This window comes from Amycolatopsis silviterrae (genome assembly GCF_042684085.1).
GTDB lineage: Bacteria > Actinomycetota > Actinomycetes > Mycobacteriales > Pseudonocardiaceae > Amycolatopsis > Amycolatopsis silviterrae.
Genome location: NZ_JBHUKS010000004.1, coordinates 446,947 through 558,947, shown reverse-complemented (window position 1 = coordinate 558,947; position 112,001 = coordinate 446,947). Strand labels below are relative to the sequence as shown.

Here is a 112,001-nt window from a genome sequence, read left to right as displayed (position 1 = left end):
CCTCACGGACCTCCGGACATGGTCATACGGGCATAAAACGGGCACATCGCCGGTTCTGGCGTCCTTTGTGGATGGCCCGGCCGGTGTGCGGCCACGCGGCTTAAGTCCCTGGCATGGGAATCTAGGTCCCGCAAGGAGTCCTTCACGGCTTTTGTCCGGATTTCAGCGCACACCGTGCCGGATCGCGCACGCTGAGTTGGTGTCGTACCGAGTGGAGTTGGTTACAGTTTCGAGACCTGGCCCTGGGACCGGTACGCTGAATCCTCGTGCGCCTAGGGGTACTCGACGTCGGTTCCAATACCGTCCACTTGCTCGTGGTCGACGCCCACCGTGGCGCCCACCCGACCCCGATGCACTCCGAGAAAACGATGCTGCGGCTGGCCGAACAGCTGACCGGGTCCGGCGAACTGAGCCGGCCGGGCGAGGACGGCCTGGTCCGGGCGGTCGAATCGGCTAAATCCGCGGCCGCGCGGCTCGGCTGCGAGGACGTGCTGGCGTTCGCGACGTCCGCGGTGCGCGAGGCGAAGAACTCGGCGAAGGTGCTCGCCAGGGTGACCGCCGAGACCGGTGTCAACCTGCGGGTTCTGTCCGGAGAGGACGAGGCGCGGCTCACCTTCCTCGCGGTGCGCCGGTGGTACGGCTGGTCGGCCGGGAAGCTGCTGGTGCTGGACATCGGCGGCGGTTCGTTCGAGGTCGCGATGGGCCGCGACGAGGAACCCGAACTCGCCGCGTCGCTCCCGCTCGGCGCGGGCCGCACCACCCGTACTCGCTTCCGCAACGACCCGCCCACGCGCTCCGAGGTCGTCGCGACGTCGGCCTGGCTCGAGGACCAGCTCGCCGGGCTCGCGAAAAAGGTTGCCGGACAGGGCATTCCGGACCGGGTCGTGGCAACTTCCAAGACGTTCCGCTCGCTCGCCCGGCTGACCGGAGCGGCCCCCTCGGCGGCGGGCCCTCGCGTGCGCCGTACGCTCACCGATACTGCCCTTCGCCAGCTCATCGCCTTCATTTCGCGGATGACCGCCGCGGATCTGGCCCAGCTGGAAGGTGTCAGCGGGAGCCGGTCGCACCAGCTCGTGGCCGGCGCGCTGGTGGCGCAGGCCGCGATGCGGGCGCTCTCCCTCACGGAGTTGGAGATTTGCCCCTGGGCGCTGCGAGAGGGTGTCATCCTGCGGCGGTTGGACCACGCCAATGGGTCGGACGACACTGGAGCCGCGGTCGCCGGCGTTTCGGCGAGTGGGGAGGACCGGTGACAGCAGCGGACTGGACTTGGCCGACGAAGACCAGGCACGGTGAAGAGGTGACGGACATGCACTGCACGGTGTCGATCGCGCGCGGCGCCGAAGGCAGGTGTGCCCGAGTGACCACAACAAACCCCGAGCGCGCTTTGGACAGCACGGTATGACGGACCAGACCGGCGGCGACCAGCCCCAGAAGACCGTGGCCGAACTGCTCGCCCAGCACGGGCAGCAGGTCGACGGCGGACGGCGACGCAGGCGCAGGGCGGCCGATGACGAGGACGAGGCCGCCCCGCGGCGCTCGAGCCTCACCGACACCGGACCACAGGCGATCATCGACCGGGTGGCCGCAGAGGGCGGCACCCCGCCGCCTCCTTCGCGTCCCCCTGGCGGCCGTCGCCGTCCGGACGCGGCACCGCGACCCGCGCCGCCCGGCCCGCCCGCGCCGCCGCAGGAATCGGGCCAGTACCCGCGTCCCGGGCAGCAGCCTTCGGGGCAGTACCCCGCGCCGCAGGACGCCGGGCCGCCGCCGATGAACGGCCAGCCGTCCGGGCAGTACCCGGCTCCGCAGGAGTCGGGCCAGTACCCGGCGAACGGCCAGCAGGACTCGGCTTACGTGCGTCCCCCGGCTCCTCCGCAGGAGTCCGGGCAGTATCCGCGGCCGGCGAACGGCCAGCAGGATTCGGCCTACGTGCGCCCGCCCGCGCCGCCGCAGGAGTCGGGGCAGTTCGCCCGCCCCGCGCCGCCCGCGGCCGGTCCGCAGGGCACTGGCTACCTGCGTCCCGCCGCGCCGCAGGACTCCGGTTTCGTGCGTCCCCCGGCTCCTCCGCAGGAATCCGGGCAGATGCCGGTGCCGCCGCGCGGCCGTCCGCCGCGTCCGCAGGCAGGCGGCGAGGAGACCCGCGGCGCGGTGCCGCCGGTCCGCCGCCGTCCGGCCCCGCAGCCGCCGCAGGCCCCGCCGCCCCCACCGGACGGCGGGCTCGCCGCCCGGCTCGACGGTCTCGACGGCGACGCCCCGGAACCGCCCGCGACGCCGATGGCCAGCGGCGCGTTCCCGGCTCCCGCCGCGCCCAACCGGCCGCGGCGCGCACCGGCCCGCCGTCCGGCGCCGAAGCAGGAGCCGCACACCGAGCAGTTCGACGCGGTCGACGGCCCGCCCGCCGAGGGCGTCGCCGAAGACGCGCCGCCCGCGGGTCTCGCCGGCTGGCGCCAGCGTCGGCAGGCGGAGCAGCTGGAGGACACCGAGGTCGGCATGATGCCGGCCGTGCCGCCCGCCGGTGCGGAGCCGGAGGCAGCTGAGGATTACGTCGAAGACGACTACGTCGACGACGGTTACGAGGACGAATACCCGCCCGCCGCCGCGGATTACGACGCGGGCCCGCCGACTGCGGGCTACCCGGCTCCGATGCCGTTCGCGCCGGGCGGCAACGAGCCGGTCGAGGACGACCTGGCCGAGTACGAGCGCGAGTTCGCCGAACCCGGCGGCTACCCCGAGGGCCAGCCGGACTTCGAGGGCGACGACGGCTACGGGTACGAGCGGGCCGAGGGCTACGAGCACGCCGAGGGATACGCCGAAGGCGACGAGTACGACGACTACCCCGAGGAAGCCGTAGCCGAGGAGGCTCCGGAGGCCGAAGCCGAGCCGGAACCCGCGGTGTCGGCGGGCAAGCAGTGGCTGACCCTGGCCGGGCAGCTGGCGCTGGGCGTCGTCGGCGGGGCCGGCGTGTGGCTCGGCTTCAACTGGCTGTGGGTCAACCTCGCGCCCGCCGCGCTCGTGGGCGCGTTGCTGGTGATCGTGGCGCTGGTGTGGATCGTGCGGAAGATCCGCCGCGCCGAGGACCTGCAGACGACGCTGCTGGCGATTCTCGTCGGGCTGGTGGTGACGGTGTCGCCCGCGGCGCTGTTGCTGGTGGCCAAGTAGCCCGCCGCCAAGGGCACTGGGGCAGGATGGGCGCGTGAGTGAGAGCGCGCCCGTCCCCGTGGGGTTGAGCACTGCCTCGGTGTGGCCGCTGCGCGCGGGCGCGGCGTTCGAGCTGGCCGCGGACCTCGGCTACGACGGCGTCGAGGTCATGGTCTGGGCCGATCCGATCAGCCAGGACGTCTCGGCGATCCGGCGCTGGTCGCGGCGCACCGGAATGCCGGTGCTGTCCGTGCATTCGCCGTCGCTGCTGATCACCCAGCGGATCTGGTCGCCGGACCCCGAGGTGCGGCTGCGCCGGTCCGTGGACGCCGCGCTGGAACTCGGCGCGCGCACGGTCGTGGTGCATCCGCCGTTTCGCTGGCAACGCCGCTACGGCGACGCGTTCGGCGATCTCGTCGACGAGCTGGAGGACGCCAGCGGGGTCGACGTCGCGGTGGAGAACATGTTCAAGGTCCGTCCGCCGGGCGGATCGCGCGACGCGCGCGTTTCGGCGTTCCGGCCTTCGATCGACCCCACCGACGTCGGATTCCGGCACTACACCTTGGACCTGTCGCATTCGGCCGCGGCGCGGATGGACGCGCTGGCACTCGCGGACCGGATGGGCGCGGGGCTGAGCCACGTCCATTTGGCGGACGGCACCGGCATCCCCAAGGACGAGCACCTGATTCCCGGGCACGGCGGGCAGCCGTGTGCCGAGTTGCTGGAAAAGCTTGTCCGGGACGGGTTTTCCGGGCAGGTCGTGCTGGAAGTGAATACGCGGCACGCGACCGGGGCGGCGTCGCGGGCCCGTGCGCTGGCGGAGGCGTTGCTGTTCGCCCGGTTGCACCTCGGGCAGTGATCCGCGGGTGATCTTGCTCGGCTGTCCGGGCGGTCCCTGCCCGGCACCGCTCGCAAAGGCGGCGGCGCACCGTAAAGTGCCGGGCGTGACCTCGCTGCCATCGCCGTCTCCAGCCTTCCCCGGACCCGGTTCCACGCGCCGTATCGCCGTGGCCGGTCGTCCGTGAGCGCGGCCGACGACACCGCGACCGCCTTCGCCACGGCCACCGCAGTCCGGTCGCTCGGAGACGGCACGTTCACCGCGACGTTGCGAGCGGAATGGGCGATCGGGAGCCATCCGCACGGCGGATTTCTGGTGGCATTGCTGGCGAAAACCGCCGCTTCCGCATTGCACGAACGCGGGGACGCGACGGTCGAACCGCTCGCGGTGAGCACCGAATTCCTGCACGCGCCCGCGCTCGGCCCGGTGCTGCTGCGCGCCGACGTGCGCAAAGTCGGCCGCCGGGTGTCGGTGGTCGCGGTGTCGCTCGAACAGCGCGGCCGCGCGTGCGTCGAGGCGCGGGTCACGGTCGGCAGGCTGCCGGTGCGCCGTTCCGAATGGACGGACCTGCCGCAGCTGCCCGCCGAACCGCCGTCCAGCGCGTTGCAGCTCGGCAAGGACACCCCGGAAGGCCCGTTCCACCTGTCCGCGGCCTGCGACGTGCGGCTGGACCCGATGACCGCGGGATTCGTCTCCGGCCGCACCGGCGACCCGCCGCGGTTGCGGATGTGGGCCCGTCCCCGCGCGGGCCAGCCCGACGTGTACTTCGCGCTGCTGGCCGGCGACCTCAACCCGCCGGTGGTGGCGAACCTCGGCAGGCACGGCTGGGCCCCGACCGTCCAGATGACCTCGCTCGTGCGGGCCCGCCCGGCCCCCGGCTGGCTGCGGATCCTCGTCGAGGCGCGGTCGGTGCACGAGCCGTGGTTCGACTCGGACGCGACGGTGGCCGACTCGCAGGGCAGGGTCATCGCGCAGGTGCGGCAGCTGGCGCTCGCCCCGGCACCAGGCGGCTGACGCGCGTTTGGCACGCTGGCCGCATGAGTGTGATCGCGGTGCTGGGTGCGGGAAAGATCGGCGAAGCCCTGCTGTCGGGCCTGCTCAACGGCGGCCACGAGCCAGGCGACCTGCTCTTCACCGAGCGGTACGAGGAGCGGGCGCGCGAGCTGGAGACGCGCTACCCGGGCATGAAAGCGGCGACCGTCGCGGACGCCGCCCGGCGCGCGGACATCCTGGTGGTCGCGGTGAAGCCGCAGGACATCGAGCCGGTGCTGGACGAGCTGGCCCCGCTGCTCGGGACGGCGTCGCTGGTCGTGTCGCTGTGCGCGGGGCTGCCGACCGCGCTGTACGAACGCCGGCTGGCCGCGGGTGTCCCGGTGGTCCGCGTGATGCCGAACACCCCGATGCTGGTCGGCGAGGCGATGAGCGCGATCTCACCCGGCAAGCACGCGACGCCCGAGCACCTCGCGACGGTCAAGGAACTGCTGTCGCACGTCGGCCAGGTCGTCGAGGTCCCGGAACGGCAGCAGGACGCGGTCACCGCACTGTCCGGCTCTGGTCCGGCGTACTTCTTTTACCTGGTCGAGGCCATGATCGACGCGGGCATCCTGCTCGGCCTGCCGCGTGCGCTGGCCGGACAGCTGATCATCCAGTCGGCGGTCGGCGCGGCGAAGATGCTCGCCGAGGGCCAGGACCACCCGGTGCTGCTGCGCGAGGCGGTGACGTCCCCGGCCGGGACCACCATCAACGCGATCCGCGAACTGGAGAAGCACGGCGTGCGCGCGGCGCTGCTCGACGCGATCGAGGCCGCCCGCGACCGCTCGGAGGAGCTGGGCCGCGCCCACGAAAACTGATCCGGCGCGGCTGCTCCGCCTTCGCCCGGACCGCCCCAATGTGGCGTTCGGTGCATGCGACGCACCCAATGTGGCGTTGGTTGCGTGGGACGCACCCAATGCCACATTGGGGTCTTCAGCGGCGGGTGCGGTGTTGTCGGTGGGCGGGGGTTCTTTCCGCTGACCCGGTGGGCTCGGTGTGCGGTTTGGGGTGTCGGTGAGGGGACCCTTGACGGAATCTGATTCCCTCAAGGAGTCCTTCACGGACATCTGCGGGGGCGGAGCCAGTCGGGCAAGTCGGGCATTCCGGATCTGGCTGCGCCGTCCGGGCTACGCGAAGGCCCAGGTGAGGGCCCATCCTGGTGACAGGCGTCGCACTAGTCCCACCTGTCCCGCTACCCTCGGAAGAGCACGTGCGTGTCGATACCACAGGTGGGGAAGCCTCGTGGCGCGACACGTGTCGAAGGACGCGGTAAACATGTCGCCGAACAAGAGGGAGGATTTGCCCGCGGTAGGGCAGGTCCAGTTTTTGACAGTCGCCGAAGTGGCCACGCTGATGCGGGTCTCGAAGATGACCGTGTACCGCCTGGTGCACTCGGGTGAACTTCCCGCGGTCAGAGTCGGGAAGTCCTTCCGGGTGCCGGAAAAAGCGGTGCACGAGTATCTGCAGGGTGCTTACTTCGACGTGGGCTGAGAGGTCGCCGGGCATGTGTCAAACCATGCCCGCCGACCAGCCCGCGCCGGGACGCTAGTAGCCTGGTAAACCGCTCGTGCCTGTGCGCTCCACCCGTTGGACGCTGCGCCGGGCAGCGTGACCGACGACAAGAGGAGCGCCCATGGGTTCCGTGATCAAGAAGCGCCGCAAGCGCATGTCCAAGAAGAAGCACCGCAAGCTGCTGCGCCGCACGCGCGTGCAGCGGCGCAAGGCCGGCAAGTGAGCCGTCCGCGCGGTTGAGGTTTCGTGGCCCGTCCAGTCTCTGGACGGGCCACACTCATGTTCGGACCCTCCTACGCCCGATCGAGTGAGGCGCGTATCGCAATCCGGGCGTCGCTGTTAAAACCAGGTAAGCCCTGGTCAGAAGGGCGTCCGGGGCCGGTAACATGGCAGGCGCATCAGCGCGATGCTTCCAGCGAGTGCAGGTTCGCGCACCCCGAGTGATCACTCCGTCTTGCACACTGCTGCCGATCAGGGAGTTCCATGGCCTCGAACATCGTGCTCGTCACCGGGGTCGCCGGCGACCTGGGCGGGAAGCTGCTCGCCCGGCTCGGTGCCCATCCGGATCTCGAGCGGGTGATCGGCGTCGACACCGCCCCACCCTCCAAGGACGTCCAGCAGCGGATGGGCCGCGCCGAGTTCGTCCGCGCCGACATCCGCAATCCGCTCATCGCGAAGGTGATCAGCAGCGCCGAGGTGGACACCGTCGTGCACACCTCGTGCACCGCGCATCCGGCCGGGCCGAGCAGGCGCGCGGCGGTGAAGGAAGTCAACGTCATCGGCACGATGCGGCTGCTCGCGGCGTGCCAGCGCGCGCCGAAGGTGCGCAAGCTCGTGGTGAAGTCCAGCGCGGCGGTGTACGGCGCGGGCGCGCGTTCGCAGGCGGTGTTCACCGAGGATTCGGAGCTGATCCCGCCGTCGTCCAGCGGGTATGCGAAGGACGCGGTCGAGATGGAGGGCTACGTGCGCGGGCTCGCCCGCCGCCGCCCGGACCTGACGATCACGCTCGCCCGGTTCGCGAACATCATCGGCCCCGAGGTCGACACCGTGCTGGCGCGGTACTTCTCGCTGCCGGTCGTTCCGACGGTCTTCGGGTACGACTCCCGGCTGCAGCTGCTGCACGGTTCAGACGCGCTGTCGGTGCTGGAAATGGCGACGCTGGAAGACCGGCCGGGCGTGTTCAACGTCGCCTCCGAGGGCGTGCTCACGCTGTCGCAGGCGATCCGCCGGGCGGGCCGGGTCGGGCTGCCGATGCCGCGCGCCGTGGTGCCCTCGGTCGGGAAGCTGCTGCGCGGAGCCCGGCTGGTCGATTTCTCCGCTGATCAGGTACGGCTGCTGAACTTTGGCCGCGCGATCGACATCACCAAGCTCAAGAAGGAATTCGGGTACACGCCCCGCTGGACCACCCGCGAGGCGTTCGACGATTACGTGGCCGGCCGCGGCCTGCGTCCGGTGCTCGACGGCGGCGCACTGGCCGGGCTGGCCGGCAAAGTGCTCGAGGCCGCCGCCACCGGGCAGGCGCGCCGATGAACCACGCGAGGGCCGGAAGTGAGGCGAATCCCGTGAACGGTGCCGAGGCACAGGTCATCCCGCTGCACGGGCCCGGCAGGGAGAAACCAGCCGAGGTCCCGGAGCAGGCCGAGCCGAGGGCGGACGCGCCGGTCGTCGAGTTCCCGGCGCAGCCGTCCGGTCCGGTGCGCGAGCCCGCGGCCGACCCGCTGTCCGAGTCGGTGCGGAGCGCGCTCACCTTCCTGCGCCACCGGCTCACCGGCGACTACGCGGTGGACGAGTTCGGTTTCGACGCCGAACTCACCGAGACGCTCGTGCTGCCGCCGCTGCGCGCGTTGTACGAGAAGTGGTTCCGCGTAGACACTTTCGGCGTCGAGAACCTGCCGACGGCGGGCGGCGCGCTGCTGGTGTCCAACCACTCCGGCACCTTGCCGCTCGATGCGCTGATGACCGCGGTCGCGGTGCACGACGAGACCGGCGGACGGCATCTGCGCGGCCTCGGCGCGGACCTGGTGTTCAAGCTGCCGCTGGTGGGGTCGTTCGCGCGCAAGTCCGGGCAGACGCTCGCCTGCAACGCCGACGCCGAACGGTTGCTGACCAACGGCGAACTGGTCGGCGTGTGGCCGGAAGGGTTCAAGGGCGTCGGGAAGCCGTTCTCCGCGCGGTACAAGCTGCAGCGCTTCGGCCGCGGCGGGTTCGTGTCCGCGGCGATGCGCGCGGGCGTGCCGATCATCCCGGTGTCGGTGGTCGGGGCCGAGGAGACGTATCCGAAGATCGGCGAGCTCAAGGTGCTGGCCCGGCTGTTCGGGCTGCCGTACTTCCCGGTCACGCCGTTCTTCCCGCTGCTGGGCCCGCTCGGCGCGGTGCCGCTGCCGACGAAGTGGACCATCGAGTTCGGCGAGCCGATCCGCACCGACGAGTACGGCCCGGACGCGGTCGACGACCCGATGCTGGTGTTCACCCTCACCGACCAGGTGCGCGAGTCGATCCAGCACGCGTTGTACCTCCGGCTTTCCCGGCGGCGCGGCGTTTTCCGCGGCTGAGGGGTTTAGCCGGGCAGCCGCCAGCCGCGGCGCACTGAGCGTTCGCAGCGCTCGGGTTCGTCGCCGACGCTCACGAACAGCGCGGTCAGCAAGGGCGCGCCGTGGTCGAGTGTGCTGCGCGGCAGGGGGCCGTTTGCGACCAGCGAGACCAGGCCGTGTGCGACCGCCCAGCTTTGGGTGGCGAGTTCGAGTGCGTCGAGGCCTTCGCGGTACCGGCCGGTGTCGCGTCCCCGGGCGGCGGCTTGCACCAAGTATTCGAGGGTGTCGTCGGCGGCTTGGGCGTCTTCCAGTTCGAAGTTGGCGTCGAACATCACGCGGTACAGGTCGGGATGATCCACTGCGTTGCCGAGGTACGCGGAGATCAGCGCGGCGTGGTCGCGCACCGGATCGGCGGACGGGCGGACCGCGGCCATGCGCCGTGCCAGCCGGGTGAAACCCTCCTGGCGCAAGGCTTTCCAGAGACCGTCCATGCCGGCGAAGTGCGTGTAGACGGCCATCGTCGACACTCCGGTCCCGGCCACGAGCGAGCGCAGGGTGATCGGTTCGCGGGTGCGGAGCATCCCGGCTGCCCGTTCGAGCAGCAAGGTGCGCACTGCCGGATCCTTTGCCCTCGCCATGGCGGCATTCTATAGCATTGCAATGCTATGTTTGAGGGACCGAGGATCCTTCAGGAGGAATCATGGCCGTCACCCTGGTCAACCCCGCCGCGCTGCCGCAGGTCGGCCTCTATCGGCAGGTGTCCGTCGCGACTGGCTCGCGGACGGTGTACATCGCCGGGCAGGTGGCGCGGACCGCCGAGGGCGGGCGCGTCGGGGAAGGCGATCTGGCCGCGCAGGTCGAGCAGGCCTACCTGAACGTGGCCGCGGCGCTGGCCGAGGTGGGCGCGACGTTCGCGGATGTGGCGCGGCTGACGGTGTATTTCGTCGAGTGGTCGCCGGAGAAGATGGGTGAGTTCGTCGAGGGCGTGCAGCGGGCGGAGAAGAAGCTGGGCGTCACCGTGCAGGCGCCGTTGACCGGGATTGGCGTGGCGTTTCTCGCGGAGCCGGACTTGTTGGTGGAGGTTGAGGCGACTGCGGTGCTGGACTAGGTCGTGAGTGCTGATCGCGGTTCTAACCGTGATCAGCACTCACGAGGCCTTACCGGCGGCGATAGGCCATCCCCGCGGCGACCGCCCCCGCCACGGCCCCCGCACCGAGCACCGACGGGACGCCGATGCGGGCGGCTTTGCGGCCGGTGCGGAAGTCGCGGATCTCCCAGCCGCGGGCGCGGGCGACGTCGCGCAGGCCGCTGTCCGGGTTGACCGCGACCGCAGTGCCGACGACCGACAGCATCGGCACGTCGTTCTGCGAATCCGAATAAGCCGTGCAGCGCTTGAGGTTCAGTCCTTCCCGTGACGCGAGCGCGCGGACGGCGTGGGCCTTCGCGCGGCCGTGCAGCATGTCGCCGACCAAGCGTCCGGTGTAGACGCCGTCCTTGGTTTCGGCGACCGTGCCGAGCGCGCCGGTGAGTCCGAGGCGGCGGGAGATGATCGCGGCGAGTTCGATCGGCGTCGCGGTGACGAGCCACACCCGCTGACCCGCGTCGAGGTGCATCTGCGCGAGCGCGCGGGTGCCGGACCAGATCTTGTCCGCCATCAGCTCGTCGTAGATTTCCTCGCTCATCGTGGTGAGTTCCTCGACCGTGCGACCGGCCACAAAGGACAGCGCGCGCTCGCGGTGGGTCTTGATGTCGGCCTTGTTCTCGCGCCCGCCGATGCGGAACTTGACCTGGTCCCACACGAAACCAGCGAGGTCGGCCGAGGTGAAGAACTTGCGCGCGGCCAGCCCTCGGGCGAAGTAGAAGATCGACGCGCCCATCATCATCGTGTTGTCCACGTCGAAGAAAGCGCCCGCGGTGAGGTCCGGCGGCGCGGGCGGAACCGTCGTCGCCAGCTGCGCCGACGAGGCCGCGGCCTCCGCCGACGCTTCTCCGGCGAGCGTGGCGAGCCGCTCCAGTTCCTGACTCTTATCCTTGCCACGCCAAGCTGACACGCACACCGCCTCCAGGTTCGGGCACGTCCCGGCGGACGACGCCGACCGGGTCCTGCAGCACAGGGTAGCGACCGTCCGACTCACCCGTTGGAGATGTGGCCCGGACCTCGGATAGGGGTTGCCCACTCGCCCTGATCATGGCGCGGGGGAGTGGCGAAAGTCGCGTCAGCCGATGACGATCGGCGGAAGACCGGGCAGCAGCGGCGGGATGGGGGCGACTGTCGTCGGGCCGGGATCCGGCGCGGGGTCGGCGGGGCAGCGCTCGGCGAGGCGGGGTCGGGTGGCCAGTTGCAGTGGATATGGAGTGCGCTGATCGGGCGCTTGCTCGCACCTCCGCCGGGCACCGGGGCGCGAGTGGCGTGAGCAGCACCGCGGCGTGCGTCAGCCGATGACGATCGGCGGAAGCCCGGGCAGCAGCGGCGGGATCGAGACGACCGGCGGCGGCGCGGGCCGGGTCGGGATCCGGGGTGGGGTCGGCGCGGTGATCGGCGGCGGGACGCTCGGCGGGGTCGCGGTGTGCGGGACCTCCGTCGACGTCGGGGTCGGGGTCGGCATCCCGGTGCTGCTGAGGGTCGGCGACGACACCGACCGGATCGGCAGCGGGGAGTCCGTCGACGGGGCGGTCGGCGCGACCGGCGGCGGGCTGCTCGGCGTGGAGCCGCCGGGGGACAGCGGTTGCTGCGTGCAGGCGCCGTCCGCCGGGAGCAGGCCCAGTTCGTCCGTGGTGCCGGTGGTGATCTGGTAGCAGCTCAGCCGCGAGCCGAGCGCGGTCGTTCGCTGCTGGACGCGGTCGAGCAGGCCGCGGGCCCGCTGGAAGTCCTCGCGGGCGGACGCCGGGATGTCGGCCTGCTCCGATTCCAGCTCCTGCGCCCGGCTCTGCGCCCACGACTCCAGCGACGTCAGCCGCGTGCGGTTGCCGCTCGTCGTCGCCAGTTCGGTGAGTTCGGCCACGCCCGCGCGGACGTCGCTGCTGAAATCGTGCAACGCGGTTTGGTACGCCGCCGGGGTGGCGTCGCTCATCCGGCCCAGTTCGGTGACGCGGTTCGTGGCGAACTTCAGGTGCTTCTCGGCCTTGGCTTCGTCGCCGAAGGTCAGGCCGAGCGACGTGACTTCGCCGGCTCGCTTCACGCTGTACAGCGCGTCTCCGGGCACGGCGTCTCGCGAAAGCAGCAGCGTCAGCCCGCCGAGGCCGAGGATCAGCGCGATTCCGGCGGCGGCGAGGTCGGCCATTCGCGGCCGCCACCGCCGACGCGGAAGTGGTTCGCCGATGCGGCCTTCGATCTCGGCGCGGATCCGGGCCCGGGTGGCGGGGTCAGGGTCGCCTGCCTGGCCCAGTTCGCGCAGGGCACCGACGACGGCCAGCTCCTCGGCGAACTCGTCCGGCTGCTGGCCGGGGGAAGCATTGATCGCGTCGTCGAACCGCTCGCTCTCGGTCCGACCACGCGAAAACCACCCGGGCACGCCCACGGTGCTGCTCCGTCTCCACCCAACGCCCGGCCCTGACCGCCGGTCTGGGAGAGAAACGATTAAGAACTCGAAAAAGTTACGGTTGTTCGTTGAACGATCAACGCAGACCGGTGGGCAGCAGCTGCGCGAGCCGCCGGACCGCCCGGTGCTGGAGCGCCTTCACCGCGCCCTCGTTGCGGTCCATGATCTGCGCGGTCTCGGCCACCGACAGCCCCTGCAGGAACCGCAGCACAATGCATTCGCGCTGGTCCTCGCCAAGCTCGGCGACGCAGCGCAGCAGTTCGGTGCGGGTCGCGCCGGCGATCGCCTGCTGTTCGGGACCGGCCTGGGCGACCGGGCCGACCGGGCCGCCGGGCACGCCGCCGGGTTCGGCCACCTCGTCGGTGACGACCTCGAGCCGGAACCGGCTGGACTTCACGTGGTCGAGGATCAGGTTGCGGGCGATGGTGACGAACCACGCACCGACATCGCGGCCCTGGTAGCTCACCGACGTGATCCGGCGCAGCGCGCGCAGGAAGGTCTCGCTGGTGACGTCCTCGGCCAGGTCGCGGTCGCCGAGGCGGAAGAGCGCGTAGCGGTAGACGACGTCGACGTAGCGGTCATAGAGCTGGCCGAACGCGGAGGAGTCGCCCGCCTGCGCGGACCGCACCAGCTCCCACGCCTCGGCCTTGGCGACCTCGGCGGGGTCCGGTTCGGTGTCGGCCTTCGGAAGCGGCACGGCGGCCGCGGACGAGCCGAACACGCGGTCGGCGAACATCGCGACCGGGCCGCGGCGCGCGGCGGCGGACAGGGTGATCGGACGGGTCATCGAGCGGCACCTCCGGCTGTCCCTGGTGCTGCCGGGCGTGGTCCCGAAGGCGCGAAGGCGTGCCGCGGCGCGTGTCCCACACCCTCGTGGAGCGGCAGCTTCGGCACGACGACTCCCTTGCTCGGGTCACCCGGTAGTGATCAACGCCACCCGGCGACGCAGTGCAGCATACGTGTTGTTACCGCGAAGTAGGTAGTGTCCCGGTCAGGCAGAGGTGCGACGATCGCGCGGCATCCCCATTACGGGTGACAAGATGACGAATCCGCAACGGAACGAGAGGGGCGCGGGTGGACCGGATCAGCACTGCCCACGGCGTCGCCGGCCTGCTCGCCGCTGCGGCCAGCCGCTGGCCGGACCGCACGGCGATCACCGAGACGGGCACGGGTGCCACGCTGACCTGGCGAGAGCTCGACGAAGCGGCGCACGCGCAAGCACGCCGGCTGGTGTCCTCCGGCGTCGCGCCGGGCGACCCGGTGGTGCTGCGGCTCCCGACGTCGGCTGACTTCGCGGTCGCCCTGTTCGCGGTGCTGCGGGCCGGCGCGATCGCCGTGCCGTTGTCACCGCAGGCCCCTGCGCCGGAGCTGGAGCGGCTGCTGGAGCACTGCGGTGCGAAACGCGTGGTGCAGCGCGACGACGCCGAGTTGCCCGAGGGCATCGCTGGCCTGCCGCCGCGCAGTGACGAGGCGGGCGACCCGGTTGACCTCGGTCGTTCCGGTGAGGACATCGCGGTCATCTCGTACACCTCCGGCACGACGGGCCCGCCGCGTGGAGTGCTGCTGTCGCACCGCGCGTTGCTGGCGAACCTCGATCAGCTGTCCCAAGTGGACGGGGTGACCGAGCACGACGACCGGGTGCTGGTGTCGATCCCGCTCTTCCACGTCTACGGCCTCGGTCCTGGCCTGCTCCTGGCGACGGCGGTCGGCGCGACGCTGGTGCTGTCCGAACGCTTCGAAGCCCGGCGAACCCTTGAAGACTGCGCGGAGCATCGCGTCACGGCGATCACCGGCGTGCCCGCGATGTACAACGAATTCGCGTCGCTCGACCACGAGGAACTGGGCCGCGGGCTGGCGACGGTGAAGCGGCTGACGTCCGGTGCCGCGCCGTTGCATCCGAAGGTGCTGGCGGCGCTTCGCGAGGCCACCGGACTGGACGTGTACGAGGGCTACGGGCTCACCGAATGCGCGCCGGTGGTGACGTCCACGCTGGTCACCGGGTATCCGAAGCCCGGTTCGGTCGGGCGGCCGCTGCCCGGGATCGAGCTGCGGCTGGTGGAGTCCGACGGGTCCGCCGACGACCTGCCGCTCGATCCGGAGGAGCCGGACGACGTGTTCGAGGCAGGCGGCAGCACCGGGCTGGTTTCGGTGCGCGGGGCGAACCTGTTCTCCGGGTATTGGCCGGACGGCGCACACGGACCGGACGCCGAGGGCTGGTTCCGGACCGGCGACGTCGGCTATCTCGATTCCGACGGCGACCTGCATCTGGTCGACCGGGCGAATGACTTGATCATCGTCAACGGCTTCAACGTCTTTCCGCACGAGGTCGAGGAAGTGATCTCGCAGCTGCCCGGGGTGGCCGAGGCCGCCGTCGTGGGCGTGGTGGACGAGCGAAGCGGCGAAGCGGTGAAGGCGGTCGTGGTGCCTGCCGAAGGCGCGGCGTTGTCGGAGCAGCAGGTGGTGGATCAGTGCACCGCGCATCTGGCTGGGTACAAGGTGCCGCACACGGTCGAGTTCGCCGAGACGCTGCCGCATTCGGCGACCGGGAAGCTGCGACGGCTGAAGCTGCGCTGAGCTTTAGGCTGGCTTCGTGCACAAGGTGACCGTGATGAGCCGCGAGGGATGCCATCTGTGCGACGTGGCCGAGGCGGACGTCGCGCGGATCTGCGGTGAGCTGGGCGTGCCGTGGGAGACCGCGGACGTCGACAGCGACCCGGAATGGCGGGCCGAGTACGGCGATCAGGTGCCGGTGATCCTGATCGACGGCGTCGAGCACGGGTACTGGCGCGTCGAGGAAGAACGCCTGCGCGCGGCCTTGCGGTAAGCAACCCGTAAGCGCTTTGCATGGGCCAGACACGGCCGGACCCGCCGATGATGGTGGGGTGAGTGCGTTGAAAGAAGCTCCGCCGACCGTTCAGCCGCGCCTGTCGCTGGGCGTCGCGACGTTCATCGGGCTGGTCTCGCTGGCGGTCGCGCTGGGCGTCGGGCACCTGATCGCGGGATTTGTCGGGTACAACGCGTCGCCGTTCGTGGCGGTCGCGGACTTCGTCATCGCGCACAGCCCGCACGCCGTCGTGGTGTGGGCGGAACAGACGATCGGGACCGCCGACAAGACCGTGCTCAAGATCGGTCTGGCCGTGGTGCTGCTGGGGTTCGCGGTGCTCGCCGGACAGCTTTCGCGGCGCCGTCCGTTGCCAGGGCAGTTGCTGGTAGTCGTGGTCGGCGCGTTCGGGATCTTCGCGGTCTTCGAGCGGACGGACGTCGGACAGCTCGCGTTGCTGGCTCCAGTACTGGCGCTGGGTGCTTCGCTGCTGGTCTTCAGCTGGCTGCACAAGCGTGCCTTGCCGCCGGAAACCGAGCTGCGGCAAGGACTCAGCCGTCGTCAGGTGCTGCAGCGCGGCGCGGGAATCGCGGCCGGTGCCGGGGTGGCGGCGATCGTCGGCGAGGTCGTGTCGAGCACCGGCAGCGCATCGGGATCGCGCGCTTCGGTCGGTCCGCTGGTGGCGGCCCGGAAGGCTCCGCCGCTGCCGCCGGACGCGGACTTCCACAAGCTCGGGTCGCCGCCGTTCATCACACCGAACGGGACCTTCTACCGGATCGACACTGCGTTCGTCGTGCCGCAGGTGCGGGCCGAGGACTGGACCTTGAAGATCCACGGCATGGTCGACCGCGAGGTGAGCTTCTCCTACGCGGACATCCGCAACCGGCCGCTGGTCGAGCGGACCGTGACGCTCACCTGTGTCTCCAACGAGGTCGGCGGTGACTTGATCTCTACGGCCAATTTCATCGGCGTCGACCTGGTGGATTTGCTGGCCGCGGCCGGCGTGCACGCGGGCGCGCAGCAGATGTTCGCGACCAGCGTCGACGGCTTCACCTGCGGCACCCCGGCCAACGTCGCGCTGGACCCGGCGCGCGGCGCGATGCTCGCGATCGGCATGAACGGCGAGGCGCTGCCGGTCGAGCACGGGTTCCCGGCGCGGATCGTGATTCCCGGGCTGTACGGGTACGTCTCGGCGACCAAATGGGTGACTGACCTGGAGTTCACGACCTGGGACGCACGGCAGGCGTACTGGCTGCGGCGTGGTTGGGCGGAACAGGCCCCGATCAAGACCGAGTCGCGGATAGACGCACCGGTCAGCGGGACGTCGGTGCGCGGCGGCCGGGTCCGGGTGGCCGGGACGGCGTGGGCGCAGCACGTCGGGATCGCGAAGGTGGAAGTGCGAGTGGACCAGGGCCCGTGGACTCCGGCGACGCTTTCGGCCGAGGTCAACAAGGACACCTGGCGGATGTGGTGGGCCGAGCTGCCGGTCTCGCCGGGCAGCCACACGGTGACGGTGCGGGCGACGGACCAGTCCGGCTACACCCAGACGGACCGGCCCGCGGATCCCGTGCCGGACGGGGCGGCCGGGTGGCACACGGTGCCGTTCACCGCGGCCTGAATCCGCGGGACAACCCGGGCTTCGCACCCGCAGGTTTGCCGTCCGTGAGGGGAACCCTGACGGAATCAGATTCCCGCAGGGTTCCCCTCACGGACTTGAAGAAACGGGCATACCTGCGTTAACCGGGCATTTCGCTGACCTGGGCGTCCTTTGTGGATGGTCACCAGGCTGAGGCCGCCCGGCTTAAGTCCTTGGCATTGGGAATCAGGTTCCCTCAAGGTGCCCAGCGGCGTAGGTTCTCGGCGCTGGGCTGGACTCTCGAAGAGCCCGGGATGTGCTTCTGGTCATGCGGGTGACCAGTGACTTTGTGCATGCGTTCACAAGTGGACTACCGTAGTAACCCGTCCCCGCGAGGACCGGCATCGAACCGGACGGAAGCCGTGGGGTCAAGGGTTGGTTTTCCACTGCCGGACTGGCAGGCGGGGGCCAGCGCGGGCACGAAGCCGGATTGAGGAGAAGTCAGCGTGGTGACACAGCGGGGCGGGCGCAGCGGTGCCGAACCGCCGGCCACGCCTCCCCGCGACGAATCCGACTCCGCCGAACCCGCCCCGCGCCGGTCTGGCGGACGGCACGCCGCGGGCAGCCGCCGCCGCGGTTCGGCGAGCGAGAACGGCTTGGCGCGCAACGGGAATTCCCCGGAGGCCGGTCGCGAGAACGGTGACCAGGTCGCGGGCGGTGGTGAGCACGCCGCGGGCAACGGACGCGTCGCCGGAAACGGCCGGGCAGCGTCGGGCAACGGCCGCGCCAGCCGGGCAACCACCCGGGCCGCCGCGCAGAGCGACACCAGCCCCGAAGCCTCCGCGGAAACCGACTCCAAACCCCGCACCCGCCGTCCAGCCCGGACGGCCCGCCCCGCGCCGGACGCCGACAACGCGCCCACCGCCGAGATGCCCGCCGTCTCCGACGCGGAGGACACCGCCGTCCGCGCGAAGCAGATTCCGGAGGCCGCCGTCGCGCGGCTGGCCGTCTACCTGCGGATTCTCTCCGGGCTGGCCGAACAGGGCACCACCGCCGTCTCCAGCGAGGAACTCTCCGCCGCGGCCGGCGTGAACTCCGCCAAACTGCGCAAGGACCTCTCCTACCTCGGCTCGTACGGCACCCGCGGCGTCGGCTACGAGGTGCAGGTGCTGGTCAGCCAGATCGAGCGGATCCTCGGCCTCACCCGGCAGCACCGGGTCGCCGTGGTCGGGATCGGCAACCTCGGCCACGCGCTCGCCAACTACGGCGGCTTCCCCGGCCGCGGCTTCCCGGTCGAGGCGCTCTTCGACCTCGACGCCGACTTGATCGGGGTTCCCGTAGGGGGTCTGCCGGTCTCGCACATGGACGACATTCCTCGCGTTTGCTCCGAACGGGAGATTTCCGTGGGGATCATCGCCACACCTCCTACCGCCGCGCAGTCGGTGTGCGACAGGCTGGTAGCAGGCGGCGTCCAGTGCATCCTCAACTTCGCGCCGGTAGTGCTCCAGGTGCCGGCACACGTCGAGGTCCGCAAGGTCGACCTCGCCGTCGAGCTGCAGATTCTTTCGTTCCACGTGGCTCGGCGCGCGGACAGCGCGGCAAGCGCGGGTTCCGCCGGGGAAAACCAGGGAAATACCGGGTTACCCGGCACCGGCGGGTCCGCCGACAATGGCAGCACGGGCGGCGGGCGAAACGGCGCCGGAACGGACGGCGGTCTCGGAATGGTGGTGCGCTGAATGAGCGTGTTGGCGGTCGGGCTCTCCCATCGCAGTGCGGATCTCGGCACGCTCGAGCGTGCGGCGATCCCCGCGGACGAGCTGACCAAGGTCCTGCACGACCTGCAGCAGGCGGAGCACATCAGCGAGGTCATGCTCGTCTCGACGTGCAACCGCATCGAGGTCTACGCCGTGGTCGAGACGTTCCACGGCGGCGTCAACGACGTCTCGGACGTGCTCTCCCGCAAGGCCGGGATGGAGCCCGCCGAGCTGTACGACAGCCTGTACGTGCACTACGCGGGCGCGGCCGTCGAGCACCTGTTCTCCGTCACCTCGGGCCTGGACTCGATGGTGGTCGGCGAGACGCAGATCCTCGGCCAGGTCCGGTCCGCGTACGCCACCGCGCGCGACGCCGGCACGGTCGGCCGCACGCTGCACGAGCTGATCCAGACCACGCTGCGCGTCGGCAAGCGCGTGCACTCCGAGACCGGGCTCGACCAGCTCGGCGCGTCCGTCGTGTCCGAGGCGCTGGCCGCGGCCGGTGATATCGCGGGCAAGCACGCGCTGATCGTCGGGGCGGGTTCGATGGGCGCGCTCACCGCGGCGCAGCTGCGCAAGGCCGGGATCGCCGAGATCACCGTCGCCAACCGGACCGAAGCCAACGCCGTCCGGCTGGCCGAGAAGGTCGTCGCGGAGGGCATCCCGGCGCGGTCGGTGCCGCTGTCCGAGCTGGCCGGCGCGGTCGAACTCGCCGACCTCGTGGTGGCGTGCACTGGGGCGCAGGACGCGGTCTTCCTCGCCGGGCACGTGCCCGCGCGGGCCGGGCGTCCGCTGGTCGTGTGCGACCTCGGGCTGCCCAAGGACGTCGACCCGGCGGTCGCCGAACTCGCCGACGTCACGGTGGTCGACCTGGAGACGATCCAGCGCCGCATGCGCGACGCGGGAGCCCCGACCACCGAACGGCAGACCGCCAAAGCCAACGGCATCGTGCTCGACGAGGTGCGCGAGTACCTCGCCGGACAGCGCAGTGCCGAGGTCACGCCCACGGTCACCGCGCTGCGCAGGCGCGCGGCCGAGGTGGTGGACGCGGAGCTGCTCCGCCTGGACAACCGGCTGCCGGAACTCGACAGCCAGGTTCGCGAAGAGGTCGGCCGCACGGTTCGCCGGGTGGTCGACAAGCTGCTGCACGCGCCGACGGTGCGGGTCAAGCAGCTGGCCGCCGAGACGGCCGACACCGACTACGCCAACGCGTTGCGGGAACTGTTCTGCCTCGACCCGCAGGCTCCTGCGGCCGTGGCGAGCCCGACAGCGCCGGAATCCGAGAAGAAGCGGTAAGTGACCAGAGTCATTCGCATCGGCACGCGAGGCAGCAAGCTCGCCCTCGCGCAGACCGGCATCGTCGCCGACACCATCCGCGCCACCGGGGCGGAGGTGGAGATCGTCACCGTCACCACGCCCGGCGACCTCTCCAGCGCCCCGATCGCGCAGATCGGCGTCGGCGTGTTCACCTCGGCGCTGCGGGAAGCGTTGCTGCGCAACGAGATCGACGTCGCCGTGCACTCGTACAAGGACCTGCCCACCGCGCCCGAGGACGGCCTCGTGCTGGCCGCGGTGCCGCCGCGCGAGGACCCGCGCGACGCGCTGATCGCCCGCGACGGCCTCACCCTCGGCGAGCTTCCGCCGGGCGCGAAGGTCGGCACCGGGGCCGCGCGGCGCATGGCTCAGCTGCGCGCGCTGGGTCTCGGTTTGGAAATCGTGCCGATCCGAGGCAATATCGATACCCGCATGCGCAAGGTGGCCGACGGCGAGCTGGATGCCGTGGTGCTCGCGCGTGCCGGACTGGCCAGGGTCGGCCGGGTGGACGAGATCACCGAAACCCTCGACCCGATCCAGATGCTGCCCGCCCCCGCGCAGGGGGCGCTGGCGCTGGAGTGCCGGGCCGCCGACGTGGACATCGAGCACCTGCTCGCGTCCGCGGTGGACGACGAGAGCACGCGGGTCGCGGTGACGGCCGAACGGGCTCTGCTCGCCGCGCTCGAAGCCGGGTGCAGCGCGCCGGTGGGCGCGCTCGCCGAGATCGTCGAGGACCTCGACGACGAGGGCGCGGCGGTGGAACGCATCTCGCTGCGCGGCACCGCTGCCGTCGAAGGCGAGAACGGCGGCGTCGACATGGTTCGGGCCTCCGCGATCGCCGGCATCGGCGAGGCGGAGAAGCTCGGCCGCGAACTGGCCGCCGAACTGCTTGACCTGGGAGCCGGCGCGCTGCTCGGCCCCGCGCTGTGACGCCAGCCGTCACGCACCCGCACGACCTGCCCGACACCAGCGGCCGGAGCACCGGCCGCCCAAGAGGAGAAGAACACCAACGATGACCCCTGCTCGCAAGACCGCCGGGCGCGTCGCCTTCGTGGGCTCGGGCCCCGGGGACGCCGGGCTGCTCACCGTCCGCGCCCAGGAACTCCTGGCCAAGGCTGAGGTCGTGGTGACCGACCCGGACGTGCCGGCCAGCGTGCTCGCGTCCGCGGCCGCCGGAGCCGAGGTCCGTCCCGCCGTCGGCGAACCGTCCGACGTCGCCAAGGACCTGACCGCCGAGGCCAAGGCAGGCCGGCTCGCGCTGCGGCTGGTCTCCGGCGACCCGCTGACCAGCCCGGCCGTCGTGGCCGAGGTCCAGGCCGTCGCCCGCACCTCGGCCGTGTTCGACGTCATCCCCGGGGTCGCGCCGGGCACCGCGGTGCCGGCGTACGCGGGGGTCGCGCTCGGCGGCACCTACACCGAGGCGGACGTCCGCGGCGAGGTCGACTGGGGCGCGCTGGCCGCGGTCCCCGGCCCGATCGTGCTGCACGCGACCTCGGCGCACCTCGCCGAAGCGGCCAGCCAGCTCACCGAGAAGGGGCTGCCCGCGACCACCCCGGTCGCGGTCACCGCGAACGGCACCATCAACACCCAGCGCACGCTGGACACCACCCTCGCCTCGGTCGCGAACGACGCGGGCGAGCTGGTCGGCCCGCTGGTCGTGACGGTCGGGCAGGCAGCGGGGCAGCGGTCGAAGCTGTCCTGGTGGGAGTCGCGGGCGCTGTACGGCTGGAAGGTACTGGTGCCGCGCACCAAGGAGCAGGCGGGCGAGATGGCCGACCGGCTGCGCGGGCACGGCGCGACCTCGCACGAGGTGCCGACCATTTCGGTCGAGCCGCCGCGCAGCCCGGCGCAGATGGAGCGGTCGGTCAAGGGCCTGGTCGACGGCCGGTACCAGTGGATCGTCTTCACCTCCACCAACGCGGTGCGCGCGGTGTGGGAGAAGTTCGAGGAGTTCGGCCTTGACGCGCGGGCGTTCTCCGGCGTGAAGATCGCCTGTGTCGGCGAATCGACTGCGGCGAAGGTGCGTTCGTTCGGCATCATCCCGGAGCTGGTCCCGACGGGCGAGCAGTCGTCCGAGGGCCTGCTGGCCGAGTTCCCGCCGTACGACGACGTGCTGGACCCGGTGAACCGCGTCCTGCTGCCGCGCGCGGACATCGCCACGGAGATCCTGTCGGCGGGCCTCGTCGAACGCGGCTGGGAAGTGGACGACGTCACGGCTTACCGGACCGTGCGGGCCGCGCCGCCGCCAGCCGAGACCCGCGAGATGATCAAGACCGGCGGGTTCGACGCGGTCTGCTTCACCTCGTCGTCGACCGTGCGGAACCTGGTGGGTATCGCCGGGAAGCCGCACACGCGCACGTTGGTCGCGTGCATCGGGCCGAAGACGGCCGAGACCGCGGTGGAGTTCGGGCTGCGGGTGGATGTTCAGCCGGAGAAGGCTGATGTGCCGCATCTGGTGGACGCGCTGGCTGAGCATGCCGCGCGGCTTCGTGCGGAGGGGGCGTTGCCTCCGCCGCGCAAGGCGAAGCGCACCCGGCGCAGCTGACCCGACGAGGGCCCCTTGAGTCTCAGGGGGCCCTCGCTGCTTTTCGGGGTCGTGAGTGGCGATGCCGGTTCTAACCGGCGTGAACACTCACGAGCCGCCGGAGTACCTTGGATGTGTGTTCCCTGAGCAGCGACCCCGCAGGCTTCGTACTACTCCGGCTATGCGCAGGATGGTCTCTGAGACCACGTTGCGGCCACGGCAGTTGATCCTGCCGATGTTCGTGGGCGAGGGCCTCGACGCACCGCGCCCGATCGCCAGCATGCCGGGCGTCGTCCAGCACACTCGCGACACGCTTCGCAAGGCCGCCGTCGAGGCGGTGCATGCCGGCGTTGGCGGGATCATGCTCTTCGGCGTTCCGGAGAAGCGGGACGCGCAGGGGTCCGGTGCGGTGGACGAGAACGGCATTCTCAACGTCGCGTTGCGGGATCTGCGCAGCGAACTCGGCGATTCCACCGTGCTGATGGCCGACACCTGCCTGGACGAGTTCACCGACCACGGGCACTGCGGCGTTCTCGACGCGGACGGCGTGGTCGACAACGACGCCACGCTCCGGCTCTACGCCGAGATGGGCGTCGCGCAGGCGGAAGCCGGGGCGCACGTGCTCGGGCCCAGCGGGATGATGGACGGCCAGGTCGGCGTGATCCGCCGGGCGCTCGACGAGGTCGGGCACAGCGAGACCGCGATTCTCGCCTACTCGGTCAAGTACGCCAGCGCGTTCTACGGCCCGTTCCGCGAGGCCGTCGATTCGCAGCTCAAGGGCGACCGCAAGACCTACCAGCAGGACCTCGGCAACGCGCGCGAGGCGTTGCGGGAGCTGGAACTCGATCTTGCCGAGGGCGCGGACATGGTCATGGTCAAGCCCGCGCTGTCCTATTTGGACATCATCAAGGCGGCCGCCGAGTTCTCGCCGGTTCCCGTTGCGGCATATAACATTTCCGGCGAGTACGCGATGGTCGAGGCGGCCGCGGCGAACGGCTGGATCGAGCGCGAGCGCACCGTGCTCGAGGTGCTCACCTCGATCCGCCGCGCGGGGGCCGACCTCATCCTCACCTACTGGGCGGCCGAGGCCGCGGCCTGGCTGGACTGAGTCCGGGTAGGGTCTTTCGGGTGGCCGAGAAGGACGAGAACACCCCGAAGCCAGCCAGCGTGACCTCGGACGACCTCTCCGGGCTCACCGACGACGAGCGCCGCAAGCGCGGGCGCGCGCCGGATCCGGTGCTGCCGGGGGAGAGCGCGCCGAAGGCCAAGCCGCCGACGCCGGTGCACGTCGCGTTCGTGCTCGCCATCGTGGCGGCGGTCGTCGTCGTGGCCGGGCAGGTCGTCACCGTGCTGCTCAAGCAGCAGTTGGTCGACCGGGCGATCGAGCAGGTGCAGAAGTCCGGCCAGAAGGTCGACGTCGCGCAGGTGCAGTCCAACGCCAACACCCTCGTGTGGGCCATGCTGATCGGCGCGCTGTGCTTCGGTGCCCTGCTCGTGCTGTTCGCCTGGAAAGCCCGCGAGGGCACGCGTTCGGCGCGCAGCATCGCGACGCTGCTGGCGGTGCTCGGCATCGTGTTCGAACTCGGCGTGATCCGCAGTATTTTCGCGCTCGCCTCGTCGCTGGCGCTGGTCGTCATGCTGATCCTGCTGTACCTGCCGAAGGTCGCGGACTACTTCCCGAAGGTCGGCAAGAAGCTGTAATGGCGGCGAGGACGCTGTACTCCGAGCCCGGCGTCGGCTGGTCCGCGCTGGTCTGGGGCCCGCTGTTCGCGCTGCTGGGCGCGCTCGCGGAGCTGGCCACCGGCGGCCCGACGCACGTCGTCGGCTGGGTGCTGATCGGGGCCGCGCTGTGCGGGCTCACGCTGCCGTGGGTTTACGCGCGACGCCGGTTCCTTTCGCTTGAGGTCACCACTGAGGGGCTGCGGCAGGGGCGGGAGAAGCTGGCCGCCGAGCGGGTCGCCTCGGTGACCGACGTCGGGGCGCCGGTCGGGGCCCGCGTGCTGGGCGGCGGCTGGTCGGTGCCGCGGAAGTACGACGAGTTGCCGGTGGAGCTGGACGACGGCACGGTGGTGCTCGCCTGGGCCCGCGACGTCGAGGCGTTGCAGGCCGCGCTCGCGGAACTGGCCGGGAAGGACCGCCCGGAGGCCGAGGAGCACGCCGATGACTCCCGGAACTGAACCCGCACGAGGGAAGCGCGACGACGGCGAACCTGAAAGGCTGGACCCCGTGATCGACCTACCCCAGCCGACCGGAGCCGGGCTTTGGCCGCCGGAGGAAACGCAGCCGCAGACGAAGCTCAACCAGCCGTGGCGCGGGTTCGTCGCGCTCGGCGAAGTGGTGGTGGCCGGATTCGTGCTGTGGGCGGCGTTCGCGCTGTGGCACGCCGGGGTCGTCACGGTCGTCACCACCGCGGGCGACGGCACGCCGTTGGCGTCGCAGCGGTACTTCGGCGGGCATATCGCGGGGGCGCTTGGGCTGGGGACGTTGTCCGCGGTATTGGTGGTGGACGCGGTCCGGCAATTGTTGCTGGCGGTGCGGGCGCGGCACAAAAAGCCGAAAGACTGATTCCCGGCTGATTACACAGCTGTCCCACAGGGAACCAACAGCTGACTGCTAAGCGGGCCCCGCAGTCTTGCGGCCATGACGCGGCCGCGCACACGCGCTTGGGTAGTCAACGGAGTCCTCGTCGTGCTGCTCGGCGGCGCGGCTTTCGGGATTTATCAGGCATTTTCGCCAGCCAGTTCGACGGCGCAGGCGCAAACCCGCACGACGCCGGTCCGGCGCGCGAACGTCGCCCAGACCGTCTCCGCGGCGGGCACGATCGCGAGCACGTACTCCGGCGTCGCGAACTTCACGACGGCCGGCAAGGTCACGAGCATCGACGTGAAGGTCGGCGACGTCGTGAGTGCCGGGCAGAAGCTCGCCACGATCGACTCTTCCCAGGCGAGCAAACAACTTCAGGTCGCCAAGGCCAATCTCGCGGTCGCCGAAGACAACCTCGCCACGGCGGACGCGCAGAGCAATACTACGGCGCTTCAGGCCAAAGTGGATCAAGCGCAGCTGGACGTCGACAACGCGGAAGCGGCGCTCGCCGCGACGACGTTGACCGCGCCGGGGGCGGGGACTGTCACGGCGGTTAACGGGACTGTCGGGCAGCAAACGGGCAGTGGGTCCAGCAACAGTTCGGCGGCGTCTGGTTCTAATGGGCAATCCGGGCAGCAGTCGTCGGCCAGTACTAGCAGTAGCAGCACGGGCTTTATCGACATCACGGACATGGGAAATCTCGTCGTCAGCACTTCGGTGGCGGAAATTGACGTGAGCAAAGTGAAAACCGGTCAGAAAGCCACCGTCACGCTGAATGCGACGCCGGATCAACCGTTGCCGGCGACCGTTTCCAGCATCGACCTGACGCCGACTACGAGCAGCAATGTCGTCAGTTACGGCGCGAAGCTGACGTTGGCGAATCCGCCGTCGGGGTTGCGGCCCGGACAGTCGGCGAGCGTCGTGATCACCGTCGCGGAAGCCGATGGTGTGCTTAGCGTTCCGGCGGCCGCGGTGCGGACCAGCGGGACGACGAACGTGGTGACGGTGGAGCAGAACGGGCAGCCGGTGCCGCGAAAGGTCGAGGTCGGGGTGCGCGGAGAGTCCACTGTGGAGATCAAGTCCGGGCTCGCGGAGGGTGACCGGGTGGTGCTGACGGCTGCGTCGCCGACGACATCGAGCGGGTCTGGACAGCAGCGAACCGGCGGCACTGGCGGTCTCGGCGGATTCGGTGGCGGACGTCAGGGTGGCATCGGCGGCGGGGGCCGGGGATGAAGCCGGTGATCGCGGTCTCCGGGCTGCGCAAGACTTACGGCAGCGGGGAAACCGCGGTGCACGCGCTGCGCGGGGTCGATCTGCGGGTGTGGCCGGGCGAGTACGTGGCGATCATGGGCGCTTCCGGCTCCGGAAAGTCGACGCTGCTGAACATGCTGGGCTGCCTCGACACGCCTACCTCCGGCCGATACCTGCTGGACGGCTTCTCCGTCGCCGATCTCAATGAACGCCAGCTTGCCTTGCTGCGCAACCGAAAGATCGGCTTTATCTTCCAGTCCTTCAATCTCGTGCCGCGCACCAATGCGTTGTCCAATGTGGAATTACCGATGGTCTACAGCGGACTGAAGCGGGGTGACCGGCGACGCCGTGCGCTCGCCGCGCTGGAGATGGTGGGGCTGAGCGATCGGGCCAAGCATCTGCCGAACGAACTGTCCGGCGGGCAGCAGCAGCGCGTCGCGGTGGCGCGGGCGCTGGTGGCCGGTCCGGCGTTGCTGCTGGCCGACGAACCGACCGGAAACCTCGACCACGCAAGCACTGTTGACGTCCTCGGCGTCTTCGATCGGCTCAACGCGCTCGGCCGCACGGTTGTCGTGATCACGCACGAGGACGAGGTCGCGCGCCACGCACACCGCGTCGTGCGGGTCAGCGACGGGCGGATCGTGTCGGACGAGGCGCGCGCCGGGGTGGTCGCGTGAACTTTGTCGAGATCATGCGGTTCGCGGTGCGCGGTCTCGCCTCGAACAAGCTGCGCTCGGTGCTCACCACGCTCGGCATCACCATCGGGGTCGCGTCGGTGATCTTGTTGGTGGCAGTGGGAAACGGCGCTTCTGCGGCGATCACCGCGAGCATCCAGGGGCTCGGCACCGACGTGGTCACCGTGTCGCCGGTCCGCGGCGGTGGGCAGTCGAGCCAGGTCCGGCCGCTCACCGTGCAGGACGCGCACGCGCTGGTCGACCCGGTCGGCGCACCGGACGTGAAGGCGGCGGCACCGGTCGTGAGCACCACCGCGACCGCGACGTACGGCCAGACTTCCTACGACGTGTCCAGCGTCGTCGGCACCGAACCCAGCTACTTCACCACCACGAACCGCCAGCTCGCCGACGGTCAGCTGTTCAGCGCCGAGGACGTGACACAGGCGCGCAAGGTCGTGGTGCTCGGGCCCACGACGGCGCAGTCGATCTTCGGCACCGCCGAGCCGGTCGGCAAGAACGTGCTGGTGAACAGCATCCAGTTCACCGTGATCGGCGTGCTGCAAACGAAGGGCAGCACCGGGTCGCAGAACGCTGACGACGTCGCGATCGCCCCGATCAGCGCGGTGCAGAACTCGCTCGCCGGCTACGGCGGCCTGAACCAGATCGCGGTGCAGGCGACCAACGCCGACACGATCGGACTGGCACAGGCCGAGGTCACCGCGATCCTCGACGCCCGGCACGGCGCCCAGGCCTCGGCCAGCCCGGACTTCCAGATCCAGAACTCCGCGCAGCTGCTGCAGACCCGCACGTCGGCGATCGACACGTTCACCGTGCTGCTCGGCGCGGTCGCCGCGATCTCGCTGCTGGTCGGCGGGATCGGCGTCACCAACATCATGCTCGTCACGGTCACCGAGCGGATCCGCGAGATCGGCATCCGCAAGGCGATCGGCGCGCCGCGTTCGGCGATCCTCGGCCAGTTTCTCGCCGAGGCGACCATGCTGAGCCTCTTCGGCGGACTGCTCGGCGTGCTGATCGGCGTGGTCGGCAGCCGGTTCAGCATCGCGGGCATCCAGCCGGTGGTGGTGCCGTCGTCGATCGCGCTCGCGTTCGCGGTTTCCGCCCTGATCGGGCTTTTCTTCGGCAGTTTCCCGGCGAACCGGGCTTCGCGGCTGCGGCCGATCGACGCCCTCCGGCACGAGTAGGAGCGTCATGTCCGCGTCGACCACCCAGCCCGTTCCTCCAGAAGAGCCCGCGCGCTCCCCGGAAGACCTCATCGCCGAGCCCGCCGTCGACGGGGATCTGACCGCTGAGCTGAAGCAGGTCGCGCGACCGTTCAGCAAGCTGACGCTCGTGCTCGCCGGGCTGCTCCTGCTGGCGCTGGCGTTCGCCGGTGGTGCGTGGACCCATGCGGCGTTCGGCGGGGCGCATGTGTCCACTTCGGACAGAGCGCCGGTCGCCGCAACCCGGCCGGGCCGCTAGGGAACGTCGTTGAGCGCGATGATCGCGACGTTCAGCGCGGTCGTGTAGAGCAGCCACGCCAGATACGGCAGGAGCAGCAGGGCGGCGATGCGGGAACGGCGGTAGAAGAGCGCGATCGTGACGATCACGGTGAAATCGAGCAGCACGATGTCCACGCACGCGACCTGCGTGGAGCCGCCGGCGAAGAACAGCGAGATCCACATCAGGTTGAACAGCAGGCCGATGCCGTACGCGGCGAAGCCCTGGTTCTCGCCGTCGGTGCGCCAATAAGTCCAGCCGGCGAAGGCGAGCACGACGTACAGGACCGTCCACACCGGACTGAACAGGGACGAGGGCGGGGCCCACTCCGGCAGCACGTACCGGTTGTAGGCGTCCGGCGCGGTCGTCGCGGCCAGCGCGCCCACCAGTGCGATGACGCCGACCAGCCCGAAGAACACCGCGAGCATCAGCCACGGGTTCCGACGGTGTGTGGGCGCCGTCACGTCTCCTCCATGGCTCGCCCCGTCCATGCGCGCCCATCCTAAGAGGGGCAAGGCCGGTGTGCCGGGTGGCAAACGGGTGGCAGCTTGGGCGCCGCCGACACCCGAACGGAGGATTTGCAAGACTGGGACGGTGAGCACTGGCACCGAGCAGTCCAAAGCATGGTTCGCACGCGCCAAGGCAGCCGTTCCGGGCGGGGTGAACTCGCCGGTGCGCGCCTTCAACTCGGTCGGCGGCACGCCTCGGTTCATGGTCCGCGGCGAGGGCCCGCACCTGTGGGACGCCGACGGCAACCGCTACGTCGACCTCGTCTCGTCGTGGGGCCCGATGATCCTCGGGCACGCGCACCCCAAGGTGGTGGCCGCCGCCCGCGCGGCCGCGGAGCACGGGCTTTCCTTCGGCACGCCGACCATCGGCGAGGTCGAACTGGCCGAGGAGATCATCGGCCGGGTCGCCCCGGTCGAGCAGGTCCGGCTGGTCAACTCCGGCACCGAAGCCACGATGAGCGCCATCCGGCTGGCCCGCGGTTTCACCGGCCGCGCCAAGATCATCAAGTTCGCCGGCTGTTATCACGGCCACGTCGACGCGCTGCTCGCCGAAGCCGGCTCCGGCGTCGCGACGCTCGGCCTGCCGACTTCGCCGGGCGTCACCGGCGCGCAGGCCGCGGACACCATTGTGTTGCCGTACAACGATCTTGACGCGCTCCGGAAGTCCTTCGCGGAGAACGACGGCCAGATCGCCGCGGTGATCACCGAAGCAGCCGCGGGCAACATGGGCGCGGTGCCGCCGGACCCCGGCTTCAACGCCGCACTGCGTGACCTCGCGCACGAGAACGGCGCGCTGCTGATCATGGACGAGGTGATGACCGGCTTCCGCGTCTCGCGCGCTGGCTGGTTCGGCCTCGAAGGCGTGGCCGGCGACCTCTACACGTTCGGCAAGGTGATGTCCGGCGGGCTGCCCGCGGCGGCGTTCGGCGGTCGCGCGGACATCATGGCGAAGCTCGCGCCCGGCGGTCCCGTCTATCAGGCGGGCACGTTGTCCGGGAACCCGGTCGCGGTCGCCGCCGGTCTCACCGCGCTGCGTGAAGCCGACGACGCTGTGTACGCGAAGCTCGACGCCAACGCCCAGCGCCTCGGCGGGCTTTTCGACAAGGCGCTCAGCGAAGCGGGTGTCACGCACACTGTGCAGTTCGCGGGCAACCTGGTGAGCGTCTTCTTCACCGACAAGCCCGTACGCAACTACGTGGATGCGCAGGCCGCCGAGACGTGGCGTTTCCCGGCGTTCTTCCACGCGCTGCTCGAAGCGGGCGTGTACCCGCCGCCGAGCGCGTACGAGGCGTGGTTCGTGAACGCCGCGATGGACGACGAAGCGTTCGGCGTCATCGAAGCCGCGTTGCCGGCTGCGGCGCGCGCGGCGGCTGAGGCGGTTCGCCCGTGACCACGGTTGTGCACATGCTGCGGCACGGCGAGGTCCACAACCCGGAGAAGATCCTCTACGGGCGGCTGCCGAACTTCCGGCTGTCGGAGCGTGGACAGCGTCAGGCGCTCACTGTCGCCGAAGCAGTGGCTGGGCACGACCTCGCGTACGTCGTCGCTTCGCCGCTTCAGCGCGCACAGGAGACTGCCGCGCCGATCGCGGGCGCACACCGTCTCGACATCGCCACCGACGGCGGTCTCATCGAAGCGGCGAACGTCTTCGAGGGCCAGCGCGTGGCTGTGGGCGACGGAGCGCTGCGGCAGCCGAAAGCGTGGCCGCACTTGGTGAATCCGTTCAAGCCGTCGTGGGGCGAGCCGTACGTCGAGATCGCACACCGCATGCTCGGCGCGGTGCACCGTGCGCGCGTAAAGGCCGAAGGGCGCGAAGCGCTGTGCGTGTCGCACCAGCTGCCGATCTGGACGCTTCGCCGCTTCTTGGAGGCGAAGCGGCTGTGGCACGACCCGCGACAGCGACAGTGCTCGCTCGCGTCGCTCACCAGCCTGGTGTTCGACGGCGAAGAGCTGCTGGAGATCGTCTACAGCGAACCCGCGGGCACCACCGATCCCAAGGTGACGGGCGCATGAAACGGCGGCTGCTCGGGGTACTGCTGGCCGCCGCGCTGGTCGTGACCGGCTGCTCGGCAGGCAAGGACGCGGTCGTCTCGGGCGGCACCTTCACCTTCGTGTCGCCCGGCGGCAAGGTCGACATCACGTATCCGGTGAACGAGCGGCAACAGGCCCCGACACTGGCCGGCGACGACCTGATGCACGAGGGCAAACAGCTCTCGATCGCGGACTTCCCCGGCAAGGCGCTGGTGATCAACCTGTGGGGCCAGTGGTGCGGCCCGTGCCGCGCCGAGGCGCCCGAGCTGGAGACGGCGAGCAAGCAGATGGCCCCGCTCGGCGCCCAGGTGATCGGCCTCGACGTGCGCGACCCGGCGCGCGACGTGGCTCAGGACTTCGTGCGCGACCGCGGCCTCACGTACCCGTCGATCTGGGACCCGTCCGGGCGTGTGCTGCTGCAGCTGGCCGGATACCCGCGCAACATCATCCCGTCGACGCTGGTTCTGGACAAACAGCACCGGGTGGCGGCGGTGTTCCTGCGGCAGGTGCTGGCGTCGGACCTGGTTCCGGTGGTGCAGCGGCTCAGCGCGGAGAAGTGACCTCGTGAGTGGCAATCGCGGTTAGAACCGTGATTGCCACTCACGAGGCAGGACCAAGGTCCCGGCCCGGCTGTGGCGTAGGTCCTGTGCGCAGGCCCCGCCCGCCTCACGTCCAGCTCACTGCCTACTCTCAAGTCCGTGAACTCCGTGTCCGAGCTGGCGCTCTCCGGGCCGCTGCTGCTGGCCGCGGGGGTAGCGCTGGTGGCCGGGGCCATCTCGTTCGCGTCGCCGTGCGTGGTGCCGCTCGTGCCCGGGTACCTCGCCTACCTCGCGGCTCTCGTCGGCGCAGACGCCCCGGCGGTGCGCGACGGCGAGGAGCGCAAGAAGGGCCGCTACGCCGTCCTCGGCGCGGCGGGCCTGTTCGTGCTCGGGTTCACCGTGGTGTTCGTCGCGACCATGGGCACGCTGGTCTGGCTCGCGAACACCTTGCTGGTCAACGAGGACTTGCTGCAGCGCATCGGCGGCATCCTCACCATCCTGATGAGCCTGGTCTTCCTCGGCTGGATCCCGGGACTGCAGCGCGAGGTCCGTTCGCACCACGTGCCCGGCGGCGGGCTGTGGGGCGCGCCGGTGCTCGGCGCGGTGTTCGGGCTCGGCTGGACGCCGTGCATCGGGCCGACGCTCTCGGCCGTCACCAGCCTCGCCAGCGCCACCGGCGGGGCCGCGGTCCGCGGGTACGTGCTGGTGCTCGTGTACTGCCTCGGCCTCGGCGTCCCGTTCCTGCTGATCGCGCTCGGCGCCCGCTGGGCCGTGCGCGCCACCGACTGGCTCCGCCGCAACGGCCGCCGCGTGCAGATTTTCGGCGGGGCGCTGCTGATGGTGGTCGGCATCCTGCTGGTCACCGGGCTGTGGGGAGACGTCATGGGCTGGCTCCGCAACTCCGTCGCCTCCGATCTCGAGCTGCCATTGTGACCACTACCGAAGCGCCTCCGAAGAACCCGAAGCCGTACCGGCCGTCCGCGGCCAAGCAGGTGCTGGCCTTCCTGCGCAACACCTGGCGCGGCCTGACGTCCATGCGCACCGCGCTGGTGCTGCTGTTCCTGCTGGCGCTCGCCGCGCTGCCCGGCGCGCTGCTGCCGCAGCGTCGGCTGAACGCGCCGAAGGTCGACGAGTACATCAGCGCGCACGGCTGGTGGGGTTCGCTGCTCGACAAGCTGGAGTTCTACGACGTCTACTCCAGCGTCTGGTTCTCCGCGATCTACATCCTGCTGATGATCTCGCTGATCGGCTGCCTCACGCCGCGCAGCTTCGAGTACGTCAAGCAGATGCGGGCGAAGCCGGTGCTGACGCCGCGCAAGCTCGCGCGCATGCCGCACCACCGGATCGCCCGCACCGCGCGCACGCCGGAGACGGTCCGCGAGGACGTGCGCAAGCAGCTGTCCGGCTGGCGGCGCATCGAGCGCGAGGAGGACGGCGGCGGGTTCAGCGTGTCGGCCGAACGCGGGTACCTGCGCGAGACCGGCAACCTGCTCTTCCATTTCGGCATGCTCGGCCTGATCGTTTTCTTCGCCCTCGGCAAGCTGTTCAGCTACGAGGGCCAGGTCATCGTGCAGGCCAACGGCGGCCAGTTCTGCAATTCGGGGATCTACAACTACGACTCGTTCGAGGCGGGCCTGCGCGTCGACGGCACCGACCTCGACCCGTTCTGCGTGAAGGTCAACGACTTCACCGCCCGCTACACCGCGACCAACCAGGCCGACTACTACCACTCGCACATCGAGTACCAGTCCGGCGAGGACCTGCAGACCGGCACGTGGAAGCCGTACGACCTCGAGGTCAACGAGCCGCTGCGGACCGTCGGCGACCGGGTTTACCTGCTGGGCAACGGCTATTCGCCGCAGTTCACGGTGACCTTCCCGAACGGGGAGAAGCGCACCCAGAACACCCAGTGGATGTACAGCAACCCGGCGACGATGCTGTCCGAGGGCGCGACGAAGTTCGACCAGCCCGGCGTCACCGACGAGGTCCAGCGGCGCACCAAGCAGCTCGCGATCACCGGCCTGTTCGCGCCGTCGTCGTTCATCCACGGCGGCGTGCTCACCTCGACCGCGCCGCAGCTGAACAACCCGATGGTGGCGGTCGACGTGCTGCGCGGCGACCTCGGTCTCGACGCGGGCCGCGGCCAGTCGGTGTTCTCGGTCGACCAGTCCCGCATCCAAGACGGACGGCTCAAGCGGGTCGCGCGCAAGAACCTCGCGATCGGCCAGGAAGTGACGCTCGACGACGGCACCAAGGTGCGCTTCGACGGCGTCAACAAATGGGTCAACCTGCAGATCTCGCACGATCCGACGCAGGGCTTCGTGCTCGGCTTCGCGATCGTGATGTTCGCCGGGCTCGGGGCATCGCTGCTGGTCAAGCGGCGGCGCGTGTGGGTGCGGGTGCGGCCGGGCAAGGACGAGGACACGAGTACCGTGATCGAGGTCGCGGGGCTCGCGCGCACGGATCAAGCCGGATACGGCGAGGAATTCCAGCGGATCAGCGAACAGCTGGTCACGGGCCGGAAGGGCAGCTGAGGCATGGAAATCAACGAGACTCTCTCGCAGTACAGCGACCTGCTGTACACGACGACAGTGGCGATTTACGTGCTGGCGCTGCTGTTCACGCTCTTCGAGCAGGCGTTCGGGGCCAAGGGCCGCCTCGCCGCCGAGCGCAGCCGCCAGCGCGTGCTGGTCGGCGCGGGCGGGCCGGAGTCCTCCTCGATCGAGGACGGCGACGCGCCGGTCGAGCCGGAGGCCCCGCGTGCGGTCGGCCGCGCGGAGCGGATCGGCCGGATGGGCGCGGCGCTGCTCGTGCTCGGCGCGCTGCTGCAGCTGTCGGCGATCGTGCTGCGCGGATTCGCGGTGCACCGCGCGCCGTGGGGCAACATGTACGAGTACGGCATGGCGGTCACCTTCATCACCGTCGTCGCCTGGCTCGTGGTGATCAAGAAGTTCCCGGTCCGCCACCTCACCGGCTTCCTGCTGCTGCCCGTCGTGATCCTGATGTTCGTCAACGGCACGATGCTGTACACGGTGGCCGCGCCGGTCGTGCCCGCGCTGCAGTCGTACTGGCTCGTGATCCACGTGTCCGCCGCGATCATCGGCTCCGGCGTGTTCCTGGTGCCCGGCGTGGCGAGCGTGCTGTACCTCTTCCGCACCGCGCACGACCGCGACCCGGCCAAGTTCGCCCGCTTCGGCCCGAAGCTGCCCGCCGCCGACGTGCTCGACCGGATCGCCTACCGGGCCACCATCGTCGCGTTCCCGATCTTCACCTTTGGCGTGCTGTGCGGCGCGGTGTGGGCCGAGGCCGCGTGGGGCCGGTTCTGGGGCTGGGACCCGAAGGAGACCGTCGCCTTCATCGCGTGGGTCATCTACGCGGCGTATCTGCACTCCCGCGCCACCGCGGGCTGGCGCGGCAAGCGCGCGGCGGTGATCAACATCGTCGGGTTCGCGGCGACGATCTTCAACCTGTTCTTCGTCAACCTGGTGACCGTCGGACTGCATTCCTACGCCGGAGTGAGCTGAGCCGGGGGTCCGCCACCCGGACCGGGCCCCGGGCGACTACCGTCGTCGCCAGGGGCCCTTCGACGTACCCGGGAGGTTGGCAACGGTGACCGGACCCAGTGAAGAGACTGCCGGGGAACAGCAGTCCGAGCAGGCCCAGGAACCGGCTGCCATGTTCTCCGAGGAACGCACCGATTCGACGCCGCACCCCGGCACCGGACCGTACGACGCGCAGCCGACGCAGGTCGTCGACCCGCCGCCGCAGGGCGCGTACCAGCCGCTGCCGCAGCCGGGCGGATACCAGCCGCACTACGACCAGAACCTGCCGCCGCTGCAGCCGCCAGGGCACCAGCCGCAGCACGCCGCGCCGGGCGGGTACCAGCAGCCGGCGGCTCCGGCTGGCACGCCGGTTCCGGCTCCTGGTGCCGTTCCCGCCCCCGGTGCCGCTCCGGCCCCCGCGGCGCAGGGGCTTCCGCAGCCCGCAGCCGGGGCGGACGAACTGGCCACCGCGCACCTGGTGAAGCAGCAGAAGCGGACGCCGCAGTCGGGCTGGCGCAAGGTGCTCTATCGCGGCACCGGCAAGCTGGTCAACCCGGGCGAGAGCCCCGCGGACACGCGCCGGCGCGAGCTGATCGCGCGGGTCAACCAGCCGCTGCGCGGGTGCTACAAGATCGCGATGCTGAGCCTCAAGGGCGGCGTCGGCAAGACCACGACCACGACCACGCTCGGTGCGACCTTCGCGTCCCTGCGCGGCGACCGCGTGGTGGCGGTGGACGCGAACCCGGACCGCGGGACGCTGTCGCAGAAGATCGCCATCGAGACCACCGCGACCGTGCGCCATCTGCTGCGGGACGCGGACAAGATCACCCGCTACAGCGACGTCCGGTCGTACACGTCGCAGGGCTCCAGCCGGCTGGAAATCCTTGCGAGCGAACAGGATCCGGCGGTGTCGGAGGCGTTCTCCGAGAACGACTACCGGCGCACGGTGAACCTGCTGGAGCACTTCTACAACATCGTGCTCACCGACTGCGGGACCGGTCTGATGCACTCGGCGATGAAGGGCGTCCTCGACGTCGCGGATTCGCTGGTGGTGGTGTCGTCCGGGTCGGTCGACGGGGCGCGCAGTGCGTCGGCGACGTTGGACTGGCTGGAGGCGCACGGGTACGGCGACCTGGTGAAACGCTCGGTCGTGGTGATCAACTCGGTGCGGCCCAAGGGCAGTTCGGTCGATCTGGACAAGCTGGCCGCGCACTTCGGCGCGAAGGTCCGGTCGGTGTGCCGGATCCCGTTCGACGCGCATCTGGAGGAGGGCGCGGAGATCGAGCTGGAGCGGCTTGGCGGGGATACCCGGCTGGCGCTGCTGGAGCTGGCGGCGACCGTGGCGGACGGGTTCAGCGGACAGCAGTACCGCTGAGCCGCGGCCGGGTCAGGACTCGTCGTCTGGGCGCTTGCGCTGCTGTTCTGAGAGCTTGCGCAGGAATTCGGGATCGTCATCGGGAGCGACGGCCGGGCGGCGCTGCGGGACGCTGATCCGCTGCGCGCCTAGCGCCCGCCACAACAGAACGGCGATGGTGATCGCGCCCACCGCTGCGAGCAAAGGAATCATGCCCGGGGGTCCTTCCGTCGTGCTGGCCCCCCAGGTTAGCCGCAATCCGGCCGGATCGGGGGGAGCGGGCCGCCCCCGGACGCGGCGAAGGGTCGTGACCGGCAAGGAGAAGCCCCTTGCCAGTCACGACCCTTCGGCGTGTGAAACCCGCGGTTCAGATCTTGCGGGTCGGCTCGCTCGCGTCCGTGGTGAGTTCGGCCAGCAGGTCGTTCACCTCGGACTCGCGGAACCTGCGGTGTCCGCCGGGGGTCCGGATCGAACCGATCCGGCCCGCGGTGGCCCAGCGGGTCACGGTCTTCGGGTCCACCCGGAACAGAGCGGCCACCTCACCCGGGGTGAGCAACCGTCCGCCCATGGTTGCGGTCATTTTCCGCCTCCTTAACGCCCAACTTGCTATACCGGGGGCATCGGGCGATTTCGCCCGTCGCGCCCGGGTGGCCAACGCCGCAATCGTGGCACTTCACCCGTCGGGTACTCGAACGGTTGTCCTTGGGTAAAGAGCCCTTAAAGTGCAAAAGGGACATAACTCAGCAGATTCTCAGGATCGCTCAGGGCCCGTTCGCGCCTCGCTGACCAGGCATTTTCTCACCGGATGCGCCGCGATCTGGGTAAAGGACAGGCAAAGGCCACGTTTCGGCGGCGTCCGGCGGCGAGGTTGCTGTGACGCACGAGACAATCCGGGACCTACCGGGATGAGCCGGTCGCGGGCGCGCGCCGCATAATGAGCCAGTGGATCAGCTGGACCGGAAGATCATCGCCGAGCTGCGGGCCAACGGCCGCGCTACCTACGCCGACCTCGGCCGGACGGTGGGGCTCTCCGCGTCGTCGGTGCACGAACGCGTCGGCAAGCTCGAAGCGGCCGGGGTGATCACCGGGTACCACGCGATGGTCGACCCGAACACGGTCGGCCTCGGCGTCACCGCGCTGGTCGGCATTCATCCCACCGACACCGCCACCGACGAGGACGTCGCGACCGCGCTCGGCGAATTGCCCGAGGTGGAGAGCTGTTACGCGGTCGCCGGCGACGAGGCCTTCGTAGTAAAGGTGCGGGTTTCGACGGTGGACGAGCTGGAGATCAGCCTCGGCCGGTTGCGCCGCATCCCCGGCGTCGGCCGCACCAATACGACGGTGGTGCTCTCCACCCGGTTCGAGGGCCGCCCCAACAACGCGGGCCTGGACGAAGACCCGGCGACCGGGGCGTAGCCTGTTTCGGTGTGAGCGAGACACCGGACCACCTGCCCCGTGACCTGACGGTGTACTTGATCGCGCGGTTCGCCCTCGTGGCCGCGGTCGCGGTCGTGTTGTCGCTGGTCGGCGTGCCGCTGCTGGTCTCCTTGCTGATCGGCCTCGTCGTCGGCCTCCCGCTCGGCCTGCTGCTTCTGCGTGGCCTGAACCAGCGCGTGACGGCCGGTCTGGCCAAGCGCAACGAATCCCGTGCGCGCGCTCGTGCCCAGCTGCGCTCGCAGCTGCGCGGCGAGACCTCGGCCGACGATTCCGCGGCATGAGCAAACCGCACAGCCGGGCCTGGGTCCGCGAAGCCGTCCGCATCATCGAGGCCGACGCCAACCGCAGCGCCGACACGCACCTGCACGTCTTCCCGCTGCCACCGGAATGGGGCATCGACCTTTACCTGAAGGACGAGTCGGTGCATCCGACCGGCTCGCTCAAGCACCGGCTGGCGCGCTCGCTGATCCTGTACGGCCTGGTCAACGGGCACATCGGCCCGGACACCGTGCTGGTCGAGGCGTCCAGCGGATCGACCGCGGTGTCCGAGGCGTACTTCGCGCGGATGCTCGGCCTGCGGTTCGTGACCGTCGTGCCGCGGCGGACCAGCAAGGAAAAGATCGCGCTCATCGAGTTTTACGGCGGCGAGTGCCACTACGTCGACGCGGCCCCGGCGATGTATCCGGAGGCTGAGCGGCTGGCCGCCGAGTGCAACGGGCATTACCTCGACCAGTTCACCTACGCCGAGCGCGCGACGGACTGGCGCGGCAACAACAACATCGCCGAATCGGTGTTCGCGCAGATGCGCGCCGAACGCCATCCGGTGCCGTCGTGGATCGTCGTCGGCGCGGGCACTGGCGGGACGAGCGCGACGTTCGGCCGCTACGTCCGGTACAAGCGGCACACCACGAAGATCTGCGTGGTGGACCCGGAAAACTCGTCCTTTTACGGCGCTTGGGAAACCGGCGCGGCGGACTACGCGACCGGGATGCCGTCGCGGATCGAGGGCATCGGACGGCCGCGCTGCGAACCGTCGTTCGTGCCCGGCGTGATCGACGAGATGTTCCAGGTGCCCGACGCCGGTTCGCTGGCCGCGATCCGGCTGCTGCGGGAGCGCACCGGGCACTGGGCGGGCGGTTCGACCGGGACCAACCTGTACGGCGCGTTCCAGCTGATCTCGCGGATGCTGGCAGACGGCCAAGCGGGTTCGGTGGTGACGCTGCTGTGCGACGGCGGCGAGCGGTACGCGAACACGTATTACTCAGACGATTGGCTGGGCGAGCAGGGGATCGACCTCGCGCCGTACCGGGCGCGGTTCGACGAATTCCTGCTCACTGGCCGGTTCGACGCCTAGCGTCCTGGTAGCCCAGCGCCAGCACGACGATCAGCCGGCGCAACCGGTCCTCGAAGTCGATGCGGGAGCCGGACAGGCGGGGGTCCTCGATGGCTTCCCGGACGGCTTCGTTCGGGTGCGCCAGCGGCCACATTCCCGCGGTGAACATGAAGATCGCGGCCGACAGTTCTAGCGCGGTCTCGTCGGAAAGGCCCGGCAGCGCGGCGCGCAGCAGGTCGGCGGTGCGGGCGTTGTGCTTCGCCGACCGCAGCTTGTAATCCCGCGCGATCTCCACCGAAACGTTCCGCTCCAGCACGTTCGCCAGCACGCTGATCAGCTCGCACAGCACCGGCCGCGTCGCCAGTGAACGGGCGAGGGCCGCGGCGACCTCTGAAAGATCGCCGTCGAGGGCGAGCGAGTCGAGCCATGCGCCGCGGGCACGGTCGAGCACCTCCAGGTAGACGGCCTCGCGGGTGGGGAAGTAGCGCGCGACGTTCGACGCCGACAGGCCTACCCGGCGGGCCAATTCGCGCATGCTGACCTCGCTGACGGACGACTCCGTCATCAGCTGCTCCGCCGTGTCGAGGATCGCCTCGCGGCGGGCTTCCACCTGCTCAGGGCTGCGGGCGCGCTGGAACTCGGGCACGCCGCGAGTGTAACAGGACACTGCTCTCTTGATAAAAGAACAGTGCGCTGTTAGCTTCGAGACCGAAGAGAGCAGTGTTCCGTTAACCTCGGCAGGAGATCCCGATGCGCACTTACGACCAGCTTTTCCTCGGCGGCCGCTGGACCGGGCCCGCGACGACCGACACCTTCGAAATCCGCTCGCCGCACGACCGGGCGCTGGTGGGTGTCGCGCCGAAGGCCTCGGCGGCCGACGTCGACCGCGCGGTGGCGGCGGCACGCCGGGCGCTCGAACCGTGGGGGAGAACTCCGCTGGCCGAGCGGGTGCGCCTGGTCGAGCGGTTCAACGAACTGCACGCCGCCCGGGCGGACGAAATCGCCGAGCTGATCACCGCGGAGAACGGCTCGCCGAGCTGGTTCACCGGCTGGACGCAGCACAACCTCCCGGAGCGCACGGCCGGCTGGCTCAAGACGGCGCGCGAGTTCTCCTGGGAGGAGACGCTGACCGACGAGGCGGGCAACCGGACGATCGTGCGCGCCGTGCCGGTCGGAGTGGTGGCGGCGGTGATCCCGTGGAACTCGCCGCATTCGGCCGCGCTGGTGAAGCTGATTCCGGCGCTGCTGGCGGGCAATCCCGTGCTGCTGAAGGCCGCGCCGGAAACCGCGCTCGACGCGATGGTGCTGGCGGAAATCTTCGAGCGGGCCGGTTTCCCCGAGGGCGTGGTGAGCGTGTTCGCGGCTGACCGCGACGTGAGCGAGCACCTGGTGACGCACCCCGGCGTGGACAAGATCTCGTTCACCGGCTCGACGACGGCCGGGCGGCGGATCGCGTCGCTCGCCGGGCAGCAGCTCAAGCGGGTGGGGCTGGAGCTGGGCGGGAAGTCCGCCGCGATCGTGCTCGCGGACGCGGACCCGAAGACCGTCGCCGAGGGGATCCGCGGCGCGACGTTCGCCAACAACGGCGAGATGTGCGTGGCCCACACGCGGATTCTCGTGGCGCGCGAGCGGTACGCCGAGGTCGTGACCGCGCTGGCGGAGATGGCCGACGGGCTCGTGGTCGGGGACCCGGCGAAGCCGGACACGTTCGTCGGGCCGATCGTGCGGCAGGACCAGTACGAGCGTGTGCGTTCGTACCTGCGGCTAGGCGTCGAGGAGGGCGCGCGGATCGCGGCGGGCGGGGCGGAGCCGTTCGCGGATCCTGAGCTGGCGAACGGGTTTTACGTGCGTCCGACGGTGTTCGCCGACGTCGCGAACGACATGCGGATCGCGCGCGAGGAGATCTTCGGGCCGGTGCTCGTGGTGATCCCGTTCGACACCGAGGCGGAGGCGATCCGGCTCGCGAACGACTCCGACTACGGCCTCAGCGGCGGGGTATGGACAGCGGACGCGGAGCACGGCGCCGAGATCGCGCGGGCGGTGCGCACGGGCACGTTCCACGTCAACGGCGCGCCGCGACACGGAAACGCGCCGTTCGGCGGGTTCAAGGCCAGCGGAGTCGGCCGCGAGTACGGCTCGCACGGGCTGGCGGAGTTCGTGGAGTGGCAGGCGATCGCGGCGGGCCGCTAGATCGCCAGGGCGACCGCGCTCAGCACGGCCCAGGCCAGCATCGCCATGCCGGTGTCGCGCAGGGCCGGGATCAGCTCCCGGCCCTTGCCGCCCCCGCCGACGGCCTTGATCGGCTTCAGCAGCAGTGGTGCGGTCACGAACGAGATGAACAGCAGCGGGTGCCAGATCCCCATCAGCACGGTGAGCGCGTACGGCACCGTCACCAGGGTCAGGTACAGCTTTCGGGTGCCGCCGTCGCCCATGCGGGTCGCGAGGGTGTGCTTGCCGGACTCGATGTCGGTGGGGATGTCGCGAAGGTTGTTCGCCACCAGCACGGCCATCGAGAACGAGCCGACCGCCACGGCACAGCCCAGCGCGTCCCAGCTGACGCGGCCAGCCTGCACGTAAACCGTACCGAGGACCCCGGCCAGGCCGAAGAACACGAAGACCGCGATTTCGCCAAGACCGTAGTAGCCGTAAGGCTTTTTGCCGCCGGTGTAGAACCACGCGCCGAGGATGCACAGCGCGCCCATCGCGAGCAGCCACCAGTATCCGCTCAACGCGACGAGTGCCAGGCCCAGCACGCCGGCCAGGCCAAGGGAGGTCAGCGCGGCGCGGAGCACGGCCTTCGGGTTCGCCGCGCCGGAGCCGACGAGCCGCAGCGGGCCGACGCGGTGCTCGTCGGTGCCGCGGATGCCGTCGGAGTAGTCGTTGGCGAAGTTCACGCCGATGATCAGCGACAGCGCGACCAGCAACGCGAGCAGCGAACGCCACCAGGAGAACGCGTCGAGCGCGATCGCCGCTCCGACGCCGGCCACGACCGGGGCGATCGCGTTCGGCAGCGTCCTCGGCCGCGCGCCTTCGATCCACTCACTGACTGTCGCCATGGGGTCCATTCAACGCCATGCGATCTTCACCCGTTCGGTACCCGGTCAAAAGCTGTGAAGGACTCCGAGCCCCATGCCAGGAACCTAAGCCGCTTGGAGGTCTGTGAGGGCCACCCTGAGGGAATCAGAGTCCCTCAGGGTTCCCCTCACGGACGAGCCGGGACCGCACTGCCTGGCGGTCGATCTTGCCCGGGCCGCGCAGGGGCAACTCGCTCACGAACTCGATGCGTTTCGGGGTGGCAGCAGCACCCAGTTCCGCCCGGACGGCGGCGCGCAGCGTGGCCTCGTCCGCCGAAGCCACCACCATCGCGACCACCGCCTCGCCCCACTGGGGATCGGGGAGGCCGACGACACAGGCGTCCCGCACCCCGGGCTGGGCGCCGAGCAGGCGTTCGATCGCGGCGGCGGAGACCTTGACCCCGCCGGTGTTGATCACGTCGTCCGCGCGCCCGAGCACCTCGATCCGGCCGTCGGGCAGCACCCGGCCGCGGTCGGAGGTACGAAAAGAGCCGTCCTGGAACGACTCCGCGGTGAGTTCCGGGGCGAGCCGGTAGCCGTGTGACAGGACCGGGCCGGAGATCCACAGCCGCTCGTCGGCGTCGGGCTCCACGCGGACGCCGTCGAGCGGAACGCCGTCGTAGACGCAGCCGCTGGCGGTCTCGCTCATCCCGTACGAGGGGACGATCCGCACGCCCTCCTCCGCCGCCTGCGCACGCAGCTTCGGCGAGGTGGCTGCAGCGCCCAGGATGATCCCGTCGAACGCCCTCGCGGCGGCCAGGCCCGCGCCGCCGTCGTCGAGGAGCCGGACTAGCTGGGTCGGCACGAGCGCGGTGTAGCGCGGGCCGTTCTCCGCCAGCACCGGCGCGGCCGCGGCGGCGAACTCGTCCGGGCGGAAGCCGGTGCCGGTCAGGAACGCCGGTTTCGTACCCGCCAGCCGCGCGCGGATCAGGACCTGCAGGCCGCCGATGTAGTGCGCGGGCGTGGCGAGCAGCCAGTGTCCGGGGCCGCCGAGCCGGGCGTGCGTGGCCGTCGCGGACGCGGTGAGCGCGCGCGGGGAGAGCAGCACGCCTTTCGGTGCGCCGGTGGATCCCGAGGTGGCGATCACCACGGCGGTGTCCGGTTCGGCCGGGCGGTCCGGGGCCATGGCTTCGAGCAGGGCCGGGGCCGACGGGTCGGCGGAGTTCAGGGGGAGCACGGCGGGGCCGCCGTTTAGGGCGGCGGCTAGGGCTGTGTCTAGGGCGGCCAGGGCATGGGGGCTGCCGTCTAGCCAGGAAACGTGCACCGGGGGGCCTTCCGCAGGGGTGTCGTGAGTGTTTATCGCGGTTCTAACCGCGATAAACACTCACGAGGTCAGTAGTAGTACGGGTAGTCGGTCCAGTCCGGGTCGCGCTTTTCCAGGAACGCGTCGCGCCCCTCGACGGCCTCGTCCTGCATGTACGCCAGCCGGGTGGTTTCGCCGGCGAACAGCTGCTGTCCGACGAGCCCGTCGTCGATCGCGTTGAACGCGTACTTCAGCATCCGCTGCGCGGTCGGCGACTTGCCGACGATCGTCCAGCCCCATTCGAGCGCGACCCGCTCCAGTTCGGCGTGCGGCACGACCTCGTTGACCGCGCCCATCCGGTGCATCTGCTCGGCGGTGTAGTCGCGGCCGAGGAAGAAGATCTCCCGCGCGAATTTCTGCCCGACCTGCCGGGCGAGACCGGCCGAGCCGTAGCCCGCGTCGAACGAGCCGACGTCCGCGTCGGTCTGCTTGAACCGCGCGTGCTCGGCCGAGGCGAGGGTGAGATCGCACACGACGTGCAGCGAGTGCCCGCCGCCCGCGGCCCATCCGGGCACTACGGCGACCACGGGTTTCGGCATAAAACGGATCAACCGCTGCACCTCGAGGATGTGCAGCCGCCCGGCCCGCGCCGGGTCGACCGTGTCGGAGGTCTCCCCGCTCGCGTACTGATACCCGGACCGTCCGCGAATACGCTGGTCACCGCCGGAGCAGAACGCCCAGCCGCCGTCCTTGGGCGACGGGCCGTTGCCGGTGAGCAGGACGCACCCGACGTCCGAACTCATCCGGGCGTGGTCGAGCGCCCGGTACAGCTCGTCGACGGTGTGCGGGCGGAAGGCGTTGCGGACCTCCGGACGGTCGAAAGCGATCCGGACCACCCGTTTGCCTGAGCGGGCCTCGCGCGAACGGTGGTAGGTGATGTCGGTGAAGGAGAACCCTTCGACCTCGGACCAGGCGGCGGGGTCGAACAGCTCGGAAACTCGGGCGTCATCCACGTTTGGGAGAATAGGACCTGTGGACATGATCGCGGTGCCTGATGCCGCCTCCGACGAGGGCCAGCCGGACGGCGCTCACGCGGAGGTCCGCCGGTGAACCCGTCCACCGCGCAGGCCAGGGTCATCGTCGACGAACTCGTCCGCAACACCGTTTCGCATGTGGTGCTGTGTCCAGGATCTCGCAACGCGCCGCTGTCGATCGCGCTTTACGACGCGGCCGCCTCGGGACGGCTGAAGCTGCACGTCCGCATCGACGAACGGGGCGCTGCCTTCCTCGCGCTCGGCATCGCGGCGCGCACCGGCCGTCCGGCGGCAGTGGTCTGCACCTCCGGCACCGCGGCGGCGAACTTCCACCCGGCCGTGCTGGAAGCCGACCGCGCGGGCGTGCCGCTGATCGTGCTCACCGCCGACCGTCCGCCGGAGCTGCGTTCCGCGGGCGCGAGCCAGGTGATCAACCAGTACGAGCTGTACGGCGACGCGGTCCGCTACTTCGACGAGCTGGCCGTCGCCGAACGCCGGGCCGGGCAGAACTCCTACTGGCGCAGCCAGATCTGCCGCGCGTGGAACGCCGCGTACGGCGAATGGCGCTGCGGTCCGGTGCACCTGAACATCCCGTTCCGCGAGCCGCTGGTGCCGGACCTCGACGATGACGGCGAGTGGTACGAATCGCTCGAAGGCCGCCCGGACGGCGAGCGCTGGACCGAGCTGCCGGACTTCGGCGCGCTGCCCTCGTTCGTGGTGCCCTCGGCGCGGCACGGCCTGGTGATCGCGTGCGACACCGGTGCGCAGGCGGCCAGCGAATGGGCCGAACAGCACGGCTGGCCGGTGGTTTCGGAGACCGGCGGGCTTGGCCTGTCCGGCGCGACCGCGATGTCGTCCGGCGCTTGGCTGCTCGGCGTCGAAGAATTCATCTCGCGGCACCGTCCCGAGCAGGTGCTGTGCCTCGGCCGTCCGACGGTGTTCCGGCAGGTGCAGAAGGTGCTGTCGGACCCCGAGGTCGAGGTGCTGCTGGTGCGTCCGGATTCGGACTGGCCGGCTCCCGCGCACAACGTCCGCCAGGTCGGCCAGTGGTTTGCCGAACCGACGAAGCCCGCCGATCCGGAGTGGCTCGCGAGCTGGCAGCGCGCGGACGCGGCCGCCAGCCAGGCCGTTTCCACGGCGCTGGCCGCCGAGCCGTGGCCGAGCGGCGTGCGGGTGGCCGCTGAGCTGGTCGACGCGCTGCCGGAAGGCGCGCTGCTGGTGGTCGGTTCGTCGAACCCGACGCGCGATGTCGCGCTGGCCGGACGGCTGCGTCCAGACGTTCTGGTGCACCGAAACCGCGGCGTCGCGGGGATCGACGGCACGGTGTCGACGGCCATCGGCGCGGCCACGGTGCACCGCGCGCCGTCGTACGCGCTGCTCGGCGACCTGACGTTCCTGCACGACGCGTCCGGCCTGCTCACCGGGCCCGCGGAGCAGCTGCCGGACCTGACGATCGTGGTGCTGAACGACGACGGCGGTGGCATTTTCTCGCTGCTGGAGCAGGGCGCGCCGGAACACTCGGCGAGCTTCGAGCGCGTCTTCGGCACCCCGCACGGCGCGGATCTGGGCGCGCTCTGCGCGGGCTACCGGGTGCCGCACGTCGTGGCGGAGACGGTCGAAGAATTCCGTGCCGCGCTGCGGCCGGCACCGGGCCTGCGGGTGGTCGAGGTCCGGGTCGACCGGGCGCAGCACCGGAATCTCCACTCGCGGCTGAAGTCCGCGGTCGCGGAAGCGGTCGGGACGGTCTGACCGGCGGGTGCCGGTGAAAAATGGGGGATTTCTTGAACGAGGCGGACCTGCGCCCGCGCGGCCGGTGGGCCTGGTTCAGCGCGGCGGTGGCGGCGCTGGCCCTGGTCGGGCTGGTGTGCTCGTATTTCTCGTCGTTCCTGGTGATGGCCAGCGACAGCTGCTTCAGCGGGGACAGCCGGGCCATCTGCAGCGCGGCCGGGCAGCAGGCGGTCGCCTCGCTGCCGTGGGTCGGCTGGTTCGCCGCGATCGCCGGGTCGTTCGCGATGGCCGGGCTGGCCGTGCGGCGCGGCTGGGGGCCGTGGCCGGGGCTGTACGCGGGCCCGATCCTGTACGGCATTCCGATCGCCATCGCGTGGTGGATCGCCGAGTCCGGATGATCTTCCCAGTGGGTAAGAACCCGTCGTTCGGACGTATCTGCGGGGCGCCCGCGTGGATACGTTCGGTCGCATTGCCCACCTTGGAGGAACAATGCGATCGAGAACTCGGGCCGGGATCGGGGCGGTTGCGGCTGGAGTCGCGACGGTGCTGCTGGCTGGCACCGCTTCGGCAGTACCGGCACCGGGCTCGCCGGGCGTCGGCGACCCGTACTACCCCAACGCCGGCAACGGCGGCACCGATGTGCAGCACTACGACATCCGCGTGAGCTACCAGCCGGAGACCGACGTCCTGTCGGGCACCACGACGCTGCTGGTCACCGCGACGCAGGACCTTTCGCGGTTTGACCTGGACTTCGCGCTCAAGGCGTCGAAGGTGCTGGTGAACAACCGGCCGGCGCAGTTCGCGAACCAGAACGGCGACGGCGAGCTGGTGATCACCCCGGCGCAGCCGCTGCTCAAGGGCCAGTCCGCGACGGTCGTCGTGAGCTACTCCGACAGCCCGTCGACGGAGAAGGTCGGCGGACTGAACACGTGGAAGAAGGGCGCTTTCGGCGCGCTGGGCGTCGACGAGCCGCAGAGCGCGCAGTGGTGGTTCCCCTCCAACGACCACCCCACCGACAAAGCGACCTACGACGTGTCGATCGAGGCACCGGACGGCCTCTCCGCCATCACGAACGGCACGCTGGTCCGCAAGACCAAGAAGCGTGCTGGCTGGACGCGGTGGAACTGGCGCAGCACCCAGCCGCAGGCGACCTACCTGACGTCGTTCATCGTCGGCAAGTACGACGTGGTCCAGTCCACGACGCCGGACGGCAAGCCGTTCATCACCGCCTACGGCTCGGACCTCGGGGCATCCCTCGACGCGGCCAAGGCGAGCGTGGAGCGGACGCCGGAGGTTAACGAGTTCCTGGCGTCGCAGTTCGGGCCGTATCCGTTCGAGGCCGAGGGCGGCGTCGTGACCAGCGGGATCACCTTCTCGCTGGAGAACCAGACCCGGCCGACCTACGGCGCGCGCAACTTCGCCGCCGGCGCCAACACGACGCTGATCGCGCACGAGAACGCACACCAGTGGTTCGGCGACAGCGTCTCGCTGGGCAAGTGGAGCGACATCTGGCTCAACGAGGGCTTCGCGTCCTACGCCGAGTACCTGTGGACCGAGCACCAGGGCGAGGGCACGACCGCGGAACTCGCGCAGTACGCGTACGACTCCTACGCCGCCGACGACCCGTTCTGGCAGGTCCTGCCGGGCGACCCGAGCGAGCCGAAGCAGTTCGACCGCGCGGTGTACGACCGGGGCGCGATGGCCGTGCAGGCGTTGCGCACCAAGGTCGGCGACGAGGCGTTCTTCGCGATCCTTCAGCAGTGGCAGGCGGCGAAGGCCGGTAAGGCGGCGGTGATCCCGGAGTTCGTGGCGCTCGCGGAGAAGGTGTCGGGCAAGCCGCTGCAGGAGCTGTTCCAGACCTGGCTGTACACGTTGGGGAAGCCCTCGGTCGGTCCTAATGGGACGGTCACGGCGCTCGCAGCGCATGCGAAGCCCGCGAAGCCGAAGGGCTGGGACCAGATCCAGGCGAACCACCGTGCGCTGGCGGAGGCTGGCGAGCACTAATTCGCTTGCGTGGCTGCGGGATCCTGGAGAGTTCCGCTCTCTGAAGGAGGATTCGGTGGCCATGAAAGTGCGGGCGCAGCTCCGCCACGCCCGGCTCGACGGCCGGGAGTGGCGGGTGCTGCGCCCTGATCCTGGGCTGGATACCGCGGTGTTGTACGAAAACGACCGGTATCCGCAAATGTGCGTCGACCGCCGCGCGGCGTACCGGATCGGGGTGCTGTGGCTGCTGGCCGCGCGGTCCCGGCACACGGTCATCCATCTGCTGTTGCGCGCTGGCCGGACTCCCGCTGAGCCGGAGTACCCAGGTCGTCCGCTGGATCTCGTGCTGAGCCAGCACACCGCGCAACTGCGGGCCTCGCACTGGCCGCGGCTGAGGGCGGCGCTTGGCCCGGCCCGCCCGCACACGGTGCGAATCCCGGCTGATCGGCGTCCGGCGGAGTGGCCGCACTGGCGGACCCGGGACCGGCTGTACGACCGGATCCACGCCGACACGATGTTCCTGACCGGCAGCGCGGCGGTCTTCCGGTTCACCGCGGAGTACTTCTTCGACCTCGCGTTCCGTGCCCCGGGTTCGGCTCCCGGCGAGGAATCGCCGCACCATGCGTGTTCGGAGCTGCATTGGTCGGCTGGAGCGCTGGTGAACACATACTGCTTTCACGTGCTTTACCGGGCGCACTGGCTGCCGAGTGCCGAGCTGGTCGGCGCACCCGACTAAACTCTCAGTGTGGCAGCCAGGAGTGTGAAGGCGCGGCGGATCGCGTGGTTCGCCGTGTTGGGCGTAGCTGTGCTGCTCACAGTGATGTGCGTCAGTCTCGTGTTCGCCGCGTTCCGCAACGACAGCGCGATCGAAGCGCATCTGGGCACGGCGAACGCGACGGTGGAGTCGGTGGCGTTCGACCGCACGATCATCCAGTACCAGACCCCGGACGGCATCGTGCACAGTCCGGCCACCGGGGTGCTGTACCCGTCGGGTCTCGGCGCCGGTCAGCTGGTGGCGATCGAGTACGACGCGACCAACCCGGACCTGACGAGGGTCGCGGGCCGGACGGCGACGTTGACGCTGCTGCCGGTGGGGATGACGGTGCTGATCACGTGGCTGGTCGCGGGACCGTCGCTGTGGTGGCTGCGCCGGCTGATCAAGCGGGACCGGTCCGCGCCTGCTCCGGAGCCGGTGCCCGCGAAGGCTTGACGCTCGTGACCCGGCAAGTCCGTGAAGGGCCCCTTCACGGACCTGGATTCCCATGCCAGGGACTCAAGGCGGCGTTATGGGTGCGGCCGAGTGGTGTCCGCCCAGGCCGACACGGCTGGCGGACTGAGCTGGCCAGGGCCGGGGCCGCTCGTGGCGGGCCGACTGGTGCGGGTTTGGTCGTCCGTGAGGGGAACCCTGAGGGACTCTGATTCCCCCAGGGTTCCCCTCACGGACCTCCGGGCATGAAACGGGCACATCGCCGGTTCTGGCGTCCTTTGTGGATGGTCCAGCCGGTGTGCGGCCGCCCGGCTCAAGTCCCTGGCCTAGTAAGAGCCGCGCGATCCCTTCGTCCTGGGCGCATGGGGGGCTGAACCGCACTCTTAGCCCGCCTTGAGTCCTGGCACGGGGGACCTCAGGTGCCGACGGCAGCCGTTTCCTGCCACCAGCCGAGCACCTCGTCCGCGACCCCCGGAGCAGCCACCAGCAGCCCGTCCGTAGGCAACGCGGTGTCCTCCCCGTGCTTGTCCAGCACCACCGCCCCGGCCTCGATCGCCATCGCGACCGAGCCCGCCACGTCCCATTCGTGGTAGCTGTGCAGCACCGCCGCGGCCGCGTGGCCTAGTGCGACCTGCGCGATCGACAACGCCGCCGAGCCCAGCACCCGCACCCCGGCATGCGCGGCCGCCGCTCGTTCGATGAACTCGCCCATCCCTGGCCACGGGCCCTTGCGCGCCAGCTCCGTGCAGACGATCGCCCCTGCCGTACCGGCCCGGTCGACCAGCTTCAGCGGTTTCCCGTTGGCCCGCGCGCCCCGGCCGCGGGCGGCGGCGTAGATCTGCGCCCGGTACGGGTCCGCGACCACGCCCACCACGGGCCCGCTCGCGTCGACCAGGGCGAGGCTGTAGGCGCACCACGGCACTCCGGCGACGTAGTTCGCGGTGCCGTCCACCGAGTCGACCACCCAGCGGTACTCCGCGACGTCCGCGCCGTGGTCGGCGCCGAATTCGTGGCCGACCACCGGGATTCCGGGGAACTCCGCGGTCAGCACGCGGCGGGTGTGCCGTTCCAGGATCCGGTCGGTGTCGGTGACCCAGTCGAATGGCGAATCGAGCGTCGCCGGGTGCGCGCCGCGGCCCGCGGTCGCGGTGATCACGTCGGTCGCGTCGTTCGCCAGCCGCCCGGCGACCTCGAGTGCCTTGGAGAGCAGCCCGGGTTCCACGGGCCGCGACGGCCTGGAGGACAAGAGGGTCATGCCTGCTTAGTCTGGGTGTTCCTGGTGTCCGGGACACGACCGGAAGATGACATGTCGTCGCGAATTCTTCGACGGTCGGCGCCCGGACGCGGACGCTGCGGAGTGTTTCGCCACCGTTGGCCGGTCAGTTACGCGGGATTGGCCCGCCCTGCCTGCGGTTTTGCGACAGTGACGCGGTGCGAGTCGCCATAGTCACCGAAAGTTTCCTGCCCCAGGTGAACGGCGTGACGAACTCCGTGCTGCGGGTCGTCGAGCACCTGGTCGAATCCGCGCACGACGTGCTGGTCGTCGCGCCGGGGCCGGGCCCGGCGAGTTACCGCGGCGCCCCGGTCGTCCGCATTCCGGCGCTGGATTTCCCCGGCGTGCACTCGCTGCCGATCGGCCTGCCGACGCGCACCGTGCTGACCGCGCTGGCCGATTTCGGCCCGGACGTCGTGCATCTGGCTTCGCCGTTCGTGGTCGGCGCACGCGGGCTCGCCGCGGCCAGACGGCTCCGGGTGCCGTCGATCGCCGTCTACCAGACCGACATCGCCGGATTCGCCACGTCGTACGGCTTCGGCATCGGCGCGCGGGCGGCGTGGCGCTGGGTGCGCCGCCTGCACTCGCGGGCCGACCGGACGCTCGCGCCGTCGTCGGACTCGATCGAACAGCTGAAGCTGCACGGGGTTCCGCGCGTGCACCGCTGGGCGCGCGGCGTGGACATCAGCCGGTTTTCCCCGGCGCACGCGGACCCGGCGCTGCGTGCGGAACTCGCGCCGAACGGCGAGCTGCTCGTCGGCTTCGTCGGACGGCTCGCGCCGGAGAAGGAGGTCGACCGGCTGACCGTGCTGGCCGGGATGCCGGGCATACGCGTGGTCGTCATCGGCGACGGGCCGGAGCTGCCGGCGTTGCGGGAACGGTTGCCTGGCGCGGCTTTCCTCGGCGCGAAGTACGGCGACGAGCTGTCGGTCGCGTACGCGAGCTTGGACGTCTTCGTGCACACCGGCCCGCATGAGACGTTCTGCCAAGCGGTGCAGGAGGCGATGGCGTCCGGGCTGCCGGTGCTCGCGCCGGACGCGGGCGGGCCCAAGGACCTCGTGCTGCCGGGCCGGACCGGCTACCTGCTGCCCGCCGATCGCGAATCGTTCGGCCCGGCGCTGGTGTCGAAGGTCGATGACCTCCGTGACGCGGCGTTGCGCGCGCGGCTGGGCGAGAAGGCGCGGAAAGTGGTCTTGGGCCGGACGTGGCCCGCGGTGTGCCGGGAGCTGGTCGGGCACTACGAAGCGGTACAGGGCCGAGTCGCGCGTGCGGCTTGAGCCATGCACATCGTCCAGCTGGCGAACTTCTACGGACCGCGGTCCGGCGGGCTGCGGACCGCGCTGAACCACCTCGGCGCGGGATACGTCGCGAGCGGGCACCGGGTGACGCTCGTCGTGCCGGGGCCGCGGTACGCGGTGGAAACCCTGCCGACCGGGGTGCGCCGGTATTCGTTGCCCGCCTTGCAGATTCCGTGCACTGGCGGCTATCGCGCGGTCGATCCGCGCCGGGTCCGCGCGGTGCTGCGCCGCCTGGAGCCGGACCGGCTGGAGGTGTCCGACCGGCTGACGCTGCGAGGGATGGGCGTCTGGGCTCGCCGGAACGGGGTGCCCAGCATGGTGATCTCGCACGAGCGGCTGGACCGGTTGCTGGAGCAGTTTCTCTTGCCGGGGACGATGGCCCGGCACGTCGCGGATGCCGCCAACCGGCGGATGGCGGCGTCGTACGACACGGTTGTGTGTACTACGGCGTTCGCGCATGCGGAGTTCGAGCGGATCGCCGCGCCGAACGTCCGGCGGGTGCCGCTGGGCGTGGATCTGGCGACCTTCGCGCCGTCGATGCGTGATTCGGGCTGGCGGTTGGCGTTGGCCGGTGGCGCGGACGCGTTGATTGTCCATTGTGGTCGGTTGTCGCCGGAGAAACACGTTGAGCGGAGCGTGGATACGGTCGCCGAGCTGACCGAGTCCGGGGCACGGGTACGGCTGGTGATCGCGGGGGACGGGCCGCGGCGACGGGCGTTGGAGCGGCGGGCCCGGGGGTTGCCGGTGACGTTCCTCGGGTTCCTGTCCGGACGCGGCGAGGTGGCTCGGTTGCTGGCCAGCGCGGACGTTTCGCTGGCTCCGGGACCGCATGAGACGTTCGGGCTGGCCGCGTTGGAGGCGCTTGCTTCGGGGACGCCGGTGGTGGTTTCGGCGTCGTCCGCGCTGCGGGAGATCGTGCGTCCCGGCTGCGGGGCGGCGGTCGATGACGACGCACCCGCGTTCGCCAGTGCGGTGACCGGGTTGCTGGACAGCCCGGAGGAGCTGCGCCGAGCGGCCGCGCGGGCTCGTGCCGAGGAATTCGCCTGGCCGACCTCAGTGCGCGGAATGCTGGCCGCCCTGGGCTGACCAAGGTCCGTGAAGGACTCCTTGAGGGAACCAGATTCCCTCAAGGAGTCCTTCACGGACGGCGGGCGGTCAGGTGCGGTAGCCGGGGTGGACGCCGGGCGTGAGGTCGCGATCCGCGGCGACCCGGCCGAGCAGCCCGCGCAAGGTGGCACGTTCCTCTGTGGACAGTGCGGCCATCATCTCGTCCTCGTGTGCCGCGGCGGCTTTCGCCAGCGCGGCCATCGTTTCCTGGCCCTTGTCGCTGAGGAAGACCGCGTAGAGGCGGCGGTCTTGCGGGTTGCGGCGACGTTCGATGAGGCCCTGCTGCTCCAAACCGTCGACCAAGGCGACCAGGCGGGTCGGCGGCGTGCCCAGTTCGGCGGCCAGCACCTGCTGGCTCTCACCGGGGCGGCGCGCGATCGCCCGGAGCAATCCGGTCTGCGGCGGCGTCAGGCCGAGGTCGGAGACCCGTTCGGCGAAGCGCTGGGTCGCGTGTGCGCCCAGCTGGGCCAGCAGGAAGGCGCTACCGAACGCCGGGGGTCCTTGCATGCCCTGAACCGTATCGCTTGACAATCCATTACACCAGTGTAATCGTTCTAACAGTGAAACTAATTGACCTGGAGGTTCGTCATGACGACCATGACTCGTACGCAGGGTGGCCCGCCGCTGCTGGCCCCGGCGCTGGTGTTCGGGGCGCTGACCGTCGCGTCGGCCGTGCTCGGGGCGGCGGGGACTCGGCCGGACTCGACCGCGGCGGAAATCGCGGAGTACATCGGCGGCAATCGAGGGGTCGTGCAACTGCTCGCGTTCGCGGTGTTCGGGGCGTCGATCCCGCTGGCGGTGTGGGCCGCGACGGCCTATCGCAGGCAGCGGCGGCTCGGGGTAGCGGCACCGGGCGCGGTGATCGGGCTGACCGGTGGCGTGCTGTCCGCGGCCGCGCTCGCGATGAGCGGGCTGATCACCTGGACGGCCGCGCAGGCCAGCGACAGCCCGGCGGTGGCGCGGGCGTTGACCAGCCTCGCGTTCGCGTCCGGCGGGCCGGGGTTCGTGGTGCCGCTGGCGTTGCTGATCGCCGGGATCGCGGTGCCCGCGTTGTTCCTGAAGCTGTTGCCGCGCTGGATGCCGATCGTGGGACTGGTGGTCGCCGCGGCCGCGGTGCTCGCCTCGCTGTCGTTGCTGACGCCGGCGCTGTATCCACTGATACCGGTCGGCCGGTTCGGCGGGCTCGTCTGGCTGATCGCCGCCAGCGTCCTGCTCCCGCGCGACCGCTCGGCACGGACGGACTAATCTCGGACCCATGCCCCGAGCGAGCCTGGACAAGGATCCGCACGAAGTCGCCGCGATGTTCGACGGCGTCGCGTCCGGTTACGACCGGGCGAACTCGTTCATGACGTTCGGGTTCGACCGGCGCTGGCGCACCACCACGGCGCGCGTGCTGGACGCCAAAACGGGGGAGAAGGTGCTCGACCTCGCGGCGGGCACCGGGGTGTCCACCGTCGAGTACGCGCGCGGCGGCGCCTGGTGCCTCGCCGCCGACTTCTCCGTCGGGATGCTCAAGGCGGGCCTGCACCGCAACGTGCCGATGGTCGCCGCGGACGCGATGCGCCTGCCGTTCGCCGACGACAGCTTCGACGCGGTCACGATCTCGCTGGCGCTGCGGAACTTCGTGGACACCAAGGGCGCGCTCGCGGAGATCCTGCGGGTGGTCAAACCGGGCGGGCGGCTGGTGATCTGCGAGGTGTCGACGCCCACCTTCGCCCCGATCCGGTTCATCTACCGGCGGTTCATCCTGAAGCTGCTCACGTGGGTCGGCAGCCGGTCCTCGACGAACCCCGAGGCCTACTCCTACCTGGCCGAATCGATGCTCGCCTGGCCCGATCAGCGCGGCCTCGGCGAGATCATCGCGAGCGCCGGCTGGACCGAGGTCGAGTGGCTGAACCTCACATTCGGCGTCGTCGCGATCCACCGGGCGCGCAAGCCTGCCTAAACTCGGCGGTATGACGACTTCGCGCCGCAACCCGGACCACGACGCCGAAGTGATCGTGGTCGGAGCGGGACCGGCTGGTTCGACGGTGGCCACCTACCTCGCCCGGGCGGGCGTGGACGTGCTGCTGCTGGAGAAGACCGTCTTTCCGCGCGAGAAGGTGTGCGGGGACGGGCTCACGCCGCGTGGGGTGAAGCAGCTGATCGATCTTGGTCTCGACACCAGTGAAGAGGCTGGGTGGGTGCGTAGCCGGGGGCTGCGGATTCTCACCGGCGATCTGACGCTGGAGTTCGATTGGCCGGACCTCACGGACTACCCGCCGTATGGGGTGTCTCGTACTCGGCAGGACTTTGACGACCTGCTGGCGAAGACCGCGGTGAAGGCTGGGGCTCGGTTGTATGAGCGGACCACGGTGACCGGTGCGATCACCAACGCGTCCGGCCGGGTGGTTGGGGTCGAGGCGAAGGTCGGGGCGGACAAGACGCCGGTTAGTTACCGGGCGCCGTTGGTGCTGGCTTGCGATGGGGTGTCGGCGCGGCTTGCGTTGAGCGTTGGCATCGACAAGAACGAGAAGCGCCCGATGGGCGTCGCGGTGCGGCGGTACTACAAGAGCCCGAAGCACGACGACCCGTTCATTGAGGGCCACCTCGAACTGTGGGACCGGTCTGATCCGCGCGATCCGAAGCTGCTTCCGGGCTACGGCTGGGCGTTTCCGCTTGGGGACGGGACGGTCAACGTCGGACTCGGAATGCTGTCGACGTCGGCTTCCTTCCGCAACACCGACTATCGGGCGTTGCTGCGGCAGTGGCTCGACGGGACTCCGGAGGAGTGGGGCTACCGCGAGGAGAACGCGATCGGCAAGGTCGGCGGGGCCGGGCTGCCGATGGGGTTCAATCGGACGCCGCACTACCGCAATGGACTGCTGCTGCTCGGCGACGCCGGTGGCATGGTGAGCCCGTTCAACGGTGAGGGCATTTCGGCGGCGATGGAGTCGGCGCAGCTCGCGGCTGAGGCTGTGGTGCAGGCTCTTGCCCGGCCGGAGGGGCCGTCGCGGGAACGCGCGCTGGAGGGCTACCCGCGCGCGGTCGGCGAGCTGATGGGTGGCTACTACCGGCTTGGCAACGTCTTCGCGAAGCTGATCGGCAAGCCGAAGATCATGCACGCGGCCACCAAGTACGGGCTGCGGGTCAACAAGATCCTTCCCTTGGTGTACAAGGGACTTTCCGGCTGCTACGACGCCCGCGGCGGCGACGGCGTTGACCGGCTGATCGCGGCTCTCGCCCGCGTTACTCCAAGCCCGCGCTAACCCTCCCGCCCGCGCCCCAATGTGGCGTTGGGTGCATGCGACGCACCCAATGTGGCATTGGGTGCATCTGACGCACCCAATGCCACATTGGGGCGCTCCCCGCGGTGAGCATTACCCGGGTGGAGCAATCGGTTGTCCGGCCGGTCAGTGTGTTACGTCACAAGATCGAGTCGCGCTTCTGGGCCGGTGCGGTTCTTGAAGAGGCCTTTACCGCTGGTCTCGCGATTGCGGGTGGGGGTGGGCCTGGGGGACCGCCGGGGCAGGTTAGGGCCGCCTTAGTCCGTAACCCCTCGGGACAAGAGTGTGACTCACGTCCTACACTCCCCCCATGCTTTGTGAATCGCTTCACAACCGCGACGAGTCGCTTGTGAACTATTTCACAAGCGTGCCGTGGTCCGGACACGGGCCGTAAGGGCACCCTGACCCTCGGCGGTGTGACCCAGCTCCCTTAGGGTCGCCGTCGAGGACTCGGACCACCACCCGAGAACAACCGCAGCGGCGCGGAAAGGATGGCGAAGACCCCGTGCTGATGGTGCCCGTGCTGGCGCAGGCCGATCCCGGACCGGCAGCGCCCGGACTGAACGTGTATCTGCCGCTCGTCCTGCTCTTCGTGCTCGCGGCGGCGTTCGCCGTCTTCTCCGTGCTGCTGGGACCGCTCGTGGGCCCCAAGCGGTACAACCGTGCGAAGACCGAGGCTTACGAGTGCGGCATCGAACCTTCGCCGCAGCCGCTGGTCGGCGGCGGCCGGATGCCGGTGGCCTACTACATCACGGCCATGCTCTTCATCCTGTTCGACATCGAGATGGTGTTCCTCTACCCGTTCGCGGTGAACGCCAATGCTCTCGGGGTGTTCGGCTTGGTGGAGATCGTGCTGTTCATCGTGACGGTCGGGTTCGCGTACGCCTACGTGTGGCGGCGCGGCGGCCTGGATTGGAACTGAACCCATGGGCCTGGAAGAAAAACTCCCCAACGGCATCCTGCTGGCCAGCCTCGAGGGACTGGTCAACTGGGCACGCAAGAACTCCCTGTGGCCTGCCACCTTCGGGCTCGCCTGCTGCGCGTTCGAGATGATGTCGGTCGGCGGTTCGCGCTACGACATCGCGCGCTTCGGCATGGAGCGGTTCTCCGCGACGCCCCGGCAGGCCGACCTGATGATCGTGGCCGGCCGGGTCACCCAGAAGATGGCCCCGGTGCTGCGCCAGATCTACGACCAGATGGCCGAGCCCAAGTGGGTCCTCTCGATGGGCGTCTGCGCCTCGTCCGGCGGGATGTTCAACAACTACGCCGTCGTGCAGGGCGTCGACCACATCGTGCCGGTCGACATGTACCTGCCCGGCTGCCCGCCGCGGCCGGAAATGCTGCTCGACGCGATCCTCAAGCTGCACGCCAAGATCCAGGACGAGCCGATCAACGCCCGCCGCGCCGCGATTCGCGCGGCCAGCGGGGCCCGTACCGAGCTGATCCCGTCCTCGATCAAGTACGCGAAGAAGTGAGCACCGGTGCCTGAGAACCCCGAAGAGACTCCCGAAACCGGCGGCCCGCAGTCCAGCGCGGAGCGGCCCGAAGCCGGCCTTGAGGCGCACGGTCCCGGAGCGGCCGAACCGGTCGTCGCCGGGCGCGAACGCAAGGGCATGTTCGGTGTCCGCGGAAGCGGGGACACCTCCGGCTACGGCGGCCTGCGGCTGCCCGCGTACAGCCCGCCGCCCGCGGAGCGCCCGTACGGCGGCTGGTTCGACGAGTTCGCCGACGAGTTCATGGCGGCCTTGGCGGACAACAAGATCCCGCCGTCGGCGATCCTCCAGACCACTGTGGACCGCGGCGAGATCACCTTCTACGTCAGCCGCGAGCACCTCGTCGGCATCGCGAAGGTGCTGCGCAACGACGCCGGGCTGCGGTTCGAGATGCTGATGGCGGTGACCGGCGTCGACTACGGCGTGGACGTCCCGCAGCGGATGCACGCGGTCTACGACTTCCTGTCGATGACCTACCGCCGCCGGATCCGGCTCGAAGTCACCATGGACATGGACGACCTGCACGTCCCGTCGCTGGTTCCGGTCTACGCGACCGCGGACTGGCACGAGCGCGAGGCCTACGACATGTTCGGCATCGTCTTCGACGGCCACCCCGGATTGACCCGCATCTTCATGCCGGACGACTGGGACGGCTTCCCCCAGCGCAAGGACTACCCGCTCGGCGGGATCCCGGTCGAATACAAGGGCGCGGAAATCCCGCCGCCGGACCAGCGGAGGTCGTACTCGTGACCATCAACGAAGAAACGACGGAAGCCGAGTACGCCGAAGTCCGGGAAACCACTGAGGGCCCGGTGTACCACGTCTCCGGCGGGGACTGGGACGAAGTCCTCGGCGACGCCCAGCACGACGACCGCATGGTCATCAACATGGGCCCGCAGCACCCGTCGACGCACGGCGTGCTCCGGCTCGTGCTGGAGCTGGAAGGCGAGACGATCACGCAGCTGCGCGCGGTCGTCGGCTATCTGCACACCGGCATCGAGAAGAGCGCGGAGTTCCGCAACTGGACCCAGGGCGTCACCTTCGTGACGCGCGCGGACTACCTCGCCCCGCTGTCCAACGAGATGGCGTACTGCCTCGGCGTCGAGAAGCTGCTTGGCGTCAAGGCCCCGCCGCGCGCGGAGCTGCTGCGCGTGCTGCTGCTGGAGCTGAACCGGATCACCTCGCACCTGGTGTTCATCGCGACCGGCGGCATGGATCTCGGCGCCACCACCGCGATGACGCTCGGCTTCCGCGAGCGCGAAGAAGCCATGCACCTGCTGGAGTACCTGACCGGCCTGCGGATGAACCACGCGTTCATCCGTCCCGGCGGGCTCGCCCAGGACCTGCCGGAGGACTGGGCCGAGAAGGTCCTCGACTTCTGCAAGATCATGGACAAGCGGCTTCCGTTGTACGACAAGATGTTCACCGGCCAGCCGATCTGGCGCAACCGGCTCAAGGACGTCGGAGTGCTGCCGCTCGACGCGTGCCTCGAACTCGGCATCACCGGCCCGGTCCTTCGCGCCGCCGGCCTGCCGTGGGACCTGCGCAAGACCGAGCCGTACTCGCGCTACGACGAACTCGAGTTCGACATCCCGACCTCGACCGACGCGGACAGCTGGGCGCGGTACCTGCTGCGGCTGGAGGAAATCCACCAGAGCCTGCGGATCATGAAGCAGGTCGCGAAGATGGCCGAGCCGGGCCCGGTCATGGTGGAGGACAAGAAGATCGCCTGGCCGGCGCAGCTGTCCATCGGCAGCGACGGCATGGGCAACTCGCTCGGCCACGTCAAGAAGATCATGGGCCAGTCGATGGAATCCCTGATCCACCACTTCAAGCTCGTCACCGAGGGCTTCCACGTGCCGGCGGGCCAGGTCTACGCGCCGGTCGAGTCGCCGCGCGGCGAGATCGCCGCGCACCTGGTGTCCGACGGCGGCACCCGGCCGCTGCGCGTGCACCTGCGGGAGCCGAGTTTCGTGAACATGCAGGCGATGCCCGCGATGGCCGAAGGCGGCCTGGTGGCCGACCTCGTCGTCGTGATCGCCTCGATCGACCCGGTTCTGGGGGGAGTTGACCGATGACGAACCCGACCGCAGTCCCGGAGCCGGGGCCGCACGACGCGACGAAGACCTACGCCGCCGCGGGAGCCGACACCGACGTCGCCGCGATCGCGCCCGACCCGTCGCTGGCCGAGGGAATCCTCGCCGACGCGCCGGCGGTGGACGTGTTCGACGCCGACACGCACCGCGAGGCGAAGGAAATCGTCGCCCGGTACCCGATGTCGCGTTCGGCGCTGCTGCCGATGCTGCACCTCGTGCAGTCGGTGCAGGGCTACGTGAGCCAGGAGGGCATCGCCTTCTGCGCACAGCATCTCGACCTCACCGACGCCGAGGTCAGCGCGGTCGCGACGTTCTACACCATGTACAAGCGCCGTCCGTGCGGCGAGCACCTGGTGAGCGTCTGCACCAACACGCTGTGCGCGGCGCTGGGCGGCGACGACATCTACAAGAAGCTCCAGACGCACCTCGGTTCCGCCGAGAAACCGCTGGGGCACGAGGAAACCGCTGGCACTCCCGGTGAGCAGGGCTCGCTCACCCTGGAGCACGCGGAATGCCTCGCGGCCTGCGACCTCGGTCCGGTCATCCAGGTGAACTACGAGTACTTCGACAACCAGACGCCGGAGAAGGCGGTCGCGCTCGTGGACGCGTTGCAGGCAGGCAAAAAGCCCGCGCCGACGCGTGGCGCGCCGCTGTCGGACTTCAAGGGCGCGGAGCGGCAGCTCGCCGGGTTCTGGCCGGAGGACGACGCCACCTACCGCGGCGACGTGGACGGTCCGTCGCAGGCGGTCGAGACCCTGCGCGGCGCGCAGATCGCGGCCGACCGCGGCTGGTCCGCCCCCGGTGCACAGGATGTTCCGCTTCCTGAAGTGGAGAAGAAGTAAATGGCTGATCCCATCACTCCGGTCCTCACGAAGCGCTGGCTGTCCCCGGAATCCTGGCGCATCGAGACGTACGAGGCACTTGAGGGCTACACCGCGGCGCGCAAGGCGCTGGCCGCGACGCCCGAGCAGCTCGTGCAGGTGGTTAAGGACTCCGGCCTGCGCGGCCGCGGCGGCGCGGGGTTCCCGGCGGGCGTGAAGTGGTCGTTCATGCCGCCGAACGAGGACAAGCCGCACTACCTGGTGATCAACGCCGACGAGGGCGAACCCGGTACCTGCAAGGACATTCCGCTGATGATGGCGGACCCGCACTCGCTGATCGAGGGCTGCATCATCGCCTCGTACGCGATGCGGTCGCACCACTGCTTCATCTACGTCCGGGGCGAGGCGTTGCACTGCATCCGCCGGCTCAACGCGGCCGCACGCGAGGCGTACGCGAAGGGCTACCTCGGCAAGAACATCTTCGGCACCGGCTGGGACCTTGAGCTGACCGTGCACGCCGGGGCCGGCGCGTACATCTGCGGCGAGGAAACCGCGTTGCTGGACTCGCTCGAAGGCCGCCGCGGCCAGCCCCGGCTCAAGCCGCCGTTCCCCGCCGCCGCCGGGCTGTATGCCGCGCCGACGACGGTGAACAACGTCGAGACCATCGCGAGCGCGTCGTACATCATCAACGCTGGCTCGTCCTGGTTCCGCGAGATGGGCCGCGAGAAGTCGCCCGGCCCGAAGATCTACTCGATCTCCGGCCACGTCGAGAAGCCCGGCCAGTACGAATGCCCGCTCGGCACCACGCTGCGCGAGCTGCTGGAGCTGGCCGGCGGCATGAAGGACGGGATCCCGCTCAAGTTCTGGACCCCGGGAGGCTCGTCCACCCCGATGTTCACCGCCGAGCACCTCGACGTCCCGCTCGACTTCGAGGGCGCGGCCGAGGCCGGTTCGATGCTCGGCACCACCGCGGTGCAGGTCTTCAACGAGACCGTTTCGGTGCCGTGGGCGGTCATGAAGTGGACGCAGTTCTACGAGCACGAGTCCTGCGGCAAGTGCACGCCGTGCCGCGAGGGCACGTACTGGCTGGCGCAGATCCTGGAGCGGATGGTCGAGGGCCACGGCACCGAGGAGGACATCGACACACTCCTCGACGTGTGCGACAACATCTTCGGCCGCTCGTTCTGCGCGCTCGGCGACGGCGCGGTGTCGCCGATCCAGAGCGGCATCAAGTACTTCCGGGACGAGTTCCTGGCCTTGTGTGAGAGCAACAAGCGCGAATTGGTGGGAGCGCAGGCATGACGATCGCGCCCGACAAGCCCGAAACGGCTGAGAAGCCGGTTCCCGAGGGCTACGTCAAGCTGACCATCGACGGCGAAGAGGTCATCGCGCCCAAGGGCGAGCTGCTGATCCGCACCGCCGAACGGCTCGGCACGAGCATCCCGCGGTTTTGCGACCACCCGCTGCTCGACCCGGCGGGCGCGTGCCGCCAGTGCCTGGTCGAGGTCGAGATGGGCGGCCGTCCGATGCCGAAGCCGCAGGCCTCGTGCACGATGACGGTCGCCGACGGCATGGTGGTGAAAACGCAGCTCACCTCGCCGGTCGCGGACAAGGCGCAGCAGGGCGTGATGGAGCTGCTGCTCATCAACCACCCGCTGGACTGCCCGATCTGCGACAAGGGCGGCGAATGCCCGCTGCAGAACCAGGCGCTCGCGCACGGCCGCGCGGAATCGCGGTTCGTGGACACCAAGCGCACGTTCCCGAAGCCGCTGCCGATCTCGTCGCAGGTGCTGCTCGACCGCGAACGCTGCGTGCTGTGCCAGCGCTGCACCCGGTTCTCCGACCAGGTGGCGGGCGACCCGTTCATCGCGCTGCTCGAACGCGGCGCGCACCAGCAGATCGGCACCGCGGAAACCGCCGACGTGCTGGACCTCGCCTCCCGCACCACCGGCGGCGAGCCGTTCCAGAGCTACTTCTCCGGCAACGTGATCCAGATCTGCCCGGTCGGCGCGCTCACCAGCGCGGCGTACCGGTTCCGGTCGCGGCCGTTCGACCTGGTGTCGGCGCCGAGCGTGTGCGAGCACTGCTCGTCCGGCTGCGCCGAGCGCACCGACTTCCGGCGCGGCAAGGTCCAGCGCAAGCTGGCCGGCGACGACCCGGAGGTCAACGAGGAATGGCTGTGCGACAAGGGCCGCTTCGCGTTCCGCTACGTCCAGGCCGGTGACCGGATCCGCCGCCCGCTCGTCCGCAACGCCAACGGAGAGCTGGAGGAAGCGTCCTGGACCGACGCGCTCCGGATCGCCGCGGAAGGGCTGCTGAAGGCCCGCGAGGGCAAGGGCGGCGCGGTGCTCACCGGTGGCCGGCTGACCGTCGAGGACGCCTACGCGTACTCGAAGTTCGCCCGGATCGCCTTGCGCACCAACGACATCGACTTCCGCACTCGCGCGCACTCGGACGAGGAGTTGGCGTTCCTCGGCTCGACGGTCGTGGGCACCACACCGGAAACCGGCGTGACGTTCGGCGAGGTCGAGCAGGCCAAGACGGTGCTGTGCGTCGCGTTCGAGCCCGAGGACGAAGCGCCGATCGTGTTCCTGCGGCTGCGCAAGGCGGCCCGCAAGAACCGCACCCGCGTTGTCCACTTGGGACAGTGGACGACCTCGTCGGTGCGCAAGACCTTTGGCGAACTGCTGGCCTGCGTCCCCGGCGGCGAAGCGGCCGCGGTGGACGGCATCGCCCAGCACGCGGCCGACGTCGACACCGCGCTCAGCGGCGAAGGCGCGGTGATCCTGGTCGGCGAGCGGGCCGCGGAGATCCCCGGCCTGTTCTCCGCGCTGCTGCGGCTCACCGCCCGCACCGGTGCCCGGCTGGCGTGGATCCCGCGCCGCGCCGGCGACCGGGGCGCGCTCGAAACCGGTTGTGTGCCAACGCTTCTGCCGGGCGGCCGTTCGGTCGCCGACGACGCGGCGCGCGCCGAGGTCGGAAAGCAGTGGGGCACCGAGCTTCCGGCCGAACCGGGCCGCGACGTCACCGGCATCCTGCAGGCCGCTTCGGGCGGCGAGCTGGACGCGCTCGTGCTCGGCGGCGTCGACCCGAACGACCTCCCGGACCCGGACCTGGCCCGCCGCGCGCTGGACAACGCCGGGTTCGTGGTCAGCCTGGAACTGCGGGCGAGCGAGGTCACCGAACGGGCCGACGTGGTCCTGCCGGTCGCCCCGGCGGTCGAGAAGTCCGGCAGCTACCTCAACTGGGAGGGCCGCCGCCGCGACTTCGCCGCGACGCTGGAGGGCACCGGTTCCCTGCCGGACGGCCGAGTTCTCGACACCCTGGCTGTCGAGATGGACGCCGACCTGTTCACCCAGACCCCGGCCGCCGCCGCGGGCGACTTCGCGAAGCTCGCGCCGGTCGCCCCCTCAGTGAGCGCGCCGTCGGTTGCCGCCGCGGCGGCTCCGGTCCCGAACGGCAAGGCAGTGCTCGCCACCTGGCGGCAGCTGATCGACAACGGCTCGCTGCAGGACGACGAACCGCACCTCAAGGGCACCCAGCGGCCGCCGGTCGCCCGGCTTTCGGCGAAGACCGCCGAGGGCCTCGGCGGCACGGTCCGGGTGTCGAACGAGCGCGGGTCGATCACCCTGCCGGTCGAGGTCGCCGACCTGCCGGACGGCGTGGTGTGGCTGCCCGGCAACTCCGACGGCTCGGCCGTCCGCGCCGCACTCGCCGCCGGACACGGCGCGCTCGTGCAGATCTCCGGAGGTGACCAGTGAGCCCGCAGCTCACACAGTTCCTCGCCGAGTACCCGGACGCGGCGGAACGCGCCCGGCTACTGGCTGACGACCCGTGGTGGCTCGTCCTGATCAAGGCGGTCGTGGTCCTGCTGATCGGGCCGGTCCTGACGATCTTCCTGATCGTGTGGGAGCGCAAGGCGATCGGCCGGATGCAGAACCGGCCCGGCCCCAACCGGGTCGGCCCCGGCGGCTACCTGCAGTCGCTCGCCGACGCGATCAAGCTCCCGTTCAAGGAGCAGATCATCCCGGACACCGCCGACCGCAAGGTGTACTTCCTCGCGCCGGTGCTGTCCGCGGTCCCCGCGCTGATCGCGCTGTCGGCCATCCCGTTCGGCCCGGTGGTCTCGATCTTCGGGCACCAGACGGTGCTGCAGCTGATGGACCTCCCGGTCGGCGTGCTGGTGATCCTCGCCTGCTCGTCGGTCGGCGTGTACGGCATCGTGCTGGCGGGCTGGGCTTCCGGTTCGCCGTACCCGCTCTTCGGCGGCATGCGCTCGGCGGCGCAGGTGATCTCCTACGAGATCGCGATGGGCCTCTCGATCGTCGCGGTGATCCTGTACTCCGGCTCGCTGCAGACGTCGGAAATCGTGCAGGCGCAAACGCACGGCTGGTACTTCTACATGCTCATCCCGAGCTTCGTGATCTACGTGATCTCGATGGTCGGCGAGACGAACCGCGCGCCGTTCGACCTCCCGGAGGCCGAATCCGAGCTGGTCGGCGGGTTCCACACCGAGTACAGCTCGATGAAGTTCGCGATGTTCTTCCTCGCCGAGTACGTCAACATGGTGATCGTTTCGGCGTTCTGCACCACGTTGTTCCTCGGCGGCTGGCGGTTCCCGTTCGTCGGCGACGATTCGCCGCTGAACCAGAACTGGTGGCCGATCCTCTGGTTCTTCGCCAAGACCTTCATCCTGCTGTTCGGCTTCATCTGGCTGCGCGGCACGCTGCCGCGGCTGCGGTACGACCAGTTCATGCGGCTGGGCTGGAAGGTCCTGGTCCCGGTGAACCTGGTGTGGATCGTGGTCGTGGTCGCGATCAAGACGATCCAGTGGAGCTGGCCGCAGATCCTCGTCGGCGTCGGCATCGTGCTGGTGGTGCTCGTGCTGCTGAGCCTCGCGCTGCCGGACAAGAAGGTGCCCGAATCGGAGTACGTGGACCTGGCGGGCAGCGGCTATCCGCTGCCGCCGCTCGACCTGCGGGTCCCGGACGCCACGCCGCGGCAGAAGGCGCTGGCCAAGGCCGAGGCGAAGGCCGCGCGGCGCAAGCCGGCCGGCGTCACCGCGGCGGCCGCACAGGAAGGAACGGAAGATGGCGGCAACTGACTTCCTCAATCCCATCAAGGGATTCGGCGTCACCTTCGGGATGATGTTCAAGAAGGTCGCGACCGAGGAGTACCCCGAGGCCGGCGCCCCGGCCGCGCCGCGCTACCACGGCCGCCACCAGCTCAACCGGCATCCGGACGGGCTGGAGAAGTGCGTCGGCTGCGAGCTGTGCGCGTGGGCGTGCCCGGCGGACGCGATCTTCGTCGAGGGCGGCAACAACACCGACGAAGAGCGGTACTCGCCGGGAGAGCGCTACGGCGCGGACTACCAGATCAACTACCTGCGCTGCATCGGCTGCGGCCTGTGCATCGAGGCGTGCCCGACCCGGTCGCTCACCATGACCAACTTCTACGAGCTGGCCGACGACGACCGGCAGCGGCTCATCTACACCAAGGAAGACCTGCTCGCCCCGCTGCTGCCGGGCATGGAGCAGCCGCCGCACCCGATGCGGCTCGGCGACAACGAGCAGGACTACTACGTGAACGGCCCCGAGCTGGCCGCGGGCGCGCAGCAGGAGGCGAAGAAGTGATCGCCGCCCTCCTCGCGCAGGCCCCGGCGTCCGGCGTCGACGCGTCCGTGACGACCGGCGAGGCCATCGCGTTCTGGATCCTCGGCCCGCTGTCGCTGCTGGGCGCGCTCGGGATGATCTTCTCCCGCAACGCCGTGCACTCGGCGCTGTGGCTGGTGCTCACGATGCTGACGCTGGGCGCGCTGTACATGACGCAGTCCGCGCCGTTCCTCGGGTTCACCCAGATCATCGTCTACACCGGCGCGATCATGATGCTGTTCCTGTTCGTGCTGATGCTGGTCGGCCGGGACAGCTCGGACTCGGTGGTGGAGGTGCTGCGCGGGCAGCGGCTCGCCGCGGGGGTGCTCGGCATCGGGCTCGCCGCGCTGATCGCCGCGGGCGTGTTCCGTGCGCTGGTCAACGTGACCCCGGCGCAGCCGCTCGACCCGTACCAGCAGACCGGCGGCGGCCCCGGCGGGCTCGGCAGGCTGATCTTCACCCAGTACCTGTTCCCGTTCGAGCTGACCTCGGCGCTGCTGATCACCGCCGCGCTCGGCGCGATGGTGCTGGCCTTCACCGGCCGGACCGCGAAGAGCAAGCTCTCCCAGCGGGAACTGGTCAAGCTGCGCTTCCGCGGCGAGCACGACCGCCCGTCGCCGCTGCCCGGTCCCGGCGTGTTCGCCACCGCCAACTCGGTCTCGACCCCGGCACTGCTGCCGGACGGTTCGGTCGCGCCGGAGTCGCTGTCGGAGATCATCGAGGCCACCTCGGCGATCCGGCTCATGCGCGAGCGCAAGCTCATCGCGGACGAGGGCCCGAAGCCCGACGCGCACGCACTGGTCGGCGGCGTCGAAAAGGCCGAGCCCGCCGAGGAAGAAGAAGGGGAAGGAAAGTGACCCCGAGCTACTACCTGCTGCTGTCCGCGCTGCTGTTCTGCATCGGCGCGGTGGGCGTGCTGGTCCGCCGCAACGCGATCGTCGTGTTCATGTGCATCGAGCTGATGCTGAACGCGGTGAACCTGACCCTGGTCACCTTCGCCCGCATCAACGGCGGGCTGCACGGCCAGGTCATGGCGTTCTTCGTGATGGTGGTCGCGGCCGCCGAGGTCGTGGTGGGGCTGGCGATCATCATGGCGATCTTCCGCACCCGCCGTTCGGCCTCGGTCGACGACACGAACCTGCTGAAGTACTGAGGGAGACGACCGAGTGACCGCATCATCGTGGCTGCTGGTGGCCCTTCCCGCCCTCGGCGCCCTGGTTCTGCTGCTATCCGGAAAACGCGCGAAGGCGTGGGGGCATCTGCTCGGCTGTGCCACCGTCACGCTCGCCTTCGTGTACGCCGTGATCCTGTTCTTCTCCACCGACAGCCACGCGGTCACCGACACCAAGATCTACTCGTGGATCCCGGTGACCCAGCTGCAAGTGGACTTCGGGCTGCGCATCGACGCGCTGTCGCTGACGTTCGTGCTGCTGATCACCGGCGTCGGCATGCTGATCCACTTCTATTCGATCGGCTACATGGCCGACGACGAGGGCCGGTACCGGTTTTTCGCGTACCTGAACCTGTTCGTCGCCTCGATGCTGATCCTGGTGCTGGGCAACAGCTTCGTGACGCTGTACCTCGGCTGGGAGGGCGTGGGTCTCGCCTCGTACCTGCTGATCGGCTGGTATCAGAACCGCCCGTCCGCGGCGACCGCGGCGAAGAAGGCGTTCCTGATGAACCGCGTCGGCGACGTCGGGCTCGCGCTGGCGATCTTCCTGATGTTCAAGTACGTCGGGTCGACCGGCTACGCACAGGTCTTCGAGGGCGTCGCGCAGGGCAAGATCCCGCCGGGCGCGATCACCGCCATCGCTATCCTGCTGCTGCTGGGCGCGTGCGGTAAGTCCGGCCAGTTCCCGCTGCAGGCGTGGCTGCCGGACGCGATGGAGGGCCCGACCCCGGTGTCGGCGCTCATCCACGCGGCAACCATGGTCACCGCGGGCGTCTACCTGGTGGCCCGCTCCAACGTCATCTTCACCGCGACGCCGGACGGCAGGCTGGTAGTCACCCTGGTCGGCGCGGTCACGCTGCTGCTCGGGTGCATCGTCGGCTGTGCCTACGACGACATCAAGAAGGTGCTCGCGTACTCGACGGTCAGCCAGATCGGCTACATGATGCTGGCGGTCGGCCTCGGGCCGGGCATCTACGCGCTCGGCATCATGCACCTGGTGGCGCACGGCTTCTTCAAGGCCGGGCTGTTCCTCGGGGCCGGTTCGGTCATGCACGGCATGAACGACGAGGTCGACATGCGGAAGTTCGGCGGCCTTGCCAAGAAGATGCCGATCACCTTCGTCACCTTCGGCCTCGGCTACCTGGCGATCATCGGCTTCCCGTTCCTCACCGGGTACTACACGAAGGACGCGATCATCGAGGCGGCGTTCGGCCAGGAAGGCTGGCGCGGCTGGGCTTTCGGCCTTGCGACGGTGATCGGCGCCGGGCTCACCGCGTTCTACATGACGCGGCTGATGATGATGACCTTCTTCGGCAAGCAACGCTGGAAGGACATCAAGTCCTCGGACGGCCGGGACTTCCACCCGCACGAGTCCAAGCCGATCATGTGGGTCCCGATGGCGATCCTGGCGGTCGGCTCGGTCGGCGCCGGTGCGTTCTTCGTGCTGGGCGACCGGTTCGTCACCTGGCTCGCCCCGGTGGTCGGCGAGCACGTGGAGGCCGAGCACACCCCGATTCCTTCGTGGACGGTCCCGGCGCTCACGCTGGTGCTGGCCGCGCTCGGCGTGCTGCTGGCGGTGTGGCTGTTCCGGCCTTCGCGCGACATCGCGGTCGAGCGCCCGGAGCGGGTGGCCTGGCCGGTCCGCGCGGCGCGCAAGGACCTGTACGGCAACGCGCTCAACGAAACCCTGGTCGCCCGTCCGGGCACCTGGCTGGCGCGGGCGCTGGTGTACGTGGACAACCGCGGTGTCGACGGCGCGGTGAACGGCCTCGCCGCGGCACTCGGCGGCGGGTCCGGGCGGCTGCGCCGGATGCAGACCGGGTTCGTGCGGTCCTACGCACTGTCCATGCTCGGCGGCACGTTCCTGCTTCTCGCGGCCCTTCTGCTGGTGAGGTTCTCCTGACATGACTTGGCTTCTGGCGCTCATCCTGCTGCCGCTGGCCGGCTCGCTGGTGCTGGCGTTCCTCAAGGGGAACGACCGGGCCGCGGTCGCCACGGCGCTCGCCGTGTCCATTGTGGAGTTCCTGCTGATCATCCCGTTCTGGGCGAGCTACTCGCCTTCGGGCGAGCGCATCCAGCAGGCCACGACGATGGACTGGATCCCGAGCTTCGGCATCCACATCTCGTTCGGCACCGACGGCATCTCGCTCATCATGATCGCGGTCATCGCGCTACTGGTGCCGATCGTCGTCGGCTCGCTCGGGCTCACCGACAAGCTCCCCGCCGGCCGCAGCGCGGGCGGGTTCCTGTCGCTGATCCTGCTGCAGGAGGCGCTCACGATCGGCGTCTTCGCGGCGACCGACGTGTTCCTCTTCTACGTGCTGTTCGAGATCATGCTGATCCCGATGTACTTCCTGATCGGCGGCTACGGCGGCGCGAACCGGCAGTACGCGGCGGTGAAGTTCTTCCTGTACTCGTTCCTCGGCGGCCTGATCATGCTGGCCTCGGCGATCGGGGCGTACTCGCTGGCCTCGGACAAGCTCGGCAAGGGCACGTTCGACTGGGCCACGCTGGTGACGGTCGTGCGCGACGCGCCGACCAGCACGCAGATCTGGCTGTTCCTCGGCTTCTTCATGGCGTTCGCGATCAAGGCGCCGCTGGTCCCGTTCCACACCTGGCTGCCGGACGCCGCGGGCCAAGCCCCGATCGGCGTCGCGGTGCTGCTGGTCGGCGTGCTGGACAAGGTCGGCACGTTCGGCTTCCTGCGCTACTGCCTGCCGATGTTCCCGGAGGGCAGCAAGGCGCTCGCGCCGCTGGTGCTGATCCTGTCGGTGATCGGCGTGCTGTACGGCTCGATCCTCGCGGCCGGGCAGCGGGACATGAAGCGGTTCATCGCGTACGTGTCGATCGCCCACTTCGGTTTCATCGCTCTGGGCATCTTCACCTTCAACGAGCAGGCGATGGTCGGCTCGGTGTCGTACATGCTGAACCACAGCCTTTCCACCGGGATGCTGATCGTGGTGATCGGCCTGATCGTGATGCGCGGCGGGTCGAGCCGGATCTCCGACTACGGCGGGATGGCGAAGGTGACCCCGCTGCTCGGCGGAATGCTGCTGCTGGCCGGGCTTTCCGCGCTGTCGCTGCCAGGAACCAACTCGTTCGTCAGCGAGTTCCTCGTCCTGCTGGGGTCCTTTGTGGACCAGCCGGTGTACACGATCCTCGCGACCGTGGGCATGGTGCTCGCCGCGGCCTATGTGCTGTGGCTGTACCAGCGGATCATGCAGGGCCCGGTCCGAGGCGACGCGCTGGTTGGCGTCGGCGGGGGACCGGGGACGGCGATCGCGCCGGAACTCGGTGCGAAGAAGTCCATCAAGGACCTGGGCGGCCGCGAGATCGCGATCCTCGCGCCCATGGTCATCCTGATCATCGGACTGGGCTTCTACCCCAAGCCGATGCTCGACACGATCACCCCGTCGGTGCAGGCGACGCTGTCTGCCGTGCAGGGAGGCAAGTAAACCGTGCTCGACATGTTCCTGGCGCAGGCCCCGGCCGCGCCGCTGGAAGTGCCTTCGGTCGACTACGCGGCCGTGCTGCCGATGCTGATCGTCTTCGGCGTCGCGTGCATCGGCGTGCTGGTGGAAGCGTTCGCACCGAAGGCGACGCGGTGGGGGATCCAGGTCACGATCTCCCTCGTCGCGATCCTCGCCGCCGGGGTCTCGCTGATCCTCTACGCGACCGGTGCTTCGGCTTCGAAGGCTGGCACGACCACCTTCTCCGGCGCGATTTCGGTCGACCGGCCGTCGCTGTTCCTGTGGGGCACGCTGCTGCTGCTCGGGCTTGGCGCGGTGTTCCTGATCGCCGACCGGAAGGTCGAGGCGGGCGGGGCGTTCGTGGCTCAGGCGGCGATCCCTCCGGGTACCGTGCAGGACCGTGCGCAGGCCGGTGCGGCGACGACGTCGCAGACCGAGGTTTTTCCGCTGACGCTCTTCGCGCTCGGCGGGATGATGACGTTCTGTGCGGCCAATGATCTTCTGACGATGTTTATCGCGTTGGAAGTGCTTTCGCTGCCGTTGTACCTGATGTGCGGTCTTGCCCGGCGTCGTCGGCTGATCTCGCAGGAAGCTGCGGTTAAGTACTTCCTGCTTGGTGCGTTCTCGTCGGCGTTCTTCCTGTACGGGCTGGCGTTGCTGTACGGCTACGCGGACTCGGTGAAGCTGGCTGACATCGCGCACGCGGCGGCTGGGTCGGATCGGTCGGACACGCTGTTGTTCGCTGGGCTTGGCTTGCTCGTGGTGGGTCTGCTGTTCAAGGGGTCCGTCGGTCCGTTCCACACTTGGACGCCGGACGTCTATCAGGGTGCGCCTACTCCGGTTACCGGGTTTATGGCTGCCTGTACGAAGGTTGCCGCGTTCGGCGCGATTCTGCGCGTGCTCAGTGTCGGGTTTTCCTCGACCAGCTGGGAGTGGCGCGGGGTTATGTGGGCGGTGGCCATTATTTCGATGGCGCTGGGCGCGATTCTGGGTCTGACGCAGACTGATGTTAAGCGGATGATTGCTTACTCGTCGGTGGCGCACGCTGGGTTCTTGCTGGTGGGTGCGATTGCGATGACCGAGGATGGGTTGTCGGGCACGCTGTTCTATCTGCTGGCGTATGGGTTTACTACGTTGGCGGCGTTCGGGGTGGTTTCGCTGGTTCGGGATTCCAGCGGGGAGGCTACGCATCTGTCCGCTTGGGCTGGGTTGGCTAAGCGGTCGCCGGTTTTGGCTGGGGTGTTTACGTTCTTGCTGCTTGCGTTGGCGGGGATTCCGTTGACCAGTGGGTTCGTGGGGAAGTTCGTGGTGTTTTCGGCGGCGTTGTCGGATGGGATGGCGCCGTTGGTGGTTGTCGCGCTGGTGTTTAGTGCGGTGGCTGCGTTCTTCTATCTGCGGGTCATTGTGTTGATGTACTTCTCGGAGCCAGCTGCTGATGGGCCGACCGTGACGGTGCCGGGTGGGTTTACTGCTGCGGCTATTGCGTTGGGGGTCGTGGTTACGTTGGTGCTGGGAGTATTGCCAGCGTTCGCGCTCGACTGGGCTGGGGCTGGCGGGTTCGCCTCCTAGCAGCTCGTCGCCTGGCGGCGACATTGCGGGCTGGTGTTGCGGGTGGCACCCCGAAGCTGATTGTGACGACGGACGGCGGGTGCTTGTCAAGGCGGGAAAGATGCCTTGACAAGCACCCGCCGTCCGCGTTTTTGGCTTCGTATCGGGGTGCGGGGGTGGTGTGGGTGCTTGGTCGGGTAGGTGCGTCGGCGGCGGTTTCGGTGGGTGCGTCGGCGGCGGCCGCGGTCCGTGAGGGGAACCCTGGGGGAATCAGAGTCCCTTAGGGTTCCCCTCACGGACGTTTACGGGGTGGGGGCGCAGGCGGTGTGGCCGATGGTGACTGAGCCCGAAGCGCCGGAGGCTGGGGCGAAGTCGATGCGCAGCATGGTTAGGGTCATGCTTCCGTCGCCTGGGAGCGTTTGGATGTTGAAGACTGCGTTTGCCAGCACGGTTCCGTCGGATTTGGTGAGTGGCTTGGTGTAGTTCGCTGGGATCGGGGACGGCAGGCCGGTGATGCCGGAGAGGCCGCTGAGGGTCCAGTTGGCGTTCGTGCCGCTTTGGGTTGCCTTGCAGGTCACCGTGTACGAGCCGATGCGGATGCGTTTGCCGCCGGTGCTCACCAGTGCCGAGAGTTCGAAGTTGTTGCCGGTGGCGGTCGACGTCGTGGTGGTGACGTCGTTCGCTGGGTCCGTTACCTCTGTCGTGCAGGAGGAGGTGCCGCCGCCGAAGCGGACGCCTGGTTGGGATACCGGGTCCGCGGTGGCGCTGGTCGGGCCCTCGACGGCGCACGGGGCCTGCGTCGGGATGGAGATCGTGGTGCCGGACTTCGTGAAGTTCGCGGTGCCGATGTCGGCGATTCCGGCGGGGCTGTCCGCGACGGCGGTTCCGGTGGCGGCGAGCATTCCGGCGGCCAGCGCCGCGCCGGCCAGTGCGGTGCGCTTGATGATCATGGTCTCGACTCCTCGCTGCTGATCCTGCTCTTCAGGACTATCCGCAGGTCCGAATCGCCCGTTGCGTGCTTGGACCGCGATCACCCGTCCGAGGACTCGGATCAACCCGTTCGTGGCCTGGTGGGCACCTGGGGAGGCAGTGTCGCGTTCGTCACCGTTTCCGCAGGACAGCGGGTAAAGGCAGGGCGCCGGTGAACCACTACCCTGAAGGGGGTAACCGACTGGCGAAGAGCGCCACGAGAGAGCGGAGCCGACGTGTCTGTGTCTTCACCACCTCCGGGGGCGGCCCGGGATGGCGCTGTCGAGGACCTGCGCGCGACCGTCGGACTGCAGATCCAGGACGAGCCCCTGCTGCGGGCCATCGCGGGCGGGCTGGCGGACGTCGAGACGATGCTGCGGGACGTCGTGAAGAGCGATGTGCCCGCCGTGCACGACGCCGCGTTGCACCTGGTCGAGGCGGGGGGCAAACGTTTCCGTCCGTTGTTCACGCTGCTGTCCGCGCAGTTCGGACCGAAGCAGGGCGAGCAGGTGCTGATCGCGGCCGCCGCGGTCGAGCTGGTGCACCTGGCGACGCTGTACCACGACGACGTGATGGACGAGGCGACCATGCGGCGCGGCGCGGAGAGCGTCAACTCGCGCTGGGACAACACCGTCGCCATTCTCACCGGCGACTACCTCTTCGCCCACGCTTCGCGGCTCGTCGCCGACCTGGGCACGGACGCCGCGCGGATCATCGCCGAGACGTTCGGCGAGCTGGTCAGCGGCCAGATGCGGGAGACCGTCGGGCCTGGCCCCGGCGACGATCCGGTCGAGCACTACCTCACCGTCATCGCGCAGAAGACCGGTTCGCTGATCGCGACGTCGGGACGCTTCGGCGGCATGATGTCCGGCGCGGCCGAGGAGCACATCCAGGCGCTGCGGCGGTTCGGCGACATCATCGGCGCGGCCTTCCAGATCTCCGACGACGTCATCGATATCGCGTCGCCGTCGGTGGAGCTGGGCAAGGCGCAGGGCACTGACCTGCGGGAAGGCGTCCGCACCCTGCCGATGCTGTACGCGCTGGCCGATCCGGGCACCGACCCGCGGCTCATCGAGCTGCTCGCCGGCCCGATCACCGACGACGATCTCGTGGCCGAGGCGCTCGAGCTGCTGCGCCGTTCGAGCGGCCTCGAACGCGCGCGGGAAACTCTTTCCGACTACGCTTCCCGAGCACGTGCCGAGCTCGCCTCGCTGCCCGCTTCCCCTGCGCGCGACGCTTGCGAGTCGGTCGCCGACTACCTGGTCGCGCGAACGTTCTAAAAGGGGCGGTAGATGTCCATTTTCGGGCAGGTGTGGCTCTGGAGCCTGCTGGCCTTCCTCGTCGGCGCGATCGTCGCCTGGCTGGTGCTGGCGCGTCCGGCACGCAAGCGGGTGCGGGAGCTGGAAACGGAACTGGCGAGCGCGCACGCCGACACGGCACGCGCCGCGGCCAGCACGCCCGCGCGCACCGCGGTGCTGCCGCCCGCCGAGGACTGGACCAGAGACCGGCGCGAGCACGCTCCGACCGAAGTCATCCAGGCGACCAGCGCGTTCGAGCCGGAGGCCGAGTACGACGCGGAGTACCGCACGGCTCCGGAGCCGGCGGCTGCCGCGGAGCCGGTGACTGCTGCCGAGCCCGCGGGCTCAGCGGACGACGTCGACGAGGCGTTCGCGCAGGCTGAGGCGCGCGAACACCAAGCGGCGAACGGTCTTTTCGACAGCGCGTCGGCAGAGGGCGCTTCGGAGGATTCCGGGTCCGCATACCGCGCGGCGGCCACCGAGTACCTGCAGCCGGTCGAGCGTGACACCGGTTCGCACCGGATCGCCGAGCCTGCCGAGGACCACGACAGCGGCTACCACCGGATCGCGGAGCCGGTCGAAGAGCACGACAGCGGATACCACCGCGTCCCGGAGCCGCTTCCTGAGCCGGAGCCGCCCGTTGAGGCGGAGCCGGACAGCGGCCGTCACTTGCGCGAGCCGGCCGACGGACTGTCCTCTTTGGAGCGTCGGCTCGACCCGACTCCGTTGGACAGCAGCGCTTCGGAGCCCGAGCCGGTGTCCCTGTTCCGTCCGGGGCCGGGCAGGGCGACGGAACCGGAGCCGGATTGGTTCAGCCAGCCGGACGGATCGGCGCGGTCGGCGTTCGAGGAACCCGCCGCCGAACCGGAGCAGCCGGTCGAATCCGCGGTCGGGCATCTCGAAGAGGATTCGTCGACTGACCATCTGATCCCGAACGTCGAGCCGGTCGCGGAGTCGCCGGAGCTGCCCGAGCCGCCCGAGCCCGCGGAGTCCATTGAGGACAACGCGGAGGGCGGCCAGGGCCTGCCGAAGCGGCAGCGCCGGGAATCCCCGCGCGGCGGTTTCGACCCGCCGCGGCCGATTCAGCCGTCGATGCGTCCGGTGGAGCGCCGTGAACCGGATCTCGCCGGCGCGCACAGCGGTTCGCTGTTCGAGCCGTCCGTACAGCCGAACCAGTCCGCGATGGCCGCTCCGGAACCGCCGCCCGCCCGGCAGACCGCGGACGACGCGGTGCCGCCGGGGCCGTTCGGTCCGGGGTCGGCGATGCCGCGTCCGGGCGGTGGCCGTCCGGCCGACGGGTTCACGGTGAAGGCGAGCGTCACGGCTTTGCGGTATTGCGGGGAGGATTCGCCGCAGTTCCCGAAGATGGTGGCCGAGGTGTGGTTCCGCAGCGCGGCCGACGCCGAGCGGGTCGGGTTCCGTCCGCTGCATTGAGTCTGGCTAGGACAGAGGCCGCCATCCCCAAGCCGGGGGTGGCGGCCTCTGTCTTATGTGGACTAAGCGACGGTCCAGGTGTCCTTGCCGCGCAACAGACCCTGCAGGTCCGGCTTCCGGGCCTCGCGGGCCTGTTCGACCTGAGCCCGTGCGGCGTCGTCGTACGTCGGGCGCTCGACCTGACGCAGGATGCCGGTCGGGACGTGGTTCAGGTTCTGGTCGCCGAGGCGGGACAGCGCGAAGGCGTACGACGTGTCCGCGATCGACGGGTCGTGCACCACCAGGTTTTCCTCGCCGATCTCGGCCACCTTGCCGACGTCGAGGCCGCCCCAGTCGCTGCGCCGGACGCCGTACTCGCCTTCGGCGCCGAAGCGGATCGGTTCGCCGGTGCGCAGCGGGATCAGCCGGGAGGCGGCTTCGTCCTTGTCCTTCAAGACATCGAACGCGCCGTCGTTGAAGATCGGGCAGTTCTGGTAGATCTCCACCAGGGCCGAACCGCGGTGTTTCGCCGCCGCTTCAAGGACTTCGGTAAGGCCCTTGCGGTCGGAGTCCATCGCACGGCCCACGAACGACGCCTCCGCGCCGATCGCCAGCGACAGCGGGTTGAACGGCGTGTCCAGCGAACCCATCGGCGTGGACTTGGTGACCATGCCCTGCCCGGAGGTGGGCGAGTACTGGCCCTTGGTGAGCCCGTAGATCCGGTTGTTGAACAGCAGGATCTTGATGTTCACGTTGCGCCGCAACGCGTGGATCAGGTGGTTGCCGCCGATCGACAGCGCGTCGCCGTCACCGGTCACGACCCACACCGACAGGTCCGGCCGCGTCGTGGCGAGCCCGGTGGCGATCGACGGCGCGCGGCCGTGGATCGAGTGCATGCCGTAGGTGTTGAGGTAGTACGGGAATCGCGACGAGCAGCCGATGCCCGAGATGAAGACGATGTTCTCGCGCTTGAGCCCGAGCGTCGGCAGGAACGACTGCACGGCGTTGAGCACCACGTAGTCGCCGCAGCCGGGACACCAGCGCACTTCCTGGTCGGACTTGTAGTCCTTGGCCTTCTGCGGTTCGTCGGTGGTCGGCACCAGGTCGATGCCGCCCAATTGCGGCAGCCCGAGATCGATGGCGGTCACTTGACGCCCTCCGGAACGAGGTTGGCGATGATGTCGGAGAACACGTTCTGCAGTTCCTCGGCCTTGAACGGCAGGCCGGCGACCTTGGTGTGCGAGTGCACGTCCACCAGGTACTTCGCCCGCAGCAGCAGTGCGAGCTGGCCGAGGTTCATCTCCGGGACCACGACCCGGTCGTAGCGGGCGAGCACCTCGCCGAGATTCTTCGGCAACGGGTTGAGGTGCCGCAGATGCGCCTGCGCGATCGGCATCCCGAGCTTGCGCACGCGGCGGCAGGCCGCGCCGATCGGGCCGTAGGACGAACCCCAGCCCAGCGCCAGCACGCGCGCCTCGCCGGACGGGTCGTCGACCTCCAGATCCGGCACGTCGATGCCGTCGATCTTCGCCTGGCGCAGCCGCACCATCTTGTCGTGGTTGTCCGGGTCGTAGGAGATGTGGCCGGTGCCGTCGGCCTTCTCCAGCCCGCCGATGCGGTGCTGCAGGCCTGGCGTGCCCGGGATCGCCCACGCGCGGGCGAGCGTCTCGGGGTCGCGCACGTACGGCCAGAACTCGCCGGAACCGTTGTCGGAGTTGGCTTCCGAGGCGAACTCCACCCGCAGATCCGGCAGGTCCTCGACGTTCGGGACCAGCCACGGCTCGGAACCGTTGGCGATCGCGCCGTCGGACAGCAGCAGCACCGGGGTGCGGTACTTCAGCGCGATCCGGGTGGCCTCGATCGCCGCGTCGAAACAGTCGGCGGGCGACAGCGGCGCGACGATCGGCACCGGCGATTCGCCGTTGCGGCCGAACATCGCCTGCAGCAGGTCGGCCTGCTCGGTCTTGGTCGGAAGGCCGGTGGACGGCCCGCCGCGCTGCACGTCGATGATCACCAGCGGCAGTTCGGTCATCACGCCGAGGCCGATGGTCTCCGACTTCAGCGCGACGCCCGGCCCGGACGTGGACGTGATGCCCAGCGCCCCGCCGTAGGACGCGCCGAGCGCGGCCCCGATGCCGGCGATCTCGTCCTCCGCCTGGAAGGTGATGATGCCGTAGTTCTTGTGCTTGGACAGCTCGTGCAGCACGTCCGAGGCCGGGGTGATCGGGTACGTGCCGAGCAGGATCTGCAGCCCGGACTGCTGTCCGGCGGCGACGATCCCGTACGCCAGCGCGGTGTTCCCGGTGATCTGCCGGTAGGTGCCCTTGTTCAGCTTCGCGGGCGCGACCTCGAAGGTGGTCGCGAACGATTCGGTGGTCTCGCCGTAGTTCCAGCCTGCCCGGAAGGCAAGGATGTTGGCCTCGGCGATGTCCGGCTTCTTCGCGAACTTCTCGCGCAGGAAGCGTTCGGTGCCCTCGGTCGGCCGGTGGTACATCCACGACAGCAGGCCGAGCGCGAACATGTTCTTGCAGCGCTCGGCGTCCTTCTTGCCGAGGCCGGTGTCGGCGAGCGCGCCCTGGGTCAGAGTCGACATGGCGACCCGGTGCACCTGGAACGGCGACAGCGAGTCGTCGTCGAGCGGGTCGGTCTCGTAGCCGACCTTCACCAGGTTCCGCTTGGAGAACTCGTCGGTGTTGAGGATGATCGTCCCGCCGTGCGGGACGTCCCGCACGTTCGCCTTGAGCGCGGCGGGGTTCATCGCGACGAGCACGTCCGGCCGGTCGCCCGGCGTGAGGATGTCGTAGTCGGCGAAGTGCACCTGGAAGGACGAGACGCCGGGGATGGTGCCCTGCGGCGCCCGGATCTCGGCGGGGAAGTTGGGCATGGTCGACAGGTCGTTCCCGAAGGCGGCCGCCTCCGAGGTGAACCGGTCACCGGTCAGCTGCATCCCGTCGCCCGAGTCGCCGGCAAACCGGATGACCACCCGGTCCAGCTTGTTCACCTCGGTGGACCGGGACGCGGTCAGCGCGCCGTGCCCGTTCCCGGCCGCGCTGCCGTTCGCACTGGTGCTCATGGGTCAGGGAATCCCTCTCTCCCGGCGTGCTGCGGGCCAGGGTCGGCTCCCCGGGGAGCCCGCCGAGGCCTGCTTCCGAGGTTACTCGCCACACCACTGGCCGCGGTCGGAGTGCGGTCAAGTGTGGGGTGTCCAGGCCGAGTGCCCACCGGGGTGTCTTCGATCGTAGGGCGAATCGGGCCCGCGCCCGGAGTGACGCGCGTCTCTTGCCGCCTTCGCGGCGCTGACCAGCAGCTCGCTCCAGGTTGAGGGTTCCCGGAATGTGGGAACTTGTGCGCGGCCTGGCTCAGCGGCCGCTGATGCGCGCCTTCATCGCCGCCAGCCGCTGCGCGAATGCCGGTGCGGCCAGCGATTCCAACTGTGGAACGAGTTCGGCGTCGACCGCCGCGGCGTGCTCGGTGAGCCCGCTCGTGTGCCGCATAGTCCGCTTGGTGGACAGCACGACCTCGCGCGGCGCGGCGACGGTCGGGGCGGCGAGGTCGCGGGCGGCCTGGACCAATGCGTCGTGGTCGCCGTCGACGAAACGCAGCGCGAACCCGGCTTTCACCGCGGATTCCGCAGTAAGGGTTTCGCCGAACAACGCCATCGCGGCCGCCTGCTGCGGACCGAGGATGCGCTGCGACATCCAGGTCATGCCGCCGCCCGGATGGAGGCCCAGTTCGAGGAAGCGCGGGATGAACTTGGCGTGCGGTCCCACCAGGCGGACGTCGGCGGCCAGCGCGAGGTTCAGACCAGCGCCGACAGCGGCCCCGCCGACTGCGGCGATCGTGGGCAGACTGCAGCCGGCGACGGCGAGGAATCCCGCGTACACCGAGCGCAAGCCTTCGGCATCGGCCTTGCCGAGCGCGGTGAGGTCCGCGCCCGCGCAGAACGCTGGCGGTGCGCCAGTAACGATCACCGCGTGCACGCTCTCGTCAGCTTCGGCGCGCTCGACCGCCGCGGCCAGTTCGGCGGAGAGGTCGAGGGTGAGCGCGTTACGGCTCTTCGGGGCGTCAACGGTGAGCAGCGCGACGCCCTGGTCGTGCTCGCTGTGGATGCGGTCGGTCATGCGGGTCAGCATCGCAGGGTCGTGAGTGGCGATCACGGTTAGAACCGGGATTAGCACTCACGACGGGGTCGGCGGCCGCTCCAGCAGCCGGGACAGCACCACCGTCGACACCGTCCGGTCGATGATCTCCAGCCCGCGCAGCCGTTCCAGCGCGGTCTCCAGGTGGTGGATGTCGGCGGCGCGCAGGTGCACGATCGCGTCCGCCGCGCCGGACACCGTGTATGCGGCGACGACCTCGGTCAGCGGTTCTAGCCGGGCGCGGATCCGGCCGGGCGTGACGTTGCCCTGGCAGTGCACCTCGACGAAGGCCTCGGTGCCCCAGCCGAGCGCCTCCGGGTCGACGACCGCGGTGAACCCGCGCAGCACGCCGGTTTCCAGCAGCCGGTCCACGCGCCGTTTCACCGCCGGGGCGGACAGCCCGACCACCTTGCCGATCTCCGCGTAGCTTGACCGGGCATTGGCCACCAGGCAGGAAACGATTCGCTGGTCGATGGTGTTCACACGCAATGTTTAGCACGCACTTGCGCAGTGAACAGCGATTGATTGCGAGATTAGGTCCACCTTAGCCTGGTTGCATGCAGGGAGAGGTTGTGCCGCCGCGGGTGCCGACGCCCCGCCGTTACCTGATGTGCCCGCCGCGTTATTTCGCCGTCGACTACGCGATCAACCCCTGGATGGACCCCTCGAAGCCGGTCAGCGCCGACGTTGCCGTCGCGCAGTGGACCGAGCTGCGCGACACCTACCGCCGCCTCGGCCACACCGTCGAGGAAATCGACCCGCAGCCGGGCCTTCCGGACATGGTGTTCGCGGCCAACTCGGGCACCGTCGTGGACGGGCGCGTGCTCGGCTCGCGTTTCCGTGCCCCGCAGCGCACCGCCGAGGCGGAGCACTTCCGCCGCTGGTTCCTCGAACACGGCTACCGCGACCTGACCATGCCGGAGAAAATCAACGAGGCTGAAGGCGACTTCGCCTGGACCGGGCGGGTGCTGCTGGCCGGCACCGGCTTCCGCACCGACCCTGCCGCGCACGCGGAGGCGCAGGAGGTGCTCGGCGTCCCGGTCGTGTCGCTGCAGCTGATCGACCCGCGCTACTACCACCTGGACACCGCGCTGTTCGTCCTCGCCGAGGCCACGGACACCGCGACCGCGCAGATCGTCTACTACCCGGACGCGTTCTCGCCGGGCTCGCAGCGCGTGCTGCGCCGGATGTTCCCGGACGCCGTCCTCGCCACCGCGGCCGACGCCGAATGCTTCGGGCTGAACGGGGTGTCCGACGGCCGCAACGTCGTCCTGCCGGTCGAGGCGACCGACCTCGGTGCGCGGCTTGCCGAACGCGGGTACGAGCCGGTGTACGTGGACATCTCGGAACTGCGGAAGGCAGGCGGCGGGCCGAAGTGCTGCACGCTGGAGATCCGCAAGTAGCTCAGCGCGGGTACTCCGCGGGCTCGATCGCGGCCTGCGGCGGGAACGGCCCGGACGGCAGTTCGCTCGGGTCGATCTTGTGCACCGTGAGGTCAAGGTTGGTGTGCGTGTAGCCGTTGTCCTTCATCGAGGCGGACTGGCTGAATTTCGAGAATGAGCAGTCGCGGGTGAAGCGGCCGTTGCCGGCGTCCCAATCGGTGCCGCCGGTGCTGAACGCGGTGTAGATGCCGTCCGCGATGCCGCTCGCCGACGCGGTGGCCCCGGCTTTCACGTACACCGTGAACACCGGGTGCAGGCCGTCGGCGAGCGTCACCGCCTGGTCGGTGCCGGAGCGGTTGTCGACGGAGACGGTGTTCTTGCCGCCGCCCGCACCGAGGATGACCGCCCCGTTCGCCGCGCCGCGGTTCGGGTCCGGGCGGGCGTCCGGGAAGAGCGGGCCGAGGTGATAGGGGCTGGTCAGTTTCGAGAGGGTGTCCCGCAGGCCGGCGACGCCCAGATCACGGCTCAGCGCGGCGGTGGCCGAACTGCCGCCGCACAGCTTGTTTTCCGTCGCGCCGTTGACGATCTTCGGGATGGAGCTGTTGTAGAGCCCGGTGAGGTCGGCGATCAGCGAGCGGTGGGCGCTGTGCATCGCGTCCGGGGGAGTGGCCGCGGAGAGCTGTTCGACGGCCTTGCCGACCACGGTGCCGAGATTCGCGCCCGCGTCGCGCACGGCGGTGGGGGTGGTGGCCTGTTCGAGCTGCTGGACCGCTGGGGTGATCGCCGTGCCGATGCCGGTGAGGAGCTTTTGGTAGCCCGCCGGGTCGAGCGGGGCCGGTTTGGCGGTGCTGCTCGGCGGGCTCGCGGGAATGCTGACCAGGCTGCTCGGCGCGGTTTCCGCCACGGGTTCGCCGTCCGGGCGGGTCGTCACATAGACCACCACGGCAGCGACGAGGAGGACGAGCACGGCGGAGACGACGAGCGTCCTGCGGGGTTTTGCTGGGTCGGGCACCGGCCGATTTTCCGGGCTGTGCCACGGATCCGGGTCGGTATTTCTTACTGCAGGACCCGGCCGAGGAAGCCGCGCAGGTAGCCCGCGACGACGTCGAGGTGGCTTTCCAGCAGGAAGTGGCCGCCGTCGATCAGGTGGACCTCGGCGTCCGCCGCGTCGCGGGCGAAGGCCTCCGCACCGGCCGGGCCGAAGATCTCGTCGTTGCGTCCCCACACCGCGAGCACCGGGACCTCGTTGGTGCGCAGGAACTCGTGCAGCAGCGGGTAGAGCGGGCGGTTGTGCTGGTAGTCCCGGAACAGCGCCAGCTGGATTTCGTCGTTGCCGGGACGGGAAATCAGGGCGTGGTCGTGCTCCCAGGTGTCCGGGCTGACCAGGCTCGGGTCGGGCACCCCGTGCAGGTACTGCCAGCGGATCGCGTCGTAGCTCAACGCCGCGCGAACGGGCGGCTCGGTGTCCGGGCCCGGGTTGGCACCGTAGGCCCAGAGACCGGTCCAGAAGGAGTCGACGAACCCTTCCTCGTACCCGTTGCCGTTCTGGGTGACGATCGCGGAAATCCGGCCCGGGTGCTTGAGCGCGAGCCGCCAGGCGATCGGCGCGCCGTAGTCCTGGACGTAAACCGCGTAGCGATCGAGGCCGAGCTGGTCGAGTAGACCGGACGTGAGGTCGGCGAGGGCTTCGAAGGTGTAGCCGAACTCGTCTGCGGAAGGTGCCGCGGAACGCCCGAAGCCGAGGTGGTCCGGCGCGATCACGCGGTAGCGGTCGGCCAGCAGCGGGATGAGGTTCCGGAACATGAACGAGCTGGTCGGATACCCGTGCAGCAGGACGATCGCCGGTGCGTCGGCAGGCCCTGCCTCCCGGTAGAAGATCTCGTGCCCGTCGACCGTCGCAGTCCGATGATGGATCATGACTAACCCCTTCAAAGTTTTTATCCGGTTAGGTGTTCGCCATGGAAGCATGGACGAGCTAACCTGTCAAAGGTCCCAGTCTGGTTAGGAGCCTCCATGGACGTGCTCGACCTGCTCAACAGCAGGCCGCTGATCAACGGCGAGGAACAGGACGCACTCGACCGGCAGTGGGCGCTCGACCACGGTGGCGACGGGAGCGGCGCGGAGCTGGAGCTGCTGCGTCAGGCGCGAGATCTCCTGCGAGACGTCGTGCGCGGCGACAGCTCACCGGTGGTGTTGCGTCCGCTGCTCGACGGGGCGCGCCAGGTCCCGGAGCTTTCTGCGGACGGGCTTCGCTGGGAGGTCGAGGCGCAGTCGCACGCGCGGCTGGCCGTGGACGCGGTACTGGATTGGGCGGCGATCGAAAAGGATCTCCCCGGCCGGCTACGAGCCTGTGCCAACGACGAGTGCCAACTGTTCCTTTTGGACCGCAGTCGAGCCAACCGCGCCCGCTGGTGCTCGATGGCGACTTGCGGAAACCGCGAGAAGGCCCGGCGCCACTATCAGCGGATGCACTGAATCTTCACCCGAAAGTGTGAAGTAGAATGTTGTCTACAGGTGTGGACGTATTCCGATTTTCCTGCGGAAGTTTTTCTCCTGGGCCGGAAGTCCCCTGTTGACCATGGGATCGGCACCGGTAACTACTCCGTTTGCTAATCCGATTAATCGGGTACGGTACGTCGGACGGGAGGCTCGGATGATCACCTTCGCGGTGCACGGCATTGGCAAGCCCCAACGGGCCCTCGACCCAGGCGAGGACGAGCGGTGGATCACCGTGGAGCAGTTCGACGCCCTACTGGACGTCGTTTCGAGAAGCGGCGCACGCCTCACCTTCGACGACGGGAACTCGTCGGACGTAGAGATCGCACTGCCAAGGCTGATTGAGCGCGGGCTGTACGCCGAGTTCTTCCCACTGGCCGGCCGAGTAGGCGAACGAGGCTACGTAAACCGCGACGGCCTACGGCAGTTGGTAGACGCGGGAATGCACGTCGGCTCACACGGCTGGGACCGCTTCGACTGGCGCCGCCTGGACGGTTCGTTCGCAGTGCGCCGGGAGTTGGACGAGGCGCCAAGGCTGCTGGAAGAACTGAGCGGAACCCCAGTACGGCGATTCTCGTTGCCAGAGGGCCGCTTCGACCGTCGAGTCTTGACACATTTGCGCGAGGCCGGTGCCACCCGGGTGTACGCGAACGTAGGCAGCGTCCGAGGTGCCGCCCTGGTGCGTTCCCGGACGGAGATCCGGTCGGACCTGAACCCTCGCTGGGCAGAAGCAGTGAGCCGAAAATCAAGGCGATGGACCGGCCCCTGGATGGCCCGCCCCCGCCGCTGACCCCGGGATGCCCGTCCGTGAGGGCCACCTTCACGGACTCTGATTCCGTCAGGGTTCCCCTCACGACCCGCTACTGTCGCCGGAGGCTGTGAGGGGCCCCTTCACGGACTTGGATTCCCTCAAGGAGTCCTTCACGGACGACCCGAACCGCCACCGATGCACTCAGCCGGCCCGGCACCCAGACCCACCCCCGCACCCCGATACGAAGCCCCAATGCGGTCTGAGGGTGCTTGTCAAGGCATCTTTCCCGCCTTGACAAGCACCCTCAGACCGTCATCACAATCAGGCTTCGGGGTGCCCCCACAACCCTTGGGCGCAATGTCGCCGCCAGGCGACGAGCCAGAAAATCCCCCACCTTCGGCGGATTGCGCAGACAACCAACCGCCAGCATCCTGACCCGCACGCCGCCATAAGGAAAGTTTCCTAATAAACAGGGAGCGTCGATGCGGAAACTCCTCTTCCTAGCCATCCTGGCAATCACCACCGCCCTACTCCCGGCAGCAGTCGCCTCAGCGGCACCCCCGGCGGCAACCCCAGCCACAGCTCCGGCCGCACCCCCGACCGCAGACCAACTCCTCTCCAAACTCACCACCTGCACCCAAACCTCCACCGGCAAATACAAAACCGACGAAGACTCCCCCTCCGCCACCATCCCCGTCTGCGACGCGGGCAAAGCAGTCTTCTGGAAAGCCGACATGGACATCGACTGCGACGGCCAGCGCACCGACCAGTGCAACGAAAACACCGACTGCTGCTTCCTCCCCGAAACCGCCTTCCCCCAATCCGACGGCCAGCCCCTCAACGCCGCCGAACTCCCGTACATCGTCGTCCCCAGCTCCAGCCCGATCTGGAACTACCAAAACTCCGGCCTCAATGGCGGCGGCTCCTGCGCGGTGATCTACAACGGCAAGATCGAATACGCGGTTATCGGCGACACCGGCCCGGACAAGATCATCGGCGAAGCCTCCTACGCGACGGCCAACGCTCTCGGCATCAACCCGGACCCGAAGAACGGCGGCGTCGACTCCGGCGTCACCTACGTGTGCTTCAAGGACTCGACCGTGAACCCGATCGAAGATCACCAAGCGGCCACGGACACCGGCCAGAAGTTGGCTTCCGAGTTCGTGGGCGGAAACTGAATTTTCCGAAGCTCCGGGAGGCATTCACTGCCCTTTCCGGATAACGGTCGGCAAATTCCCCGGCCGATGCGGCCGGATGGGGTAACCGCCGGTCCGGTGGGCGGCGCAAGGCGGGAATCCTTGGCGACACAGGGTTCCCGCCTTGTTATGCGGAACCGGTAACGAAGCCCCGCCGCGCTCCGACCAATGAGCAGCGAGCGGTCGGGCGGAGGTTTCGTTGTGAAGATCAGCGTCTTCGGGCTGGGATACGTCGGGTGCGTGTCCGCGGCTTGCCTGGCGGGACAAGGGCACGAGGTCGTCGGAGTGGACGTCAATCCGGCGAAGGTGGATCTCGTGAAAGCCGGCAAGGCACCGGTGGTCGAGGAACGGATCGGGGAGCTGACCGCGGAGGTGGTCGCTTCCGGGGCGCTGCGGGCGACCACCGAGGTGGCCGAGGCGATCGCGGCGACGGACGTTTCCCTGGTGTGCGTCGGTACGCCGTCGGCGCCTAACGGCAGTCTTTCCACCGAGTATCTGCAGCGCGTCGCCGAGCAGATCGGCGAGGCGCTCAAAGAGCGAAAGAGCGAAACCCGGCACACGGTCGTCTTCCGGAGCACGATGCTGCCGGGCACCTGTCTCGGGTTGCTGATCCCGATCTTGGAAAAGCACAGCGGCGGTACCGCGGGGGTCGACTTCGGGGTCGCGGTGAACCCGGAATTCCTGCGCGAGGGCACCAGTGTCCGCGACTTCTTCCAGCCGCCGAAAACGGTGATCGGCGAGTTCGATCCGGGCAGCGGCGACGTCGTGGCGCGGCTTTACGAGGGGCTGCCCGGCGACGTGTTCCGGGTGCCGATTCCAGTCGCGGAGATGACGAAGTACGCGGACAACGCTTTCCACGGCGTCAAGATCGGGTTCGCGAACGAACTCGGCGCGATCTGCCGTGCGCTCGGGCTCGATTCGCACCAGGTGATGGACGTCTTCCTGGCCGACCGGAAGCTCAATATCAGTCCGGCATACCTGCGGCCCGGGTTCGCGTTCGGCGGCTCGTGCCTGCCGAAGGATCTGCGCGGGCTGGTTTACGCGGCGCGGCAGGCGGACGTCTCGGTGCCGTTGCTCGCGCACGTGCTGCCCTCGAACGCCGAACATCTGCACCGGGCGTTCGAGCTGGTCGCGCGGACCGGGAAACGCAAGGTCGGGCTGTTCGGGCTTTCCTTCAAACCGGGTACCGACGACCTGCGCGAGAGTCCGCTGGTCGAACTCGCGGAACGGTTGCTCGGCAAGGGATACGACCTCAAGATCCACGACGCCAACGTCAGCCTGTCGCGGCTGATGGGGGCCAACCGCGAGTACATCGAAAGCAGGCTGCCGCACCTCGGCCAGCTGCTCGCCGGGTCGGTGCAGGAGGTGCTGGACCACGCCGAGGTGTGCTTGATCGGCACCTCGGACCCGGAGGTGCTGGCTGCCCTGCCGCACGGCAGCGGGCCGGTGCTGGTCGATCTGGTCCGCGTCCCGGACGCCGCCGCGCGCCGGGCGGAAGAGGGGTACGTCGGCCTTGCCTGGTGAAGGCTTTTCCGAAAACGAAATCCTGCGGGGCCGGATCGCGCTGATTCTCGTGGAGAATCTGTCGGTGCCGTTCGACCGGCGGGTGTGGCAGGAATGCCAGACGCTGCGCGACGCCGGGATGACGGTGCACGTGATCTGCCCGCAGGGCACGAAACGGGACACCGAGGCCGAGGTCGTGCTCGACGGCGTGCACATCCACCGGTATCCGCTGCGGGCGGCTACCGGCGGGCCCGCCGGGTACGCGCGCGAGTACGGATCCGCGCTGTGGCACACGTTCCAGCTCGCGCGCAAGATCGGCCCGGTCGACGTCGTGCACGCCTGCAATCCGCCGGATCTGCTCTTCCTCGTCGCCCGGATGCTGCGAAGACGGGGCGCGAAGTTCATTTTCGATCAGCACGACCTTGTCCCGGAACTGTATTTGTCGCGCTTCGACCGTGGGCAGGATTTCCTTTACCGCGGCGTTTGTGCGTTGGAACGCTCCACCTATCGCGCGGCGGATGTCGTGATCGCGACCAACGAGAGCTACCGCCAGGTCGCGCGGATCCGCGGCGGCAAGCGGCCTGAGGACGTGTTCGTGGTCCGCAGCGCGCCGGTCGTGGAGCGGTTCCACGAGGTGCCCGTCGAGGCGGAACTCAAGCGGGGCAAGCCAAATCTGCTCTGCTACCTCGGTGTGATGGGCCCGCAGGACGGCGTGGACTACGCCCTGCGCGCGCTCGCCGCCCTGCGCGACGAGATCGGCCGCGACGACTGGCACGCGGTCTTCGTCGGCGCGGGCGACACGTTCGACGAGATGGTCGTGTTGTCGCATCAGCTCGGCTTGTCCAGTCAGGTGGAATTCACCGGGCGGGTGTCGGATGAGGATCTGCTGCGCTATTTGTCCGCGGCCGACGTGTGCCTTTCGCCGGATCCGCTGAACCCGCTCAACGACGTGTCGACAATGAACAAGGTCATGGAATACATGGCCATGGGCAAACCGATGGTGTCGTTCGAGTTGCGCGAGGCGCGGGTGTCCGCGGGCGAGGCCGCGTTGTACGCGCCGGCCAACGACATCGCGGAGTTCGCGAAGCTCGTCGCGGTGCTCATGGACGACCCGGAGCAGCGGGAACGCATGGGAAAGCTCGGCCGGGAACGCGTGCGCGGACCACTCGCCTGGGGCAATTCGCAGGCGGCGTTGATCAAGGCGTACGAGCGTGCGCTGGGTTGAGCCGGGTCGCGTTTCGAACAAGGTTCGGCCAGTTGGTGTAACCAACTGGTGCGGTGCCGCGACGGGGTCAATGACCCGTGCGTCGGCCCGTGAGGGGAGACCTGGTTTTGAGTGACGAAACAATACGCCTCCCCATTGTGGCGAAGGTGGTGCGCCGCCGGTGGCGAGCGTTGTTGCTGCTCGCGGTGGTCGGCGCCGGTGTCGGGGCCGGGGCCTCGGCGGTGCTTTCCCCGGGATACGAGGCGCAGGCCAGCGTGTTGCTGCAGGGCCCGCGCCAGCCGGACGAACTGCTGACCCAAGCACAGGTGGCGACGAGTTCGGTGGTGCTCGACCGGGCGTCGGCGGCGCTGGGGCTCGGGGTGCGCGGGACGGATCTGCAGAAGTCGGTCACCACGTCGGTCGCGCAGGGCAATGTCGTGACGCTGACCGCGAGAGGAGACAGTCCGGAGCACGCGCAGCAACTCGCCGACCAGGTCGCCGGCGAGTTCGTGAAGTATTCGACGCAATTGCTCGGCAATTCCGCCGACCAGGCCGCGCAACTCGCGCAACAGCAGAAGGAAGCGCTGCGGCAGCAGATCACGCAGACCAACCAGCGGATCCTCGATCTGTCGAAGGCGGTGGCGAACGGCGACACCGTCGAGGGTGTGCAGGCGCGCACCGCGTTGCAGGGGTTGCGGACGGCGCTGGAACAGGCGGTCAACAACCTGAACGCGGCGGACGCGGCGACCGGCGCGGGCAACATGGTCGTGCTGGGTCCTTCGGAGCGGCCGTCTTCGCCGTCGGCACCGACCTTCCTGCAGTTGACCCTCGGTGGCGCGGTGCTGTTCTTCATCCTCGGGGTGCTGGCCTACCTCTTCCGTGCCCGGACTGACCGGAGGCCGCGCAGCGAATCCGAAATCGGATCAGCCCTGGGTGCTCCGGTGCTGGCGAGCATCGACGTCGCGGCGGCTTCGGACGCGCCGGTGAAGTGGTGGCGCAAGGCGGTCGGGAACGAACGGCCGTGGAATCTGCCCGAGGTGCCGGCGTCGGCGGACGACGCGGCTCGGGAGGTGCGGTACCGGCGCGTGCTCGCGCGGCTGGGCGCGGATCGCGACGGAGTGTTGCGGCTGCTCATTCTCACGCCGCGCGGGGACGCGGGAGCGCGGGAGGTCGCGGAGCAGTTCGTCAGCACGGCTCGCGGCGATCGAATCCGGGTCGAGGTGACGGTGGCCGAAATCGAGGTGGTACCCGGGGCGCAGCCGATCGTGCCGGATGGAACGGCAGGAGTGCTCGTGGTGGTGTCGCTCGGCTCGCGCAACGCGTGGGAATTGGTTTCGATTGCGGAGGCTTGCGCGGACGCCGGGCACGAAATTCTCGGTGCCGTGCTGGCCAGGGAAGTGCATCTCGCTGGCGGGACGCGGCAAAAGCCTCCCGCCAAGGAGCGCACCGACGAGCTGGCGGGTGCGCGGTGAGCGCCGGGCAGGTCCAGCCGCTGGTCGATCTCCAGCGGCTGGTGGTGGCGCTGCGGCGCAAGCGGCGGTTCTGGCTGACGACCGCGCTGGCCGGGCTGATCCTCGGCTGCGCGGTGGCGGTCCTGCTGCCCGCGCCGCCCACCGCGGTCACGAAGATCATGGTGATCCACCCGGACGATTCGCCGACCGACAGCGGCACGCTGATGCGCACCGACGTCGCCGTGCTTTCGACGGCGAACATGGCCGCGGCCGCGCTGAAACGGATCAACAGCACCGAATCGCCGTCGGACTTCCTGAAGGATTACGCCGGGCTCGGCCTCACCAACAACGTCCTGCAGGTGACGGTCAAGGCGAAGACCAAGGATGACGCGGTAGCGAAGGCGAAGGCACTCGCGGACGCCTTCATCGCCAACCACACGCAGCGCACGCAAGCAGCCGCGACCGGCCGCTCGAAAGCGTTGCTGGAGCAGCGGGATCAGGCGCAGACGCAACTTGCCGACGTCGACAACCAGGCCGCGACTGAGGTCGCGAAGGGGCGCAATTCCAACCCGGGCGCGCTGGAGCAGCTGTACACGCAGCGCGCGAACCTGGTGTCGAAGATAGCCGATTTGCAGAACCAGGCGCAGCAGGCCGGGATCGGGTCGCCGGAGGTCATCGCCGGGACGCAGATCGTGGACGCCCCGGCGATCCAGCCGGTGTCCAAGCTGAAAACCTATGGCACGGACGGCGGTGTCGGGCTGGCCTTGGGCCTCGCGCTCGGGCTCGCGTTCGCCGGGGTGAGCGCGCTGGTCCGGGATCGGCCGGTCTTGCGCCGCGAAATTTCGCAGCACCTCGGGGCTTCGGTGATCGCGCAGATCGGGGTGAAGCCGGTCGGACCGGCGAAGCTGTGGCGGCGTTCGAAGGCGGTCACCGAGACCAGCCGAGTCGCGCTGACACTCGCGCGGGCGGCCCGGGAAGACCGGGCTTCGTTGTCGCTGCTGGAAATCGGTGCGGCTTCGACCGCGGCGGAGCTGGCGGTGGAACTCGGCCGGTCGCTGGCCGAGGACGGGCCGGTCGTGCTCGTGGACGACCTGCCGGGCAAGGAAGTCTCGCGGCTGCCGGTGGAGGGGAACGTCGAGGTCGTCGAGGCTGGCGACCCCGCGGTGGCGCGGGCGGTGCGCCGGGTCGGGGTCGGCACGGCCGCTCCGGGCACGGCGTGGACCGACCTGTCGGCGCTCGGCGCGGAGGCCGTGCTCGTCGTGAAGGCCGGGTTCGCGAACACGCAGTGGCTGCACACCGTCGCGCGGCAGCTCGCCGACTGTGGCGTACCGATTCTGGGTGTGGTGCTGGTCGATCCGGATCCGAAGGACCGCACCGACGGCACGTTGTGGGACGGGCTGCACACGGCGTTGCGCGGGCGCGCGGCAGTGGTCGCGAAGAAACAGGACGACGCGGTGGTCGAGCTGGAACTGCGGGACGAAACGAAGCCGATCGAATGGCCGGGCAAGCCCGAACGCAGGCTCCGCCCGATCGAACGGATGGACGTGGATCCGGACGCACCGACGAGGCGGCTCAAACCCGTTCAGGAAAGCTAGGGGGACGAAGCGCATGTGCGGCATCGCGGGCGCGTACAGCTGGCCGGACGGCGGCCCGCTCACCGACCGGCTCACCCAGTGCCTCGCGCACCGGGGGCCGGACGGCGACGGCCGCTACGACCACCGGGAGGTCCACTTAGGACACCGTCGGCTGTCCATCGTGGACCTGTCGGAAACGGGCGCGCAGCCGATGACGGCCGAGGGTCTTGCCCTGACCTACAACGGCGAGCTGTACAACGCGCCGGAGCTGCGAGCCGAACTCGAGGCCGCTGGAGTCCGCTTCCGCGGCACCTCCGACACCGAGGTTCTGCTACGGGCTTGGCGGGAATGGGGCACCGACTGTCTGCCGCGGCTGCGGGGGATGTTCGCCTTCGCGGTGTACGACGAACGCACGGGTGAGCTGGTGCTCGTGCGGGACCAGCTGGGGATCAAGCCGCTGTTCTTCGTGCGTCGCGGAGGCGGGGTCGTGTTCGCGTCGGAGCTGAAAGCGCTGGCCCGCGAACTCGGCGACACCCTGAACGTGGACCAGGCGGCGATGATCGCGTCGCTGCTGTACTACTGGGTTCCCGACAGCCGGTGCGCTTACCGGGAGGCGGAGAAATTGCCGCCCGGCACCTGGCTGCGGTTCCGGCCGGACGGGAGCACGGACACCGGGACGTACTGGTCGCTCCGTCAGGTCGCCGAGGAAGGCGCGGCCTATCGCGGCGAGGTCGACCTGCACGCGGTCATCGAGGATTCCACCCGCAAGCACCTGCTGTCCGATGTTCCGGTGGCGACCTTCCTCTCCGGCGGCCTCGATTCCAGCTACCTCACCGCACTGGCCGCGCGCGAGCAGCCGGGGATTTCGGCTTACACGATCGGTTTCCGTCCGGAGGACGCGAAATTCGAGGCGATGCCGGACGACCTGCGCTACGCAAGGATCGTCGCCCGGAAGTTCGGCGTGGACCTGCACGAGATCGAAATCGCGCCGGACGTGCAGGAGCTGCTGCCGCGGATGACGCACCACCTGGACGAACCGATCGGCGACCCGGCGGCGATCAACTCGTACCTGATCTGCTCGGCGGCGCGCGAGGCCGGGGTGAAGGTGCTGCTGTCCGGGATGGGTGCGGACGAGCTTTTCGCGGGCTACCGCAAGCATTTGGCGAACCTGCTGGCGTTGCGCTACCGGCGCGTGCCGGGGGTGGCGCGCCGGGCGATCGGAGCGGCGGTCGATCGGTTGCCGGTCGCTTCGTCCACGCGTGGCTATCGGTCGGTGCGGTTCGCGAAGCGGTTTCTGTCCTTTGCGGACCTTCCGGAGGAAACGGCGTTCCGGCGCAGCTACACCATGTACGACCGGGCCGAGCTGCTCGACCTGGTTTCGCCGGATCTCCAGTCCGAAGTGGACGATGTGCTCACCGAGCATGCCGATGTCTACTACGACACGAAGCTGACCGACCAGGTCAACCGGATGTGCCTGGCCGACGCGCGAATGTTCTTGCCTGGCTTGAATCTCGCCTACACCGATCGGTCCACTATGGCCGCGTCCACCGAAGTGCGGACGCCCTTTGTGGACGTCGAGGTGGTGCGGGCGGCGTTCCAGGTGCCGGGCCGGGAGAAGATCGTCGGCCGGCAAGGCAAGGTGGCGTTGAAGAAAGCGGCGACGGCGATCCTGCCCGACGAAATCGTGTACCGGCCGAAGGGCTTGTTCAGCGCGCCGCTGCGGGCGTGGATGAGCCGGGACCTCGCGCCGCTGGTGCGGGAGGTCATCGAAGAAGGCGTCCTGGTCGAGTCCGGTTTCCTGCAGCGTGACGCTTTGCGGCGGCTGGTGGCCGAGGACGCCGCCGGGCGCGAGGACCGCGCGAAACATCTTTGGCACGTGCTGACCCTCGAGTACTGGTACCGCGGTGCCCTCCGCGGAGAGCGGCTAGGAGTCCAGTGAAACAGGTAGTGCAGAACTACAAGAGCGGCGAGCTGGCCCTGCTCGACGTCCCGGTGCCGGCGTGCAAACCGGGCGGCGTGCTGGTCCGCAGCCAGTACTCGCTGATCTCGACCGGCACCGAGATGATGAAGGTGTCCGAGGCGGGGATGTCGCTGCTGGGCAAGGCCCGGTCGCGGCCGGACCAGGTCGCGAAGGTCATGCAGAGCGTCGCGACGAACGGGCTCGCGGCGACCTATCGCAAGGTGTCCGGGAAGCTCGATTCCTATACGCCGCTTGGCTATTCGCTGTGCGGCGTGGTCGAGCAGGTCGGCGAGGGCATCGATGACGTCGTGGTCGGCGACGTCGTGGCGTGCGCCGGGAACGAGCACGCGCTGCACAGCGAGCTGAACTGGGTGCCGAAGAACCTGTACGCGAAGGTGCCGGCCGGGCTTTCGCCGCGGCAGGTGGCGTTCGCGACCGTCGGCGCGATCGCGATGCAGGGCGTCCGGCGCGGCGAACCGCAGCTCGGCGACCTCACGCTGGTGATCGGGCTCGGCCTGATCGGGCAGCTGGTGGTGCAGCTGCTGGTGGCGGCCGGTGCACGGGTCGTCGGCGTGGACCCGGACGCGGAGCGCTGCGAACTGGCGCGGGAGCTGGGCGCGCTCGCCTGCGGGCATCCGGCGTCCGGGGAGATCGAGCAGGCGGTGGCCGAACTGTCCGGCGGACACGGCGTCGACCAGGTGTATCTCGCCGCGGGCGGGGCGTCGAACGACCCGGTGGAGCTGGCCGCGCGGCTCGCGCGCGATCGCGGCCGGGTGGTGGACATCGGCAAGATCTCGCTGAACCTGCCGTGGAACGCCTACTACGAAAAGGAACTCGACGTCCGGTTCTCCCGGTCCTACGGGCCCGGCCGCTACGACCCGGCCTACGAGCTGGAGGGCCGCGACTACCCGATCGGCTACGTGCGCTGGACGGAACGGCGCAACCTCGAATGCTTCCTCGACCTGGCCGCGCGGGGCAAGCTCGACGTGTCTCCGCTGATCAGCCACACCGCGGACTTCGCGAAGGCGGTCGAGACCTACCGGGCGCTCAACGAGGGCTCGCTCAAGGCGGTCGCCGTGCTGTTCCGCTACCCGGACGCACCGCCCGCAGAGGACGAAGGCGTGGTGTCGGCGGTTCCGGCGGTAACCGCAGTGCAGGACCGGCCAGACCCGTTGCGGGACTTGCGGATCGGGTTCATCGGTGCGGGCAACTACGCGTCGTCGATGATCCTGCCGCACCTGGCCGGGGACGAGCGAGTGCTGCTGACCGACGTCGTCACCACGTCGGCGCTCTCCGGGGCCAACGCGAAGCGCAAGTTCGGGTTTGTCTCGGCCAGCACCGACGTGGACGCGCTGCTCGCTGATGACCAGGTCAGCACGGTCTTCGTGGTGACTCGGCACAGTTCGCACGCCGAGCTGACGCGGCGGGCGCTGCTGGCGGGCAAGGCGGTCTTCGTGGAGAAGCCGCTGGCGTTGTCCGAGAAGGAATTGCGCGGCATCGTGGACGCGGTCGCGGAATCCGGCAACAACCGGCTGCAGGTCGGGTTCAACCGCCGGTTCGCGCCACTGCTGGTCGAGGCGAAGAACCAGTTCGGCCCGCGGGTCGGCCCGGCTTCGGTGCGGTACCTGGTCAACGCGGGCCGGTTGGACGCGAACAGCTGGTACAACCAGGCGGACGCCGAGGGCAGTCGGTTCGTCGGCGAGGGCGGGCACTTTATCGACACGGTCAGCTGGTTCCTCGGCAGCGACCCGGTTTCGGTCTACGCCACCGGCACGCCAGGCAACCACGACCTGCAGGTGCTGCTGCGCTACGCCGACGGCTCGACCGCGTCGATCAGCTACATCACCAGCGGCAACACGGCGTTTCCCAAGGAAACGCTGGAGGTGCTCGCCGACGGCAAGGTGCTGAAGTTCGACGACTTCGTCCGTGCCTCGGTGTTCGGGCGCAAGCGCTGGACCAGCTCGCGGCTGCCGAAGGCCCGGGACAAGGGGCAGCAGGCCGAACTGGACGCGTTCATCACCGCGTTGAAGACCGGCGTCGCGATGCCGATCAGCCTCGACTCGCTGGTGTCGACGACGCTCGCGACGCTGGCCGTGCACCGCAGCCTCGAAACCGGCGCGCCGGTGCGGTTGGAGCCGTGATGGACCCGTCCTGGTACCTGCGCCGGCTGTCCGCGATGGGGCCGGCCGAGATCGCCGGCCGGGTCGGCGACGTCGTGCGCAAACAGCGGTGGCGCGGCGAGTCCCAGCGGCAGCCGACCTGGTCCGCGCGGCGCGCTTTCCCGGCCTGGCCCGCCGAGCCGGAGGTGCCCACGACCGGGCGGGAGCGGCTGGTCGCGGCGGCGGACCAGCTGATGGACGGGCACGCCGAGTACTTCGGCGTGGCGCGGGACGACCTGGTCGCGCCGGACTGGGCGTTCGATCCGAAGACCGGCCGCCGCGCGCCGGGGGACCGGTACTCGTTCGAGATCCCGTACCGGGACGAGAACGCGATCGGCGACATCAAGCAGATCTGGGAACCCTCGCGGCACCAGCATCTGACCGTGCTGGCCGCGGCCTACCGGGTGACCGGCGACGACCGGTACGCGCACCGGGTGGCCGACCACCTGAAGTCGTGGTGGGCGGTCAACCCGCCGATGCGCGGCGTGCACTGGCTGAGCGGGATCGAGCTGGGCATCCGGCTGCTGTCGTGGGTGTGGGTGCGGCGGCTGCTGGACGGCTGGCCCGGCGCGCCCGGGCTGTTCGAGGACAATCCCGAGGCGCTGCGGCAGATCTGGCACCACCAGCGGTGGCTCGCGGCGTTCCCGAGCCGGGGCACCTCGGCCAACAACCACGTGCTGGCCGAGGCGGCCGGGCAGCTGGCGGCGACGTGTGCGTTCGACTGGTTCCCGGAGTCGGCCCGCTGGCGCTCCGACGCGCTCCAGGCGCTCGACTTTCACTTACGCGCCAACACCTTCACGTCCGGGCTGAACCGCGAGCTGGCCACCGAGTACCACGGCCTGGTGCTGGAGCTGGGTCTCGCCGCTGCCCTCGAAGCCGGACCGCGGCTGCCGCGTTCGACCTGGCTGGAACTGCGGGCGATGTGCGACGCGCTCGCGGCCATTGTGGACTGTACTGGCCGGCCGCCGCGCCAAGGCGACGCCGACGACGGCTACGGCCTGATCGTGGACGGACCGCCGACCGACCGCTGGCATTCGCTGCTGGCCACCGGCGACGCGCTGTTCGGCCGGGCCGAGTGGTGGCCGAAGCTGCCCGCCGACGACGTGCGCACGGCGTTGTTCGCGGCGCTGCGTTCGGCGGTGCCGCAGCTGGACAACGTTCGCGAGCGGCCGGTGTTCTCCGACGCGGGCATGACCATCCTGCGCAGCGACAACGGCCCGGAGATCTGGTGCCGCTGCGACAGCGGTCCGCACGGCTTCCTCGCTATCGCCGCACACGCGCACGCCGACGCGTTGTCCATTGAGGTCCGGCACGACGGCGTCGACATCCTCGCCGACCCGGGAACGTACTGCTACCACGGCGAACCCGAGTGGCGCGCGTACTTCCGCTCCACGCTCGCGCACAACACGCTGCAGCTCGGCGGAGTCGACCAGTCGACTTCCGGCGGCCCGTTCCTGTGGACCCGGCACGCTCAGTCCCGCACGCTCGCCGCGACGCCCACCCAATGGCAGGCCGAGCACGACGGTTACGCCCCCGCGTTGCATCGCCGCACCGTCAAGCTGGTCGGCCGGACGCTGACCGTGGTCGACGAGGTGACCGGCGGCGGCCCCGCCCAACTCGCCTTCCACCTCGGCCCGCTGCTTTCCGCGGAGCTGACCGGCAACACCGCCCAGCTCACCTGGCCCGGCCGGACCGCGACGCTGGACCTTCCGCCGCAGCTCGCCTGGACCGCGCACCGAGGCGAGACGAATCCGCCGCTGGGCTGGTACTCGCCCGGCTTCGGCCGTCGCGAACCCGCTACGGCGCTCGTCGGCTCCGGTCCGGTCACCGGACCGCTGACCACCGTGCTCCACCTGCCCTGATCGTCGAGAGGATCCACCGTGCGAAGGACATTGGTGCTGCTGCTGGGAGCGCTGCTCCCGGTCGCGCTGGCCTCGTGCACCTCGTCCGGAGCGGCCCCCGCCCCGGTCGCCGGGTCGACCTCGCCGCAGGGCCCGGTCGCCGCGGTCTGCGACCACGCGCCGCCGGGCCCGGCGACCGCGCCCGCCGGTGCGGTCCCGGTGGATCCGGCCGTGGTGGACGACCTGTCGGCCAAGACGAAGAACTCCCCGCCGGGCACCACGTTCTGGCTCGCGCCGGGCACGCATCGGCTCAGCGATGACGAGTACGCCCAGGTACAGCCCAAGGACGGCGACGTCTACCTCGGCGCTCCCGGCGCGGTCTTCGACGGGCGCAAGAAGAACCGGTACGCCTTCGCCGGGCCGGGCAAGGACGTCCGGCTTGAATCGTTCACCGTGCAGGGCTTCGCCGCGCCGCGCGACGAAGGCGTGGTCAACCACGATTCGGGGCCCGGCTGGGTGATCCAGCACCTGACCGTGCAGGACAACGACGGGGCCGGGCTGATGGCCGGGCCGAAGCAGCAGGTGCTCGACAGCTGCCTGCGGCGCAACGGCCAGTACGGCATGAACGCCTACTCCGGCAACGCGGTCGTGACCGGGCTGGTGCTGCGCGGCACCGAGATCACCGGCAACAACACCGCGAACTGGGAGGCCAAGGTCCCGGAATGCGGCTGCACCGGCGGCGTGAAGTTCTGGGCGGTGGACGGCGCGGACGTCGTCGGCAACTGGGTGCACGACAACCGCGGCACCGGGCTGTGGGCGGACACGAACAACAACGATTTCCTGATCGAGGGCAACCTGATCGAAAGCAACGACAGCACCGCGATCATCTACGAGACCAGCTACAACGCGATGATCCGCAACAACACGTTCCGCCGCAACAACCTGCCCGACGGGCGCGCGCACGCCGACCGCGGCGACCCGTTCCCGTCCGCCACGATCTACCTTTCCGAATCCGGCGGCGAACCGCGGCTGAAGGCCCGGACGAGCACTCTCGAAATTTCCGGAAACCTGCTGCAGGACAATTGGAACGGCATCATCCTGTGGGAGAACGCCGACCGGTTCTGCAACAGCCCGGCCAATACGTCCAGCGGCTCGTGCACGAAGCTGGTGCCGAACGTCAGCACCTGCTCCGCGCCGGCGATCGCGCAGAAACCGCTGTACAACGACTGCCGGTGGAAGACCCAGCGGGTCGTGGTGCAGCACAATCAATTCACCCTCAACTCGAAGGCACTCGGCTGCGAGGAGATCTGCGGCCGGACCGGCGTGCTGGCGAATTTCGGCAGTTTCCCGGACTGGTCGCCGTACCAGGGCGCGGTGATCCAGCAGGCGATCACGTTCCAGCAGGACAATTCCTGGCACGACAACGCTTATGCCGGACCGTGGACGTTCGTCGCCAGGGAAATGAGCAATATCGTCGGCATCGGCGAATGGCAGAGTTCGCCGTATCACCAGGACGCGAATTCCAGCTACCGGCCGAACGGGGGTGGCTGACGTGGCCGAAGTGGTGTTGCGCCCGGACGTGACCGCCGAAGCGCCGCCGAAAGCGGTCGGCGCGGCGTGGGCGCTGCTCATCCTCAACACGCTCGGTTCGGCAGGCGCGGAGACGGTGATCACGCTGCCGCGCACGGTGATCCAGCTGGTCACCATGGGCGCGCTGATGACCGCGTTCCTGCTCGCGCTGGTGCTGAACCTGCGGATCCGGATCCGGCCGAGCGCGTACCTGATGCTGCTGTCCTTCCTGCTGCTCACGAGCATCGTGGCCAGCGTGCACCTGGAATCCGGGTACGGCGCGCTGTTCCGGTGCTTCCGGTTCACCGTGTTCGTCGCGACGCTCTGGCTGCTGAGCGGCTGGTGGGACGGGTCGTTCACGTTCGTGCGGGCGCACATCCGGATGTTCGGCGCGGTGCTGATCTCAGTCGTGGTCGGGCTGGTGATCGCGCCGGGCAAGGCAATGCCGGACGTGTACGGCGGACGGCTTTCCGGCGCGGTGTGGCCGCTGACGCCGCCGCAGATCGGCCAGTACTCGGCGGTCATCACGGGACTCGCGGTGCTGATGTGGCTCGGCAAACGGACGGACGCCAAGAGCGCGTTGATCGTCGTCGTGCCGTCGCTCGCGGTACTGCTGCTTACCCACACGCGCACCGCGACGCTCGGGCTCGTCGCCGGGCTGATCGTCGCGTTGCTGTCGCTGGGGCTGGTCAGCGCGCGGGCGCGGAAGGTGTTCGCCGGGATCGTGCTCGTGGCCGGCTTCGCCGCGGTGGTGCTGGGCGGGCTGCTGCAGACGTGGTTCCTGCGCGGCCAGAGCACCGACGACTTCTCCAGCCTGACCGGCCGCGCGAAGGTGTGGGACGCGCTGCTGTCCGCGCCGCGGACCGGGTTCGAGTACCTCTTCGGCGTCGGCCTCACCGACAAGTCCTACGACGGCCTGCCGATCGACAACAGCTGGCTGGCGATCTACCACGAGCAGGGGTTCGTCGGGATCGGGATCGTCGCCGCGATCCTGCTGGTGCTGGTCGCGGTCGCGGTGCTGCGGCCGCCGTCGCTGGCTAGGGCGTGCGCGATCTTCCTGATCGCTTACTGCGTTTCCGCGTCGTACACCGAGGCCGGGCTCGGCGACGCGTCACCGTATCTGCTGCATCTGGCGGTCGCCGCGTCGTTGCTGGCCACGGGCGGTGCTCCGGCGAGGGAGAAGCTGGCGTGAAGGTTCTGGTGGTGCACAACCGCTATCGGTCGGAACAGCCGAGCGGCGAGAACAACGTCGTCGACGCGGAGGCCTCGCTGCTGGCCTCGGCGGGCGTCGAGGTGCGGCGGTTCGAACGGCACAGCGATGACATCGCGTCGATGCCGTTGGCGCGCAAGGCTTTGGTGCCGTTGCAGGTGCCGTGGAACCGAGCGTCGCGGACGGAGCTGCGGGCGCAGCTGCGGCGGGACCGGCCGGACGTCGTGCACGTCCACAACACCTTTCCGCTGCTGTCTCCGTCGGTGCTGGCCGCGTGCGCTGAGGCGCGGGTGCCAGTGGTCGCGACGCTGCACAACTACGGTCTCGTCTGCCCGCCCGGCACGCTCTACCGCGACGGCCGGATCTGCACCGACTGCGTGGGCGGCCTGCCGATCCCGGCGGTCCGGCACGGCTGCTACCGCGGTTCGGCCGCCGCGACCGTGCCGATGGCGGTGAACCTGCTGGTCAACCGGGAGCGCTGGCGGACCGGCGTGACCAGGTTCTTCTGCATCTCCGCCGCGCAGCGCCGCATTCTCGTGGACGCGGGCATGCCAGCGGCGCGGATGACCGTGAAGCACAACTTCGTCCCGGACCAGGGTCGACGGCGCATCGGCGAAGGCGAGCACCTTCTGTTTCTTGGCCGGCTCACCGAGGAGAAGGGCATCCCGCTGCTGCAAGCGGCGTGGGAGCGGTACACCGGGAAGCTGCCGCTGCTGATCGCCGGGACCGGGCCGTTGTCCGACGAGGTCGACGCCTGGGCGGCGAGCCGGGACAACGTGTCGTACATGGGCCTGCAGGACCGGGCTTCCTGCCAGGAACTGATCGCACGCGCGGCGGCGGTGGTGGTGCCCTCGACGTGGCTGGAAGCGTTCGGGCTCGTGGTGGTGGAGGCGATGGCCGCCGGGGTGCCGACGGTCGCGCCCGTGCACGGGGCTTTCGAGGAGCTGATCACCGACGGTGTCACCGGCCTGCTGCACCCGCCCGGCGACGCGGCCGCGCTCGCCCACGCGCTGCACGAGGTGGCTGACTTCGAGCGGAACCAGAAGATGGGCGAGGCCGCACGGCAGCGGTACGAGGCTGACTTCACTCCTGAAGTGGGGTTGAAGCGGCTGCTCGACGGCTACGAGGAAGCGATTTCCACGGTATGAAGGAAGGTGTGCGCGACCGACTGAGGACCTCGCCCCTGGCGCTTCCGGTCGTGCTGCGCACGCCGTCGATGGTCTTGGCCGCGCTTGGGTTCCTGACGCTGGTCGCGCTGGGCCTCCGCTTCGCCGGACACTCGGTGCCGAGCGCGTTCGACGCCCCGCTCCTGCCCGGCCCGGACCTCATCGGCGACCCGTGGTGGTACTTCGCGACGGCGATCGACTTCTGCGGCGAGCCGTTGGGTGCGGCGCTGATCCTGGTGTTGGTGATCGGCGGTTGCCTGCTGACGCACCGGCTCCGGACGGCGGTGCTGACGGTGGCCGGCTGCGGGGTGACGGTGGTGGTGACTTCGGTGCTGAAACCGTTGACCGGGCGGACGATCCACGGCAGTTACCTGTCGTTCCCCAGCGGCCACACCGCTTTCGCGACCGCGCTGGCCTTGACCGGGGCTTACGTCTTGGCCGGGCGGTCGGGCCGGGTCGCGGCCGTGGTGTGGACGCTGGGGCTCGCGCTGGTGTGCGGGTTCCTGATGGCGTGGGCCGAGGTCGGGCTGGGTGCGCACTACCCGACCGACACGATCGGCGGTTTCGCGACGGCGCTGGCGGTTGTGCCGGTGACTGCGTCCTGGATCGACCGACTCGCCGATCGTCCGTGAGGGGCACCCCGAGGGAATCAGAGTCTGTGAGGGGCACCCTGAGGGAACCAGAGTCAATGCCAGGGACCTAAGGCGGCGTTGTGGGTGTGGCTGAAGCGTGTCCGCCCAGGCGGAAACGGCTGGCGGACCGGGCTGGATTGCTCCGGCCGCGCGGGCGGGCGGAGCTGGGTGTGTCGTCCGTGAGGGGCACCCTGAGGGAATCAGAGTCTGTGAGGGGAACCCTCACAGACTTGAATAAACAGGCACTCTGGCGTTAATCGGGCGTATCGCCGACGTCAGAGTGTCCTTTGTGGAGGGTCAGCAGGCTGAGGCCGCTCGGCTTGAGTCCCCGGCATTGGAATCAGAGTCCCTCAGGGTTCCCCTCACGGACAGTCGGGCTAGTGCCGGAACAGTTCCAAGTCGAAGGCGTCGGCGATCACCGCGTGTCCGGCGTCGTTCGGGTGGACCCCGTCGTCGGTGACCAGCTCAGCGCGCGTCTTCGTCGGTTCGGCTGGATCGCGCAGTGCCGCTTCGAGGTCGGTGACTGCGTCGAACTCGCCGCTGTCACGGATCCAGCGGTTCACCTGCTGGCGGGCGTCCTCGAACTCCGGCGTGAAGACCGGCGAGCCACCGATCGGCGGCAGCGTGCAGCCGACGACGCGCAGGCCGTGCGAGCGGGCACGGGTGAGCAGCAGGCGGTAGCCGTCGATGAGGTCGGCCGCGGTGGCCCGTTCACTGTCCGGCATTCCTGGCAGGGAGCCGAAAATCAGGTCGTTCCCGCCCTCGAACAGGATGAGCCAGCGGGCCCCGGGGCGGGCCAGTACGTCGCGGTCGAAGCGGGCCAGCGCGCTGGTTCCCATGCCGTCCGTCTCGCGCAGGACGCGGTTGCCGGAGATGCCCATGTTGACCACCGCGCGAGGCGGAAGGCCCGGCTCGGCGGCGAGTCGGCGGGCGAGCACCGAGGGCCAGGGTGCGTCGGTGCCGGGTGTGGTTTCCATCCCGTCCACCAGGGAGTCGCCGAAGGCGATGACGGTGGCGGCGGTGTGCGGCGCGAGCACGTCGATGCCGGTGAGCCACAGGTACGACTGGAACTCGGTGGCGTCCCGCAGTTCCGGTTCGGCGGTTTGGTCGCCGGGGGCGAGCCACGCGGTGCGGAGCCCGACCTCGTGGATCGTCGGGGTGACCTTCTCGTCCGGGAGATACAGCGAGACGGTCAGGTCGGTCTGCGCGGACACGGCGTACTCGATCGGGTCGCTGTAGATCTGCGCGCCAGTCGGCAGCACCACTTCGGGACGGTCGCTGAAGGTCAGCCGCGTGCCGTCGAGGAAGGCCGCGCCGATGCGGACTGGTGCGTGGCCGAAGGAGTTCGACAGGGCGACGCGCACAGCCGATCCGCCGACCGTCGAACGCGCCACCATGCGGACGGTTTGCGCACCCACGGTGTCGAGAGTCGGTTCCGGCGGTGCCTCGTCGGGCATCTCCGGCCCGCCGCCCGGCTCGGCCGCGGGTGCCAGCTGCTGCGCGGTTCCCCAAGCAGCGATCCAGTGGTTTTCCATGATGTCTACCTCCACGAGAGGGTCAGAACCAGCGAGAAAGGGCGTCTTCGAACGAGCCGTGGCCGCTTGCCCAGGCGACGATTCCGTCCGGCCGGACGAGCACGGCGTCGTAGCCGAGGTCATCGCGCGCCGGGATGGCCTTGTACTGCACTCGGTAGCGCGCGGCCGCGTCGCGCAGTCGGTCGTCGGCGGTGAAGTCGAGGGCGACGCCTTGGCCGTCCTGCAGTAGTTCGCCGAGACGGGTGCCGTCGGCGAGACGGAAGTCCGGCGCGTTGTGGCCGACCAGCTCGTCGCCGAGGTCGTAGCGGAGCGACAGGCCAGACGTGCGGGCGAAGACGTACGTGGTGCCGTCGCGGGTGGCCAGGAGATCGCGCGTGACGGCCTGGATCGCCCGGGAATGCGGATCCGGGCGCATGATCGCGACCTGGGCGCGCGACCAGCCGAGCACCTTCGCGCCGACCGGATGGCGTTCGGTGGCGTAGGTGTCGAGGAGACCGTCCGGCGCGTGCCCGCGTACCGTCGCGGCGAGCTTCCAGCCCAGGTTCATGGCGTCGCCGATGCCGAGGTTGAGGCCCTGCCCGCCGAGCGGCGAGTGGATGTGCGCGGCGTCGCCGGCGAGCAGGACGCGGCCGCGCCGGTATTCGGTCGTCTGCTTGGCCCGGTCGGTGAAGCTGGACGCGAGCTGCACCTCGTCGAGCGTCACGTCAGTGCCGGAAACGCGGCGCAGCACCGCTTGGAGGTGCTCGCGGGTCAGCGGCTGGGAACGGTCGTAGGTGCCGCCGTCGAAGTCCATCACGCCGAAGTGACCGGGCGTGGGCATCGAGACGTACATGCCGTCCGGGGTCAGATTGAAGCCAGGGCTCAGCTTTTCGGGGTCGGCGATGGTCGCCAGCGCGACGTACCCGGTGAGCTGCGGCTCGGTACCGGCAAAGGAGAACCCCGCGAGCCGGCGCACTGTGCTGCGGCCACCGTCGCAGCCGACGAGCCAGCGGGCCGGGTACTCGTCCGCGCCAGCCTGGACGACCACGTGCTCGTCGTCCTGGACGAGACCGGAGACCGCGACGCCGCGCCGGATCTCGGCACCGAGCTTGACCGCTCGTTCGGCCAGCACCGTCTCGACCGCGTCGAGGCTGGTCATGATGCCGTCCAAAGCCGGGCTGGGCAGCCGGTAGGGCAGGGCGGAGAGGTCGACGTCGGCCGGGTCGAGCGAGGTACCGGCGAAATGGCCGATCCAGCGCGGGCGCACCTGCTCGTCCTCGGCGGGCGGCATCCCGGACTCGGCCAGCAGCGGGACCAGCATTCCCCGGCGATAGAACGCCTCGGCCGACCCGCCCGACAGCCCCCGCATCCCGAGCGGCATCGTCCGCCACGCGGAATGCGGGTCCGCCTCCTTCTCCAGCACGAGCACCGAACTGCCCGCGAGAGCCAGTTCGCCGGCGAGGAACAGGCCGACCGGCCCGGCCCCCGCGATCACTACGTCGTGCATGACAACCCCCTTCTGGTGCGGTGAACCCGAGGTTGCCCGCCGCCGCTCACACGCGGCTCACACGGCGCGCACACCCCGGTTCGGGCGGCTAACCGGCAGACGCGCGAAGATCGGAGGGTGGCTGTTGTCCCGCTTCGCGTGACGCTGCTTGACGCCGTGCAGGTGTCTCGCGGCGATGCCGTCCTGCCCGTTCCCGGCGCGCGGCTGCAGGCACTGACGGCACGGCTGGCGCTCGCGGGTGGCCGCCCGGTCGAGCCCAGCGTTCTGGTCGACGCGATCTGGGCCGAGGACCCGCCCGCCGATCCCGCCCACGCCCTGCAGGCGCTCGTGTCGCGGCTGCGTCGGACGCTCGGTTCGGCGGACGTCGTCGCGCAGGTCACGGGCGGCTACCGGCTGGCCGTGGCACCGGCTGACGTCGACGTGCTGCAGTTCGAGCACCTCATCGCCGCAGGTCGGGACCACCTACGGGCAGGAGAGCGGTTAGCCGCCGCGGACGTGCTCGGCGAGGCCGTGGCGCTGTGGGGCGACCGGACCGAGCCCGCAGCGGTCGCCGCGGTGTCGGTGGCCGCAGCGACCCGGCTGTCCACACTCGCCGTCGAGGCCGTGGCCGATCTCGCCGAGGTCGAACTGTCGCTGGGCCGCGTCGAGACGGCTGCCACCCGGCTGACCGGCCTGCTCGCCGAACACCCAGTCCACGAACGGGCGGCTGCGCTGCTCATGGACGCACTAGCCGCCCAAGGCCGCCAAGCCGACGCACTCGCCCGTTACGAACAGATCCGCGAGGCACTAGCCGAGACGCTTGGCACCGATCCGGGCACCGCCCTGCGGGAGCGGCATCTGCGTCTGCTGCGCGACCCGGTCCCCGCGCCTCCCTCGGACGGCAACCTTCCCGCCGCGCTGACCAGCTTCGTCGGACGGGACGAAGACCTCGCCCGGATCGCCGAACTGCTCGCCACCGGCCGGCTGATCACCGTGCTCGGCCCCGGCGGCGCTGGCAAAACCCGGCTCGCGCTGGAGGCCGCCCGCCGTCACGAATATCCCGGCGGCGCTTGGCTGATCGACCTCGCTTCGGTCTCCGAACCGGCCGAAATCGGTGCCGCCGTACTGGCCGGGATCGGACTGCGCGGCGGTGCCCTGTTCGAAGCGCGGACGGGGACCGAACTGGACGTGCTCGTGGACCAGCTTGGCGGCCGGGAACGCTTGCTGCTGATGGATAATTGCGAGCATCTCGTCGACGCCGCGGCCCATCTGGTCGCGGCGCTGCTGTCCCGGTGCGCCGGGCTGCGGGTGCTGGCCACCAGCCGCGAACCGCTCGCGGTCGACGGAGAAGCGCTGGTGCCGCTCGGCCCGCTCGCCCTGCCCGAGCCGGGCGCGGACGTCGAACAGGCCCGGCGGAGCGCGGCGGTGCGCCTGTTCACCGAGCGGGCCGCGGCCGTGCGTCCCGGTTTCGCGGTGGACGAAGCGAATCTCGCCGACGTCACCACCGTGGTCTGTGGTCTGGACGGCTTGCCACTGGCGCTGGAACTGGCCGCGGCCCGGCTGCGCACGCTCGCCCTGCGCGACCTGGTGGCCGGTCTGTCCGACCGGTTCCGGCTGCTCGCCACCGGCAGCCGGACCGCCTTCCCGCGACACCGGACGCTGCGCGCGGTCATCGCGTGGAGCTGGGAGCTGCTCGGTCCGGACGAGCGCACGGTCGCGGAACGGATCTCGGTGCTGCCCGGCGGAGTCACCCGGGATTCGGCCGCCGCGGTCTGTGCGGACGCGGTGCCGCCGGAGGAGATCCCGGACCTGCTCGCTGGCTTGGTCGACCGGTCGTTGCTGCGGCTCGTGCCCGACACCGGCCGGTACCGGATGCTGGAGACGATCCGCGAGTACGGACGGGAAAGCCTTGCCGGCCCAGCCAGCGTGCGGGGCCTCGCCGCGGAGTACTTCGCCGGACTGGTCGCGCACTACGACCCTCTTCTGCGCGGCCCTCGGCAATCGGACGCGCTGCGGGTGTTTCACGCCGAGTACGACAATGTGCTCGCCGCCTTGCGTCATCTCTGCGACACCGGCGATGCCGATGGCGCGATCGGGCTCGCGGTGAATCTGACCTGGTACTGGCAGATGCTCGGGCGCTACGTTGACGCGGTTTATTGGCTCAACGAAGCCGTTTCCACCCCGGAGGCGCAGCCGAGCGGCACGCGTGCCGTCGCCGAGCAAGTGTTGTTGCTCAATCAGTTCGCGGCCCAAGTTCCGCCCGCCGACTGGCGCGAGCAGCTTCGCGCCCTCGCCGACCAGCCGGAGCTGCCGTCCTTCGGCGGTGCGCTCGTCGCGCTGCGGCTGGCCACCATGCCCGAAACGAACGCGCCGCCGGAGACCGTCCAGCGGTTCATTGACGGGCCGGACGAATGGCTGTCCGGTCTGGCGCACTTGTACCGGGCCCAGTTCGCCGAAAACGCGGGCCACTTCGACCAGGTCCGCGACGACGTCGCCGCCGCGCTGGAGATCTTCGGCCGGGCCGGCGACCGGTGGGGTCTCGCCACCGTCTTGCCGCTGCGCGCGCTGCTGCGGCAGTACGACGGCGATCTCGACGGCGGGCTGGCCGATCTGGACGAGGCAAGGGCGCTGGCTCGCGAGTTCGGGTCGCTCAGCCGCAGCGACGAGATTTTCCTCGATCTGCGCGCGATCGACCTGTACGTCCGCCGCGGCGAGACCGCGCGGGCGGGCGAGCTGATCGCCGCCACCAGGGAGCGCGTGGAGTCTCCCGAGCTGGCGATCTTGACCGACGCGCTGGAAGCCAGTCTGTGGGTGCGGATCGGGGACCTGGACCGTGCTCGTGAACGGATCGAGTCGGCTCAGGCCGGTTTGTCGGAACACCTGCCGTTCGGCGGGGGCCATGAGCAGGCACTGATCTCGGTGGCGCAGGGTGCGCTCTGTCTGGAGACCGGCGACGGGCCGGGAGCGGAAGCGGCGCTGAGCCGGGCGTATCTCGCCGCGGTCGAGAGTTCGGATATGCCGATTCTGGCCAGCGTGGCGGTGACCGTGGCCGGGGTCGCGGCGTTGTACGGGCGTCACCGGGAGGCGGCCGCTCTGCTCGGCGCGGCGGCCCGGCTGCGGGGCGTGCACGACCGGACCGATCTGCAGGTCCGCGCGCTGAGCGCCCGCGGCCGCGCCGAGCTGGGCGACGAAGGTTTCGCCGCCGCGTACGAAAGAGGCTGGCGGCTAACCGCGCCGGCGGCCCAGCTCTCCACCGACCCAGTGCGGCTGCGGGAGATCGGTCCGTGAGGGGAACAGAGTCCAATGCCAGGGTCTTAAGCCGGGTGGCCTCAGCTTGCTGACCGTCCATAATGGACGCCAACGTCAGCGAAATGCCCGATTGGCGCAAGTATGACCGTTTCTTCAAGTCCGTGAGGGCCACCCTGAGGGAATCAGATTCCCTCAGGGTTCCCCTCACGGACCTCCGCCGACCAGCAGGCGTGGGCAGGTGCACCTCAATCGCGTCCATAGCGTCGCCTTGAGTTTCTGCCCACCCCAAGTCTGTGAAGGACTCCTTGAGGGAATCTGATTCCCTCAAGGAGTCCTTCACAGACGACACACCCAGTTCCTGCCGCCCGCGTCGCCCCCGACGCAAGCCAAAGGTCCGTCAGCGGCTTCGGCCTGGGCGGACGCGCCTAAGTCTCGCCCATAACGCCGCCTTAAGTCCCGGGCATTGCCTGCCGAGGGTCGTGAGGGCCACCCTGAGGGAATCAGTGTCCGTGAGGGTTCCCCTCACGGACACCAGGCCAGGCCAAGGTGAAGTCAGGCTTTCCGCCGGAAAACCGGCTTAACCGGCCGCCCACCCAGCCACGGCGTCGGATCCCCGGCCTCCAGCGCCTTTCGATACACCACGCAAGCCGAAGCGACGACCTCCACAGTCCGGTCGATGTCCTCCTCCGTCATCGCCGCACTGACCACAAAGGACGGACCAAGCACCCCGTTCTCCAGCAGGCACCGCATGAACAACGTCCGATACTCCTGCGAAGGCACCCCATCCGCGTCAAGAGTCGCGAACACCAGGTTGCTGTCCCGCCCCCGCACCAGCACCTGCCCGCCGACACCGTGCGCCGCAGCCACCTCGGTCACCCCGGCCGCCAACCGGGCCCCGAGCGCGTGCAGCCGAGCTGTGACGTCCTCTGTCGCATAGACGTCCATCACCGCCATCGCCGCGGCTAACGCCGGGGTCTCCGCGCCATGTGTCGTGGACAGCAGGAACACCCGGTCCCGCGAATCGTGCAGGCCACCCAGCTCCATCAAGTCCCGCCGACCGGCCAACGCCGCCACCGCGAAACCGTTGCCGAGCGCCTTGCCGAAGGTCGAGAGATCCGGCGTCACCCCGTAAAGCCCCTGCGCGCCGTGCTCGGAGTACCGGAACCCGGTGATCATCTCGTCGAAGATCACCAGCGCTCCGTGTCGATGGGCGAGGTCGAGCAGTCCGGCGAGGTAACCGTCCGGCGGGTCGACGGCCTTGGTGGCCTCCAGGATCAGGCACGCCACCTGTCCGTGGAACTGGCGCAGTACCTGCTCGGTCGCCGGGAGATCGCCGTACGGGAACGGCACGGTCATCGCCATCGTCGCGGCGGGAATTCCGGCGGACATCGGGGTGGTGCCGATGAACCAGTCGTCGGTGGAGAAAAACGCGTGGTCCGCGCATTGGGCGACCAAGGGCCGTCCCGTCGCCGCGCGGGCGAGCCGAACAGCCGCGGTCGTCGCGTCGGAACCGTTTTTCGCGAATTTCACCATCTCCGCGGTTGGCACCGTCGCCAGGAACTGTTCCGCTGCTTCAAGCTCCACAATGGACGGCCGGACGAAGTTGTTGCCCCGCTCCAGCACATCGCGGACGGCGGAGGTCACCCGCGGATGCACGTGGCCGAGGCTGACCGCGCGCAGGCCGGAGCCGTATTCGAGGTACTGGTTGCCGTCGACGTCCCAGACGTACGCGCCCCTGCCGTGCGAGATGACCGGGGCGAGATGTTCGGGGTATTGGTCCTCGCCTTTGGCGTAGGTGTGCGCGCCGCCGGGGATCGCGCGGTGCAGGCGTTCGTTCGCGATTCGGGAGAGTGGCAGGTCCATGACGGATCACCTCAAGGCATCGGCCAGCGAAGGCGCGGACGCGTCGCGTTCGGACAGCAAAGCCGCGGGCAGCGGCCACGGGATGGCGAGTTCTGGGTCGTCGTGCGCGATCGAGACGTCCTCGGCCGGGTCGTGCGCGCGGTCGATCCGGTACGACACGTCGGCGACGTCGGTCAAGGCCTGGAAACCGTGCGCGCAGCCGGCTGGGATGTAGATGCTTTCCTGGGTGTCGCCGGAGAGCCGAAACGTTTCCAGCGAACGGAAAGTCGGCGAGTCCGGTCGCAAGTCGACCACGACGTCGAACACCTCGCCGAACGAACAGCGCACCAGCTTTGCCTCGCCGGCCCCGGAACGCAGGTGCATCCCGCGCACCACGCCGCGCACCGAGCGCGACACGCTGTCCTGTAGGAACGCGTCCGGGTCGATGCCGACCGACCGGGCGACCTCGGCGTCGAAGGTCCGTGAGAAGAAGCCGCGATCGTCTCGGTGCGGCGTCGGCTGAAACAGCCACACACCGGAGATCGACGGCACGGGAACGGCTTTCACGACACCTCCGCGGGGATGAGCGTCCTCGACAACAGCGCGAACTGGTCCTTCAACTGCTGGCCGCAGGCTTCGTTGCGAGCGGCGAGTTCCGCCTTCAACTCCGGTGCCCGCCGCTGCAACTCCTCGAACTGCACGATCAACCTCGGCACGTCGACCGCGCGGGCCTCCTGGCAGAACTCGGCGAGCCCCATGTCCGCCATCAAGACGTCGTTCTTCCGCGCGTATCCGATCGCGATCGTCGGCTTCCCGACCTTCAACGCGCACAACACGTTGTGGTACCGAGTCCCCACGACCGTGCCGACTTCGGCCATCGACCGCATCAGCTCGCCGAGCGTGCCCGGGACGGCCGCGGAGATCAGCGGAGACCGGACAGTCTCGACAATCTCGTCCACCACCTCGCGGTCGATCCGGTCGCCGATGAAGAGCCGGACCGGCCGCTCCTGGCCGACCAGATACCGCACGAACTCTGTCATCGCGTCCACATACGCCCGGTAAATCTCCTCACCGCGCGCACGGTCGTCGTTGCCGCCGTAGTAAGCCATCACGCCGACGCCGACCGCGCGCGGATCCTCGTCCGCGGCAGGCGTCGGCAGGGCGAACGCGAGGTCGGGATAGACGCGGTCGTCCGTCACGCGCACACC

Annotated in this window: 104 protein-coding genes (1 of these 104 running past the window's edge); 78 read left to right on the top strand and 26 right to left on the bottom strand. The window is 69.7% G+C overall.

What is annotated here, in order from left to right:
- Positions 1-266 precede the first annotated feature (266 nt).
- From ACFSVL_RS06370 to ACFSVL_RS06330, 9 genes are all read left to right on the top strand, one after another.
- Complete coding sequence (locus tag ACFSVL_RS06370) at positions 267-1,250, top strand: Ppx/GppA phosphatase family protein (protein WP_378301313.1); 984 nt, start codon at positions 267-269, stop codon at positions 1,248-1,250.
- 148 nt (positions 1,251-1,398) lie between these two features.
- Positions 1,399-3,156, top strand: a complete 1,758-nt coding sequence (locus tag ACFSVL_RS06365) for a hypothetical protein (RefSeq protein WP_378301311.1) — start codon at positions 1,399-1,401, stop codon at positions 3,154-3,156.
- A 34-nt stretch (positions 3,157-3,190) separates the two neighbouring features.
- Positions 3,191-3,994: a sugar phosphate isomerase/epimerase family protein gene (locus ACFSVL_RS06360; protein ID WP_378301309.1), complete on the top strand. Its 804-nt coding sequence runs from the start codon at positions 3,191-3,193 to the stop codon at positions 3,992-3,994.
- A gap of 162 nt (positions 3,995-4,156) precedes the next feature.
- The gene (locus ACFSVL_RS06355; protein ID WP_378301307.1) at positions 4,157-4,987 is read left to right on the top strand and encodes a thioesterase family protein; all 831 of its coding nucleotides are present in this window, start codon (positions 4,157-4,159) and stop codon (positions 4,985-4,987) included.
- A gap of 23 nt (positions 4,988-5,010) precedes the next feature.
- The gene (proC, locus tag ACFSVL_RS06350; RefSeq protein ID WP_378301305.1) at positions 5,011-5,823 is read left to right on the top strand and encodes a pyrroline-5-carboxylate reductase; all 813 of its coding nucleotides are present in this window, start codon (positions 5,011-5,013) and stop codon (positions 5,821-5,823) included.
- Between the two features lie 457 nt (positions 5,824-6,280).
- On the top strand, positions 6,281-6,496 hold the full coding sequence (locus ACFSVL_RS06345) for a helix-turn-helix domain-containing protein (protein ID WP_033291067.1): 216 nt from the start codon (positions 6,281-6,283) through the stop codon (positions 6,494-6,496).
- Positions 6,497-6,638: 142 nt separating this feature from the next.
- Positions 6,639-6,740, top strand: a complete 102-nt coding sequence (locus ACFSVL_RS06340) for a 30S ribosomal protein bS22 (protein WP_007030867.1) — start codon at positions 6,639-6,641, stop codon at positions 6,738-6,740.
- Positions 6,741-7,000: 260 nt separating this feature from the next.
- Positions 7,001-8,047, top strand: coding sequence for an NAD-dependent epimerase/dehydratase family protein (locus ACFSVL_RS06335; protein WP_378301303.1), 1,047 nt, complete (start codon positions 7,001-7,003; stop codon positions 8,045-8,047).
- A complete protein-coding gene (locus ACFSVL_RS06330; RefSeq protein ID WP_378301301.1) occupies positions 8,044-9,069 on the top strand; it encodes a lysophospholipid acyltransferase family protein in 1,026 nt (341 codons plus the stop codon). The genes ACFSVL_RS06335 and ACFSVL_RS06330 overlap by 4 nt, the downstream gene beginning before the upstream one ends.
- A 5-nt stretch (positions 9,070-9,074) precedes the next feature.
- Here ACFSVL_RS06330 and ACFSVL_RS06325 read toward each other — a convergent pair whose 3' ends face one another.
- A complete protein-coding gene (locus ACFSVL_RS06325; protein WP_378301299.1) occupies positions 9,075-9,686 on the bottom strand; it encodes a TetR/AcrR family transcriptional regulator in 612 nt (203 codons plus the stop codon).
- Positions 9,687-9,748: 62 nt separating this feature from the next.
- Between ACFSVL_RS06325 and ACFSVL_RS06320 the strand changes: the two genes are divergently transcribed.
- Positions 9,749-10,156, top strand: coding sequence for a RidA family protein (locus ACFSVL_RS06320; RefSeq protein ID WP_378301297.1), 408 nt, complete (start codon positions 9,749-9,751; stop codon positions 10,154-10,156).
- Between the two features lie 49 nt (positions 10,157-10,205).
- Here the strand turns inward: ACFSVL_RS06320 and ACFSVL_RS06315 are convergent, their stop codons facing one another.
- From ACFSVL_RS06315 to ACFSVL_RS06305, 3 genes are all read right to left on the bottom strand, one after another.
- Positions 10,206-11,114 (bottom strand): HAD family hydrolase, encoded by a 909-nt coding sequence (locus tag ACFSVL_RS06315; protein WP_009071962.1) that lies wholly within the window; start codon positions 11,112-11,114, stop codon positions 10,206-10,208.
- 366 nt (positions 11,115-11,480) lie between these two features.
- Positions 11,481-12,566 carry a DUF5667 domain-containing protein gene (locus ACFSVL_RS06310; RefSeq protein WP_378301295.1) on the bottom strand — a complete coding sequence of 362 codons (1,086 nt, stop codon included), beginning with the start codon at positions 12,564-12,566 and terminating at the stop codon, positions 11,481-11,483.
- Positions 12,567-12,663: 97 nt separating this feature from the next.
- Positions 12,664-13,374: a sigma-70 family RNA polymerase sigma factor gene (locus tag ACFSVL_RS06305; protein ID WP_378301293.1), complete on the bottom strand. Its 711-nt coding sequence runs from the start codon at positions 13,372-13,374 to the stop codon at positions 12,664-12,666.
- Positions 13,375-13,661: 287 nt separating this feature from the next.
- Here ACFSVL_RS06305 and ACFSVL_RS06300 point away from each other — a divergent pair, with 287 nt between their 5' ends.
- From ACFSVL_RS06300 to ACFSVL_RS06250, 11 genes are all read left to right on the top strand, one after another.
- A complete protein-coding gene (locus ACFSVL_RS06300; protein WP_378301291.1) occupies positions 13,662-15,161 on the top strand; it encodes an AMP-binding protein in 1,500 nt (499 codons plus the stop codon).
- Positions 15,162-15,195: 34 nt separating this feature from the next.
- Positions 15,196-15,411 (top strand): glutaredoxin family protein, encoded by a 216-nt coding sequence (locus ACFSVL_RS06295; RefSeq protein WP_037818910.1) that lies wholly within the window; start codon positions 15,196-15,198, stop codon positions 15,409-15,411.
- 58 nt (positions 15,412-15,469) lie between these two features.
- On the top strand, positions 15,470-17,026 hold the full coding sequence (locus ACFSVL_RS06290; protein ID WP_378301289.1) for a molybdopterin-dependent oxidoreductase: 1,557 nt from the start codon (positions 15,470-15,472) through the stop codon (positions 17,024-17,026).
- An 887-nt stretch (positions 17,027-17,913) separates the two neighbouring features.
- Entirely contained in the window at positions 17,914-18,720 is an 807-nt protein-coding gene (locus ACFSVL_RS06285; protein ID WP_378301997.1) for a redox-sensing transcriptional repressor Rex, read from the top strand.
- Complete coding sequence (locus ACFSVL_RS06280) at positions 18,721-20,034, top strand: glutamyl-tRNA reductase (protein WP_378301287.1); 1,314 nt, start codon at positions 18,721-18,723, stop codon at positions 20,032-20,034. It begins immediately after the preceding gene.
- Positions 20,035-20,982: a hydroxymethylbilane synthase gene (hemC, locus tag ACFSVL_RS06275; RefSeq protein WP_378301285.1), complete on the top strand. Its 948-nt coding sequence runs from the start codon at positions 20,035-20,037 to the stop codon at positions 20,980-20,982.
- Between the two features lie 82 nt (positions 20,983-21,064).
- Positions 21,065-22,597 (top strand): bifunctional uroporphyrinogen-III C-methyltransferase/uroporphyrinogen-III synthase, encoded by a 1,533-nt coding sequence (locus ACFSVL_RS06270; protein ID WP_378301283.1) that lies wholly within the window; start codon positions 21,065-21,067, stop codon positions 22,595-22,597.
- Between the two features lie 115 nt (positions 22,598-22,712).
- Positions 22,713-23,684, top strand: coding sequence for a porphobilinogen synthase (gene hemB, locus ACFSVL_RS06265; RefSeq protein ID WP_378301281.1), 972 nt, complete (start codon positions 22,713-22,715; stop codon positions 23,682-23,684).
- A gap of 20 nt (positions 23,685-23,704) precedes the next feature.
- Positions 23,705-24,277 carry a hypothetical protein gene (locus ACFSVL_RS06260; RefSeq protein ID WP_378301279.1) on the top strand — a complete coding sequence of 191 codons (573 nt, stop codon included), beginning with the start codon at positions 23,705-23,707 and terminating at the stop codon, positions 24,275-24,277.
- A complete protein-coding gene (locus ACFSVL_RS06255) occupies positions 24,277-24,753 on the top strand; it encodes a hypothetical protein (protein WP_378301277.1) in 477 nt (158 codons plus the stop codon). Before ACFSVL_RS06260 ends, ACFSVL_RS06255 begins: the two co-directional genes overlap by 1 nt.
- A 49-nt stretch (positions 24,754-24,802) precedes the next feature.
- Positions 24,803-25,141, top strand: a complete 339-nt coding sequence (locus ACFSVL_RS06250) for a hypothetical protein (RefSeq protein ID WP_378301275.1) — start codon at positions 24,803-24,805, stop codon at positions 25,139-25,141.
- Positions 25,142-25,296: 155 nt separating this feature from the next.
- Here ACFSVL_RS06250 and ACFSVL_RS06245 read toward each other — a convergent pair whose 3' ends face one another.
- A complete protein-coding gene (locus tag ACFSVL_RS06245; RefSeq protein WP_378302033.1) occupies positions 25,297-25,455 on the bottom strand; it encodes a hypothetical protein in 159 nt (52 codons plus the stop codon).
- On the opposite strand from ACFSVL_RS06245, the gene ACFSVL_RS06240 reads away from it, so the two are divergent.
- Genes ACFSVL_RS06240 through ACFSVL_RS06225 form a run of 4 tightly spaced genes read left to right on the top strand, consistent with a single transcriptional unit; the run spans position 25,397 to position 28,563 of the window.
- Positions 25,397-26,392, top strand: coding sequence for an efflux RND transporter periplasmic adaptor subunit (locus tag ACFSVL_RS06240; protein ID WP_378301996.1), 996 nt, complete (start codon positions 25,397-25,399; stop codon positions 26,390-26,392). The two genes, ACFSVL_RS06245 and ACFSVL_RS06240, sit on opposite strands and share 59 nt — an antisense overlap.
- Complete coding sequence (locus ACFSVL_RS06235) at positions 26,389-27,087, top strand: ABC transporter ATP-binding protein (protein ID WP_378301273.1); 699 nt, start codon at positions 26,389-26,391, stop codon at positions 27,085-27,087. Before ACFSVL_RS06240 ends, ACFSVL_RS06235 begins: the two co-directional genes overlap by 4 nt.
- Positions 27,084-28,286: an ABC transporter permease gene (locus ACFSVL_RS06230; protein ID WP_378301271.1), complete on the top strand. Its 1,203-nt coding sequence runs from the start codon at positions 27,084-27,086 to the stop codon at positions 28,284-28,286. Before ACFSVL_RS06235 ends, ACFSVL_RS06230 begins: the two co-directional genes overlap by 4 nt.
- A 7-nt stretch (positions 28,287-28,293) precedes the next feature.
- A complete protein-coding gene (locus ACFSVL_RS06225) occupies positions 28,294-28,563 on the top strand; it encodes a hypothetical protein (RefSeq protein ID WP_378301269.1) in 270 nt (89 codons plus the stop codon).
- Here ACFSVL_RS06225 and ACFSVL_RS06220 read toward each other — a convergent pair.
- A complete protein-coding gene (locus ACFSVL_RS06220; protein WP_378301267.1) occupies positions 28,560-29,045 on the bottom strand; it encodes a TspO/MBR family protein in 486 nt (161 codons plus the stop codon). The two genes, ACFSVL_RS06225 and ACFSVL_RS06220, sit on opposite strands and share 4 nt — an antisense overlap.
- Before the next feature lie 130 nt (positions 29,046-29,175).
- Here ACFSVL_RS06220 and hemL point away from each other — a divergent pair, with 130 nt between their 5' ends.
- From hemL to ACFSVL_RS06185, 7 genes are all read left to right on the top strand, one after another.
- Positions 29,176-30,480, top strand: a complete 1,305-nt coding sequence (gene hemL, locus ACFSVL_RS06215; protein WP_378301265.1) for a glutamate-1-semialdehyde 2,1-aminomutase — start codon at positions 29,176-29,178, stop codon at positions 30,478-30,480.
- A complete protein-coding gene (locus ACFSVL_RS06210; RefSeq protein WP_378301263.1) occupies positions 30,477-31,103 on the top strand; it encodes a histidine phosphatase family protein in 627 nt (208 codons plus the stop codon). Before hemL ends, ACFSVL_RS06210 begins: the two co-directional genes overlap by 4 nt.
- Positions 31,100-31,681, top strand: coding sequence for a TlpA family protein disulfide reductase (locus ACFSVL_RS06205; protein ID WP_378301261.1), 582 nt, complete (start codon positions 31,100-31,102; stop codon positions 31,679-31,681). Before ACFSVL_RS06210 ends, ACFSVL_RS06205 begins: the two co-directional genes overlap by 4 nt.
- Before the next feature lie 138 nt (positions 31,682-31,819).
- The gene (locus tag ACFSVL_RS06200; RefSeq protein WP_378301259.1) at positions 31,820-32,593 is read left to right on the top strand and encodes a cytochrome c biogenesis CcdA family protein; all 774 of its coding nucleotides are present in this window, start codon (positions 31,820-31,822) and stop codon (positions 32,591-32,593) included.
- Positions 32,590-34,194: a cytochrome c biogenesis protein ResB gene (gene resB / locus ACFSVL_RS06195; protein WP_378301257.1), complete on the top strand. Its 1,605-nt coding sequence runs from the start codon at positions 32,590-32,592 to the stop codon at positions 34,192-34,194. The genes ACFSVL_RS06200 and resB overlap by 4 nt, the downstream gene beginning before the upstream one ends.
- Before the next feature lie 3 nt (positions 34,195-34,197).
- Positions 34,198-35,184 (top strand): c-type cytochrome biogenesis protein CcsB, encoded by a 987-nt coding sequence (ccsB, locus tag ACFSVL_RS06190; protein WP_378301255.1) that lies wholly within the window; start codon positions 34,198-34,200, stop codon positions 35,182-35,184.
- Between the two features lie 85 nt (positions 35,185-35,269).
- Positions 35,270-36,577: a MinD/ParA family ATP-binding protein gene (locus ACFSVL_RS06185; protein WP_378301253.1), complete on the top strand. Its 1,308-nt coding sequence runs from the start codon at positions 35,270-35,272 to the stop codon at positions 36,575-36,577.
- Positions 36,578-36,589: 12 nt separating this feature from the next.
- On the opposite strand, the gene ACFSVL_RS06180 is transcribed toward ACFSVL_RS06185, so the two are convergent.
- Positions 36,590-36,769, bottom strand: coding sequence for a hypothetical protein (locus ACFSVL_RS06180; RefSeq protein ID WP_378301252.1), 180 nt, complete (start codon positions 36,767-36,769; stop codon positions 36,590-36,592).
- A 154-nt stretch (positions 36,770-36,923) separates the two neighbouring features.
- Entirely contained in the window at positions 36,924-37,136 is a 213-nt protein-coding gene (locus ACFSVL_RS06175) for a BldC family transcriptional regulator (RefSeq protein ID WP_009072010.1), read from the bottom strand.
- 362 nt (positions 37,137-37,498) lie between these two features.
- On the opposite strand from ACFSVL_RS06175, the gene ACFSVL_RS06170 reads away from it, so the two are divergent.
- The 3 genes from ACFSVL_RS06170 to ACFSVL_RS06160 are packed head-to-tail and all read left to right on the top strand — an operon-like array spanning position 37,499 to position 39,347.
- A complete protein-coding gene (locus ACFSVL_RS06170; protein ID WP_378301249.1) occupies positions 37,499-37,972 on the top strand; it encodes an Lrp/AsnC family transcriptional regulator in 474 nt (157 codons plus the stop codon).
- An 11-nt stretch (positions 37,973-37,983) separates the two neighbouring features.
- Positions 37,984-38,274, top strand: a complete 291-nt coding sequence (locus ACFSVL_RS06165) for a DUF4229 domain-containing protein (protein ID WP_378301247.1) — start codon at positions 37,984-37,986, stop codon at positions 38,272-38,274.
- Positions 38,271-39,347, top strand: coding sequence for a PLP-dependent cysteine synthase family protein (locus ACFSVL_RS06160; RefSeq protein ID WP_378301245.1), 1,077 nt, complete (start codon positions 38,271-38,273; stop codon positions 39,345-39,347). The genes ACFSVL_RS06165 and ACFSVL_RS06160 overlap by 4 nt, the downstream gene beginning before the upstream one ends.
- Here ACFSVL_RS06160 and ACFSVL_RS06155 read toward each other — a convergent pair.
- Positions 39,325-39,972, bottom strand: a complete 648-nt coding sequence (locus ACFSVL_RS06155) for a TetR family transcriptional regulator (RefSeq protein WP_378301244.1) — start codon at positions 39,970-39,972, stop codon at positions 39,325-39,327. The two genes, ACFSVL_RS06160 and ACFSVL_RS06155, sit on opposite strands and share 23 nt — an antisense overlap.
- Before the next feature lie 104 nt (positions 39,973-40,076).
- On the opposite strand from ACFSVL_RS06155, the gene ACFSVL_RS06150 reads away from it, so the two are divergent.
- On the top strand, positions 40,077-41,516 hold the full coding sequence (locus tag ACFSVL_RS06150; protein ID WP_378301242.1) for an aldehyde dehydrogenase family protein: 1,440 nt from the start codon (positions 40,077-40,079) through the stop codon (positions 41,514-41,516).
- Here ACFSVL_RS06150 and ACFSVL_RS06145 read toward each other — a convergent pair.
- From ACFSVL_RS06145 to ACFSVL_RS06135, 3 genes are all read right to left on the bottom strand, one after another.
- Positions 41,513-42,382 carry a 1,4-dihydroxy-2-naphthoate polyprenyltransferase gene (locus ACFSVL_RS06145; RefSeq protein WP_378301240.1) on the bottom strand — a complete coding sequence of 290 codons (870 nt, stop codon included), beginning with the start codon at positions 42,380-42,382 and terminating at the stop codon, positions 41,513-41,515. The two genes, ACFSVL_RS06150 and ACFSVL_RS06145, sit on opposite strands and share 4 nt — an antisense overlap.
- Before the next feature lie 124 nt (positions 42,383-42,506).
- Positions 42,507-43,664 (bottom strand): o-succinylbenzoate--CoA ligase, encoded by a 1,158-nt coding sequence (gene menE, locus ACFSVL_RS06140; protein WP_378301238.1) that lies wholly within the window; start codon positions 43,662-43,664, stop codon positions 42,507-42,509.
- Between the two features lie 68 nt (positions 43,665-43,732).
- On the bottom strand, positions 43,733-44,656 hold the full coding sequence (locus tag ACFSVL_RS06135) for a 1,4-dihydroxy-2-naphthoyl-CoA synthase (protein ID WP_378301236.1): 924 nt from the start codon (positions 44,654-44,656) through the stop codon (positions 43,733-43,735).
- Between the two features lie 93 nt (positions 44,657-44,749).
- Between ACFSVL_RS06135 and menD the strand changes: the two genes are divergently transcribed.
- The 5 genes from menD (at position 44,750) to ACFSVL_RS06110 (ending at position 49,598) form a co-directional block, all read left to right on the top strand.
- The gene (gene menD / locus ACFSVL_RS06130; protein WP_378301235.1) at positions 44,750-46,426 is read left to right on the top strand and encodes a 2-succinyl-5-enolpyruvyl-6-hydroxy-3-cyclohexene-1-carboxylic-acid synthase; all 1,677 of its coding nucleotides are present in this window, start codon (positions 44,750-44,752) and stop codon (positions 46,424-46,426) included.
- Between the two features lie 20 nt (positions 46,427-46,446).
- Positions 46,447-46,803 (top strand): hypothetical protein, encoded by a 357-nt coding sequence (locus ACFSVL_RS06125; RefSeq protein WP_378301233.1) that lies wholly within the window; start codon positions 46,447-46,449, stop codon positions 46,801-46,803.
- Between the two features lie 91 nt (positions 46,804-46,894).
- Positions 46,895-48,409 carry a M1 family metallopeptidase gene (locus ACFSVL_RS06120; protein ID WP_378301231.1) on the top strand — a complete coding sequence of 505 codons (1,515 nt, stop codon included), beginning with the start codon at positions 46,895-46,897 and terminating at the stop codon, positions 48,407-48,409.
- Positions 48,410-48,464: 55 nt separating this feature from the next.
- Positions 48,465-49,124 (top strand): hypothetical protein, encoded by a 660-nt coding sequence (locus ACFSVL_RS06115; protein ID WP_378301229.1) that lies wholly within the window; start codon positions 48,465-48,467, stop codon positions 49,122-49,124.
- A gap of 84 nt (positions 49,125-49,208) precedes the next feature.
- Positions 49,209-49,598, top strand: coding sequence for a DUF3592 domain-containing protein (locus ACFSVL_RS06110; RefSeq protein WP_449224367.1), 390 nt, complete (start codon positions 49,209-49,211; stop codon positions 49,596-49,598).
- Positions 49,599-50,010: 412 nt separating this feature from the next.
- Here ACFSVL_RS06110 and ACFSVL_RS06105 read toward each other — a convergent pair whose 3' ends face one another.
- Entirely contained in the window at positions 50,011-50,850 is an 840-nt protein-coding gene (locus ACFSVL_RS06105; protein WP_378301225.1) for an inositol monophosphatase family protein, read from the bottom strand.
- 224 nt (positions 50,851-51,074) lie between these two features.
- Here ACFSVL_RS06105 and ACFSVL_RS06100 point away from each other — a divergent pair, with 224 nt between their 5' ends.
- Positions 51,075-52,145 carry a glycosyltransferase family 4 protein gene (locus ACFSVL_RS06100; protein ID WP_378301223.1) on the top strand — a complete coding sequence of 357 codons (1,071 nt, stop codon included), beginning with the start codon at positions 51,075-51,077 and terminating at the stop codon, positions 52,143-52,145.
- A gap of 3 nt (positions 52,146-52,148) precedes the next feature.
- Positions 52,149-53,252 (top strand): glycosyltransferase, encoded by a 1,104-nt coding sequence (locus ACFSVL_RS06095; RefSeq protein ID WP_378301221.1) that lies wholly within the window; start codon positions 52,149-52,151, stop codon positions 53,250-53,252.
- 69 nt (positions 53,253-53,321) lie between these two features.
- Here the strand turns inward: ACFSVL_RS06095 and ACFSVL_RS06090 are convergent, their stop codons facing one another.
- Positions 53,322-53,780: a MarR family winged helix-turn-helix transcriptional regulator gene (locus ACFSVL_RS06090; protein WP_378301220.1), complete on the bottom strand. Its 459-nt coding sequence runs from the start codon at positions 53,778-53,780 to the stop codon at positions 53,322-53,324.
- 81 nt (positions 53,781-53,861) lie between these two features.
- Between ACFSVL_RS06090 and ACFSVL_RS06085 the strand changes: the two genes are divergently transcribed.
- From ACFSVL_RS06085 to nuoN, 17 genes are all read left to right on the top strand, one after another.
- The gene (locus ACFSVL_RS06085; protein WP_378301218.1) at positions 53,862-54,518 is read left to right on the top strand and encodes a DUF4386 domain-containing protein; all 657 of its coding nucleotides are present in this window, start codon (positions 53,862-53,864) and stop codon (positions 54,516-54,518) included.
- A gap of 10 nt (positions 54,519-54,528) precedes the next feature.
- Positions 54,529-55,218, top strand: a complete 690-nt coding sequence (locus tag ACFSVL_RS06080) for a demethylmenaquinone methyltransferase (protein ID WP_378301216.1) — start codon at positions 54,529-54,531, stop codon at positions 55,216-55,218.
- Between the two features lie 10 nt (positions 55,219-55,228).
- A complete protein-coding gene (locus tag ACFSVL_RS06075; protein ID WP_378301214.1) occupies positions 55,229-56,521 on the top strand; it encodes a geranylgeranyl reductase family protein in 1,293 nt (430 codons plus the stop codon).
- Positions 56,522-57,050: 529 nt separating this feature from the next.
- Entirely contained in the window at positions 57,051-57,461 is a 411-nt protein-coding gene (locus ACFSVL_RS06070; protein ID WP_378301994.1) for an NADH-quinone oxidoreductase subunit A, read from the top strand.
- A 4-nt stretch (positions 57,462-57,465) separates the two neighbouring features.
- Positions 57,466-58,014 carry a NuoB/complex I 20 kDa subunit family protein gene (locus ACFSVL_RS06065; protein WP_009072052.1) on the top strand — a complete coding sequence of 183 codons (549 nt, stop codon included), beginning with the start codon at positions 57,466-57,468 and terminating at the stop codon, positions 58,012-58,014.
- Between the two features lie 6 nt (positions 58,015-58,020).
- Complete coding sequence (locus tag ACFSVL_RS06060) at positions 58,021-58,782, top strand: NADH-quinone oxidoreductase subunit C (RefSeq protein WP_378301212.1); 762 nt, start codon at positions 58,021-58,023, stop codon at positions 58,780-58,782.
- Positions 58,779-60,110, top strand: a complete 1,332-nt coding sequence (locus ACFSVL_RS06055) for an NADH-quinone oxidoreductase subunit D (RefSeq protein WP_378301210.1) — start codon at positions 58,779-58,781, stop codon at positions 60,108-60,110. Before ACFSVL_RS06060 ends, ACFSVL_RS06055 begins: the two co-directional genes overlap by 4 nt.
- Positions 60,107-60,970 (top strand): NADH-quinone oxidoreductase subunit NuoE, encoded by an 864-nt coding sequence (gene nuoE / locus ACFSVL_RS06050; RefSeq protein ID WP_378301208.1) that lies wholly within the window; start codon positions 60,107-60,109, stop codon positions 60,968-60,970. Before ACFSVL_RS06055 ends, nuoE begins: the two co-directional genes overlap by 4 nt.
- Positions 60,971-62,251, top strand: coding sequence for an NADH-quinone oxidoreductase subunit NuoF (nuoF, locus tag ACFSVL_RS06045; protein WP_037818886.1), 1,281 nt, complete (start codon positions 60,971-60,973; stop codon positions 62,249-62,251).
- Positions 62,248-64,710: an NADH-quinone oxidoreductase subunit G gene (locus tag ACFSVL_RS06040; protein WP_378301206.1), complete on the top strand. Its 2,463-nt coding sequence runs from the start codon at positions 62,248-62,250 to the stop codon at positions 64,708-64,710. Before nuoF ends, ACFSVL_RS06040 begins: the two co-directional genes overlap by 4 nt.
- Positions 64,707-66,053, top strand: coding sequence for an NADH-quinone oxidoreductase subunit NuoH (gene nuoH / locus ACFSVL_RS06035; protein WP_378301204.1), 1,347 nt, complete (start codon positions 64,707-64,709; stop codon positions 66,051-66,053). Before ACFSVL_RS06040 ends, nuoH begins: the two co-directional genes overlap by 4 nt.
- Complete coding sequence (gene nuoI / locus ACFSVL_RS06030; RefSeq protein WP_337823298.1) at positions 66,040-66,582, top strand: NADH-quinone oxidoreductase subunit NuoI; 543 nt, start codon at positions 66,040-66,042, stop codon at positions 66,580-66,582. Before nuoH ends, nuoI begins: the two co-directional genes overlap by 14 nt.
- Positions 66,579-67,457 (top strand): NADH-quinone oxidoreductase subunit J, encoded by an 879-nt coding sequence (locus tag ACFSVL_RS06025; protein WP_337823299.1) that lies wholly within the window; start codon positions 66,579-66,581, stop codon positions 67,455-67,457. The genes nuoI and ACFSVL_RS06025 overlap by 4 nt, the downstream gene beginning before the upstream one ends.
- The gene (gene nuoK, locus ACFSVL_RS06020) at positions 67,454-67,753 is read left to right on the top strand and encodes an NADH-quinone oxidoreductase subunit NuoK (protein ID WP_033291119.1); all 300 of its coding nucleotides are present in this window, start codon (positions 67,454-67,456) and stop codon (positions 67,751-67,753) included. The genes ACFSVL_RS06025 and nuoK overlap by 4 nt, the downstream gene beginning before the upstream one ends.
- Before the next feature lie 13 nt (positions 67,754-67,766).
- The gene (gene nuoL, locus ACFSVL_RS06015) at positions 67,767-69,674 is read left to right on the top strand and encodes an NADH-quinone oxidoreductase subunit L (protein WP_337823300.1); all 1,908 of its coding nucleotides are present in this window, start codon (positions 67,767-67,769) and stop codon (positions 69,672-69,674) included.
- A gap of 1 nt (position 69,675) precedes the next feature.
- The gene (locus ACFSVL_RS06010; RefSeq protein ID WP_378301201.1) at positions 69,676-71,226 is read left to right on the top strand and encodes an NADH-quinone oxidoreductase subunit M; all 1,551 of its coding nucleotides are present in this window, start codon (positions 69,676-69,678) and stop codon (positions 71,224-71,226) included.
- A 12-nt stretch (positions 71,227-71,238) separates the two neighbouring features.
- Entirely contained in the window at positions 71,239-72,810 is a 1,572-nt protein-coding gene (gene nuoN / locus ACFSVL_RS06005) for an NADH-quinone oxidoreductase subunit NuoN (RefSeq protein ID WP_378301992.1), read from the top strand.
- Positions 72,811-73,091: 281 nt separating this feature from the next.
- Here the strand turns inward: nuoN and ACFSVL_RS06000 are convergent, their stop codons facing one another.
- Positions 73,092-73,739: a hypothetical protein gene (locus ACFSVL_RS06000; protein ID WP_378301199.1), complete on the bottom strand. Its 648-nt coding sequence runs from the start codon at positions 73,737-73,739 to the stop codon at positions 73,092-73,094.
- Between the two features lie 261 nt (positions 73,740-74,000).
- Here ACFSVL_RS06000 and ACFSVL_RS05995 point away from each other — a divergent pair, with 261 nt between their 5' ends.
- Both ACFSVL_RS05995 and ACFSVL_RS05990 read left to right on the top strand, forming a co-directional pair.
- Positions 74,001-75,038: a polyprenyl synthetase family protein gene (locus ACFSVL_RS05995; RefSeq protein WP_378301197.1), complete on the top strand. Its 1,038-nt coding sequence runs from the start codon at positions 74,001-74,003 to the stop codon at positions 75,036-75,038.
- Between the two features lie 12 nt (positions 75,039-75,050).
- Positions 75,051-76,490: a LapA family protein gene (locus ACFSVL_RS05990; RefSeq protein ID WP_378301195.1), complete on the top strand. Its 1,440-nt coding sequence runs from the start codon at positions 75,051-75,053 to the stop codon at positions 76,488-76,490.
- 62 nt (positions 76,491-76,552) lie between these two features.
- Here ACFSVL_RS05990 and ACFSVL_RS05985 read toward each other — a convergent pair whose 3' ends face one another.
- The 4 genes from ACFSVL_RS05985 to ACFSVL_RS05970 form a co-directional block, all read right to left on the bottom strand.
- Positions 76,553-77,617: a 2-oxoacid:ferredoxin oxidoreductase subunit beta gene (locus tag ACFSVL_RS05985; RefSeq protein WP_378301193.1), complete on the bottom strand. Its 1,065-nt coding sequence runs from the start codon at positions 77,615-77,617 to the stop codon at positions 76,553-76,555.
- A complete protein-coding gene (locus ACFSVL_RS05980; RefSeq protein WP_378301191.1) occupies positions 77,614-79,542 on the bottom strand; it encodes a 2-oxoacid:acceptor oxidoreductase subunit alpha in 1,929 nt (642 codons plus the stop codon). Before ACFSVL_RS05980 ends, ACFSVL_RS05985 begins: the two co-directional genes overlap by 4 nt.
- Positions 79,543-79,828: 286 nt before the next feature.
- The gene (locus ACFSVL_RS05975) at positions 79,829-80,590 is read right to left on the bottom strand and encodes an enoyl-CoA hydratase (RefSeq protein ID WP_378301189.1); all 762 of its coding nucleotides are present in this window, start codon (positions 80,588-80,590) and stop codon (positions 79,829-79,831) included.
- 57 nt (positions 80,591-80,647) lie between these two features.
- Positions 80,648-81,091, bottom strand: a complete 444-nt coding sequence (locus ACFSVL_RS05970; protein WP_037712217.1) for an Lrp/AsnC family transcriptional regulator — start codon at positions 81,089-81,091, stop codon at positions 80,648-80,650.
- 74 nt (positions 81,092-81,165) lie between these two features.
- On the opposite strand from ACFSVL_RS05970, the gene ddaH reads away from it, so the two are divergent.
- Positions 81,166-82,011, top strand: a complete 846-nt coding sequence (ddaH, locus tag ACFSVL_RS05965) for a dimethylargininase (protein ID WP_378301187.1) — start codon at positions 81,166-81,168, stop codon at positions 82,009-82,011.
- Between the two features lies 1 nt (position 82,012).
- On the opposite strand, the gene ACFSVL_RS05960 is transcribed toward ddaH, so the two are convergent.
- Together ACFSVL_RS05960 and ACFSVL_RS05955 are read right to left on the bottom strand one after the other, a co-directional pair.
- Positions 82,013-83,002, bottom strand: a complete 990-nt coding sequence (locus ACFSVL_RS05960; RefSeq protein WP_378301185.1) for a hypothetical protein — start codon at positions 83,000-83,002, stop codon at positions 82,013-82,015.
- 44 nt (positions 83,003-83,046) lie between these two features.
- A complete protein-coding gene (locus ACFSVL_RS05955) occupies positions 83,047-83,907 on the bottom strand; it encodes an alpha/beta fold hydrolase (protein ID WP_378301183.1) in 861 nt (286 codons plus the stop codon).
- A gap of 96 nt (positions 83,908-84,003) precedes the next feature.
- Between ACFSVL_RS05955 and ACFSVL_RS05950 the strand changes: the two genes are divergently transcribed.
- The 14 genes from ACFSVL_RS05950 to ACFSVL_RS05885 all read left to right on the top strand — a co-directional run bounded on the left by ACFSVL_RS05950 (position 84,004) and on the right by ACFSVL_RS05885 (position 102,702).
- Entirely contained in the window at positions 84,004-84,465 is a 462-nt protein-coding gene (locus tag ACFSVL_RS05950; RefSeq protein WP_378301181.1) for a CGNR zinc finger domain-containing protein, read from the top strand.
- Positions 84,466-84,643: 178 nt separating this feature from the next.
- Positions 84,644-85,276: a polysaccharide deacetylase family protein gene (locus ACFSVL_RS05945; protein ID WP_378301179.1), complete on the top strand. Its 633-nt coding sequence runs from the start codon at positions 84,644-84,646 to the stop codon at positions 85,274-85,276.
- Between the two features lie 443 nt (positions 85,277-85,719).
- Positions 85,720-86,415 (top strand): glycoside hydrolase family 75 protein, encoded by a 696-nt coding sequence (locus tag ACFSVL_RS05940; RefSeq protein ID WP_378301177.1) that lies wholly within the window; start codon positions 85,720-85,722, stop codon positions 86,413-86,415.
- Between the two features lie 219 nt (positions 86,416-86,634).
- The gene (locus ACFSVL_RS05935) at positions 86,635-87,957 is read left to right on the top strand and encodes a nucleotide sugar dehydrogenase (protein WP_378301175.1); all 1,323 of its coding nucleotides are present in this window, start codon (positions 86,635-86,637) and stop codon (positions 87,955-87,957) included.
- Positions 87,947-89,161, top strand: coding sequence for a glycosyltransferase family 4 protein (locus ACFSVL_RS05930; RefSeq protein ID WP_378301173.1), 1,215 nt, complete (start codon positions 87,947-87,949; stop codon positions 89,159-89,161). The genes ACFSVL_RS05935 and ACFSVL_RS05930 overlap by 11 nt, the downstream gene beginning before the upstream one ends.
- Before the next feature lie 107 nt (positions 89,162-89,268).
- Positions 89,269-90,612: an exopolysaccharide biosynthesis protein gene (locus tag ACFSVL_RS05925; RefSeq protein WP_378301171.1), complete on the top strand. Its 1,344-nt coding sequence runs from the start codon at positions 89,269-89,271 to the stop codon at positions 90,610-90,612.
- Complete coding sequence (locus tag ACFSVL_RS05920; protein ID WP_378301169.1) at positions 90,609-92,186, top strand: Wzz/FepE/Etk N-terminal domain-containing protein; 1,578 nt, start codon at positions 90,609-90,611, stop codon at positions 92,184-92,186. The genes ACFSVL_RS05925 and ACFSVL_RS05920 overlap by 4 nt, the downstream gene beginning before the upstream one ends.
- A gap of 13 nt (positions 92,187-92,199) precedes the next feature.
- A complete protein-coding gene (gene asnB / locus ACFSVL_RS05915) occupies positions 92,200-94,104 on the top strand; it encodes an asparagine synthase (glutamine-hydrolyzing) (protein WP_378301167.1) in 1,905 nt (634 codons plus the stop codon).
- Entirely contained in the window at positions 94,101-96,266 is a 2,166-nt protein-coding gene (locus ACFSVL_RS05910) for a bi-domain-containing oxidoreductase (RefSeq protein WP_378301165.1), read from the top strand. The genes asnB and ACFSVL_RS05910 overlap by 4 nt, the downstream gene beginning before the upstream one ends.
- Positions 96,266-98,146 (top strand): heparinase II/III family protein, encoded by a 1,881-nt coding sequence (locus ACFSVL_RS05905; protein WP_378301163.1) that lies wholly within the window; start codon positions 96,266-96,268, stop codon positions 98,144-98,146. Before ACFSVL_RS05910 ends, ACFSVL_RS05905 begins: the two co-directional genes overlap by 1 nt.
- A gap of 18 nt (positions 98,147-98,164) precedes the next feature.
- Positions 98,165-99,676 carry a right-handed parallel beta-helix repeat-containing protein gene (locus ACFSVL_RS05900; protein WP_378301161.1) on the top strand — a complete coding sequence of 504 codons (1,512 nt, stop codon included), beginning with the start codon at positions 98,165-98,167 and terminating at the stop codon, positions 99,674-99,676.
- A 1-nt stretch (position 99,677) separates the two neighbouring features.
- On the top strand, positions 99,678-100,886 hold the full coding sequence (locus tag ACFSVL_RS05895) for an O-antigen ligase domain-containing protein (RefSeq protein ID WP_378301159.1): 1,209 nt from the start codon (positions 99,678-99,680) through the stop codon (positions 100,884-100,886).
- Positions 100,883-102,052: a glycosyltransferase family 4 protein gene (locus ACFSVL_RS05890; protein WP_378301157.1), complete on the top strand. Its 1,170-nt coding sequence runs from the start codon at positions 100,883-100,885 to the stop codon at positions 102,050-102,052. The genes ACFSVL_RS05895 and ACFSVL_RS05890 overlap by 4 nt, the downstream gene beginning before the upstream one ends.
- Positions 102,053-102,060: 8 nt before the next feature.
- Positions 102,061-102,702 (top strand): phosphatase PAP2 family protein, encoded by a 642-nt coding sequence (locus ACFSVL_RS05885; RefSeq protein WP_378301155.1) that lies wholly within the window; start codon positions 102,061-102,063, stop codon positions 102,700-102,702.
- 377 nt (positions 102,703-103,079) lie between these two features.
- Here ACFSVL_RS05885 and ACFSVL_RS05880 read toward each other — a convergent pair whose 3' ends face one another.
- Both ACFSVL_RS05880 and ACFSVL_RS05875 read right to left on the bottom strand, forming a co-directional pair.
- Positions 103,080-104,237, bottom strand: coding sequence for an SGNH/GDSL hydrolase family protein (locus tag ACFSVL_RS05880; protein WP_378301153.1), 1,158 nt, complete (start codon positions 104,235-104,237; stop codon positions 103,080-103,082).
- A 22-nt stretch (positions 104,238-104,259) separates the two neighbouring features.
- Entirely contained in the window at positions 104,260-105,723 is a 1,464-nt protein-coding gene (locus ACFSVL_RS05875) for an FAD-dependent monooxygenase (protein WP_378301151.1), read from the bottom strand.
- 117 nt (positions 105,724-105,840) lie between these two features.
- Here ACFSVL_RS05875 and ACFSVL_RS05870 point away from each other — a divergent pair, with 117 nt between their 5' ends.
- Entirely contained in the window at positions 105,841-108,990 is a 3,150-nt protein-coding gene (locus tag ACFSVL_RS05870) for a BTAD domain-containing putative transcriptional regulator (protein WP_378301150.1), read from the top strand.
- A 513-nt stretch (positions 108,991-109,503) separates the two neighbouring features.
- On the opposite strand, the gene ACFSVL_RS05865 is transcribed toward ACFSVL_RS05870, so the two are convergent.
- The 3 genes in view from ACFSVL_RS05865 to ACFSVL_RS05855 are tightly spaced (at most 6 nt apart) and all read right to left on the bottom strand, a layout consistent with a single transcriptional unit that may run on beyond the window.
- A complete protein-coding gene (locus ACFSVL_RS05865) occupies positions 109,504-110,814 on the bottom strand; it encodes a glutamate-1-semialdehyde 2,1-aminomutase (protein ID WP_378301148.1) in 1,311 nt (436 codons plus the stop codon).
- A 6-nt stretch (positions 110,815-110,820) separates the two neighbouring features.
- Entirely contained in the window at positions 110,821-111,360 is a 540-nt protein-coding gene (locus tag ACFSVL_RS05860) for a dTDP-4-dehydrorhamnose 3,5-epimerase family protein (RefSeq protein WP_378301146.1), read from the bottom strand.
- On the bottom strand, positions 111,357-112,001 hold the 3' portion of the coding sequence (locus ACFSVL_RS05855) for a polysaccharide pyruvyl transferase family protein (protein ID WP_378301144.1). The gene runs 537 nt beyond the window's last position; the window shows 645 of its 1,182 coding nt (coding positions 538-1,182); its start codon lies beyond the right edge, outside the window; its stop codon occupies positions 111,357-111,359. Before ACFSVL_RS05855 ends, ACFSVL_RS05860 begins: the two co-directional genes overlap by 4 nt.

Bases quoted from the DNA above. Each gene is read 5' to 3' on its own strand.
- ACFSVL_RS06365 (WP_378301311.1), top strand. From the start codon at position 1,399: ATGACGGACCAGACCGGCGGCGACCAGCCCCAGAAGACCGTGGCCGAA.
- proC (WP_378301305.1), top strand. From the start codon at position 5,011: ATGAGTGTGATCGCGGTGCTGGGTGCGGGAAAGATCGGCGAAGCCCTG.
- ACFSVL_RS06345 (WP_033291067.1), top strand. From the start codon at position 6,281: ATGTCGCCGAACAAGAGGGAGGATTTGCCCGCGGTAGGGCAGGTCCAG.
- ACFSVL_RS06340 (WP_007030867.1), top strand. From the start codon at position 6,639: ATGGGTTCCGTGATCAAGAAGCGCCGCAAGCGCATGTCCAAGAAGAAG.
- ACFSVL_RS06335 (WP_378301303.1), top strand. From the start codon at position 7,001: ATGGCCTCGAACATCGTGCTCGTCACCGGGGTCGCCGGCGACCTGGGC.
- ACFSVL_RS06330 (WP_378301301.1), top strand. From the start codon at position 8,044: ATGAACCACGCGAGGGCCGGAAGTGAGGCGAATCCCGTGAACGGTGCC.
- ACFSVL_RS06325 (WP_378301299.1), bottom strand. From the start codon at position 9,686: ATGGCGAGGGCAAAGGATCCGGCAGTGCGCACCTTGCTGCTCGAACGG.
- ACFSVL_RS06320 (WP_378301297.1), top strand. From the start codon at position 9,749: ATGGCCGTCACCCTGGTCAACCCCGCCGCGCTGCCGCAGGTCGGCCTC.
- ACFSVL_RS06305 (WP_378301293.1), bottom strand. From the start codon at position 13,374: ATGACCCGTCCGATCACCCTGTCCGCCGCCGCGCGCCGCGGCCCGGTC.
- ACFSVL_RS06295 (WP_037818910.1), top strand. From the start codon at position 15,196: ATGAGCCGCGAGGGATGCCATCTGTGCGACGTGGCCGAGGCGGACGTC.
- ACFSVL_RS06285 (WP_378301997.1), top strand. From the start codon at position 17,914: ATGCCCGCCGTCTCCGACGCGGAGGACACCGCCGTCCGCGCGAAGCAG.
- ACFSVL_RS06280 (WP_378301287.1), top strand. From the start codon at position 18,721: ATGAGCGTGTTGGCGGTCGGGCTCTCCCATCGCAGTGCGGATCTCGGC.
- ACFSVL_RS06270 (WP_378301283.1), top strand. From the start codon at position 21,065: ATGACCCCTGCTCGCAAGACCGCCGGGCGCGTCGCCTTCGTGGGCTCG.
- ACFSVL_RS06255 (WP_378301277.1), top strand. From the start codon at position 24,277: ATGGCGGCGAGGACGCTGTACTCCGAGCCCGGCGTCGGCTGGTCCGCG.
- ACFSVL_RS06245 (WP_378302033.1), bottom strand. From the start codon at position 25,455: ATGCTCGTGACCTTGCCGGCCGTCGTGAAGTTCGCGACGCCGGAGTAC.
- ACFSVL_RS06235 (WP_378301273.1), top strand. From the start codon at position 26,389: ATGAAGCCGGTGATCGCGGTCTCCGGGCTGCGCAAGACTTACGGCAGC.
- ACFSVL_RS06225 (WP_378301269.1), top strand. From the start codon at position 28,294: ATGTCCGCGTCGACCACCCAGCCCGTTCCTCCAGAAGAGCCCGCGCGC.
- ACFSVL_RS06205 (WP_378301261.1), top strand. From the start codon at position 31,100: ATGAAACGGCGGCTGCTCGGGGTACTGCTGGCCGCCGCGCTGGTCGTG.
- ccsB (WP_378301255.1), top strand. From the start codon at position 34,198: ATGGAAATCAACGAGACTCTCTCGCAGTACAGCGACCTGCTGTACACG.
- ACFSVL_RS06180 (WP_378301252.1), bottom strand. From the start codon at position 36,769: ATGATTCCTTTGCTCGCAGCGGTGGGCGCGATCACCATCGCCGTTCTG.
- ACFSVL_RS06175 (WP_009072010.1), bottom strand. From the start codon at position 37,136: ATGACCGCAACCATGGGCGGACGGTTGCTCACCCCGGGTGAGGTGGCC.
- ACFSVL_RS06160 (WP_378301245.1), top strand. From the start codon at position 38,271: ATGAGCAAACCGCACAGCCGGGCCTGGGTCCGCGAAGCCGTCCGCATC.
- ACFSVL_RS06150 (WP_378301242.1), top strand. From the start codon at position 40,077: ATGCGCACTTACGACCAGCTTTTCCTCGGCGGCCGCTGGACCGGGCCC.
- ACFSVL_RS06145 (WP_378301240.1), bottom strand. From the start codon at position 42,382: ATGGCGACAGTCAGTGAGTGGATCGAAGGCGCGCGGCCGAGGACGCTG.
- ACFSVL_RS06125 (WP_378301233.1), top strand. From the start codon at position 46,447: ATGGGGGATTTCTTGAACGAGGCGGACCTGCGCCCGCGCGGCCGGTGG.
- ACFSVL_RS06120 (WP_378301231.1), top strand. From the start codon at position 46,895: ATGCGATCGAGAACTCGGGCCGGGATCGGGGCGGTTGCGGCTGGAGTC.
- ACFSVL_RS06110 (WP_449224367.1), top strand. From the start codon at position 49,209: ATGTGCGTCAGTCTCGTGTTCGCCGCGTTCCGCAACGACAGCGCGATC.
- ACFSVL_RS06105 (WP_378301225.1), bottom strand. From the start codon at position 50,850: ATGACCCTCTTGTCCTCCAGGCCGTCGCGGCCCGTGGAACCCGGGCTG.
- ACFSVL_RS06095 (WP_378301221.1), top strand. From the start codon at position 52,149: ATGCACATCGTCCAGCTGGCGAACTTCTACGGACCGCGGTCCGGCGGG.
- ACFSVL_RS06090 (WP_378301220.1), bottom strand. From the start codon at position 53,780: ATGCAAGGACCCCCGGCGTTCGGTAGCGCCTTCCTGCTGGCCCAGCTG.
- ACFSVL_RS06085 (WP_378301218.1), top strand. From the start codon at position 53,862: ATGACGACCATGACTCGTACGCAGGGTGGCCCGCCGCTGCTGGCCCCG.
- ACFSVL_RS06080 (WP_378301216.1), top strand. From the start codon at position 54,529: ATGCCCCGAGCGAGCCTGGACAAGGATCCGCACGAAGTCGCCGCGATG.
- ACFSVL_RS06075 (WP_378301214.1), top strand. From the start codon at position 55,229: ATGACGACTTCGCGCCGCAACCCGGACCACGACGCCGAAGTGATCGTG.
- ACFSVL_RS06070 (WP_378301994.1), top strand. From the start codon at position 57,051: ATGGTGCCCGTGCTGGCGCAGGCCGATCCCGGACCGGCAGCGCCCGGA.
- ACFSVL_RS06065 (WP_009072052.1), top strand. From the start codon at position 57,466: ATGGGCCTGGAAGAAAAACTCCCCAACGGCATCCTGCTGGCCAGCCTC.
- nuoE (WP_378301208.1), top strand. From the start codon at position 60,107: ATGACGAACCCGACCGCAGTCCCGGAGCCGGGGCCGCACGACGCGACG.
- nuoF (WP_037818886.1), top strand. From the start codon at position 60,971: ATGGCTGATCCCATCACTCCGGTCCTCACGAAGCGCTGGCTGTCCCCG.
- ACFSVL_RS06040 (WP_378301206.1), top strand. From the start codon at position 62,248: ATGACGATCGCGCCCGACAAGCCCGAAACGGCTGAGAAGCCGGTTCCC.
- nuoI (WP_337823298.1), top strand. From the start codon at position 66,040: ATGGCGGCAACTGACTTCCTCAATCCCATCAAGGGATTCGGCGTCACC.
- ACFSVL_RS06010 (WP_378301201.1), top strand. From the start codon at position 69,676: ATGACTTGGCTTCTGGCGCTCATCCTGCTGCCGCTGGCCGGCTCGCTG.
- nuoN (WP_378301992.1), top strand. From the start codon at position 71,239: ATGTTCCTGGCGCAGGCCCCGGCCGCGCCGCTGGAAGTGCCTTCGGTC.
- ACFSVL_RS06000 (WP_378301199.1), bottom strand. From the start codon at position 73,739: ATGATCATCAAGCGCACCGCACTGGCCGGCGCGGCGCTGGCCGCCGGA.
- ACFSVL_RS05990 (WP_378301195.1), top strand. From the start codon at position 75,051: ATGTCCATTTTCGGGCAGGTGTGGCTCTGGAGCCTGCTGGCCTTCCTC.
- ACFSVL_RS05980 (WP_378301191.1), bottom strand. From the start codon at position 79,542: ATGAGCACCAGTGCGAACGGCAGCGCGGCCGGGAACGGGCACGGCGCG.
- ACFSVL_RS05975 (WP_378301189.1), bottom strand. From the start codon at position 80,590: ATGACCGACCGCATCCACAGCGAGCACGACCAGGGCGTCGCGCTGCTC.
- ddaH (WP_378301187.1), top strand. From the start codon at position 81,166: ATGCAGGGAGAGGTTGTGCCGCCGCGGGTGCCGACGCCCCGCCGTTAC.
- ACFSVL_RS05955 (WP_378301183.1), bottom strand. From the start codon at position 83,907: ATGATCCATCATCGGACTGCGACGGTCGACGGGCACGAGATCTTCTAC.
- ACFSVL_RS05950 (WP_378301181.1), top strand. From the start codon at position 84,004: ATGGACGTGCTCGACCTGCTCAACAGCAGGCCGCTGATCAACGGCGAG.
- ACFSVL_RS05945 (WP_378301179.1), top strand. From the start codon at position 84,644: ATGATCACCTTCGCGGTGCACGGCATTGGCAAGCCCCAACGGGCCCTC.
- ACFSVL_RS05940 (WP_378301177.1), top strand. From the start codon at position 85,720: ATGCGGAAACTCCTCTTCCTAGCCATCCTGGCAATCACCACCGCCCTA.
- asnB (WP_378301167.1), top strand. From the start codon at position 92,200: ATGTGCGGCATCGCGGGCGCGTACAGCTGGCCGGACGGCGGCCCGCTC.
- ACFSVL_RS05905 (WP_378301163.1), top strand. From the start codon at position 96,266: ATGGACCCGTCCTGGTACCTGCGCCGGCTGTCCGCGATGGGGCCGGCC.
- ACFSVL_RS05880 (WP_378301153.1), bottom strand. From the start codon at position 104,237: ATGGAAAACCACTGGATCGCTGCTTGGGGAACCGCGCAGCAGCTGGCA.
- ACFSVL_RS05875 (WP_378301151.1), bottom strand. From the start codon at position 105,723: ATGCACGACGTAGTGATCGCGGGGGCCGGGCCGGTCGGCCTGTTCCTC.
- ACFSVL_RS05865 (WP_378301148.1), bottom strand. From the start codon at position 110,814: ATGGACCTGCCACTCTCCCGAATCGCGAACGAACGCCTGCACCGCGCG.